This is a genomic window from Rhizobium sp. Root1204, from assembly GCF_001424965.1.
Classification (GTDB): Bacteria; Pseudomonadota; Alphaproteobacteria; order Rhizobiales; family Rhizobiaceae; genus Pararhizobium.
Genome location: NZ_LMCZ01000006.1, coordinates 228402 through 343744, shown reverse-complemented (window position 1 = coordinate 343744; position 115343 = coordinate 228402). Strand labels below are relative to the sequence as shown.

108 protein-coding genes (2 of these 108 cut by a window edge) are annotated in these 115343 nt (G+C 60.1%); 43 read left to right on the top strand and 65 right to left on the bottom strand.

Annotated features, from left to right (window positions below; translation table 11 throughout):
• Positions 1 to 114, bottom strand: partial view of a cyclic nucleotide-binding domain-containing protein gene (locus ASC96_RS09165; protein ID WP_060502697.1) — the start only. 342 nt of this gene lie to the left of the window's left edge; 114 of the gene's 456 nt are visible here — the first part of the coding sequence; the start codon lies at positions 112 to 114; its stop codon lies off the left edge, out of view.
• 51 nt (positions 115 to 165) lie between these two features.
• On the bottom strand, positions 166 to 849 hold the full coding sequence (locus ASC96_RS09160) for a response regulator transcription factor (protein WP_037097252.1): 684 nt from the start codon (positions 847 to 849) through the stop codon (positions 166 to 168).
• A 142-nt stretch (positions 850 to 991) separates the two neighbouring features.
• Here ASC96_RS09160 and ASC96_RS09155 point away from each other — a divergent pair, with 142 nt between their 5' ends.
• The gene (locus ASC96_RS09155; protein ID WP_060502696.1) at positions 992 to 1543 is read left to right on the top strand and encodes a L,D-transpeptidase family protein; all 552 of its coding nucleotides are present in this window, start codon (positions 992 to 994) and stop codon (positions 1541 to 1543) included.
• A 17-nt stretch (positions 1544 to 1560) separates the two neighbouring features.
• Here ASC96_RS09155 and ASC96_RS09150 read toward each other — a convergent pair whose 3' ends face one another.
• From ASC96_RS09150 to rplS, 7 genes are all read right to left on the bottom strand, one after another.
• Positions 1561 to 2073 carry a histidine phosphatase family protein gene (locus ASC96_RS09150; protein ID WP_060502695.1) on the bottom strand — a complete coding sequence of 171 codons (513 nt, stop codon included), beginning with the start codon at positions 2071 to 2073 and terminating at the stop codon, positions 1561 to 1563.
• Between the two features lie 81 nt (positions 2074 to 2154).
• The gene (locus ASC96_RS09145) at positions 2155 to 2967 is read right to left on the bottom strand and encodes a methyltransferase domain-containing protein (RefSeq protein ID WP_060502694.1); all 813 of its coding nucleotides are present in this window, start codon (positions 2965 to 2967) and stop codon (positions 2155 to 2157) included.
• Positions 2968 to 3093: 126 nt separating this feature from the next.
• Positions 3094 to 4503, bottom strand: a complete 1410-nt coding sequence (gene leuC, locus ASC96_RS09140; RefSeq protein WP_060502693.1) for a 3-isopropylmalate dehydratase large subunit — start codon at positions 4501 to 4503, stop codon at positions 3094 to 3096.
• Between the two features lie 312 nt (positions 4504 to 4815).
• A complete protein-coding gene (locus tag ASC96_RS09135) occupies positions 4816 to 5631 on the bottom strand; it encodes an amino acid ABC transporter permease (RefSeq protein WP_060502692.1) in 816 nt (271 codons plus the stop codon).
• Between the two features lie 10 nt (positions 5632 to 5641).
• Positions 5642 to 6439, bottom strand: a complete 798-nt coding sequence (locus ASC96_RS09130) for a transporter substrate-binding domain-containing protein (RefSeq protein ID WP_060502691.1) — start codon at positions 6437 to 6439, stop codon at positions 5642 to 5644.
• A gap of 157 nt (positions 6440 to 6596) precedes the next feature.
• The gene (locus tag ASC96_RS09125; RefSeq protein ID WP_060502690.1) at positions 6597 to 7421 is read right to left on the bottom strand and encodes a class I SAM-dependent methyltransferase; all 825 of its coding nucleotides are present in this window, start codon (positions 7419 to 7421) and stop codon (positions 6597 to 6599) included.
• Between the two features lie 91 nt (positions 7422 to 7512).
• A complete protein-coding gene (gene rplS / locus ASC96_RS09120) occupies positions 7513 to 8055 on the bottom strand; it encodes a 50S ribosomal protein L19 (RefSeq protein WP_037097235.1) in 543 nt (180 codons plus the stop codon).
• 304 nt (positions 8056 to 8359) lie between these two features.
• On the opposite strand from rplS, the gene ASC96_RS09115 reads away from it, so the two are divergent.
• Entirely contained in the window at positions 8360 to 9106 is a 747-nt protein-coding gene (locus ASC96_RS09115) for a sulfite exporter TauE/SafE family protein (RefSeq protein WP_060502689.1), read from the top strand.
• Positions 9107 to 9116: 10 nt separating this feature from the next.
• Here ASC96_RS09115 and ASC96_RS09110 read toward each other — a convergent pair whose 3' ends face one another.
• On the bottom strand, positions 9117 to 9710 hold the full coding sequence (locus ASC96_RS09110; protein WP_060502864.1) for a TetR/AcrR family transcriptional regulator: 594 nt from the start codon (positions 9708 to 9710) through the stop codon (positions 9117 to 9119).
• 149 nt (positions 9711 to 9859) lie between these two features.
• On the opposite strand from ASC96_RS09110, the gene ASC96_RS09105 reads away from it, so the two are divergent.
• A complete protein-coding gene (locus tag ASC96_RS09105) occupies positions 9860 to 11083 on the top strand; it encodes an MFS transporter (protein ID WP_060502688.1) in 1224 nt (407 codons plus the stop codon).
• Positions 11084 to 11175: 92 nt separating this feature from the next.
• Here ASC96_RS09105 and ASC96_RS09100 read toward each other — a convergent pair whose 3' ends face one another.
• From ASC96_RS09100 to ASC96_RS09070, 7 genes are all read right to left on the bottom strand, one after another.
• Positions 11176 to 13077, bottom strand: coding sequence for a diguanylate cyclase (locus ASC96_RS09100; RefSeq protein WP_060502687.1), 1902 nt, complete (start codon positions 13075 to 13077; stop codon positions 11176 to 11178).
• Between the two features lie 127 nt (positions 13078 to 13204).
• A complete protein-coding gene (gene trmD / locus ASC96_RS09095; RefSeq protein ID WP_060502686.1) occupies positions 13205 to 13885 on the bottom strand; it encodes a tRNA (guanosine(37)-N1)-methyltransferase TrmD in 681 nt (226 codons plus the stop codon).
• Between the two features lie 3 nt (positions 13886 to 13888).
• Positions 13889 to 14452, bottom strand: coding sequence for a ribosome maturation factor RimM (gene rimM, locus ASC96_RS09090; RefSeq protein ID WP_037097225.1), 564 nt, complete (start codon positions 14450 to 14452; stop codon positions 13889 to 13891).
• A 93-nt stretch (positions 14453 to 14545) separates the two neighbouring features.
• Complete coding sequence (gene rpsP, locus ASC96_RS09085) at positions 14546 to 14908, bottom strand: 30S ribosomal protein S16 (protein ID WP_060502685.1); 363 nt, start codon at positions 14906 to 14908, stop codon at positions 14546 to 14548.
• Between the two features lie 64 nt (positions 14909 to 14972).
• A complete protein-coding gene (locus tag ASC96_RS09080) occupies positions 14973 to 15275 on the bottom strand; it encodes a chorismate mutase (protein ID WP_037097220.1) in 303 nt (100 codons plus the stop codon).
• A gap of 13 nt (positions 15276 to 15288) precedes the next feature.
• Positions 15289 to 16851: a signal recognition particle protein gene (gene ffh, locus ASC96_RS09075; RefSeq protein ID WP_060502684.1), complete on the bottom strand. Its 1563-nt coding sequence runs from the start codon at positions 16849 to 16851 to the stop codon at positions 15289 to 15291.
• Positions 16852 to 17115: 264 nt separating this feature from the next.
• Complete coding sequence (locus tag ASC96_RS09070) at positions 17116 to 17445, bottom strand: nuclear transport factor 2 family protein (RefSeq protein WP_060502683.1); 330 nt, start codon at positions 17443 to 17445, stop codon at positions 17116 to 17118.
• A gap of 150 nt (positions 17446 to 17595) precedes the next feature.
• Between ASC96_RS09070 and ASC96_RS09065 the strand changes: the two genes are divergently transcribed.
• Positions 17596 to 18597 carry an MBL fold metallo-hydrolase gene (locus ASC96_RS09065; protein ID WP_060502682.1) on the top strand — a complete coding sequence of 334 codons (1002 nt, stop codon included), beginning with the start codon at positions 17596 to 17598 and terminating at the stop codon, positions 18595 to 18597.
• Positions 18598 to 18653: 56 nt separating this feature from the next.
• Here ASC96_RS09065 and ASC96_RS09060 read toward each other — a convergent pair whose 3' ends face one another.
• A complete protein-coding gene (locus ASC96_RS09060; RefSeq protein WP_060502681.1) occupies positions 18654 to 19070 on the bottom strand; it encodes a GFA family protein in 417 nt (138 codons plus the stop codon).
• 707 nt (positions 19071 to 19777) lie between these two features.
• Between ASC96_RS09060 and dapF the strand changes: the two genes are divergently transcribed.
• From dapF to ASC96_RS09030, 5 genes are all read left to right on the top strand, one after another.
• Positions 19778 to 20689: a diaminopimelate epimerase gene (gene dapF, locus ASC96_RS09050; RefSeq protein WP_060502679.1), complete on the top strand. Its 912-nt coding sequence runs from the start codon at positions 19778 to 19780 to the stop codon at positions 20687 to 20689.
• Positions 20686 to 21960 carry a tRNA (N(6)-L-threonylcarbamoyladenosine(37)-C(2))-methylthiotransferase MtaB gene (gene mtaB / locus ASC96_RS09045; RefSeq protein WP_060502678.1) on the top strand — a complete coding sequence of 425 codons (1275 nt, stop codon included), beginning with the start codon at positions 20686 to 20688 and terminating at the stop codon, positions 21958 to 21960. Before dapF ends, mtaB begins: the two co-directional genes overlap by 4 nt.
• A 15-nt stretch (positions 21961 to 21975) precedes the next feature.
• Entirely contained in the window at positions 21976 to 23667 is a 1692-nt protein-coding gene (ftsY, locus tag ASC96_RS09040) for a signal recognition particle-docking protein FtsY (protein ID WP_060502677.1), read from the top strand.
• A 206-nt stretch (positions 23668 to 23873) separates the two neighbouring features.
• Positions 23874 to 24506 (top strand): septation protein A, encoded by a 633-nt coding sequence (locus ASC96_RS09035; RefSeq protein WP_060502862.1) that lies wholly within the window; start codon positions 23874 to 23876, stop codon positions 24504 to 24506.
• 5 nt (positions 24507 to 24511) lie between these two features.
• Positions 24512 to 25096, top strand: a complete 585-nt coding sequence (locus tag ASC96_RS09030; RefSeq protein ID WP_060502863.1) for a DUF2585 domain-containing protein — start codon at positions 24512 to 24514, stop codon at positions 25094 to 25096.
• Positions 25097 to 25335: 239 nt separating this feature from the next.
• On the opposite strand, the gene ASC96_RS09025 is transcribed toward ASC96_RS09030, so the two are convergent.
• The 5 genes from ASC96_RS09025 to ccmA form a co-directional block, all read right to left on the bottom strand.
• Entirely contained in the window at positions 25336 to 25944 is a 609-nt protein-coding gene (locus tag ASC96_RS09025) for a DsbE family thiol:disulfide interchange protein (protein ID WP_060502676.1), read from the bottom strand.
• Positions 25941 to 26111, bottom strand: a complete 171-nt coding sequence (gene ccmD / locus ASC96_RS09020; RefSeq protein WP_200954924.1) for a heme exporter protein CcmD — start codon at positions 26109 to 26111, stop codon at positions 25941 to 25943. Before ccmD ends, ASC96_RS09025 begins: the two co-directional genes overlap by 4 nt.
• A gap of 4 nt (positions 26112 to 26115) precedes the next feature.
• Positions 26116 to 26877 (bottom strand): heme ABC transporter permease, encoded by a 762-nt coding sequence (locus tag ASC96_RS09015; RefSeq protein WP_037097202.1) that lies wholly within the window; start codon positions 26875 to 26877, stop codon positions 26116 to 26118.
• A 97-nt stretch (positions 26878 to 26974) separates the two neighbouring features.
• The gene (gene ccmB / locus ASC96_RS09010; protein WP_060502675.1) at positions 26975 to 27634 is read right to left on the bottom strand and encodes a heme exporter protein CcmB; all 660 of its coding nucleotides are present in this window, start codon (positions 27632 to 27634) and stop codon (positions 26975 to 26977) included.
• Between the two features lie 229 nt (positions 27635 to 27863).
• On the bottom strand, positions 27864 to 28505 hold the full coding sequence (ccmA, locus tag ASC96_RS09005) for a heme ABC exporter ATP-binding protein CcmA (protein ID WP_060502860.1): 642 nt from the start codon (positions 28503 to 28505) through the stop codon (positions 27864 to 27866).
• A gap of 269 nt (positions 28506 to 28774) precedes the next feature.
• Here ccmA and acnA point away from each other — a divergent pair, with 269 nt between their 5' ends.
• The 3 genes from acnA (at position 28775) to ASC96_RS08990 (ending at position 33248) form a co-directional block, all read left to right on the top strand.
• Entirely contained in the window at positions 28775 to 31465 is a 2691-nt protein-coding gene (acnA, locus tag ASC96_RS09000; protein ID WP_060502859.1) for an aconitate hydratase AcnA, read from the top strand.
• 225 nt (positions 31466 to 31690) lie between these two features.
• Entirely contained in the window at positions 31691 to 32449 is a 759-nt protein-coding gene (locus ASC96_RS08995) for a thioredoxin family protein (protein WP_060502674.1), read from the top strand.
• Positions 32450 to 32840: 391 nt separating this feature from the next.
• A complete protein-coding gene (locus tag ASC96_RS08990; protein WP_060502673.1) occupies positions 32841 to 33248 on the top strand; it encodes a DUF2794 domain-containing protein in 408 nt (135 codons plus the stop codon).
• A gap of 1 nt (position 33249) precedes the next feature.
• Here the strand turns inward: ASC96_RS08990 and ASC96_RS08985 are convergent, their stop codons facing one another.
• From ASC96_RS08985 to ASC96_RS08970, 4 genes are all read right to left on the bottom strand, one after another.
• On the bottom strand, positions 33250 to 33807 hold the full coding sequence (locus ASC96_RS08985) for a GNAT family N-acetyltransferase (protein WP_060502672.1): 558 nt from the start codon (positions 33805 to 33807) through the stop codon (positions 33250 to 33252).
• A 135-nt stretch (positions 33808 to 33942) separates the two neighbouring features.
• Positions 33943 to 34686, bottom strand: a complete 744-nt coding sequence (locus tag ASC96_RS08980) for a Bax inhibitor-1/YccA family protein (protein WP_060502671.1) — start codon at positions 34684 to 34686, stop codon at positions 33943 to 33945.
• 224 nt (positions 34687 to 34910) lie between these two features.
• Positions 34911 to 37463 (bottom strand): ABC transporter permease, encoded by a 2553-nt coding sequence (locus ASC96_RS08975; RefSeq protein WP_060502670.1) that lies wholly within the window; start codon positions 37461 to 37463, stop codon positions 34911 to 34913.
• Positions 37460 to 38185: an ABC transporter ATP-binding protein gene (locus tag ASC96_RS08970; RefSeq protein WP_060502669.1), complete on the bottom strand. Its 726-nt coding sequence runs from the start codon at positions 38183 to 38185 to the stop codon at positions 37460 to 37462. Before ASC96_RS08970 ends, ASC96_RS08975 begins: the two co-directional genes overlap by 4 nt.
• 127 nt (positions 38186 to 38312) lie before the next feature.
• Here ASC96_RS08970 and ASC96_RS08965 point away from each other — a divergent pair, with 127 nt between their 5' ends.
• A complete protein-coding gene (locus ASC96_RS08965) occupies positions 38313 to 38900 on the top strand; it encodes an arylesterase (protein ID WP_244481952.1) in 588 nt (195 codons plus the stop codon).
• Between the two features lie 140 nt (positions 38901 to 39040).
• On the top strand, positions 39041 to 39628 hold the full coding sequence (thpR, locus tag ASC96_RS08960; protein WP_060502857.1) for an RNA 2',3'-cyclic phosphodiesterase: 588 nt from the start codon (positions 39041 to 39043) through the stop codon (positions 39626 to 39628).
• Here the strand turns inward: thpR and ASC96_RS31590 are convergent.
• Positions 39568 to 40029 (bottom strand): low molecular weight protein-tyrosine-phosphatase, encoded by a 462-nt coding sequence (locus ASC96_RS31590; protein ID WP_060512051.1) that lies wholly within the window; start codon positions 40027 to 40029, stop codon positions 39568 to 39570. The genes thpR and ASC96_RS31590 overlap by 61 nt on opposite strands.
• 104 nt (positions 40030 to 40133) lie before the next feature.
• On the opposite strand from ASC96_RS31590, the gene ASC96_RS08950 reads away from it, so the two are divergent.
• A complete protein-coding gene (locus ASC96_RS08950; RefSeq protein ID WP_060502668.1) occupies positions 40134 to 40451 on the top strand; it encodes a 4a-hydroxytetrahydrobiopterin dehydratase in 318 nt (105 codons plus the stop codon).
• Positions 40452 to 40527: 76 nt separating this feature from the next.
• The gene (locus ASC96_RS08945; protein ID WP_060502667.1) at positions 40528 to 40905 is read left to right on the top strand and encodes a YkvA family protein; all 378 of its coding nucleotides are present in this window, start codon (positions 40528 to 40530) and stop codon (positions 40903 to 40905) included.
• A gap of 6 nt (positions 40906 to 40911) precedes the next feature.
• On the opposite strand, the gene ASC96_RS08940 is transcribed toward ASC96_RS08945, so the two are convergent.
• Entirely contained in the window at positions 40912 to 41484 is a 573-nt protein-coding gene (locus ASC96_RS08940; RefSeq protein WP_060502666.1) for a sigma-70 family RNA polymerase sigma factor, read from the bottom strand.
• A 439-nt stretch (positions 41485 to 41923) separates the two neighbouring features.
• Here ASC96_RS08940 and ASC96_RS08935 point away from each other — a divergent pair, with 439 nt between their 5' ends.
• The 5 genes from ASC96_RS08935 (at position 41924) to ASC96_RS08915 (ending at position 46805) form a co-directional block, all read left to right on the top strand.
• Positions 41924 to 42427 carry an invasion associated locus B family protein gene (locus ASC96_RS08935; protein WP_060502856.1) on the top strand — a complete coding sequence of 168 codons (504 nt, stop codon included), beginning with the start codon at positions 41924 to 41926 and terminating at the stop codon, positions 42425 to 42427.
• Between the two features lie 263 nt (positions 42428 to 42690).
• A complete protein-coding gene (rlmN, locus tag ASC96_RS08930; protein WP_060502665.1) occupies positions 42691 to 43923 on the top strand; it encodes a 23S rRNA (adenine(2503)-C(2))-methyltransferase RlmN in 1233 nt (410 codons plus the stop codon).
• 93 nt (positions 43924 to 44016) lie between these two features.
• Entirely contained in the window at positions 44017 to 44970 is a 954-nt protein-coding gene (locus ASC96_RS08925) for an ABC transporter substrate-binding protein (protein WP_060502664.1), read from the top strand.
• Positions 44971 to 45135: 165 nt separating this feature from the next.
• On the top strand, positions 45136 to 46014 hold the full coding sequence (locus tag ASC96_RS08920; protein ID WP_060502663.1) for an ABC transporter permease: 879 nt from the start codon (positions 45136 to 45138) through the stop codon (positions 46012 to 46014).
• Positions 46011 to 46805, top strand: coding sequence for an ABC transporter ATP-binding protein (locus tag ASC96_RS08915; protein WP_060502662.1), 795 nt, complete (start codon positions 46011 to 46013; stop codon positions 46803 to 46805). The genes ASC96_RS08920 and ASC96_RS08915 overlap by 4 nt, the downstream gene beginning before the upstream one ends.
• Here the strand turns inward: ASC96_RS08915 and ASC96_RS08910 are convergent, their stop codons facing one another.
• Positions 46806 to 47447, bottom strand: a complete 642-nt coding sequence (locus tag ASC96_RS08910) for a LysE family translocator (protein ID WP_060502661.1) — start codon at positions 47445 to 47447, stop codon at positions 46806 to 46808.
• 84 nt (positions 47448 to 47531) lie between these two features.
• Here ASC96_RS08910 and ASC96_RS08905 point away from each other — a divergent pair, with 84 nt between their 5' ends.
• The 3 genes from ASC96_RS08905 (at position 47532) to ASC96_RS08900 (ending at position 49428) form a co-directional block, all read left to right on the top strand.
• Complete coding sequence (locus tag ASC96_RS08905; protein WP_060502660.1) at positions 47532 to 47780, top strand: type II toxin-antitoxin system ParD family antitoxin; 249 nt, start codon at positions 47532 to 47534, stop codon at positions 47778 to 47780.
• Positions 47758 to 48066, top strand: coding sequence for a type II toxin-antitoxin system RelE/ParE family toxin (locus ASC96_RS31585; protein WP_348270795.1), 309 nt, complete (start codon positions 47758 to 47760; stop codon positions 48064 to 48066). Before ASC96_RS08905 ends, ASC96_RS31585 begins: the two co-directional genes overlap by 23 nt.
• 144 nt (positions 48067 to 48210) lie before the next feature.
• The gene (locus ASC96_RS08900; protein WP_060502659.1) at positions 48211 to 49428 is read left to right on the top strand and encodes an argininosuccinate synthase; all 1218 of its coding nucleotides are present in this window, start codon (positions 48211 to 48213) and stop codon (positions 49426 to 49428) included.
• A gap of 55 nt (positions 49429 to 49483) precedes the next feature.
• Here the strand turns inward: ASC96_RS08900 and ASC96_RS08895 are convergent, their stop codons facing one another.
• Both ASC96_RS08895 and ASC96_RS08890 read right to left on the bottom strand, forming a co-directional pair.
• Positions 49484 to 50689: a multidrug effflux MFS transporter gene (locus ASC96_RS08895; protein WP_060502855.1), complete on the bottom strand. Its 1206-nt coding sequence runs from the start codon at positions 50687 to 50689 to the stop codon at positions 49484 to 49486.
• Between the two features lie 8 nt (positions 50690 to 50697).
• Positions 50698 to 51177, bottom strand: a complete 480-nt coding sequence (locus tag ASC96_RS08890) for a MarR family transcriptional regulator (protein ID WP_060502658.1) — start codon at positions 51175 to 51177, stop codon at positions 50698 to 50700.
• 243 nt (positions 51178 to 51420) lie between these two features.
• Between ASC96_RS08890 and ASC96_RS08885 the strand changes: the two genes are divergently transcribed.
• The 5 genes from ASC96_RS08885 (at position 51421) to typA (ending at position 58289) form a co-directional block, all read left to right on the top strand.
• Entirely contained in the window at positions 51421 to 51684 is a 264-nt protein-coding gene (locus tag ASC96_RS08885) for a hypothetical protein (RefSeq protein WP_060502657.1), read from the top strand.
• Positions 51685 to 51786: 102 nt separating this feature from the next.
• Entirely contained in the window at positions 51787 to 52428 is a 642-nt protein-coding gene (locus ASC96_RS08880) for a LysE family translocator (protein ID WP_060502656.1), read from the top strand.
• 112 nt (positions 52429 to 52540) lie between these two features.
• Entirely contained in the window at positions 52541 to 54628 is a 2088-nt protein-coding gene (locus tag ASC96_RS08875; protein WP_060502655.1) for a M3 family metallopeptidase, read from the top strand.
• Between the two features lie 131 nt (positions 54629 to 54759).
• Positions 54760 to 56322, top strand: a complete 1563-nt coding sequence (locus tag ASC96_RS08870) for an alkaline phosphatase (protein WP_112834619.1) — start codon at positions 54760 to 54762, stop codon at positions 56320 to 56322.
• 137 nt (positions 56323 to 56459) lie between these two features.
• A complete protein-coding gene (gene typA, locus ASC96_RS08865; RefSeq protein ID WP_060502653.1) occupies positions 56460 to 58289 on the top strand; it encodes a translational GTPase TypA in 1830 nt (609 codons plus the stop codon).
• A gap of 90 nt (positions 58290 to 58379) precedes the next feature.
• Here typA and gfa read toward each other — a convergent pair whose 3' ends face one another.
• The 7 genes from gfa to ASC96_RS08830 form a co-directional block, all read right to left on the bottom strand.
• Entirely contained in the window at positions 58380 to 58955 is a 576-nt protein-coding gene (gfa, locus tag ASC96_RS08860) for an S-(hydroxymethyl)glutathione synthase (RefSeq protein WP_060502652.1), read from the bottom strand.
• A gap of 217 nt (positions 58956 to 59172) precedes the next feature.
• Positions 59173 to 59742: a CarD family transcriptional regulator gene (locus tag ASC96_RS08855; RefSeq protein WP_060502651.1), complete on the bottom strand. Its 570-nt coding sequence runs from the start codon at positions 59740 to 59742 to the stop codon at positions 59173 to 59175.
• Between the two features lie 406 nt (positions 59743 to 60148).
• Positions 60149 to 60487 carry a ferredoxin FdxA gene (gene fdxA, locus ASC96_RS08850; RefSeq protein WP_060502854.1) on the bottom strand — a complete coding sequence of 113 codons (339 nt, stop codon included), beginning with the start codon at positions 60485 to 60487 and terminating at the stop codon, positions 60149 to 60151.
• Positions 60488 to 60691: 204 nt separating this feature from the next.
• The gene (locus tag ASC96_RS08845; protein ID WP_060502650.1) at positions 60692 to 61105 is read right to left on the bottom strand and encodes an RNA-binding S4 domain-containing protein; all 414 of its coding nucleotides are present in this window, start codon (positions 61103 to 61105) and stop codon (positions 60692 to 60694) included.
• Between the two features lie 16 nt (positions 61106 to 61121).
• Positions 61122 to 64223 (bottom strand): helicase-related protein, encoded by a 3102-nt coding sequence (locus ASC96_RS08840; protein ID WP_060502649.1) that lies wholly within the window; start codon positions 64221 to 64223, stop codon positions 61122 to 61124.
• 919 nt (positions 64224 to 65142) lie between these two features.
• On the bottom strand, positions 65143 to 65868 hold the full coding sequence (locus tag ASC96_RS08835) for a beta-ketoacyl-ACP reductase (protein ID WP_060502648.1): 726 nt from the start codon (positions 65866 to 65868) through the stop codon (positions 65143 to 65145).
• Positions 65869 to 65991: 123 nt separating this feature from the next.
• Positions 65992 to 67173, bottom strand: coding sequence for an acetyl-CoA C-acetyltransferase (locus tag ASC96_RS08830; protein WP_060502647.1), 1182 nt, complete (start codon positions 67171 to 67173; stop codon positions 65992 to 65994).
• A gap of 222 nt (positions 67174 to 67395) precedes the next feature.
• Between ASC96_RS08830 and phaR the strand changes: the two genes are divergently transcribed.
• Positions 67396 to 67977, top strand: a complete 582-nt coding sequence (gene phaR / locus ASC96_RS08825) for a polyhydroxyalkanoate synthesis repressor PhaR (RefSeq protein ID WP_037097124.1) — start codon at positions 67396 to 67398, stop codon at positions 67975 to 67977.
• A 53-nt stretch (positions 67978 to 68030) separates the two neighbouring features.
• Here phaR and ASC96_RS08820 read toward each other — a convergent pair whose 3' ends face one another.
• The 4 genes from ASC96_RS08820 to mtgA form a co-directional block, all read right to left on the bottom strand.
• Positions 68031 to 68438 carry a hypothetical protein gene (locus ASC96_RS08820; protein ID WP_060502646.1) on the bottom strand — a complete coding sequence of 136 codons (408 nt, stop codon included), beginning with the start codon at positions 68436 to 68438 and terminating at the stop codon, positions 68031 to 68033.
• Positions 68439 to 68670: 232 nt separating this feature from the next.
• The gene (gene rpmF, locus ASC96_RS08815; protein ID WP_060502645.1) at positions 68671 to 68856 is read right to left on the bottom strand and encodes a 50S ribosomal protein L32; all 186 of its coding nucleotides are present in this window, start codon (positions 68854 to 68856) and stop codon (positions 68671 to 68673) included.
• Positions 68857 to 69015: 159 nt separating this feature from the next.
• On the bottom strand, positions 69016 to 69663 hold the full coding sequence (locus ASC96_RS08810) for a glutathione S-transferase family protein (RefSeq protein ID WP_060502644.1): 648 nt from the start codon (positions 69661 to 69663) through the stop codon (positions 69016 to 69018).
• A 78-nt stretch (positions 69664 to 69741) separates the two neighbouring features.
• Positions 69742 to 70518, bottom strand: a complete 777-nt coding sequence (gene mtgA, locus ASC96_RS08805; protein ID WP_060502643.1) for a monofunctional biosynthetic peptidoglycan transglycosylase — start codon at positions 70516 to 70518, stop codon at positions 69742 to 69744.
• 132 nt (positions 70519 to 70650) lie between these two features.
• Between mtgA and ASC96_RS08800 the strand changes: the two genes are divergently transcribed.
• Positions 70651 to 71559, top strand: coding sequence for a polyprenyl synthetase family protein (locus ASC96_RS08800; RefSeq protein ID WP_060502642.1), 909 nt, complete (start codon positions 70651 to 70653; stop codon positions 71557 to 71559).
• 167 nt (positions 71560 to 71726) lie between these two features.
• Positions 71727 to 72365, top strand: coding sequence for a LysE family translocator (locus tag ASC96_RS08795; RefSeq protein WP_060502641.1), 639 nt, complete (start codon positions 71727 to 71729; stop codon positions 72363 to 72365).
• Position 72366: 1 nt separating this feature from the next.
• Here the strand turns inward: ASC96_RS08795 and ispG are convergent, their stop codons facing one another.
• The 4 genes from ispG to ASC96_RS08775 all read right to left on the bottom strand — a co-directional run bounded on the left by ispG (position 72367) and on the right by ASC96_RS08775 (position 76272).
• A complete protein-coding gene (gene ispG / locus ASC96_RS08790) occupies positions 72367 to 73620 on the bottom strand; it encodes a flavodoxin-dependent (E)-4-hydroxy-3-methylbut-2-enyl-diphosphate synthase (protein WP_037097109.1) in 1254 nt (417 codons plus the stop codon).
• Between the two features lie 265 nt (positions 73621 to 73885).
• Positions 73886 to 75079 carry an MFS transporter gene (locus tag ASC96_RS08785; protein ID WP_060502640.1) on the bottom strand — a complete coding sequence of 398 codons (1194 nt, stop codon included), beginning with the start codon at positions 75077 to 75079 and terminating at the stop codon, positions 73886 to 73888.
• 30 nt (positions 75080 to 75109) lie between these two features.
• Positions 75110 to 75493 carry a VOC family protein gene (locus ASC96_RS08780; RefSeq protein ID WP_060502639.1) on the bottom strand — a complete coding sequence of 128 codons (384 nt, stop codon included), beginning with the start codon at positions 75491 to 75493 and terminating at the stop codon, positions 75110 to 75112.
• Positions 75490 to 76272: a DeoR/GlpR family DNA-binding transcription regulator gene (locus tag ASC96_RS08775; RefSeq protein WP_060502638.1), complete on the bottom strand. Its 783-nt coding sequence runs from the start codon at positions 76270 to 76272 to the stop codon at positions 75490 to 75492. Before ASC96_RS08775 ends, ASC96_RS08780 begins: the two co-directional genes overlap by 4 nt.
• Before the next feature lie 307 nt (positions 76273 to 76579).
• Between ASC96_RS08775 and ASC96_RS08770 the strand changes: the two genes are divergently transcribed.
• The 3 genes from ASC96_RS08770 (at position 76580) to ASC96_RS08760 (ending at position 78903) form a co-directional block, all read left to right on the top strand.
• Positions 76580 to 77356: an amino acid ABC transporter substrate-binding protein gene (locus ASC96_RS08770; protein WP_060502637.1), complete on the top strand. Its 777-nt coding sequence runs from the start codon at positions 76580 to 76582 to the stop codon at positions 77354 to 77356.
• A gap of 108 nt (positions 77357 to 77464) precedes the next feature.
• Positions 77465 to 78145 (top strand): amino acid ABC transporter permease, encoded by a 681-nt coding sequence (locus ASC96_RS08765; RefSeq protein ID WP_060502636.1) that lies wholly within the window; start codon positions 77465 to 77467, stop codon positions 78143 to 78145.
• Positions 78142 to 78903, top strand: a complete 762-nt coding sequence (locus ASC96_RS08760; protein WP_060502635.1) for an amino acid ABC transporter ATP-binding protein — start codon at positions 78142 to 78144, stop codon at positions 78901 to 78903. Before ASC96_RS08765 ends, ASC96_RS08760 begins: the two co-directional genes overlap by 4 nt.
• Before the next feature lie 83 nt (positions 78904 to 78986).
• Here the strand turns inward: ASC96_RS08760 and ASC96_RS08755 are convergent, their stop codons facing one another.
• The gene (locus ASC96_RS08755) at positions 78987 to 79895 is read right to left on the bottom strand and encodes a DMT family transporter (protein ID WP_060502634.1); all 909 of its coding nucleotides are present in this window, start codon (positions 79893 to 79895) and stop codon (positions 78987 to 78989) included.
• A 79-nt stretch (positions 79896 to 79974) separates the two neighbouring features.
• On the opposite strand from ASC96_RS08755, the gene ASC96_RS08750 reads away from it, so the two are divergent.
• Entirely contained in the window at positions 79975 to 80661 is a 687-nt protein-coding gene (locus ASC96_RS08750; protein WP_060502633.1) for a YafY family protein, read from the top strand.
• A gap of 74 nt (positions 80662 to 80735) precedes the next feature.
• On the opposite strand, the gene pyc is transcribed toward ASC96_RS08750, so the two are convergent.
• From pyc to ASC96_RS32530, 3 genes are all read right to left on the bottom strand, one after another.
• On the bottom strand, positions 80736 to 84194 hold the full coding sequence (gene pyc / locus ASC96_RS08745; RefSeq protein WP_060502632.1) for a pyruvate carboxylase: 3459 nt from the start codon (positions 84192 to 84194) through the stop codon (positions 80736 to 80738).
• 114 nt (positions 84195 to 84308) lie between these two features.
• Positions 84309 to 85049 (bottom strand): LuxR family transcriptional regulator, encoded by a 741-nt coding sequence (locus tag ASC96_RS08740; protein ID WP_060502631.1) that lies wholly within the window; start codon positions 85047 to 85049, stop codon positions 84309 to 84311.
• A gap of 164 nt (positions 85050 to 85213) precedes the next feature.
• Positions 85214 to 85513 carry a hypothetical protein gene (locus tag ASC96_RS32530; protein ID WP_156397425.1) on the bottom strand — a complete coding sequence of 100 codons (300 nt, stop codon included), beginning with the start codon at positions 85511 to 85513 and terminating at the stop codon, positions 85214 to 85216.
• On the opposite strand from ASC96_RS32530, the gene ASC96_RS08735 reads away from it, so the two are divergent.
• Entirely contained in the window at positions 85507 to 87264 is a 1758-nt protein-coding gene (locus tag ASC96_RS08735; protein ID WP_060502630.1) for a glucan ABC transporter ATP-binding protein/ permease, read from the top strand. The genes ASC96_RS32530 and ASC96_RS08735 overlap by 7 nt on opposite strands.
• 49 nt (positions 87265 to 87313) lie before the next feature.
• On the opposite strand, the gene opgC is transcribed toward ASC96_RS08735, so the two are convergent.
• The 4 genes from opgC to ASC96_RS08715 all read right to left on the bottom strand — a co-directional run bounded on the left by opgC (position 87314) and on the right by ASC96_RS08715 (position 98468).
• Entirely contained in the window at positions 87314 to 88477 is a 1164-nt protein-coding gene (gene opgC, locus ASC96_RS08730) for an OpgC domain-containing protein (protein ID WP_060502629.1), read from the bottom strand.
• A gap of 131 nt (positions 88478 to 88608) precedes the next feature.
• The gene (locus tag ASC96_RS08725; RefSeq protein ID WP_244481951.1) at positions 88609 to 97098 is read right to left on the bottom strand and encodes a glucoamylase family protein; all 8490 of its coding nucleotides are present in this window, start codon (positions 97096 to 97098) and stop codon (positions 88609 to 88611) included.
• Positions 97099 to 97192: 94 nt separating this feature from the next.
• Positions 97193 to 97528: a hypothetical protein gene (locus ASC96_RS08720; RefSeq protein ID WP_060502627.1), complete on the bottom strand. Its 336-nt coding sequence runs from the start codon at positions 97526 to 97528 to the stop codon at positions 97193 to 97195.
• A gap of 46 nt (positions 97529 to 97574) precedes the next feature.
• Entirely contained in the window at positions 97575 to 98468 is an 894-nt protein-coding gene (locus ASC96_RS08715) for a LysR family transcriptional regulator (protein WP_060502626.1), read from the bottom strand.
• 115 nt (positions 98469 to 98583) lie between these two features.
• Here ASC96_RS08715 and ASC96_RS08710 point away from each other — a divergent pair, with 115 nt between their 5' ends.
• From ASC96_RS08710 to ASC96_RS08685, 6 genes are all read left to right on the top strand, one after another.
• Entirely contained in the window at positions 98584 to 99984 is a 1401-nt protein-coding gene (locus tag ASC96_RS08710; RefSeq protein ID WP_082511988.1) for a VOC family protein, read from the top strand.
• Between the two features lie 9 nt (positions 99985 to 99993).
• A complete protein-coding gene (locus ASC96_RS08705) occupies positions 99994 to 101415 on the top strand; it encodes an FAD-binding oxidoreductase (protein WP_060502625.1) in 1422 nt (473 codons plus the stop codon).
• Between the two features lie 30 nt (positions 101416 to 101445).
• Complete coding sequence (locus tag ASC96_RS08700; RefSeq protein ID WP_060502624.1) at positions 101446 to 102978, top strand: aldehyde dehydrogenase family protein; 1533 nt, start codon at positions 101446 to 101448, stop codon at positions 102976 to 102978.
• Between the two features lie 9 nt (positions 102979 to 102987).
• Positions 102988 to 104220, top strand: coding sequence for a pyridoxal phosphate-dependent aminotransferase (locus ASC96_RS08695; RefSeq protein WP_060502623.1), 1233 nt, complete (start codon positions 102988 to 102990; stop codon positions 104218 to 104220).
• 171 nt (positions 104221 to 104391) lie between these two features.
• Positions 104392 to 105810 carry a cytochrome P450 gene (locus ASC96_RS08690; protein WP_060502622.1) on the top strand — a complete coding sequence of 473 codons (1419 nt, stop codon included), beginning with the start codon at positions 104392 to 104394 and terminating at the stop codon, positions 105808 to 105810.
• A 6-nt stretch (positions 105811 to 105816) separates the two neighbouring features.
• Entirely contained in the window at positions 105817 to 106806 is a 990-nt protein-coding gene (locus tag ASC96_RS08685; RefSeq protein WP_060502621.1) for a hypothetical protein, read from the top strand.
• Between the two features lie 2 nt (positions 106807 to 106808).
• On the opposite strand, the gene phnN is transcribed toward ASC96_RS08685, so the two are convergent.
• The 10 genes from phnN to phnK form a co-directional block, all read right to left on the bottom strand.
• Positions 106809 to 107384 carry a phosphonate metabolism protein/1,5-bisphosphokinase (PRPP-forming) PhnN gene (phnN, locus tag ASC96_RS08680; protein ID WP_060502620.1) on the bottom strand — a complete coding sequence of 192 codons (576 nt, stop codon included), beginning with the start codon at positions 107382 to 107384 and terminating at the stop codon, positions 106809 to 106811.
• Positions 107384 to 108523, bottom strand: a complete 1140-nt coding sequence (locus ASC96_RS08675; RefSeq protein WP_060502619.1) for an alpha-D-ribose 1-methylphosphonate 5-triphosphate diphosphatase — start codon at positions 108521 to 108523, stop codon at positions 107384 to 107386. The genes phnN and ASC96_RS08675 overlap by 1 nt, the downstream gene beginning before the upstream one ends.
• Position 108524: 1 nt before the next feature.
• Positions 108525 to 109232: a DUF1045 domain-containing protein gene (locus ASC96_RS08670; RefSeq protein ID WP_060502618.1), complete on the bottom strand. Its 708-nt coding sequence runs from the start codon at positions 109230 to 109232 to the stop codon at positions 108525 to 108527.
• Positions 109233 to 109345: 113 nt separating this feature from the next.
• Complete coding sequence (phnE, locus tag ASC96_RS08665; RefSeq protein WP_060502617.1) at positions 109346 to 110854, bottom strand: phosphonate ABC transporter, permease protein PhnE; 1509 nt, start codon at positions 110852 to 110854, stop codon at positions 109346 to 109348.
• 11 nt (positions 110855 to 110865) lie between these two features.
• Positions 110866 to 111828 (bottom strand): phosphonate ABC transporter, permease protein PhnE, encoded by a 963-nt coding sequence (gene phnE, locus ASC96_RS08660; protein WP_060502616.1) that lies wholly within the window; start codon positions 111826 to 111828, stop codon positions 110866 to 110868.
• Between the two features lie 106 nt (positions 111829 to 111934).
• The gene (gene phnD / locus ASC96_RS08655; protein WP_060502615.1) at positions 111935 to 112840 is read right to left on the bottom strand and encodes a phosphonate ABC transporter substrate-binding protein; all 906 of its coding nucleotides are present in this window, start codon (positions 112838 to 112840) and stop codon (positions 111935 to 111937) included.
• Positions 112841 to 112931: 91 nt separating this feature from the next.
• Positions 112932 to 113768, bottom strand: a complete 837-nt coding sequence (phnC, locus tag ASC96_RS08650) for a phosphonate ABC transporter ATP-binding protein (RefSeq protein ID WP_060502614.1) — start codon at positions 113766 to 113768, stop codon at positions 112932 to 112934.
• Positions 113769 to 113901: 133 nt separating this feature from the next.
• Entirely contained in the window at positions 113902 to 114519 is a 618-nt protein-coding gene (locus tag ASC96_RS08645; RefSeq protein WP_060502613.1) for a DapH/DapD/GlmU-related protein, read from the bottom strand.
• Positions 114516 to 115223, bottom strand: a complete 708-nt coding sequence (gene phnL, locus ASC96_RS08640; protein WP_060502612.1) for a phosphonate C-P lyase system protein PhnL — start codon at positions 115221 to 115223, stop codon at positions 114516 to 114518. The genes ASC96_RS08645 and phnL overlap by 4 nt, the downstream gene beginning before the upstream one ends.
• Before the next feature lie 64 nt (positions 115224 to 115287).
• Positions 115288 to 115343, bottom strand: the 3' end of a protein-coding gene (gene phnK, locus ASC96_RS08635; RefSeq protein ID WP_037097042.1) for a phosphonate C-P lyase system protein PhnK. The gene runs 721 nt beyond the window's last position; only the last 56 of its 777 coding nucleotides appear in the window; the start codon falls outside the window, past its right edge; it ends in the stop codon at positions 115288 to 115290.

Genomic DNA, 115343 nt, shown 5'->3' with positions numbered 1-115343 from the left:
CCTGTTCAACCGGCGCCGCTCGGCACCGAATGCGATCAGCCGCAACTTGTCGTCATCGATATCCGCAAACAGCGGCACGAGGGACAGAAGGGTGATATCGTCGTTCAGCGACAAAGGGATACCTCTGAGCGGGCATGACACCAGATGGGACCACGCCCCATGTCGTTAGGGAACTATCTTGTAGCCGCCATTCTCTGTCACCAAAATCTCCGCATTGGAAGGGTCGCGCTCGATTTTCTGGCGCAGCCGGTAGACATGGGTCTCCAGCGTATGGGTGGTAACGCCGGAATTGTAGCCCCAGACTTCTTCCAGAAGCACGTCGCGGGTGACGACCTTCTGGTCGGCGCGATAGAGATAGCGGATGATCGCCGCTTCCTTTTCGGTGAGCCGGATCTTCTGGCCGTTCTCCAGCGTCAAAAGCTTCTGGCCCGGCTTGAACGTATAGGGACCGACGGTGAACGTCGCGTCCTCGCTCTGTTCGTGCTGGCGCAACTGTGCCCGGATGCGGGCGAGAAGCACAGCGAAGCGGAACGGCTTGGTGACATAGTCGTTGGCGCCTGCCTCAAGGCCAAGGATCGTATCGCTGTCGGTATCATGCCCCGTCAGCATGATGATAGGCGGCTTGAAGCCGCCCTTGCGCAGGAGCTTGACTGCCTCGCGGCCGTCCATGTCCGGCAAGCCGACATCCATCACCAGAAGGGCGATCTGATTGTTGCGGGCGGTGTTGATGCCCTTGGCAGCCGTCGATTCCTGCAGGATGGTGAATTCCTCATAGAGGGCAAGTTGCTCCACCAGTGTTTCACGCAGGTCGTTGTCGTCATCGACGAGAAGAATGGTGCGGGCCGACATTCGTATCCCTCCTTGCTTCCGGTTGAAACTAACCCAATCGATGCTTTTGACAAGCAGCGGGAGCTTTCACCCGTTTGTTACATATTGTGTAGTGCTATGGTTATGTTTCAGATCACGGACAACGCAAAAAACTGTGAGTAAAATGCGACGAAAACCCCGCAAGGCCGCAAATTGCGCCCGCACCATCACCGTCAGACCCAAACCCGGAAATCGCACCAGAGCCCTCGTCACTTTCGCCGGACGCACCGAGGAGGCCGCCATCGGCCGCAGTGGTATCACCGCGCGCAAGCGCGAAGGTGACGGCGCCACCCCGATCGCCGCCATGCCCCTTATCGGCGGCTATGTCCGCCACGACCGCATCACCAAACCGCCAACAGCCCTGCCACTGCGCTTCACGCCCAAAAATCTGCTGTGGTGCGACGAGCCCCGCCATGCCCTCTACAACCGGCCCGTGGACGCGCCGTTCAAGCCGAGTCATGAAAAGATGCGCCGCGATGACAACCTCTACGATGTCTGCCTGGTGATGGACTGGAACGTGATGAGCCGCAAACGCTATGGCGGCTCGGCCATCTTCTTCCACCTCGCCAAGCCGGGTTACACGCCGACAGAAGGTTGCGTCGCGGTGAGCCTGCCAGCGATGAAACGGCTGCTGCGGTTCATGCGGCGCGGGACTGTGGTGCGAGTGACGCGATAAGGGCTTGGCAGAAAACGTCACGCCGGCTGGGGCGTGACGAACCGCTCGAGGTAACCGTTTTCCGGCGTAATATCCGCCCAGCTCGCCACCGGGAAATCAATGACGGCAAGCGCTGCTGTCGGAAATTTAGCGCCGAGCCGCGCCATGGCATCTACCTCTCCATCGCCACAGAGCAGCGCCGCCGTTTCCTCGATCTCCGGATTGTGGCCGACGAGAACGATCACTTTCGCTTCGGTTCCCGCCGCGCGGAGCGCGTTCACCAGACGCTCCGGCGTGCTGTCGTAAAGGGAGGTGTCGAAGCGCTCAGGGATACCAGCAGCAAAGGCCCGCCGCGCCAAACCCCAGGTTTCACGCGTGCGCAGGGCGGGAGAAACAAGCGCGAGATCTGGAACCAGGCCTTCTCGCGCCATCAGGCCGCCCATGAACGCAGCGTCCTTGCGGCCACGCTCCGCCAGCGGCCGGTCGTAGTCGTCCACGCCTTCGGGACGGGCAGACTTCGCATGGCGGAAAAGAAGCAGGCGGCACGTCATTTGGAACTTTCCTTGTTGCGGCAACGCCTGGCACCGTTCGCGGTGTGCCGAACCGGATGGTGCCCGAAGTCCGTCAGCTGATTAAGGCATTGCCGTGACGATATGCGCGCGGATAGGGCCTTCGATAGCTCCGTCGCCAAACTGCCGCCTCAGCCCTGCGGCAACGGTTTCGGTCACATCCTGCAGCTTTCCGGGCGCACGCGCCTCGATCTCGACAGCCAGCGGGTTGCCCTGACAATAGGCCGTCGCCGCATCGAGCGCCGACCGGGCATGGCTGACACAGTCAACCGTCTCGATCTGTACCGACGAGAACCCGGCCGCCCGCACATCCGCAGTGATCGCGGGAATGTCGTGATATCCATGCGGTGTCCGCTCCATGAAACGCGGCGGATCGTCCGGAAACAGATCGCGCAGGGTTTGCGTGACATTCAGGACGAATGCATTGCTCTGGATGACATCCCAGACACTGAAGAGATAGCGCCCGGCAGGCCTCAAAACGCGCCGGGCTTCGCGGTAGCCTGCGATCCTGTCTGGAAAGAACATCACGCCGAATTGGCACACCACGGCATCAAAACCCTGATTGCCGAACGGCAACGCCAGACCATCAGCCTGCTTCCAGGTCACGCGGTCATCCGCACCCTGACCGGCGATTGCCAGATCAAGCATCGGCTGGTTGAGATCCGTGGCGACGATCAGCACGTCACGCCCGAGCCGGGCCGCCATGGCGCGTGTCAAAACACCAGTTCCAGCGGCGATTTCGAGCACGTCGCGCGGTTGAGACATGGCAACACGCCCCGCCATCTCCTGCGCATAAGGTTCGAAGATCATCGGCACAAAAAGCTTTTCGTAGATCGCCGGCATGCCCCCGGCAAAGACCTTGTCCGCGCCAGTCATGAGGAGACTCCCAAACCGTGAGGCCACTCTCCCAGCATACACCCCCAAACAAAAAGGCGGAAGCACCGCTTCCGCCTTCGTTGGTTCTGGCCCCCGGCGTAAGAACGCCGGGAGATAAACCCAAACTTACTTCCAGTCGCGAATGTCGACGAAGTGTCCGGAAACCGCGGCAGCAGCGGCCATCGCCGGCGACACCAGATGGGTGCGGCCCTTGAAGCCCTGGCGGCCTTCGAAGTTGCGGTTCGAGGTCGAGGCGCAACGTTCGCCCGGCTTCAGGCGGTCATCGTTCATCGCAAGACACATCGAGCAACCCGGTTCGCGCCAGTCGAAACCGGCTGCCTTGAAGATCTTGTCGAGGCCTTCGGCTTCCGCCTGTTCCTTGACGAGGCCGGAGCCCGGCACGATCATCGCTGAAACAGTCGAGGCCACGGTGCGGCCTTCGACAACCTTGGCGACTTCACGCAGGTCCTCGATACGGCCGTTGGTGCAGGAGCCGATGAAGACGCGGTCGATATTGATATCGGTGATCTTCGTGCCCGGCTTCAGGCCCATGTAATCAAGCGCACGCCACTTGGAGGTACGCTTGTTTTCGTCGGTGATGTCGTCCGGGTTCGGCACGATGCCCTGAACCGAGATGACGTCTTCCGGCGACGAGCCCCAGGAAACGATTGGCGGCAGGTCGGCGGCATTCAGCACGACAACGCGGTCGTAATGCGCACCTTCGTCCGTCTGCAGCGTCTTCCAGTAGGCAATCGCCTTTTCGAGGTCTTCGCCCTTTGGCGCACGCGGCTTGCCCTTGATATATTCGAAGGTCTTTTCGTCCGGCGCGATCAGGCCGGCGCGAGCGCCGCCTTCGATCGTCATGTTGCAGACGGTCATGCGGCCTTCCATCGACAGGTCGCGGATGGCTTCGCCGGCGAATTCGATGACGCTGCCGGTGCCGCCGGCGGTGCCGATTTCACCGATGATGGCGAGGATGATGTCCTTGGCGGTAACGTGTTCCGGCAGCTTGCCATCGACACGCACCAGCATGTTCTTGGCCTTCTTCTGGATCAGCGTCTGGGTGGCGAGCACATGCTCGACCTCGGACGTGCCTATGCCGTGCGCCAACGCGCCGAACGCGCCATGCGTCGAGGTGTGGCTATCGCCGCAGACGATGGTCATGCCAGGCAGGGTAAAGCCCTGTTCGGGGCCGACGATATGCACGATGCCCTGGCGGATATCACTGGCCGAATAATATTCGACGCCGAAATCGGCGGCGTTCTGAGCCAGCGCCTCGACCTGAATGCGGCTTTCCTCGTTCTTGATGCCGAGATGGCGATCCGGCGAGGTCGGCACGTTGTGGTCGACGACGGCCAAGGTCTTCTGCGGAGCCCGCACCTGACGGTTCGTCATGCGAAGGCCTTCGAACGCCTGCGGGCTCGTCACTTCGTGAACGAGATGGCGATCGATATAGAGAAGACAGGTTCCGTCATCCTGTTGATCGACCAGATGGTCGTCCCAGATCTTGTCGTAGAGGGTACGCGGTGCGCTCATGGCTGTGCATCCATTGTGAAGAAGTTCGGGCATTGTGAAGAAGGAAAGTTCCGGCAAAAGGCGCCGGCCACCCGGCCGGGGTCAAGCCCCAGCGGTCAAATAAGTCGGCTGCTAAGGGCGCCGCAAACGCACGCAAAAAACCGTGCCGGCAGACGCTTGTGGTCCTGCAGCACGACAATTTTCTGCTCGTAACATCCGAATTTGGATTCCATGGAGGCGGATATAGCAGTTTTGTGAAGGCTCGGCAATTGGCGAGATGGGTGTCGCGCTCTCCCCCTTCTCCCCTCGGGGAGAAGGGGAAACAGCGATTGCTTACCCCCTCTGCCCCTGCCGCATCTTCTGCTCCAGCCGCCGCAGCGCCAGCGATAGCCCGACCGTCAGGATCAGGTAGATATAGGCGACGATCGAATAGGTCTCGAAGAATCGGAACGAACCCGACGCATAGATCTTGCCCGCCTGGGTGATATCGGCGACGCCGAGCACCGACACGAGGGATGAGTCCTTCACCATCGCCACGAAGTCGTTGCCGAGCGGCGGCAGGATGACGCGGATTGCTTGCGGGAACACGACGAGCCGGAAGCGTTGATAGCGCGACAGGCCAAGCGCCTTGGCGGCCTCGATCTGGCCCTTGTCGACCGACAGGATACCGGCGCGAAAAACCTCGGCGATGAAGGCGGAATAGCCGATCGAGAGCGCAATGATCGCCCGCCACATCAAGGACAGGTCGCGCACCACCATCGGCTGCATAACCTCTGCCGAAATCAGCGGCGACAGGACGAAGTTGATCGCCACCACCAGCGCCGGTGCGCCGGCAAAGGCAATGTAGAAGAGAAGAACAAGGATCGGGATGCCGCGGATCACCTCGGTATAGAACCGGGCGATCTGGCGCAGCGCTGCCCGGTCTGACAGCGCCATCAGCGCGATGCCGAGCCCCAGCACCGTCGCAAAGAAGAAGCCGACCAGAGTGACGAAAATGGTGATGCCGATCCCGGCTGATACGATGGTGAAGACCTGGCGGTAAACGCCACTGGAGATGATCACCACGGCCAGCGCCACGGCGATCACGGCAAGGGCGACCAGCCACCAAGGATAGTCGCCCTTCTCTGAATTGTCGTGCGCAGGCGTCATCGGGCGGGGATCATTCGCCCATCTTGTAATCGACGAACCATTTCTGGTTCAGCTTGTCGAGCGTGCCATCCGCCTTCAGCGCTGCGATGGCGGCATTGACGGGGGCAACAAGATCCGAGCCCTTCTTGAAGATGAAGCCGAAATCCTCGGTGCCAAGCGGCCCGCCGACGACCTTCAGGCCACCCGCCGAGGAATCGACATAGCCCTGGGCCGCGACGCTATCGGTCAGCACCGTATCGACATCGCCAGCCTTCAAGGCCTGCACCGTCGCGCCAAATGTCTCGAATAGCTTTATGCGTGGGTTCTGTTCGTTGCCATCCAGTATTTCATAGACTGCCGTATAAAACGGCGATGTACCGATCTGCGCGCCAATCAGGCCGTCAGTAAAGGCGCCAAACGTCTTGGCATCGGTGAAACGAGCCTCGTCGCCACGCACCAGCATGAACTGCTGCGAGCGCATATAGGGATCGGAGAAATCCACCTTGGCCTTGCGCTCGTCCTTGATGGTGATGCCGGTCATGCCGATATCGTACTGGCCGTCGGACACCGCCTGAATCATCGCATCCCAGCTGGTGTTCTGATACTCGATCTTGAAATTCACCCGTTTGGCGATTTCTTCCATCGCGTCATATTCCCAGCCGATCGCCTTACCGCTCTTCGGATCGACGAACTGGACCGGTGGATAGGCATTCTCGGTCACCACAATAACGGTGCGCCCTGCCAGATCCGGCAGATCGGCAGCGGCAGCGGTGAAGGGCGCAAGAACAAGGGCGGTCAGGCCGGCGAGAAGGATGCGGCGGGAAAACATGGGTGGCTCCTGAATTGTGGCGACCGGAACGTGTCACAGAAGCCAGCGGGCTGGCAAGGGCCACGGCTTCGCCTCCGCCAGCAAAAATTGGAAAGGCCCGGCCTATCCGGTTGAATTTACGAAAAATCCTACCGGATACCCCGTCTACTCCATAAACTCAGCGAACTTTTGTCGCGCCGATCGAAAACGACAGCGGAATACGCGGTAGTCCCGGTACCTGCTCGAACTGGTCTTCGCCGATCTCCACCATGCCCGGATAATGCCGCCAGACGAGGATTTCGTGCTCGTTGAAGAAATCGAGCGCCAGCCCGGCCTGGAGGAGCGCATTGACTGTATCGCTGACCGGGTGCAGCCATTCATACATGCGCTGATGGGTTAGCGGCCGTTCATCACCGGTATAGGTGTGGGTTTCTTCAAACAGCAGCGGCTGTTCGGCAGGCGTGCGCCAGCTATAGGTCAGCGACAACCGGCCATCCTCCGCGCCTTCGTATTGGTACATCTGCGGATGCCCGTCGAGCAGGTAGAGACGGCCACCCGGCCGCAACAGGCTGGCGACGACTTTGGCCCATTGAAAGATATCCGGCAGCCAGTGAATGGCGCCCCAGGTGACGAAGACGATGTCGTAGGTTCGGTGTTCCAGCGCCGCCGCCGCATCATAGACCGAGGCCTCGACAAAAATCGCCTCCGTCCCGGCCCTTTTTGCAAAATCTCGCGCGGCGGCGATGGCCACCGGTGAAAAATCAAGCCCGGTAACCGAGCCCGCGCCCAGATGCTTGAGGCTCAGCGTATCCAGCCCGATATGGCATTGCAGGTGGACAATGTCCTTACCAGCGATGTCGCCGATCTCGCTTGCTTCCAGCGCATGCAAGGAAGAGCCGCCTGAAATCACCCGGTCGATCCGGTAGCGGCCTGTCGTGTCCGTCGCGTGCAGCCCCGCCCGGTCGTCCCAGTTCAGCCGGTTGGTTTCGATATAGTCGCTCATTCCATTCTCCCCCCAGAGAATTCCCCTGCTATCAAACAGAAAAAGGCGGCCCGAAGACCGCCTTTTCCAAACAATCCCGATGGATTGAAACTTATTCTGCTGCCGGCTCGGCTGCTGCTGCAGCGGCTGCTTCTTCAGCGGCCTTGGCTGCTGCGGCTTCGGCTGCTGCCTTTTCGGCGGCCAGAGCCTGTGCTGCTGCGACCTTTTCAGCTTCCAGACGTGCCTTTTCTTCGGCAACGGCTGCGCGCTCGGCGTCGTTCAGCTTGCGGGCGCGGGTGCCGGTATCTTCAACGATACGAGCCGACTTACCGCGGCGATCGCGCAGGTAGTAGAGCTTGGCGCGACGGACCTTACCGCGGCGAACGATCTCGACACCCTCGACGAGCGGCGAGTAAACCGGGAATACGCGCTCGACGCCTTCGCCGTAGGAAATCTTGCGGACCGTGAAGCTTTCGTTGATGCCACCGCCGGAACGGGCAATGCAAACGCCTTCATAGGCCTGGATACGGGTACGGGTGCCTTCTGTCACGCGAACGTTGACGCGGACGGTGTCGCCTGCCGAAAATTCCGGAAGCGTGCGCTTGGCGGCAATCTTGGCGGCCTGTTCGGCTTCCAGCTGCTGGATGATGTTCATGGGTCTAACCTTCTCAAGTTCTTCTGCAACAGCCAGAGCGCTCGATCGAACCCGTTGGACCTGACCTCGGATGAGGCGCCTCAAGGTTTTGTTTCTCGGGGAGAAACAGGAGCGAATTCACCATTCTTTGTTTTCGGCTGACGGGATTTCTCCCGAACCGGTCGGGCGAATACACCAAAGCACAGCGTTTGTCATCCCCGGGCGGCAAAAATTCTCCATGCCACAAGCTGGCGGAAGATGATTTCCGCGTCTTGCCGCCAGTGACCCTGCAGGCTATGCCGGATTCTATCGCTGGAGGAGCGTCATGTCCATATCCACTGCCATTCTGCTGTTTGTCGCAGGGTTCCTGTCGAGTGCCGTCAACGCGGTGGCTGGCGGCGGCACCTTTCTGACCTTCGGCGCCATGACGCTGGCTGGCCTGCCGCCGATCGTCGCCAATGCCACGTCCTCCATCGTCCAGTTTCCGGGCTATGTCACGTCGGCCATGGCCTATTCCAAGGAAATCTGGGCGGACCGCCGCGAGGCCGCCATTCTGGGCGTCCTGTCGCTGATCGGTGGCCTGGGTGGCGCGCTGATCCTGCTATCGCTATCCAATCCCTCGTTCCGGGCGCTGGTCCCTTGGCTGTTGATTGCAGCGACGGCGATCTTTGCCGCCGGCCCGCTGCTGCGGCCGAAGTCGGCAGTGGACGGCGCGCCGATCGGGCCGGTGGGATTGCTCAGCCAACTGGCCACCGCCATCTATGGCGGCTTCTTCGGCGCCGGCATGGGCATCATGATGCTGGCCGTGCTCGGCCTGTCGAAGGGCGGCGACTATCACCGGCTGAACGCGCTGAAGAACTTCCTGGCCATGGTCATCGCCGCCGTCGCCATCGTCGTCTTTGCCGGCGGCAACGTCGTCGGTTGGCTGCATGCCGCCGTGATGATCCCCGGCGGCGCGCTCGGTGGCTATGCCGGTGTCTGGCTCGCCCGCCGCGTGCCGCAGGCGCTGATCCGTGGCCTCGTGGTCGCCGTCGGCCTGCTGCTGGCAGTCTATTATTTCGTCACGGGTTGAGACGGCGCCGTCACGCCTGCTTCAACCGCAAGCCTTCGAGCAAGGTGCGAAATCCCTGCACCGCCCGCCTTGAGGTCTCTTGTGGATCCCCGGAATTGGCGATCCACAGGGCGGCGTTGATACTGGCGCCGTTGATCAGCCGCGCGGTCACTTCCTCGTCGACATCAATGATCTCGCCGTCCTGTTTCAGCTGACTCAGACTTTGGCTCAGGGCCGCGATGCAGCCGTTGGTCGTCGGCCATTGCGAGATGTCGCCGAGCACGGCCGGGCCGTCGCGGAACATGATGCGCTGGATTTCCGGTTCCAGCGCCATCTCGATATAGGCCGAACATTCTTCGACAAATCCCTGCCAGCGTGTCGGGGCGGCGGCTGAGACCCTGTGCAAGTGCTCCGTCATTTCCGCATCGATTTCCCGGATGACCGCCTGCAACAGGCCCTTCTTGTCACCGAAATGATGATAGAGCGCGCCGCGCGTCAGGCCCGCCGCCGCCGTGAAATCATCCATCGAGGCTTCCGCATATCCGACGGTGCCGAAGGCATGGCGGCCCGCCGCAAGCAGCTTGGCACGCGTTTCGGCAATCATTTCCGGGCGAGGCTTAATGATCCTGACCATACGGGCTCCTGCTTCACATACGCAGCGTATTTATTTTTACATACGTCCGTATTTTAATTGACATACGCCATGTATGCAACCACGTTAAGACATACGCCACGTATGTAGGTGGCCTGACCGGACAATTTTAGGAGCCTCCGATGTCCAACCCATACAAGGAAATATTCAGCGTGCCGGGGGCCAAGGGGTTTTCCGCGGCCGGCTTCCTCGCCCGCTTGCCGCTTGCCATGGCACCGATCGGCATCGTCGCCATGCTGTCGCAGACACGTGGTGACTATTGGGTCGCCGGTGCAGTTTCGGCGACCTTTGCGCTGACCAATGCACTGGCAGCCCCGCAAATCTCGCGTCTGGTCGACCGGTTCGGGCAAAGCGCCATCATCGTGCCGAGCACCATCGTCTCGGTCGTCGCCTTTGCCCTCCTCATCCTGTCGGCCAATCAGGACTGGCCGGAATGGACCCTGTTCGCCTCGGCCTTTCTCGCCGCCGCCATGCCCAGCATGCCGGCCATGCTGCGGGCACGCTGGACGGAAATCTTTCGTGGCCGCCCGGAGTTGAATACCGCGTTTGCCTTTGAATCCGCCGCAGACGAATTGGTCTATATCGCCGGCGCCTCCGTATCGGTTGGTTTGGCCGTCTCGTTGTTTCCCGAGGCCGGCATGCTGATCTCAACGTTCTTCCTTGCCTTGGGCACCACCGCCTTTGTCCTGCAGCGATCGACCGAACCGGCGGTCCGCCCGGTCGAGACAGGAGTGGCGCAGACATCGGCCATTCGCCTGCGCTCCGTGCAGATCATCACGCTGGCGCTGATCTTCGTCGGTTCGATGTTCGCAACGGCCGAGGTCACCACCGTCGCCATGACCAGGGAGCTTGGCCAGCCGGGCGCCGCCAGCTTCGTCATCGGCGTCTATGCGATCGGCTCGTTCGTGGTTGGCCTCATCCTCGGCGCCCTCAAGCTGCGCACGCCGTTGCACAGGCAGCTGCTGATCGCCGTCAGCGTCCTGGCCGTGACAGCCCTGCCGCTGCTGATCGCCGATACAATACCACTTCTAGCCCTTGCGGTCTTCGTCAGCGGCATCGCCATCTCGCCCACGTTCATCACCGCCTTTGGCCTGATCGAACGCCGGGTGCCGGAATCGATGCTGACGGAAGGCATCACCTGGGTCATGACCGGCATTGGCATCGGCATGGCGCTTGGCGCATTTCTGGCCGGCCTGGTTGTTGATATGTTCGGCGCGCAAAATGGCTTTTGGCTCTCGGTCGCGGCCGGCGTAGCGGTGGTCATCATCATCGCCCTGGGCCAGAAAATCCTTGCAGGTGGCAGGCCGCAAGCAGCCGGTGATGCGTTGGCCCAGGCCGCCGAATAATCCGGCAAAAGACCATGGCGCGCCGATTGGTGCGCCATGGTGGTCATGATGAGGACAAGAAGTGCTCGCCGGAAGGCAGGCCCGGATAAACTCTAGGTCCGCGTGAGGCGCTCCGGCCGTGCCTCGAAACCGCTGGCCTCCACCCGGTTTCGCCCCATTTTCTTGGCCTGATATAGCGCTTCATCCGCCCTTTCGACCAGGTCTTCAGCCGACGTCACAAGCGTACCGGCGTCGAAGGTCGAAACTCCGATGCTTGCGGTGACAACATTGAATTCGCTGCCGGCATGGACAAGCGCCCGCTGCTGCAAGGCAGCCCGAAATGCCTCGGCAAGATCGAGTGCTACCGCCCGGTCCGTCGCCGGAAGCACAATGGCAAACTCTTCCCCACCGTAGCGCGCGACCAGATCACCCGGGCGATTGGCAATCGCATTCAGACATGCGCTCACATGCTTCAGGCAGGCATCGCCCGCCGGATGGCCATAGGTATCATTGTAGGACTTGAAGCGATCGACATCGATCATCAGCAGGCTGAGCGGTGCTACCGTCCGCTGCGCATTGGCGCATTCCGCCGCCAGTGCTTCATCGAAAACGCGGCGGTTTGCCAGACCGGTCAGTCCATCGGTCTCGGCCAGATCCCGCATCTGCTCGGCAAGCTGCCGCAGTGACAATTCGGCATGTTTCATCGCCGTAATATCGGACACGACTACCAGGGCCGAGCCATCCTGCGTCAGGCGCGTCCGCAGGCTGAGCCAGCGATTGTCGGACAACGGGATTTCGGTGTCGCGGGTAAAATGCAGGCCCTTGGCGGTATTCTGGATCCAGACTTCACTGACATCCTTCGCTATATCCTTGCGTTCGCCATTGCGGGCGGATGCGCGCATGATGTCGGTAATATGAGCCCCGGGTTGCCGGGCATAGGCCGAGAGCGGGAATGCCGTCCGGTATCTCTCGTTGCAGAACAGCAGGTAACCATGGCGGTCAAACATCGCCAGCCCGTCCGACATTTCGGCCATTGCCTGAGACAGGAGGTTCCGGCTGTCGAGCAATTCGCGCTCAAGACGCTTGTGCTGGGTGATGTCCCGCGTCACGCCAGCCAAGCCAACCGTGTCGCCATGCCGGTTCTTCAGCACCACTTTCGTCGTTGAAAACCAGCGCGTCGCGCCCGTTTCGTCGTCGAGCGCCTCTTCATGATCAATCAGCGGCTCACCCGAACCCATGATCTGCTGTTCGGCCTCGAACAGGCGCTGGGCCCGCTCCGGCGGCGCCAGATCAAAATCCGACAAACCGACCATGTCCGACGGTTTCTGGCGGCCGTGTTGATGGGCGACATTCAGATTGGTCATGACGAATCGGCTGCGGGGATTTTTGACATAGTGAAAGTCCGGCGCCTGAGTCAGTGCCGCGCGCAGCAGATCCCGCTCGAGCGTCGACCGGTGGACATAGGTCATGACCGTGCCGGATATGGCTGCCGCCACCATGTTCAGGGAGGCCGTGATCAGGCTCATCTGGTACATGATCAACGGTGTATCAGGTTTTGAAAACACAAAGATCAGGATGCTCGACGTGACCGGCAGGATGAAAACGGTTGCCGCAACGCCTTTTGGCTTCGACGCGTGTTTTCCCAGGGCGAAATGCGCAGCGAGAAAGACTGCCGATACGATGGTAATACCGATGACGCCGTTGATTGCGCCGGCACCGCCCATGACCAGCCGAAATGCCATCGCCATTGGTGCCGTGATGGCGATCGCCAGCGGCCCACCGAACATTGCCGAAATCGCCAGCAACGAGCTTCTCAGGTCAAACCGGATGCCGCCGTCGAACTCGACCGACAAAAGCATGGTGATGACGACTCCAAGGCCCATCACCGCCCCGAAGCCAAGCTTCAGCTGAATTTTGGAGAGACCGTAGAAACGGTAATACAGGTGCATCCAGAGCGAGATCAGCAATGCTACTGAAGCCAGATTGCCGACCAATACCTGCCAGGCTGATGTCATTTCGTTCGTTGCCGTCTTAATCGAATGGACGACACATATCATCAAGACGTTACATAAAGCTTATGCCGGGCAAATACCCAAATACCGGGCAGACACCCGCCACACCTCTGAGACAATCGGACTGACGCTATTTCCGCAGCAGGTCCGGCCGCCTTTCCGCCGTTAGCCGCCTGGCTTCGGCTTCACGCCATTTGGCGATATCGCCATGATGACCGGATGTCAGAACCGCCGGGATTTCTTGGCCTTCGAACACCTGCGGCCTTGTATAGTGCGGATGCTCCAGCAGCCCACCTTCAAAACTCTCATGCACGCCGGAGAGATCATTGCCCATGACGCCGGGCAGGATACGCACGATGGCGTCGAGCAGGATCAGTGCCGCCGGCTCGCCGCCGGACAGGATATAGTCGCCGATCGAAACCTCTTCGAGCTTCCGTCCGTCGATGACGCGCTGATCGACCCCTTCGAACCGGCCGCAGACGATGATCGCGCCGGGCCCGGCTGCCAGTTCGCGTACCCGCTCCTGCGTCAAGGGCTTGCCGCGCGGGCTCATCAACAGCCGGGGGCGGTCGTCGCCGTCGGATGCGTGATCGATGGCCTTGGCCAGGATATCGGCCCGCAGCACCATGCCGGCACCGCCGCCGGCAGGGGTGTCATCGACGGTGCGGTGCTTGTCCTCGGCAAAATCGCGAATCTGCAGCGTATCGATCGCCCATTGGCCACGCTCCAGCGCCTTGCCGGACAGCGAATGGCCAAGATGCCCCGGAAACATGTCCGGGTAGAGCGTCAGGATGGTGGCGCGGAAGGGCAAGTCTTACTTCGCCTTCGGCTTGAACTGTTTGGTCGGATCCTCGTCCTTGTCGTCGGTCAGACCGGCCGCGAGCGGATCGACCAGCATCGTGCCGGCTTCCAGGTCGATTTCCAGCACCGACCATTCGGTAAAGGGGATCAGCACCGGCCGCTTGCCGGGGCCCTTCAGCTCAAGCAGATCGCCCGCGCCAAAGTCGAACACGCCGGTGACAGTGCCATAGCTTTTGCCGTCGGCATCGAGCGCTTCCAGCCCTTCCAGATCGGCGTAGAAGAATTCGTCTTCATCGAGATCGTCGTCCGGCAGGTTGTCGCGTTCGACATAGAGCTCCAGCCCGTTCAGTGCCTCGGCGGCATTGCGGTCGTTGACGCCGCGAAACCGCACGACGACGACGTTCTTCGCCTCGCGCACTTCCAATACCTCGAACGAACGGCCGTCCTCGGCGTGCAAATGGCCATAATCGCCGATGGCGGTCGGTTCCTCGGCAAAGGATTTGACGCGCACTTCACCGCGCAGGCCCTGAGCGCCGCCGATCGTTCCCATATGGACAGGGTTTTTGAGTTTGCTCATTGCCGGGTCACTCTCCAGATCAAGCCCTTCGCATAAACGAAAACGGGCGGCATGAAAACGCCGCCCGTCTTTAAAAACACGCTGACGCGTGGCTTATTCGGCAGCAGCGGCGGCTGCGTCTTCAGCCTTCTGCTTGGCTTCGGCGATACGCTCGAGAGCCTTCTTGCCTGGCAGGCCCTTGGTCGGGTTCGAGCGGGCTTCGCGGGTAGCAACGCCGGCTTCGTTGAGGAAGCGCAGAACGCGGTCGGTCGGCAGCGCGCCGTTCGACAGCCAATGCTGGATGCGCTCGATGTTCAGTTCAACGCGCTTTGCGTCGTCCTTCTTGAGCATCGGGTTCCACGAGCCGACCTTTTCCAGGAAACGGCCGTCGCGCGGCGAACGCACGTCAGCGATAACGATCTGATAGAACGGGCGCTTCTTGGAACCACCACGGGCGAGACGAATTTTCAGTGCCATGTTTTGTACTCCTTGAGATATCCAACCGCCTGGGGCGGTGTTTTTGTGTATGCGTTAAAGCTGATCAATCCTTGAGATCGGCAGCGATTGCTTCATGATGCCGGATGACTTCGTGGATGATGAAGTTCAAGAACTTCTCCGCGAAATCCGGATCCAGATTGGCATCCCGCGCCAGATGGCGCAGGCGTTCGATCTGGTATTCCTCGCGCGCCGGATCCGCCGGCGGCAAATTGTATTTGGCCTTCAGCACGCCCACTGCCTTGGTGCAGCGGAAGCGTTCGGCCAGCATGTGCACGAGCGCCGCGTCGATATTGTCGATCGACTGACGGTAGCCCGAGAGTTCCTGTTTGACGGCGGGATCAATCATACCGGTCCAGTCCTCACTTCTTCTTCGGCAGTCCGGGAAGCCCCGGGAATCCGCCACCGAGACCCGGCAACTTCATGCCGCCGCCCAGACCGGGCAAACCACCGCCACCCATGCCCTTGCCGAGGCCAGCGGCCTCCGCCTGCTTCTGCAGGGCTTCGAGCTGCTTGGGGTCCATCTTCGACAGATCGGGCATGCCGCCCATTCCGCCGCCCATGCCACCAAGGCCCATCTTGCCGGCAAGACCGCCCATCATCTGCTTCATCATGCCGCCCTTGCCCTTGCCGCCCATCATTTTCATCATGTCGGCCATCTGGCGGTGCATTTTCAGCAGCTTGTTGATTTCGGCCGCATCGGTGCCGGAACCGGCCGCGATACGCTTCTTGCGGGAATGCTTGAGAATATCCGGGTTGGCGCGCTCTGCCTTGGTCATCGAGGAGATGATGGCGAGCTGGCGGCCGAACATGCGGTCGTCGAGACCGGCAGACGCCATCTTGTCCTTCATGCCGGCCATGCCGGGCATCAGGCCCATGATGCCACCCATGCCGCCCATCTTCTGCATCTGGCCAAGCTGATCAGCGAGATCGTTCAGATCGAACTTGCCGGACTTCATCTTGGCGGCCATGGCCGCTGCCTTCTCGGCATCGATGTTTTCGGCAGCCTTCTCGACCAGCGAAACGATGTCGCCCATGCCGAGGATACGGTCGGCGACGCGTCGCGGATGGAACTCTTCCAGCTCCGACATCTTTTCGCCGACGCCGATCAGCTTGATCGGCTTGCCGGTGACGGCGCGCATCGAAAGGGCTGCACCGCCGCGGCCATCGCCGTCCATACGGGTGAGCACGAGACCGGTAATGCCGACGCGCTCATCGAAATTGCGGGCGAGATTGACGGCATCCTGACCGGTCAGCGCATCGGCGACAAGCAGGATTTCATGCGGATTGGAGCGGCGCTTGATTTCCGCCATCTCCAGCATCAGCGGCTCGTCGATATGCGTGCGGCCGGCGGTATCGAGAATGACGATGTCATGGCCGCCGAGCTTGGCAGCCTGGACGGCGCGCGCAGCAATATCGGTCGGCGACTGGCCGGCAATGATCGGCAGTGTATCGACGCCGGTCTGCACGCCGAGCTGGCGAAGCTGCTCCTGGGCTGCCGGACGGCGCGTGTCGAGCGACGCCATCAGGACTTTCTTCTTGTCACGCGACTTCAGGCGAAGGGCGATCTTGCCCGTCGTCGTCGTCTTACCCGAGCCCTGCAGACCGACCATCATGATGACGACGGGGGCCGCGGCATTCAGATCGACCGGCACGCCTTCCGATCCGAGCATGGCGACCAGCTCGTCGTGGACGATCTTGACGACCATCTGGCCCGGCTTGATCGACTTCAGGATTTCGGCGCCAACGGCCTTTTCACGGACTTTGTCGGTAAACGAACGAACAACTTCGAGTGCGACGTCGGCTTCCAGGAGCGCGCGGCGAACCTCGCGCAGGGCAGCCGAGACATCGGCTTCCGACAGCGCGCCACGGCCGGTCAATCCATTCAGAATGGATCCAAGGCGGTCCTGGAGACTTTCAAACATCGCTTCATCCTTGTCGTTTCAGGGCTTTTGCTTCGCCCGAAACGTTGTGCTTTTCCATGACGAAAACAAGACGCAAAGCCAAAAAGCACCCGAGGGCGCATCGCGCTGTCGGATGTTGACCTCCAGGATCTCCGCAAGGGGTCCGGGTCGGCGGCTACAAGTCTTGTTCTTGTCGCAGATTGCGGGCGGTAAACACGATATGGTCGGCAAAGTCAAGGCGAGACGGCAATTTCACCGCCCCAACTGCCTGCCCGCAAGCCTTTCTCAGGCATCCCGGCCGAAATAGACCTCCACCGAAGCGATACGGTCGCCATGAAACCGGATGATCTCGACATTGCGAAATGCGCCGCCGTCCCGCTTGTCAGCCCGGTAGCGCACCAGCGCCTCGTTGTCCTCAAGCGAAATGCGTTCGATGTGAATGGCGCTAAAGGCCGGCGGCTGCGGCCAGCACCGCTCGAAATACGTGGCCTTATTAATATGATCGTCGTTCGGACTGGAAAAGGTGAAATCCTCCGTGAGCATGTCGGAGACCTCGTCCTTCCGGTTGGCCAGATAGGCTGCGAAGAGCCCACGAACGGTTGCTTCCCTGTCCATCTTACCCTCCACGAACGGATTGCATTGCGGAACTGAGTTATAACCCAAACGACGGTCCGGCGCCAGAAACCGGCATGCCGCCGCCCAATTGAAGGGAGAAATGCAAGGCCCCATGTTAAGAAGCGAAACCGGTGCAACGAAAGAGCTGCAGTGAGCCAGATCCGAAATCCCTACTATACCGGCCCCATCTCCGATCATTTCGACGGCACCGTCTTCTTCAACCCCGAGGGCGAAGCACCACTCGGCTTTCGCGAGTTGATGCGCTGGCAGTTCGGAGGCGGACGTAGCATATGGCCCAAGACTGTCCGCAGTCCCTTTCCACAGGCGAAACCCGATAGTCGCGTCGGTGGTGATACCCTACGCATCACTATGATCGGCCATGCCTCACTGCTGATCCAGGTCTGCGGCCTCAATATTCTGACCGACCCGGTCTGGTCGCAGCGCACCAGTCCGTTTTCCTTCATAGGCCCCAGACGCGTCGTCGCGCCCGGCATCGCCTTTAAAGACCTGCCGCCCATCGACATCGTGATCGTTACCCATAATCACTATGATCACCTCGATCTCGCCACGCTGAAACGGCTGCATGAAGAGCACAGCCCACACATCGTCACCCCGCTCGGCAACGATACGATCATCCACCGCGCCCTTCCCGAAGCCAAAATTTCCGACATGGACTGGGGCGACCAGACTTCCTTCTGGGATGACATCACCATCGATTGCGAACCCTGCCACCACTGGTCGGCACGTACGTCCCAGGACCGCCGCATGGCGCTCTGGGCCGCCTTCGTGATCTCGACACCATCAGGCAAAATCTACCATGTCGGCGATACCGGCTTTCACGACGGCTTCAACTACCGGGCCGCTGCCGCCAAACACGGCGGCTTCCGCCTCGCCAACCTGCCGATCGGCGCCTATGAGCCACGCTGGTTCATGAGGGCGCAACACCAGAATCCGCAGGAAGCCGTCGAAGGCATGCGGCTGTGCAACGCTTCCTATGCCGCCGGTCACCATTTCGGCACCGTGCAGCTGACCAATGAGGGGATCGAGGCACCGGTTCAGGCGCTTGAGGTTGCCTTGAAGGATCAGGGCGTAACGCCGGAAAAATTCCGGCCACTCAGAGCAGGCGAAGTATTCGATGTACCGGCCGTTTAGGTTCAGCGTCCCTTTCCCCGCCGCCGGGAGAAGAAGGAGACCGGCGCCACGGCCCGTCACCCCTCGGGAAATTCCCGATACTGCGGCAGATTATCGGTAATCTCATACCATGGCGCCTTCGAGCCGACGAAAATATGCGCCGTTGGCCGGATCGTCGGCGCATCCACCAGCGTGCCCATAGGAACATGGGCATAGGCACCTTCGCGTACCACCGAATAGACCAGTGACCCGCAAGTACCGCAATGCACGTCATGGTTCTCATCGGGTTTTCCGTAGATCGACATCGCTTCCGCGCCCTTGATGAGTTGAAACCGCTCACGCCTGATCCCGGCAATCGGCTTAAAAGCCGACCCGGTCGTGCGCCGGCAGTTGGAACAGTGACAATTCATTGCATATTTGAAGGCGTCGTCGACTGCATATTCGACGGCACCGCACATGCACTTCCCGGTGAGGAGGGGCGAGGTTTCAAACATGGCATCTCTCCGTAAGCATCAGCGCCCAACAATCAGCATGACCCGCGCCCGCCGGGACCGCGACGCCTTGACCACACCAGTAAGCAGCTTCCAACATTTTTTCATCCCCGCAAATCCCCGCGATCAAAACCTGTGCCATCATCATTGCGTCCTGTCATCGGCGAGACCGCTAGGCGTAGCGGTGAGACAGGGCCGGTGCCAGTGGTTTCCCTCCCGTCTGCAAAATGGCGGGGCGTGCCTGTGAGGCACACATGAGGACCGGCGAGCGGTATTGCGACAGCAATATCTTTCCTGACGCGGCGGCAACGTCAGCGTCAGCCCGTATCAAAAGGGCGCCGCCATCCCCGCAGAGAAACCGGAGTTGCCCATCGTCGAATACTGAACGGGGCGCTGGAAGGCGTCATATACTTACTTTGTCCCGGCACTTTCCAGCGCCCCGGCCAAGTAAACAACAGAGAAAACCACGGCGGATTTTCCGGGCGTGGCTTGAAGTGTTGCGGGTTTCACCTCCCCCTTGAGAGGGAGGTCGCCGCAGCGCAGCGGATGGGGGGCGACCTCCGCGAACACGAAAGGCAATTGTGTCTGCCGCAAATCACCCCACCCCGCCGCTTCGCTCTGCTCCCCCCTCAAGCGGCAGATTATCCCCCACTGGTAATTTCTACCCATTTCCGCCATATACAGCGCAACAAACGCAGGAAATGAACGTCATGAACACAACGGTCGAATTCGCAAGGATGAACGGGCTTGGCAACAAGATCCTGGTCGTCGACATGCGCGGCCGCAAGGACAAGGTGACGCCGCAGGCGGCGATTGCGCTCAATGCCAATCCCGACACTCAATTCGACCAGATCATGGCGATCCACGATCCGAAGGCCGAAGGCACCGACGCCTGGATCGACATCCTCAATTCCGACGGTTCGAAGGCGCAGGCCTGCGGCAACGGTACGCGCTGCGTCGTCCAGGCGCTGGCTGCGGAGACGGGCAAGAAGGCCTTCACCTTTCAGACCGTCGCCGGCATCCTGAATGCGCAGGAACATGCCGACGGAACGATCTCGGTCGATATGGGTACGCCGGTGTTCGAATGGGACAAGATTCCGTTGTCGGAAGAATTCTACGATACCAGCCGCATCGAGCTGCAGATCGGCCCGATCGATGACCCGGTCCTGCATTCGCCCTCTGTCATGTCGATGGGCAATCCGCATGCGATCTTCTGGGTCGATCGCGACGTCATGTCCTTCGACCTCGAACGTTTCGGCCCGCTGCTCGAAAACCACCCGATGTTTCCCGAGCGCGCCAATATCACGCTGGCGCAGGTCACTTCGCCCACGTCGCTGACGACCCGCACCTGGGAACGTGGCGCCGGCCTGACGCTGGCCTGCGGTTCCGCTGCCTGTTCCGCCGCCGTCTCGGCTGCCCGCACGGGTCGTACAGGCCGTAATGTCGAGATCAAGGTCGCCAGCGCCACCCCGCCTGGCATCCTCACCATCGAATGGCGCGAGCGCGACGATCACGTCGTCATGACCGGCCCCGCCGAGTGGGAATGGTCGGGCAGCGTCGACCCCACCACCGGCCTCTGGTCGCGTGAGGACGAGCCGCAGACGGGAAGCGCAGCACTTTGAGCGGCGTCGATGTCATAACCTTCGGCTGCCGTCTCAACACCTATGAATCCGAAGTGATGCGAGCAGAAGCCGAGAAGGCAGGGCTGAACAACGCCATTCTCGTCAATACCTGCGCCGTTACCGGCGAGGCCGTGCGTCAGGCCCGCCAGGCGATCCGCCGCGCCCGCCGCGAAAACCCGCATGCCCGCATCATCGTCACCGGCTGTGCGGCCCAAACGGAAAAGCAGGCCTTTGCCGAAATGCCCGAGGTCGATGCCGTGCTTGGCAACGAGGAAAAGCTGAAAAGCGCCTCCTACCGGTCACTGCCCGATTTCGGCGTCTCGGCCGAGGAAAAGCTGCGTGTCAACGACATCATGAGCGTGCGCGAGACAGCGCCGCAGATGGTCAAGCTGATCGAAGGCCATGTGCGCGCCTTCATCCAGGTGCAGAACGGCTGCGATCACCGCTGTACCTTCTGCATTATCCCCTATGGCCGCGGCAACTCCCGTTCGGTTCCGATGGGCGCCGTCGTTGACCAGGCGCGAAAGCTGGCGGACGGCGGCTACCGCGAGATCGTGCTGACCGGCGTCGACGCAACCAGCTATGGCGGCGACCTGCCGGGCGCCCCGACCCTCGGCCTGCTTGCCAAGACGCTTCTGAAGCAGGTGCCGGAGCTCCTGCGCCTGCGGCTTTCCTCGATTGACAGCATCGAGGCCGACAGCCACCTGATGGACCTGATCGCCGACGAGCCACGCTTCATGCCGCATTTGCACCTGTCGCTGCAACATGGCGACGATATGATCCTGAAGCGGATGAAGCGGCGGCATAGCCACATGGATGCGCTCCGCTTCATCGAAGACGTGCGCCGTTTGCGTCCGGAAACGAGCTTTGGCGCCGACATGATCGCCGGCTTCCCCACCGAGACCGAAGAGATGTTTGCCAATGCGATGCGGCTGGCCGAAGAGGCCAATATCGCCCATCTGCATGTGTTTCCCTATTCGCCGCGCGAAGGCACGCCTGCCGCCCGCATGCCGCAGCTCGACCGCGCCTTGGTCAAAGAACGGGCCGCCCGGCTGCGTGCCACTGGACTTCAGCTGCATCAGGCCCATCTTGACAGCATGATCGGAACGCAGCAAAGCCTGCTCGTCGAGAACAATGGCTTGGCACATACGGAAAATTTCACGCTTGCCGCCGTCCCCGGCCTGATGCCGCGCGCTATCGTGCAGGCTGTCATCACCGGCCACAACGGCAAGCATCTCGACATGCAATTGATGGCTGCCAACGCAGCCTGAGTTTACGGAATTCAAATGGCGCTCAGCTTTCTGAAAAAGGTCTTCACCTTCGGCAAGGACAAGCCGTCCGAAGACGAGCCGACTGCGGCGCCGGCAGCCGATGCCGTCATGGACCAGGCGGAATCGACGTTCAGCCCCAATGAGGCCCAGGCGGTCGAAGCCGAGCTTGAGCCCCGCACCGAAGACCTGCCACTGGCCGCCGATCCGGTGCTGCCGGAGGAGATGGATACCGCTGGCGGCCCCTCCGCCGACACCGCCGATGCGCCGGAGTTCAAGACCGCGGACGAAACCTCTGCCGCAGAGGTGGACGATACACCGGCCATTCTGCCTGCTGCCGAAGAGATCGGCGATGTCGGCCTTGTCCCGCTATCGCTCCTGGAAGCGGAAGCCGAAGCGGCTGAGACAGAGGAAACTTCGACACCCCCCTCTGTCCCTTCGGGACATCTCCCCCACAAGGGGGGAGATCAGATTGAGGCTGACGCTCTTTCCGCTCAAGATCGTCTTTCAGATGAAGCGCCGGAGCCAACCCCGGGTCCAATCTCCCCACCTGTGGGGGAGATGTCGGCGCAGCCGACAGAGGAGGGTGAACTCTCCGCGCTCTCGAACGCCGACGACCTTAGCGAAATCACACCGCTTGCAATCTCCGGCCTTGAGGCGGAGATGCGCGAAAAGGCAGAGGAAGGTGACGGCCTCTCCGCAGCATCTGAGCCAGCAGCCGAAATTGCCCTCCCCAAAGGCTTCGCCACCGGCCGCGCGGCCGAACCTGCGCCCGAGGCGCCGAAGCAGAAGCTCACCTGGTTCCAGCGCCTGCGCCAGGGCTTGGCCCGCACATCGTCGCAACTGACCGGACAGATCACCGCCCTCTTCACCAAGCGCAAACTGGATGACGAGACGCTGCAGGATCTGGAAGACCTGTTGATCCAGGCCGATCTCGGCGTCGAGACGGCGCTACGTGTCACCGATACGCTCGCCTCCGAGCGCTACGGCAAGGACGTCAGCGGCGAAGACGTTTCCCGCATCATGGCCGCCGAAATCACCAAGGTTCTGGCGCCCGTCGCCAAGCCGCTGCAGCTCGATCTCAACCATAAACCGCATGTCATTCTCGTCGTCGGCGTCAACGGCACCGGCAAGACCACCACCATCGGCAAGCTGGCGGCAAAGCTCTCCGGTGCCGGGCTGAAGGTCATGCTGGCTGCCGGCGACACTTTCCGGGCGGCCGCCATCGAACAGCTGAAAATTTGGGCCGAGCGTACCAAATCCGATATCGTCTCCTCGAAACTCGGCGCCGATGCCTCAGGGCTGGCTTACGAAGCCTTCGAACAGGCGCGTCTGAAGAAGAGCGACGTATTGATCATCGATACCGCCGGCCGCCTGCAGAACCGCACGGAGCTGATGGCCGAGCTGGAAAAGATCGTCCGCGTGCTCGGCAAGCTCGATCCCGATGCGCCGCACACGGTGTTGCAGACGCTCGATGCCACGACCGGCCAGAATGCGCTCAATCAGGTCGAAATCTTCCGCAACGTTGCCGGTGTCAACGGCCTGATCATGACCAAGCTCGATGGCACGGCGCGCGGCGGCATCCTCGTTGCCATTTCCGCCAAGCACAAGCTGCCGGTCTATTTCATCGGCGTTGGCGAAGGCGTGGACGATCTGGAACCGTTCGAGGCCAAGGATTTTGCCGAGGCCATCGCCGGAATTCCCCATTGACCCGGTTTTGCCTTTTTGCTGATGTTATTGAGATTAACCTCGGCCCGGTCATCCTCGGGCTTGACCCGAGGATCCAGGCAGAGGGCTGAGATGCCGACGAACATACGTCGCACTGCGGATGGATTCTCGGGTCAAGCCCGAGGATGACGACGAGAAAGACGGCCCTCACACCGGGCATGCACCACAATCGCTTTAAGGACGTTCCTATGTCATCGATCGAGGCGGTCAAGCCGCGCAAGGAAATCAGCCCGCTTCTGAAAATGGTGCTGGAGCTTGGGCCACTGGTGGTCTTCTTCTTCGCCAATTCACGCGGCGAATGGCTGGCACGCGAGTTTCCGGCGCTGACCGAACTGGGTGGCCCGATCTTCATCGCCACAGGCCTGTTCATGGCCGCGACCGCGATCGCGCTGACCGCCTCCTGGATCCTCACGCGCACGCTGCCGATGATGCCGCTGATTTCCGGCATTGTCGTCTTCATCATGGGCGCATTCACCCTCTGGCTACAGAACGACACGTTCATCAAGATCAAGCCGACAATCATCAATTCGCTGTTCGGCGTCATCCTGCTCGGCGGCCTGCTGTTCGGAAAATCGCTGCTTGGTTATGTCTTCCACAGTGCCTTCAAGCTTGACGAGGAAGGCTGGCGCAAGCTCACCATCCGCTGGGGCATCTTCTTCCTGGTCCTGGCCGTGCTGAATGAAGTCGTCTGGCGTAATTTCTCGACCGATTTCTGGGTCGCCTTCAAGGTCTGGGGCACGATGCCGATCACCGTGCTGTTCACCCTGTCGCAGATGCCGATCATCATGAAGCATTCGCTGGATCAGGATACGCCGAAGTGACCACCCTGGTACCGGCCGAAAACCGTTCGCCGCGTGCCGCCACCTTCTGGCTTGCCGCCTGCGCCGCTGTTCTCATCGCGCAAATCGTCATCGAATACTGGATGGGCCGCACGCCGATCTGTACCTGCGGCTACATCAAGCTGTTCGAGCCCACCGCCAATGGCCCCGGCAATTCGCAGCATCTGGCCGATTGGTACACCCCGTCGCACATCATCCACGGTTTCCTGTTCTATGGGCTGGCGCATCTGATCCTGCGCGGCAAGCCCCTCGCAGCCAAGCTGCTTCTGGCGCTGGTGATCGAATCCGGCTGGGAAATCCTTGAAAACTCCCCGATCATCATCGACCGCTACCGCACCGCCACCATCTCGCTCGATTATTACGGTGACAGCATCCTGAACTCGGCGATGGACACGGTGTTCATGGCGCTGGGCTTCTTCTTCGCCCGCCGCGCACCGGTCGCCGTCACGGTCGCCATCGCCATCGTCTTCGAGATTTTCACCGGCTGGCTGATCCGCGATAATCTGGCGCTCAACGTCCTCATGCTGGTCTATCCGCTGGACGCGGTGAAGGCGTGGCAGGGGGCGATTTGACGGGGTCGCCGGGACTGAAGGGAAATATTTCCCCGCACCCACTGCAGTTGAACCTTTGGATTGCGTGAGCGCGTCACGATCTCCCTCTTCTCCCCCGTGGGGAGAAGTGCCGAACGCAGTGAGGCGATGAGGGGGCGGGGGTTAGCTGGAGCCATACGACGAAGGTGCCTTCGGCCCCCCTCATCCGGCCCTGCGGGCCACCTTCTCCCCGCCGGGGAGAAGACAACCGAGCCGCAACCCTACTTCCCGGCCACAGCCTTTTCGATCGCGGGATAAAGACCTTCCTTCAGGCTGCGGTCGTCAAACGGCCCGACACGCTTATAGACGATCGTTCCCGAAGCATCGACGAGATAGGATTCCGGGATGCCGTAGACGCCCCAGTCGATGGCCGCCTTGCCGCGCGGATCGACACCGACCGCAGCGAAGGGATTGCCGAGTTCGCCGAGGAACCGCAGCGCATTCTCGGTCTGGTCCTTGTAGTTGATGCCGACCACCGTCAGCCGCGGATCCTTGGCAAGTTCCAGGATGATCGGATTTTCCTCTCGGCAGGGCACGCACCAGGATGCCCAAACATTGACCAGGGTCAGCTTGCCCTTGATGGCTGCATCAGTCAGCGGCGGCATCGCGGCACCCTTGAATGTCGCCCCTTCAAGCGGCGGCATATCCAGAGCCGGCGCCTTGGTGCCAATCAGCGCCGATGGAATTTCACTGATGTCGCGGCCGGACCCGAGCTGGCTCCAGAAAATCGCCGCAAGTCCGGCAAAGATCAGCAGCGGCAGCAGCGCGAGGATGGTGCGTATCTTGGCCGGCCGGTTGGCGTCGGGCGTGGTCGGGGTCTCAAGACTCATGATGCCTCTCCGGCTTGCGCCGAGCGGCGGCGGATACCGGCTGATTCCAGCGCCTGCAATTCGCGGCGTCGGGCGCGTCCGTCGGTCCAGACCCAAAGGACCAGCGCAAGCACGGTTACAGTGGCAATGCCATAACTGGCAAGAACATAGGCAGTGTGGGTCATCATCGGCTCAAGCCTCCCGGCCAGCGCTGCGAGCCGCCTGGCGGCGCATCGAGGTCACCCGGCGGCGCCAGATCTCGTTGCGCATCGCGGCGATATGCAGGGTGAAGAACAGCATGGTGAAGGCAACCGCCATCACCAGAAGCGGCCGCAGGAATTCCGGATCGATGGCAGAACCGCCGAGCCTCAGCACACTTGCAGGCTGGTGCAGCGTGTTCCACCATTCGACCGAAAACTTGATGATCGGGATATTGACGAAGCCGACGAGGATCAGCACGGCCGAGACCTTGGCCGCCTTGCCGGGTTCATCCATGGCGCGATTGAGCGCCATCAGCCCGAGATACATTAGAAACAGCACGAAGACCGACGTCAGCCGCGCATCCCAGACCCACCAGGTGCCCCACATCGGCTTGCCCCAGAGCGAGCCGGTCACCAGCGCCAGAAAGGTAAAGGACGCACCGATCGGCGCGGCGGCCCGGGCCGCAACATCGGCCAACGGATGACGCCAGACCAGCGTGCCGAGCGCCGAAAGCGCCATCACCGAGTAGCACATCATCGACAGCCAGGCAGCCGGCACATGCACATACATGATGCGCACCGTCTCGCCCTGCTGGTAGTCACCTTCGGTGGTAAAAGACAGATACAGCCCAACGGCAAACAAAAGCACCGTCAATCCGGCAAACCACGGCAGGACACGCGCCGCCAAGGCCAGAAACCGGGTGGGATTGGCAAGATCGCTGAATTTTCGAATGGCCAGACTGTTTTCGCTCATGATGGTTCTTTAACGCGCAATGCGCTTCTCTTCAATGAAGGGACAGCAATCACATTTGCGTCAGAGCGTCACGCGTTCAAAGGACGCGTGACGCTTGTCAATCCGACGCAGACCGGAGCGCCAGGGCCGCTGCCAACGGGCCGATGACCGCAAAGAACAGCGTGATGGCGATCAGGATCAAAAGCGGCGGCAGGAAGGGAGCCGGATCCTGGACGGCGGCATAGGCCGCACTGACGCCAAAGATCAACACCGGGATCGCCAGCGGCAGGACGAGGATCGAGACCAGCAGCCCGCCGCGTGGCAGGGTGACGGCAACGGCAGCGCCGGTCGCGCCGATAAAGGTGATGGCGGGCGTGCCGACCAGCAGCGTCAGCATCGTTGCGCCGATGGCAACTTCGTTCATGTTCATGAACAGCCCGAGCAATGGCGCGGCAATCACCAGCGGCAGGCCGGTCGCCGTCCAGTGCGCCAAGCATTTCACCAGCACCGTCAGCACCAACGGCGTCTCCTGCATCAGCATCAGATCCAGAGACCCGTCCTCACGCTCGGCCTGGAAGAGCCGGTCAAGACCGAGAAGAGATGCAAGCAGCGCACCGATCCACAGGATCGCCGGGCCGATGCGCGACAGAAGATTGAGATCAGGGCCGACGGCGAAGGGCACCACGGCAACAACGGTCATGAAGAACAAGACACCGATCAGCGCGCCGCCGCCGGCGCGCATGGAAAGTTTCAGGTCGCGCAGGAAGAGGGAGATCATACGGGTCCCCCCGGAATGCTTGGCCAAGCTCCCCTCATCCGGCCCTTCGGGCCCCCTTCTCCCCGTTGGGGAGAAGGGGGTGTTTGCGGCGAATGCACATGAAAAACTCTGGTATCGATAGCTGGCTGGGATGGACGCAGCCGCAGCGCGCTCCACCTTCTCCCCAGCGGGGAGAAGGTGGCCCGAAGGGCCGGATGAGGGGGAGCCTCAACGCAAAAAGTCAACAGCATCAGGACTCTGCCCCCTCACACACACCAGTAAACCCCGTCATCCGCAGTTCCCTTGCAGCCACTCCCAGCGGCTGATGCGTCGCCGCAATTACGATGCCGCCCGCACCGAGATGCCGCTCCACCAATCCGGCAAACAGCCGGTCCGCCGCCGCATCGAGTGCCGCCGTCGGCTCGTCGAGAATCCAAACGGGGCGATAGGCGACCAGCAGCTTAGCCATGGCCATGCGCCGTTGCTGCCCGGCCGAGAGATAACCGAAGGGCAGATGTGAGATTCCGCCAAGGCCGAGGGCTTCGGTCGCCTCTTCGAGGCCGATACCGGAACCGCCCACCGAATCACCCATGAAGGATTTCCAGAAAGAGAGATTTTCTTCAACGGTGAGCTCGCGTTTCATCGCATTGCGATGCCCAAGATAATGGCAGAGCTCGCGCGGATGGCTGATATCGGCAGTTGTATCGTCGAGCCGGACAACGCCGGATTCGGGCACCAGAAGACCCGCCAGGACGCGCAGCAAAGTCGACTTGCCCGATCCGTTCGGACCGGTGACAATCAAGGCTTCTCCGGCTGCAACAATGAACGAAATATCGTGGAAAATCAGATCCTCACCACGTTTCGCACTGAGGCCTTCGACACGCAGGCGGATCGGCATTCACATTCCTTTTACGACGTTCGTCGCAGCGCAAAAAAATTGTCTCAAATTGAGGACGGATGGTCTGGCACGTTCCGGAGAAATTATCTATAACCGCCCCAACACGCCAGCGGTCGGCGTGAATTTCATCCTAGCGCCGAACTTGGAATGATTTCCACGTACGGACAGCGGAAATGGCCGTACCCGCATCCCATATCGCGCTTTAAATGCGTTCGGGCGTTCGTGCGTCACGTTTTGGCGATCTAACGGAACGGGGTATTCCAGTGTCCAAATCCCTAGACAGTTTCAATTGTCGGTCGACGCTCTCGGTCAATGGCGTAGACTATGTCTATTACAGCCTGCCGAAGGCAGAGGCGAACGGCCTCGCCGGCGTTTCAAAGCTCCCCTACTCGATGAAGGTTCTGCTTGAGAACCTGCTTCGCTTCGAAGACGGCCGCTCGGTCACCAAGGAGAACATCCTGGCCGTTGCCGAATGGCTGAACAACAAGGGCCGCGAAGAAAACGAAATCGCCTACCGCCCGGCCCGGGTGCTGATGCAGGACTTCACCGGCGTTCCCGCCGTCGTTGACCTCGCCGCAATGCGCGACGCCATGGTTTCGCTCGGTGGCGACCCGGAAAAGATCAACCCGCTGGTTCCTGTCGACCTCGTCATCGACCATTCGGTCATCGTCGACGAATTCGGCACGCCGACGGCTTTTGCCCGCAACGTCGAACTCGAATACGAGCGCAACGGCGAACGCTACCGCTTCCTGAAGTGGGGCCAGCAGGCGTTCAAGAATTTCCGCGTCGTTCCTCCGGGCACCGGCATCTGTCACCAGGTAAACCTTGAATATCTCGGCCAGACGGTCTGGACCAAGGAAGAAGACGGCGAAATCACCGCCTATCCGGACACCTGCGTCGGCACCGACAGCCACACGACCATGATCAATGGTCTCGGCGTCCTCGGCTGGGGTGTTGGCGGCATCGAAGCAGAAGCTGCCATGCTCGGCCAGCCCGTCTCGATGCTCCTGCCTGAAGTCATCGGCTTCAAGCTCACCGGCAAGCTGAAGGAAGGCGTCACCGCCACCGACCTCGTGCTGATGGTCGTGCAGATGCTGCGCAAGAAGGGCGTCGTTTCGAAGTTCGTCGAATTCTTCGGTTCCGGCCTCGACAACATGACGCTGGCCGACCGTGCGACGATCGGCAACATGGGCCCGGAATACGGCGCGACCTGCGGCTTCTTCCCGGTCGATTCCGAGACCATCAACTACCTCACCATGTCCGGTCGCGAAGAACAGCGCATCGCGCTGGTCGAAGCCTATTCCAAGGCGCAGGGCATGTGGCGCGACAATGACGGTGCAGACCTCGTCTTCACCGATACGCTGGAACTCGACCTCGGCCAGGTCGTGCCTGCCATGGCAGGCCCGAAGCGTCCGGAAGGCCGCATCCCGCTCGAAAATATCGCTTCCGGTTTCGCCACATCGCTCGAAGGCGAATACAAGAAGCCGGGCCAGCTCGACATGCGCTATGCTGTCGAAGGCGCGGATTACGACATCGGTCACGGCGACGTGGCGATTGCCGCCATCACGTCCTGCACCAACACGTCCAACCCCTCGGTTCTGATCGCTGCCGGCCTTCTCGCCCGCAACGCCGTTGCCAAGGGCCTGAAGACCGCACCGTGGGTCAAGACATCGCTTGCACCTGGATCACAGGTCGTCGGCGAATATCTCGCCAAGTCCGGCCTGCAGGATTCGCTCGACGCACTCGGCTTCAACCTCGTCGGCTTCGGCTGCACGACCTGCATCGGCAATTCCGGCCCGCTGCCCGGCCCGATCTCGAAGACGATCAACGAGAAGGGCCTGATCATGTCCGGCGTTCTCTCGGGCAACCGTAACTTCGAAGGCCGTATCTCGCCGGACGTTCAGGCGAACTACCTCGCTTCGCCGCCGCTGGTCGTCGCCTACGCACTCGCCGGCACGGTCCAGAAGGACCTGACCACTGAGCCGCTCGGCATCGGCAGCGACGGACAGCCGGTCTTCCTCAAGGACGTCTGGCCGACCTCGCAGGAAATCCAGGAATTCATCCTGAAATACGTTACCCGCGCACTCTACGCATCGAAATATGCCGACGTGTTCAAGGGCGACGTCAACTGGCAGGCGGTTCAGGTACCGGCCGGCCAGACCTATGCCTGGGATGACAACTCGACCTACGTCCAGAACCCGCCTTACTTCGTCGGCATGGGCAAGACCGGTTCGGGCATCTCCGACATCAAGGGCGCCCGCGTGCTTGGCCTGTTCGGCGACAAGATCACCACCGACCACATCTCGCCGGCTGGCTCGATCAAGGCAGCCTCTCCTGCCGGTGCCTACCTCATTGGCCATGGTGTCGGCGTTGCCGATTTCAACCAGTACGGTACGCGCCGCGGCAACCATGAAGTGATGATGCGCGGCACCTTTGCCAATATCCGCATCCGCAACCACATGATGGGCCCGAACGGCAAGGAAGGCGGCTACACGATCCACTATCCTTCGAAGGAAGAGATGTCGATCTACGACGCTGCCATGCAGTACAAGGCAGAAGGCGTTCCGCTGGTCATCTTCGCCGGTGTCGAATATGGCAACGGTTCGTCGCGTGACTGGGCTGCCAAGGGCACCAACCTGCTTGGCGTCAAGGCGGTCATCGCCCAGTCGTTCGAGCGTATCCACCGCTCCAACCTCGTCGGCATGGGCATCGTGCCCTTCGTCTTCGAGGAAGGCACGACCTGGGAATCGCTCGGCCTGAAGGGTGACGAGAGCGTCACTATCGACGGCCTGGCAAACGTCCAGCCGCGTGAAAAGCGCATTGCCAAGATCACCTATGCCGACGGCTCGGTGAAGCACGTACCGCTGATCTGCCGCATCGATACGCTCGATGAGGTCACCTACATGAACAATGGCGGCATCCTGCAGACGGTTCTGCGCGATCTCGCCGCCTGATGCATCGCTGATGCTCGAATGAACGAAGCCGGGGCTTTCACGAGCCCCGGTTTTTTTGTGATCGCCGGTACCGTTCGCCTCACTCCAACGTGATTTTCCGTTGACGGAGGACCGGAGTATGAAGGGTGCCGACAGAGACTGTACGCCTGTACAACACCACTGAAATTCTGCTGCCTGAAATGCCAACATCCTTGAAATGCCCAACATCCTGAAATGGAAGTCTGAATGTCTGGATCAAGCACCGTTCGCCACATCACGCTCGCCCTTGGCCTTGGCCTAATGGCGATGCCGGCTGTGGCTGAAGATGCAGTGAAACCGGCAGGCGTGGTAGAACTGTTCACCAGCCAGGGCTGCTCCTCGTGCCCGCCAGCGGATGCAGCGTTGAAGACGCTGATCGACGACGGCAAGGTCGTTGCGCTCTCCTATCACGTCGACTACTGGAACTATCTCGGCTGGGCCGACACTTTGGCCTCGAAGGACAACACTGCCCGGCAATATGCCTATGCGAAGATGTTCGGCCGCAGCGGTGTCTACACGCCTCAAGCAGTGCTCAACGGCCGCGACCATATCAACGGCGCCGATATCGACGGGATCAACAGCCGCCTCTCCGCGATGAATTCGGCGGGACAGGGCCTCGCCGTACCGGTCGCCGCCAATGTCAGCAAGGATGAGATCGATATCAAGATCGGGGCAGGCACCGGCAAGGCCAATGTCGTCGTCGTTTATTTCAACCGGCAGCAACTTGTCGATGTGAAGAAGGGCGAAAACAGCGGCAAAAAGATTTCCTACTGGCACTCCGTCCGCGATGTCCAGACGATCGGCATGTGGGATGGCAAGCCTGCCAATTTCGTTCTGCCGGCTTCCATCCTCAACGAGGGTGAAAACGGCGGCTGTGCCGTGCTTCTGCAAAAGATGAAAGACAGTGAGACACCTGGCGCCATCGTCGGCGCTGTGACTGTCATGGCGGATAAAGCCGCCAATTGACACATAGTCTGGTTCGGCCCGGCAGCATCGAGGGGCTGGGGCTGAGGGTTCGAAGATGCCGGACCGAACCGGCCACGTTTCGCAGGTGCAAGCAGCACCCGATCGACATGGCATCAGGAGCAACCGCGCCCGATGGACGCTTTGGCTAGCCACTCCATTGCTGCACCCGTTTGCGGCAGAAAAACCACAAACAGACATGCAGGCCGGTCACTCGGAAGGACTCCCTTGTGCCAGCGAGCGCGAGTGTCCTTGCCAATTGGGGCGCCGGTTTGTTTGAAATGCGGCAGGCGAAAAAAAGTCTTGGCCGACCGCTTCCGGCTTTGCGGCTTGCATTTCAGCCCCGGTCAGGCAAACTGTTATCGTCCTGTCACAATAAAAGGCCGGAGTACCGATGACTGATCAGCCGGATTTGCCGCAAGGCGAGACCCGTTCCGAAAGGCAGAAATCGTCCGATGTGGTTGTTAATCTGCACGAATACCGCAGCAGCAATCAGGACCAGCTTCCCATCACCTTCCACCGCCGCGAGCTTGATATGATCCTCAGGGTCTATGGCCGCATGGTCGGGGACGGAGAGTGGCGCGACTATGCCATGGACCACTTGCGCGACAAGGCGGTCTTCTCGGTTTTCAAGCGGTCTGGTGAAATGCCGCTGTTCCGGATCGAAAAGAATCCGAAATTGTCATCCAAGCAAGGCGCCTTCAGCGTCGTCAATACGCATGGCATGATCCTCAAGCGCGGTCACGACCTGCAGCAGGTCCTCAAAGTCTTCGACAAGATGCTGAAGCTCATCAAGACCTGAGTTAGGCTTGGTAGAGCGTGTCGGGGTAGATGCCCGGCTCCGGATCGGTCGTCAGCCCTTCGCCGAGTGGCAATTGCATGATGATGGTATCGAGCCAGCGGCCATGCTTGAAACCCGTGCCCTTCATCAATCCGCCATGCTCGAAACCAGCGGCGCGATGGACCGCGACGGAAGCTGGATGGGCACCGCCGATGACGGCGACCATCTGGCGGAATCCGAGTTGCGTACAGCGCCGGATCAATTCAGCCAGCAGCGCCTTGCCGACACCCTGGCCGCGGGCCTCGGGCGCCAGATAGATCGAATCCTCGACCATGAACCGATAGGCGGTGCGCGTGCGGAACGCTGACGCATAAGCATAGCCGAGGAGCACGCCCTGCGCATCGACAGCGGCGATATAAGGATAGCCGTTGCCGGTAATCGCAGAAAACCGCGACGCCATTTCCGGCTCGCCCGGTGGCGTCATCTCATAAGAGGCCACGCCGTTCAGAACCGAGTCCTGATAGATCGCGGTAATCGCGGCGATGTCTGAAAGGGTGGCGTCACGAAGCGTGAAGGGCATGGGCGGACCTGACTGAGAAAGGGCATTCTCCTCTGCCATATCGTATTCGTGCGTTCAAGCGAGTGCCCGCCATCGTTTTCCGGACAACAAAAAAGGCGGCCGAAGCCGCCTTTTCAGATGTATTCCAGTTCCAAGTTATTCCTTGTTTCCGAGGAAACGCAGCATGAACAGGAACAGGTTGATGAAGTCGAGATACAGCGTCAGCGCGCCCATGATGGCCTTGCGACCGGTGGCTTCGGCACCTTCTTCTTCGAAGTACATTTCCTTGATCTTCTGGGTATCGTAAGCCGTAAGGCCTGCGAAGATCAGAACACCGATAGCCGAGATCGCAAAATCAAGCGCCGACGAGGCGAGGAAGATATTGACGATCGAAGCGATGATCAGGCCGAAAAGGCCCATCATCAGGAACGAACCCATGCCGGACAGGCTACGCTTGGTGGTGTAGCCGTAGAGCGACAGGGCACCGAACGAAGCAGCCGTGACGAAGAACGTCTGGGTGATGCTCTGGCCGGTATAGATCATGAAGATCGACGACAGCGAGAGACCCATCAGACCGGCATAGACCCAGAAGGTCGTCTGCGCAGCGGATACGCTCATCGAGTTGATGCGGAAGCTCATGTAGAACACCAGAGCCAGCGGTGCGAGCATGATGACCCACTTCAGCGGGCTCACATAGATCGCCTGACCGAAGGCCGTCAGCTGTCCGTCCGCGAAAGCGAACTGAAATGCAGCATAGGCGGCGATACCGGTGATCGCCAGACCGAGGGCCATCAGGTTGTACACCTTGAGCATATAGGTGCGCAGACCTTCGTCGATTACGGCCCCCGCCTGTGCGCCGGCAGGCGACATTCGGGTTTGGTAGTTTCTAAGATCAGCCATTGTTTCCTCTTTAAAAGCCCCGGTTAAGTTTACGGTGTCGGGCGGTAAGGGCGCATCCATGACGGTGCAAGCCACTTGACCCAGGCGCCGCTGCGGGGCTCCAGCATGCCTAGGGTGAATATGATGTCGAAATACGACTTGCACAAGACCGGCAGCCCCTGGAATCAGCCGAAAAGCGGATTCTCAGGGCTTTCAGGGGCTAACGTTAACGGTTAACTGGGCGCTTAGAGCTCGCGTAGGACGGGTGCGGCCTTCTGACCGAGCACCCGCCAGGTGCCCGCCAGACCGAAACCGACCGTGACGATCAGGGCGACAGCCATGGTGATCAGCGCCACATCCGGCAGGAAAGAGGACGGCAAACTCATGATTTTGCTCACCACGAACCATGCCGCGACGCCACCGGCGAACAGCGCGAAGATCGCCGTCGATAGACCCAGCATGGCGTATTCGTAGCAGAAGGCGCGGATCAGCGTCGAGCGCGTCGCGCCCAGCGTCTTCAGCACCACAGCATCATGGGTGCGCGCCCGGTTGCCGGCCGCAAGTGCACCGGCAAGCACCAGAATGGACGCCACGAGCGCGACCGCAGCAGCGGCGCGAATAGCGGTTGCCAACTGGCCGACCAGCACGTTGATGATGTCGAGCGCGTCCTTGACCCGCACGCTGGTGATCGTCGGATAGGCATTGGTAATGGCTTTGAGGGTGGCCGCCTCCTCCTGCGCCGTCGCACCGGGATCGATCACGGTGGCCAGCCAGGCGTGGGGCGCCCCGGCAAAGGTGTTGGGCGAAAACACCATGACGAAATTGATCGACAGGGATTCCCACTCGACCTTGCGGAAATTGGCAATCCGAGCGGTCAGGTTACGGCCGAGCACGTTGACGGTGACGGTGTCGCCGATCTTCAGGCCCAGTTCACCGGCCTCTTCGGACGAAAACGACACCAGCGGTTCGCCGGTATAATCCGGTGTCCACCAGTCCCCTTCCGTCAACGTCGAATTTTCCGGCTTGTTCTTGGCATAGGTAATGCCCCGGTCACCGCGCAGCACCCACTGGCCGGCGGGCGGTACATTCATCTTCGTCACATCTTGGCCGTTGAAAGCGAGGATGCGGCCACGCAGCATCGGCACCTCGATGACCTTGCCCTCCGGCAAGCTTGTCTGCAGCAGCGAGCGAAAACCCTCAACCTCGGCGCTCTGGATATCGACAAAGAAGAAGTTCGGTGCCCGTTCCGGCAGGTTGCCGGTCAACTCGCGGCGAAGGTTACCGTCGATCAGCGCCAGCGTCACGAGAAGTGCCAGACCAAGGCCGAGCGACAAGACGACCGAAGGCGTCAGCGCGCCGGGACGATGAATGTTGCCGATGGCCAGCCTCAGAGCCGGCGAACTGACCCGCGGCGCCCGGCGGGCAAGCATGGCGACCAAAATGGCGACGCCGCGCAGCACCACAAACGAAAAGGCGATGGCGCCGAGGAAGGTCAGCGAAATCTTCCGGTCATAGGCGGTGAAGATGGCAAGGCCTGCAAGAGCGCCAAGGCAGAGGGCGGCGGCCACCAGATAGGGCCAGGACGGCAAACGAGCGCGCTCGAAGCCTTGCTCGCGGAACAGCGCGGTTGCCGGAACTTCGCGGGCATGACCGAGCGGCAGGATGGCGAAAGCAAGCGAGGTCAAAAGGCCGAACACGGCGGCAAGACCAAGGGCACCCGGATAGATCTGGAACGCCGTCGATACCGGCAGGACACCGGCAAGGAACTGCGCCGCGACAAACGGAATGAGCGCGCCAAGGACGAGCCCGATACCGATGCCGATAAAGGCAATCAGAAGGATCTGGATGAGATAGATGGTTGTGACCATCGAGGCGGGTGCACCGACGCATTTGAACGTGGCGATGACGCCGCGTTTGGAATCGAGATATGCGCGCACCGCATTGGCGACACCGACACCACCGACGATCAGTGCTGTCAGCCCGACGAGGGTGAGGAACTGAGAGAAGCGGGTGATATTGGCCGTCAGTGCCGGGGCCGCATTCTGGCTGGTGCGAACCGACCATCCGGCCTGCGGAAACTTTTCCTCAGCCTGCCTGCGCAGGGCTGGCACGCTGGTGCTATCGGCAACCTTCACCTTGTAGGTATGCTCGACCAGACTGCCCGTCTGCACGAGACCGGAAGCATCAAGCGCCGCTTTCGAGATCAGTAGGCGCGGTGCAAAACCGAAACCGTCAGACAGGGCATCCGGTTCGCGCACGATGGTGCCAGCGACACGAATACGCGCTGTCCCAAGCAGGATTTCATCGCCCGTCTGGATGCCAAGGCGCTCCAGCAGCAATGGCGCGGCAAGCGCGTTGTAAATCCCATTGTTTTCAGAAAGCGCATCGCCAAGCGGTGCCGCCGGTTCGCTTTCCAACGTACCGTAAAGCGGATAGGCGCCATCGACGGCTTTCAGCTCGACCAAAGCCTGATTGGAGCCATCCTGCAACCGCGCCATCGAACGCAGTCCGGACGAGACGGCGACAGGGCCGAGACTATCGACAAAGGCCTTTTCTTCGTCCGTGGCGACGCGGTTATTGAGTTCGAAGCGGATATCGCCGGCGAGCAATTCGCGGCCCTGGCTGGCAATCGAGCCGGTGATCGACTGCGACAGGGAATTGACCCCGGCTATAGCCGCCGTTCCAAGTGCTACGCAGGCGAGGAAAATATAAAAGCCCTTCAATCCGCCGCGCATTTCGCGCAGCGCAAGGCGCAAGGCCAGCCCAAGACGGAAGCCGCCGAAAGTCGCGGCCCTCATGCGGACGCGACCTTGGACAGCGAAGCGGAAACGGATGGTTCGTGACCGGAGCCGGACACGATCTCGCCGGAGCGGACACGCACCTGGCGCGAGCAGCGGGCGGCCAGTGCCGTGTCATGGGTGACCAGAACCAGCGTCATGTCACGCTCGGCCTGCTTGGAGAAGATCAGGTCAGCGACCTGTTTTCCAGTTTCGCCATCGAGATTGCCGGTCGGCTCATCAGCAATCAGCAGCTTTGGCGAGGGCGCGAGCGCCCGGGCAATGGCAACGCGCTGCTGCTCGCCGCCGGACAATTGCCCGGGATAATGCGACAGCCGTTCACCGAGGCCAACCGAGATCAGTTCCCGGCGGGCGATCTCGAAAGCGTCGCGCACATTGGCAAGCTCGAGCGGCACGGCGACATTTTCCAGCGCCGTCATGTTGGGAATCAGATGGAACGACTGGAAGACGATGCCAATGTTGCGGCCACGGAACTCCGCTACCCGGTCTTCGCTCAAACCATGCAGTGGCGTGCCGTCGATAACGATCTCGCCGCTGTCGAGACGTTCGAGACCCGCCAGAACCATCAAAAGCGTGGACTTGCCGGACCCGGACGGACCGACGATCCCAACGGACTCTCCCGCCTCAATGGTCAGATCCATACCCTTGAGCACATGAACGGACGCAGCGGCCTGGCCGAGGGTCAGATCCGCATTTTTCAGTTCGATCATGGTTTTTGCCAAGGGAAACTGTCCTATATGTAAAAATATGAAGGTTGCCGGAGCGGCTGAGTTTTACCGATTTAAGGGCGCAATGATGCGAATAAAAGGTTTCTGTACATTTTTGTTGGCGATCACGGCAATTGTGATCATGCCCGCCATCAGCCGCGCCGAACCGGTAAGCCTCGTCGGGTTCGGCGATAGTCTGATGGCTGGCTATCAGTTGCCGGCGGAAGACGCCTTCCCCGCCCGGCTGGAAAAAGCTCTGCGTGCGAAAGGCCACGATGTGACGATCAGCAATGCCGGCGTCTCCGGCGACACAACGTCTGGCGGCCTGGCGCGGATCGATTGGTCGGTTCCGGATGGCACCAAGGGCGTGATTCTCGAACTCGGCGCCAACGACGCCCTGCGTGGTATTGCGCCCGAGGAAAGCCGCAAGAACCTTGTTGCGATGATCGAAAAGCTGCAGTCGCGCGGGATCAAGGTGTTGCTTGCCGGAATGATAGCGCCACCAAACATGGGAGCGGATTATGCCGCACGGTTCAATCCGATCTATTCCGAACTTGCCAAGACCTACGGCCTTGAACTCTATCCATTCTTCCTCGACGGTGTGGTCGAAGATGCCAAGCTGAAGATCGAGGATGGCATGCATCCCAATGGTGATGGCATCGGCGTCATGGTCGAGCGAATCCTGCCATCTGCCGAACGTTTCCTGCAATCACTCTCAACGGGGGGCTGACGCTAACCAAACAACAACTCTTTGCTTGTTCAGCGCCTGTTAATCCCGTTGGATAAATATTGCAGGTGCGAAATTATATTTGCTTCTAACAGGCAAGCATGATTCGCTGGGTTATCTTCAAGAGATTCGGGGAGCTCGTTATGCCGAGACTTTTCACCGCCCTCGAGATACCGCGTAATGCCGCAATGAGCCTTTCATTGTTGCGTGGTGGTCTTCCCGGTGCCCGTTGGATCGATGTGGAGAACTACCACATCACTCTTCGCTTCATCGGTGACGTCGAAAACCGCACTGCCGACGAGATCGTCGACAAGCTGGACCGGATCGAACGCCCGGAATTCCAGCTACAGCTGACCGGCACCGGCGCTTTCGGATCGAAAAAACCGCATTCTGTCTGGGCGGGCGTCAGCAACCCGCCGGAACTCTACGCACTTCAGGCCGAAATCGAGCGGATCTGCCAACGGCTTGGCCTGCCCGCCGACCCGCGAAAATTCACCCCCCATGTGACGCTCGGCCGGTTGCGGGCCTCGCGGGTTGAGGATGTGGTCAGCTATCTCTCGGGCCGCGGCGGCTTCTACACCAACCCGTTCACCGTCTCACGCTTCGTGCTTCTGTCGTCGCGCGATTCCGTCGGTGGCGGTCCTTACGTGACCGAAGAAGTCTTCCCGCTCTATGAGCGCTCTTCGAGCCTGCCGATCAGCAACATACATCCCTCGAAGAGCATGTTGTAGACAGTCTCAAAGCCTTCCGGCCCCTCATAGTAGGGGTCGGGAACATTGATGATGATGCCCTGGGTATATTCCAGAAACAGGTGCAGCTTGTGCTGCGCATCCAGCGGCGCCATCGCCCGCAGAGTGGCGAGATTGCTGGCGTCCATCGCAAAAATCAGATCAATCGCCTCGAAATCACCTGCATGAACCTTCCGGCAGCGCTGACGCGCAATGTCGATACCATGTTTCCGCGCAACCGCGATCGAGCGGCGATCCGGCGGATCACCAATATGCCAGCCGCCAGTTCCCGCTGAATCGACATCCACCAACCCATCCCCTGCGACATGCCGCAAAATACCCTCGGCCAGGGGTGAGCGGCAGATATTGCCGAGACAGACGAAAAGAATTCTGACAGGTTTCATGCTATTCAACGGCTTGAGGAAAAGGTTGAACCTATCCGCAGCTGCCGCGTTGTGGAACCGGAATATCACTTGCCGCTGCGAATAAAACTGGAGGGGATTGCGCCATGAAACAGGAAAAGCTCGGCAAGGAAGCCGTTGCCGAAAACCTTTCGAAGATGGAGGGCTGGGTTCTTGCCGAAGACGGGCTCTCGATCTGGAAAGCCTTCCGCTTCAAGAGCTTCGTCGAAGCCTTCGGCTTCATGACCGAAAGCGCGATTTCGGCCGAGAAGCTCAACCACCACCCCGAATGGTTCAATGTCTACAACAAGGTGGACGTGACGCTGACCACCCATGATTCGCAAGGACTGACCGAGCTGGACTTCAAGCTTGCCGCCAGGATGGACCGCGCGGCGGCAGGCCGGATGCCTGACCACCTTAAATAGGGCATTTGAAAGAGCGCCATTTGAAATCTTCGCCCTGCTCACCATATGATTTTCCATGACGAATGGGACACACAGGATGGATGACATCAAGATCGGCGAGATTTTGCTGCCTGGCGAGGAAAGCGAACAGGAAGCAAAGGCCCGTAAGGTTGAGCGCCGGTTCTGGCCGACCCTGAAAAGGGCGATGCGGCAGATCCCGTTCAGCCGTGACGTCGTTGCCGCCTATTACTGTGCCATGGACCCGGCGACACCCCTGCGCACACGCGGCATCCTGCTCGGAGCGCTCGCCTATTTCGTCATGCCGTTGGATTTCATTCCCGACGTCTTGGCCATGGTCGGCTTTTCCGACGACATTGCCGTGCTGACCGCCGCCTTTGCCGCGATCAGCGGCCAGATCAAGGAGAAGCACTACATCAAGGCCGACGAGGCCCTGCAGGATAAACTGCCCGACTGATCCACGTCAGTAGGCGCTATCAACGCCGCCTTCTTCAAGCAGCGCCCGTAATTTGCCGAAGGCGAGGCGGATGCGTGATTTGACGGTTCCAAGCGGCAGGCCCGTGGCTTGGGAAATCTCCGAATGGGACTGGCCGAAGAAAAATGCCATCTGAATCAGCGCAACTTGCTCTACGGGCAGCTTCGCCAGCGCAATCCGGACGATCTGCTCGCGATCTTCGCTTTCAATCAGGTCATCCGGCGCGGGCGGCGCCGCAGGCAGGAGAAGCGGCTCATGCGCGTCAAGCGTCCCATTGCGCTGCCGTCGCGCCACATCGATGCGCCGGTTGCGGGCGATCCGGAAAAGCCACGTGGAAAGCGATGACTTCTCCGGATCGTAGAGGTGCGCCTTCTGCCAGAGAATAACCATCACCTCCTGCACGACCTCCTCCGCCTCCGCGACACCGGCATTCTGCCGCATCAGGAAGGATTTCAGTCGTGGAGCAAAAAAGTCGAAGAGTTCCGAAAAGGCGGTCTGATCACGATTGCGTGCGACGGCCACGGCAAGGGCGGTGAAATGCTGTCTGACTTCAACATTCATTCCGCTTTTGATGGCCTCCCGCCCTGATTTCCGCAGTATTTAACCAGAGGTACAGCGCTTTTGCCAAAGGTCAAACTCTTGCCTGATTCTTTGTGAAATAAAACCAGCGCCGGGCACGCGTCGGCTGATCGGGCAATTGCCCGGCAAGCGAAACGTGCATGGCAGACGGAATTCGGCATTTTCCCGCCGCGGCCGCTCTCTGGGTTTTCGCACACAATGGATCGAGGCAAGCTTGGATCGTTCGGGCGCTTCAACGTTAGCCTGAAACTCGAGCCGGGTTTGCGGCGTACTCTGTTCCGTATTAAAGCGGAAAGGCAGCGAATTCGGGGAATGTTGACGGTTTGGTAACCTGAATTAAGTCAAAATCAATTAAATCATGACCATGCGTGGCCCGGCTGATGCTGATCGGGCTTTGGCAGCAAGAAACCGGCAGGACAAGATGTTTGTAAGAAAGCTTAACCTCGCAATCGCACTCGTGCTGGCAACTGCCGGCGTTGCTTCGGCTCAGTCGCCGACCCGCATTCAGCAGTTCAATGCCTGGGGCGCCTATTCCTATCAGGCCGGCGCTGGCAAGGTCTGCTATGTGCTTTCGGTCCCGAAGGAAAAGAGCCCGGCCAATGTCGATCACGGCGATGTCTTTTTCCTCGTGTCCCAGCGCCCCGGCCAGAACATCTCCTACGAACCGCAGGCGATGATGGGTTACCCGCTCCAGGACAGCTCCAAGGTCACCGTCACCATCGACAACAAGAATTTCACGATGTTCACCAAGGGGAACTCCGCTTGGGTGGAAAATGCCGCTGAAGAGCCGGCGCTCGTGGCTGCGATGAAGACCGGCAAGGCGATGTCCGTTGCCGCCAAGTCGCGCAAGGGTACGCCGACGGCCTATTCCTATTCGCTCTCGGGCATTTCGGCTGCGCTGAAGCAGATCGAAAACTGCAAGTAATCAGGCAACGTCGCCTCCGATCGTTTGAAAGGCCGGTTCATCCGGCCTTTTGGCGTTAAAGCCTTTTTGCAGATCTGCCCTGAAGCGCCGGAGGGTGACGCGGGGCGAAAACCGTGCTAAAGGCCCGGTCAACGATAGCTGCGTGGATCGTTGACGTTCCCGATGCGCGGCAAACGAACTCTGATCTCAGCATTGACGCAACCGGTTGCAGGCAAAAGCGCTTGAACGGGCCTTGCGTATCGCAAACATGGGAAATGGCGAGAATGGCCGCGACTGAAGCACTCGATCTGGACCGCCCCGTCAAGGCACCGGTCCGTCCGGCCATGGCCGCCGAAAAGCCGACGCTGATCGGCCTTTCGCGCGAAGACATGGGCAAGGCGCTGGCCGAAATCGGCGTCCCGGCAAAACAGGTGAAGATGCGGTCGAGCCAGCTCTGGAATTGGCTCTACGTGCGCGGCGTTTCCGATTTCGACCACATGACCAATGTGTCGAAGGACATGCGTGAGCTGCTGAAGAAGCATTTCACCATCGCCCGCCCGGAAATCGTCGAAGAACAGATCTCCACCGATGGTACCCGCAAATGGCTGCTGCGCTTCCCGCCGCGGGGTGCTGGTCGTCCCGTCGAAATCGAGACAGTCTATATTCCCGAAGAAGGCCGCGGCACGCTCTGCGTTTCCAGCCAGGTCGGCTGCACGCTCACCTGTTCGTTCTGTCATACCGGCACCCAGAAGCTGGTGCGCAACCTGACGGCCGAAGAAATTCTCTCGCAGCTGCTGCTTGCCCGCGACCGCCTGGGCGACTTCCCGGACCGGGACACGCCTGTGGGCACCGTCATGCCGAGCGAAGGCCGGAAGGTCTCGAACATGGTAATGATGGGCATGGGCGAGCCACTCTATAATTTCGAGAACGTCAAGACAGCGCTCTTGATCGCCACCGACGGCGACGGGCTATCGCTGTCGAAGCGCCGCGTCACGCTGTCGACTTCCGGCATCGTTCCGGAAATCTTCCGCACCGGCGAGGAAATCGGCGTCATGCTGGCGATCTCGCTGCATGCGGTGAAGGACGACTTGCGCGACATGCTGGTGCCGATCAACAAGAAGTATCCGCTGAAGGAACTGCTCGACGCCTGCCGGAAATATCCCGGCCTGTCGAATGCCCGCCGCATCACCTTCGAATATGTCATGCTCGAAGGCGTCAACGACACGCTGGAAGACGCCAAGGAACTGGTGCGCCTCCTGAAAGGCATTCCGGCCAAGATCAACCTCATCCCGTTCAACCCATGGCCGGGCACGAACTACCAGTGTTCGAAATGGGAGCAGATCGAGAAGTTTGCCGACTTCATCAATGCGGCCGGCTATGCCTCGCCGATCCGCACGCCGCGTGGCCGCGACATTCTCGCCGCTTGCGGCCAGCTGAAATCGGACTCCGAGCGTATGCGCAAGGTCGATCGCATGGCATTTGAGGCAATGATGATTGCCAACCATGGCGAGGATTGATCAGCAAATTTGATGGATGCTGGTCCGCATTTGGATTGATTTAAGTGTCCAGCCTTCCTAAGACTGCCTGAAAATCAGTCTTGGAGGACACCTATGCGCTCACTTCTCATTGCCTTGGCGGCAACTGTCGCCCTCACCCTGCCCGCCCGGGCGGAAGATGTCACGGTTGCGGTTACCGCCATCGTCGAACATCCGGCACTCGATGCCGTGCGTGATGGCGTCAAGGAAACCCTGGCTGCCGCCGGCTACAAGGAAGGCGAGAACCTCAAGTTCATTTACGAATCCGCACAGGGCAACCCGGCAACGGCAGCGCAGATCGCTCGCCAGTTCGCCGGCGAAGCGCCAAACGTCATCGTGCCGATCTCGACACCGTCGGCCCAGGCCGTCGTGTCCTCGACCCGCGACATCCCGGTTGTCTTCACCGCCGTTTCCGATCCGCTCGGCGCGCAGCTGATCAAGGACATGGACAAGCCGGGCGGCAACGTCACCGGTCTTTCCGATCTGTCGCCGGTTGCCGAACATGTGGCACTGATCAAGGAAATCCTGCCGAACGTGAAGTCCATCGGCTATCTCTACAATTCGGGTGAGGCAAACTCCGTATCGCTGCTCGCCGTCCTGAAGACGGAAGCTGAAAAGGCTGGCCTGACAGTAGTTGAATCCGCCGCCACCAAGTCCGCCGAAGTCCAGGGTGCAGCCCGCGCATTGGTCGGCCGCGCCGACGTCATCTACGTACCCACGGACAACACGATCATTTCGGCGCTCGAAGGCGCTGTTGCCGTCGCCGTCGAAGCCAAGCTGCCGCTGTTCACCGCCGATACGGATTCCGTCTCGCGTGGCGCCGTTGCCGCTCTCGGCTTCAACTACAAGGATGTCGGCAAGCAGACCGGCGACATCGTCGTTCGCATCCTGAAGGGTGAAAATCCGGGCAATATCGCCGTCAAGGTTGCTGCGGGTACCGATCTGGTCATCAACAAGGGTTCTGCCGCCAAGATGGGCGTCACCTTCCCGGAAAGCGTTCTCGCCCGCGCCACCCGCGTCATCGAATAAGGCCATACCGCCTTATATTTGCACAATCTGATTGATTTTGAGCCGCCCTCCTTCCATACGGGGGCGGTTCATTTGTAAAACAGGCTTGGTTTCGGCGGCGTTACTTTCAAAGTGCTATAGCGTCCGGACGAGTTTGAAGACGAAAAGAGAAGAGGACCGACCGCGGTGAGTCAAATTGCCTTCTGGGGAGCAGTCGAGCTTGGGCTCGTCTATGCCTTCGTCGCCATCGGCGTGTTCCTCGCCTTCCGCGTGCTCGATTTTCCGGATTTGACCGTTGACGGTTCGTTTCCGCTTGGCGCTGCCGTGACCGCCGTGCTGATCATCGCCGGGGTCAATCCATGGCTCGCCTCTGGCGTTGCCATGGTCGCAGGCGCTGCCGCGGGCATCGTCACCGCCATCCTCAACGTCCGCTTCCGTATCCTCAATCTTCTGGCCTCGATCCTGACGATGATTGCGCTGTTCTCGGTCAATCTGCGCGTCATGGGCAAGCCGAACGTCGCGCTGATCAACGCCGACACGATGCTGTCGCCCTTCTTCGGCCTTGGGCTGCGGGACTTTTACGTTCGTCCGCTGTTCATCGGGCTCCTCGTTGTCGTCGCTGTCATCGCCGTCTGGCGCTTCCTGGAAAGCGATGCTGGCCTCGCGATGCGGGCAACCGGCGCCAATGCGCGCATGGCCCGTGCACAAGGCGTCGATACCAGCCGCCAGATCTATCTCGGCATGGCGCTCTCCAATGCGCTGGTGGCGCTTGGCGGCGCGCTGTTTGCCCAGACCAACGGCTTTGCCGACGTGACCTCGGGTGTCGGCACCATCGTCGTCGGTCTCGCCGCCGTCATCATCGGTGAAACCCTGCTCGGCGCACGTGGCATCCTGATTGCGCTGATCGGCTGCGTGCTCGGCTCGATCCTCTACCGCATTGCCATTCAGCTGGCGCTCTCGACCGATATGCTCGGCCTGCAGGCCTCCGACCTCAATCTGGTCACGGCGGCCCTCGTCACCTTCGCCCTCGTTCTTCCCCGCCTGCGCCGCGGAGGTGCCGCATGATCAAGCTAAACGATATCCAGGTCATCTTCGGCAAGGGAACGCCGCTGCAGAAGCAGGCGCTGAACGGCGTCAGCCTGACGGTCGAGGAAGGCACCTTCGTCACCGTCATCGGCTCCAATGGCGCCGGTAAATCCACCGTGCTTGGCGTGCTTGCCGGCGACGTCATCCCGACCTCGGGCCAAGTCACCATCGGCAATCAGGACGTCACCCGCAAGGGCACGGCCGCCCGCGCCGGGCTTGTCGCTCGCGTCTTCCAGGATCCGTTGGCAGGCAGCTGCGGCGCCCTGTCGATCGAGGAAAACCTGGCGCTGGCCGCACGGCGCGGCGAAAGCCGCGGTCTCGCACCCGCCCTCGGACCCAAGCGCCGCGAACATTTTCGCGAGCGGATCGCCGAGCTGAACCTCGGCCTCGAGAACCGCATGCGCGACCGCATGGACCTGCTGTCGGGCGGCCAGCGCCAGGCGGTCTCGCTGGTCATGGCGACGCTCGCGGGCTCCGAAGTGCTGTTGCTCGACGAGCATACGGCTGCGCTCGATCCCGGCATGGCCGAGTTCATCATGAACCTTACTCAGAAAATCGTCTCCGAGCGCAAGCTGACAGCGTTGATGGTGACCCACTCGATGCGCCAGGCGCTTGATTTCGGTCACCGTACCATCATGCTGCATGCGGGCGAAGTGGTGCTCGACGTCTCCGGCGACAGCCGCAAAACGCTGCAGGTCGAAGACCTCATCGCCATGTTCCGCAAGATTCGCGGCCAGACGCTGGACGACGACGCGCTGCTGATCGGCTGATCAGCGCGTCTGCGTGAACAGGATCTTCACCGCAAAGATCGAGAACACGCCGGCAAAGGTGTAGTCGATGCCGCGCATGACGCCCTTGCGGCGCTGCAACCAGCTCGACAACCAGTCAGCCGTCAGAATGACCAGGACATTCACCGGCATCGCCGCAACGATGAAGAAGAAGCCGAGGAACAGGAGCTTCTGCGTCACCGCCGGGTCGTTGGCGGTGACGAACTGCGGCAGGAAGGTCATGAAGAAGATGATGACCTTCGGATTGAGCAAGTTGACCCACAGCCCCGTCGAAATATTGGCCAGAGCCGATGCACCGGTATCATCGACCTTCTTGACCGTCAGTGTCGATCCATACCGGATCGCCTGCACCGCCAGCCAGAACAGATAGGCGGCACCGCCGGTCTTCAGGATCATGAAGGCGGTCGGCGAGGCGGTGATCAGTGCCGAGATGCCGAAGGCGACCAAAAGCGTGTGCACGACACAGCCAAGGCTGGTTCCGACAACGATGAAGAAGGCCGCCGCCTTGCCTTGGCTCAGCGCCCGGCTGATCGAAAGCGTCATATCAGGACCCGGCGTCGCCGCCAGCAGCAGCGTTGCTGCGGTGAAAGCCAGAAGTGTCGGCAAGCTCGGCAGGAAATCCATGTTCAGGTCTTTCGCGGAATGGAATTGTTGTCTCGATATCACAGCCCATGTTAGATTGCAGCTACGTAATCGGCAGGAGTTTCCATGACAAAGAGCGCACAGATTGTTTTGGACGAGGAGCTCGGCGCTTTTGTCGACCGGCAGGTTCGTGAAGGAAACTATGCCTCCGCAAACGATGTCGTTAAAGCGGGCTTGCGCCTGCTGCGCGAAGACGATGCAAAGCTTGAGACACTCAAAGCCGCGTTGATCGAGGGCGAGGAATCAGGCGACCCCGTCGAGTTCGACTTTGAGGATTTCCTCAAACAGATGCATGCCAAATATGCCTCCAAGTAGAGGCTACAGACTTTTACCCGCCGCGCGACAGGACTTGGAAAATATTTGGCGCTACAGTTTTGAAACATGGTCCTTGAAGCAAGCAGACGATTATCAGCGTCAACTAGTCGATACTTTTTCTGCCCTGGCCACCGGTAGAAAAAGAGGCCGTGACTTGCGGGTAATCAGGCCCGGTTATTTCTCCGTTATCTGCAATTCTCACTGTATTTTCTATCGCCACGTCGAAACCGGCATCCTCGTAGTCCGCGTACTGCACCAGCGAATGGATCCGATGCGGCATCTCTGACGCCGCTTAACCAACATTTCCCGGCGTGACGAGGGTTGCGTGGCCCGGCAATCTCGCTAAAAGTGCCGCAGAATTTTTCTTGGGCGCGATCCCGCACTTTCCCGGACAAGCCCGCGTTTTCTCTGACAAGACGGACAGACAAACATGGCAAAGCAAGTGAAAAAGGTCGTACTCGCCTATTCCGGCGGTCTCGACACGTCGATCATCCTGAAATGGCTACAGACCGAACTCGGCGCTGAAGTCGTCACCTTCACCGCCGATCTCGGCCAGGGCGAAGAGCTCGAGCCGGCCCGCAAGAAGGCTGAGATGATGGGCATCAAGGATATCTACATCCGCGATGTGCGCGAAGAATTCGTCAAGGATTTCGTCTTCCCGATGTTCCGCGCCAATGCCGTCTATGAAGGCGTCTACCTGCTCGGCACTTCGATCGCCCGCCCGCTGATCTCCAAGCACCTGATCGAAATCGCCCGCGAAACCGGCGCGGACGCGATTGCCCATGGCGCCACCGGCAAGGGCAACGACCAGGTCCGTTTCGAGCTTTCGGCCTATGCGCTGAACCCCGACATCAAGATCATCGCGCCCTGGCGCGACTGGTCGTTCAAGAGCCGCACCGACCTGCTCGCGTTTGCCGAAGCCCACCAGATCCCGGTTGCCAAGGACAAGAAGGGCGAAGCGCCGTTCTCCGTCGACGCCAACCTGTTGCACTCCTCGTCCGAGGGCAAGGTTTTGGAAGATCCGGCTGTCGAAGCCCCGAACTACGTTTACATGCGCACCATCTCGCCGGAAGAGGCTCCGGATGTCGCAACCACCGTCAAGATCGGCTTCCGCAAGGGTGACGCCGTTTCGATCGACGGCAAGGAAATGAGCCCGGCCTCGATCCTGACCGCACTCAACGCACTCGGCCGCGACAACGGCATCGGCCGCCTCGACTTGGTCGAAAACCGCTTCGTCGGCATGAAGTCGCGTGGCGTCTATGAGACCCCCGGCGGCACAATCCTGCTTGCGGCGCACCGCGCCATTGAATCGATCACGCTCGACCGGGGTGCAGCCCACCTCAAGGACGACATCATGCCGCGCTACGCCGAGCTGATCTATTACGGCTTCTGGTTCTCGCCGGAACGCGAGATGCTGCAGGCGCTGATCGACAAGAGCCAGGAGCATGTCGAAGGCGAAGTGACGCTGAAGCTCTACAAGGGCAATGTCATGGTCACCGGCCGCGAGAGCAACAAGTCGCTCTACTCCGACAAGCTGGTCACCTTCGAGGACGATCAGGGCGCCTACGACCAGAAGGACGCCGCCGGCTTCATCAAGCTGAATGCGCTGCGCCTGCGCACGCTGGCTGCCCGCAACCGCGACAAGTAAGCATTTAAGGTTTTCGCTCAGGAGCCCGCTTCCGCAAGGAGGCGGGCTTTTTCGTTTATTCGCCCGACGTCCTGGCGCTATCCAGCACCAGACGCCGCGTCGAATATTGAAACCAGACATAGCTGACAACCGAGGTCAACAGCATCACCGGGATGATCACGCCGAAGGCGATGAACGGCGTGCCGAGAAGGGCCGCTGCAAGTCCGCCAAGAAAGCCGCCGGCCATCTGGATGAAGCCCATCATCGCCGATGCCGAACCGGCAATGTGCGGGAAGGAATGCAGGGCGGCCGTGGTCATGTGCGGGGTCAGGAAAGCGGTGCCGAAGGCGGAAAAGGCGATCGGCAGCATCACCGAAAGATAGCTCGGCGCGATGAAATGGACGGATAGCGCAATCATCAGCGCGCCGATCCCACACAGGGCAAGCCCGACACGAACCGATCCTTCTCCGCCCAGTTTTGCCGCTGTCAGCTTCAGGCAGACCGAGCCTGAAAAATAGCAACCGCTCTGCATCAGCATGCCGATTCCGAAAGCCGTCGGCGTCATGCCGACCCTGTCGATCAGAATGAAGGATAGCATGGTCGATTGCGCATAGAGAGCACCCACCGAACCGCCGAGCACGATGGCAGCGGCAACGAAACGGGGATCACGGATAAGCTCGCCATAGGCCGACACAAGCGGACCCGGCCGGGCGCGGCGGCGATCCGGCACCGTGGTTTCGCGCATGAAGACGATGACAGCGACAATGGCGATCAGCCCGAACCCGATCAACAGGAAGAAAATCGCCTGCCAGCCAAATGCAGCCAACGCCAAGCCGCCGAGGGTCGGCGCCATGGCCGGGCCGATGGCCAGCATGATGCCGATCAGGTTCATGATCCGCGATGCCTCGGCACCGGTAAACTGATCGCGGACGATGGCGCGGGCAACAGTGATGCCGACGGAAGCGCCGATACCCTGAATGAGCCGCCCGGCCAGCAGCCAATCGACCGTCGGCGCAAAGGCGCAAACGAGGCTGCCAAGCAGATTGATACCGACGAAAGCCAGCGTCGCCTTTTTGCGGCCGAACGCATCCGACATCGGACCGGCGATCAGCTGGGCCACCGAGAAGCCACCGAAATAGACCGACAGCGTCAGCTTGATCATCGATTCCGTCGTGGCGAAGGCCTGCACCAGCTCCGGCATGGCCGGGGTGTAGATCGACATGGAGATCGGCCCAAGCGTCGCCAGCAAGGCGCCGAGCATGCTGGTCCGGCGTTCGCTCATCCGCAAGTTCATTCGGAAACACTTTTCTTGTCGGAGGAAACGGAGCGGTCCAGCTGGTGCAGGTTTTCGCGCAGACCCTTCAGGCTTGCACGAAGGGCCTCTCGGCCATCCGCATCAAGCCCTGAGGTTACCTGATCCATCAGGTCGCGGACTTCCCTGCGAATATTAAGAAGCAACGGATCGGCCTTATCCGTGACAACGACATTCTTTGCCCGGCGATCGCACGGATCAGGAACCCGCTCGACAAGGTCCAGACCTTCCAAACGGTCAAGATAGGTGGAGAGCGTCATTGGCTCGATACCCATCCTGATGGCGATATCGGCCTGCTTGATCCCCTCGGTCGCCGCCACCTGGATCAGCGCCCGGGCCTCGCCCGGCGTCACGCCCAGAGCCGACGCCGTGATGCGGCGGTCGAATGCCCCGCGCAGCAGCCGCGACACGTCGGTGAGCAACATGCCGATCGTATCGGTTTCCAGTCTGACCGGCATGGGAACTCGCTTTGGGATAATCGTAAGCTTTACTTATCAAGAGCCGGACGCACCGGCAAGTTTCGCATGAAGCTGAATTCAAATATTCAAAATTGATAATAAATCGATCACGAAATCATCAATCAAAAGCACGGGTTATGACAACAGCGTGCATCGCGCATGCGTGAATTGAACGTGTCCAGCACCCGGATGCAGAGTTCGCAGTGGGGGCAATCACGCTCCCGGCCTATTGGGAGAGATGATATGTTCAAGACAATTTTCGCCACCACAATTCTCGCTGCCAGCCTTTCGGCTCCGGCCTTTGCCGCCGGCATGATGGCCTGCGATGACGCATCGATCATGAAAACGGAAGAAATGGCCAAGGGCATGACCGATCCGATGAAGAAGGATCAGATGATGATGGCCATGAAGGAAGTCGACAGCGCCAAGATGGCGATGAAGGACGGCAAGACCACAGAATGCGCTACGCATCTCGACAATGCCATGAAGGCAACAGAGACCAAATAAGCGTCACCGATTTTCGCGCGGCAGGGCCTGACTTGGCTCTGCCCGCATCTTGACGGAATCATCCGCGCAAGGTCGAATGGGCTTCACGCGCGAGGAGATTCCATGACGCAGACCCTGCTTTTCGGCGCCTTTCTGGCAGCCCTTCTTTATGTGCTCATTCCCGGCCCCGCTTTTCTTGCCCTTCTTGGTATTGGCGCAGGCCAAGGCCGCAAGGCGGGGGCGATGTTCATGGGTGGGCATCTGGCAGGCGATCTGCTCTGGTCTACGCTGGCTTTGGTCGCGATTGTCGGCGCCAAGACGATCGGCAGCACGGTCTTCGATGTTCTTGGCCTGCTCTGCGGCTTCTATCTTGCCTGGATCGGCTGGAACGCGCTGAGGGCCAAGCCCCGCGGCGAAAACCGGCCCTTGATGACCGTCGAGCGGCCGTACCGGCGTGGCCTGATCTTCGGCCTGACCAATCCGAAAGGCTATCCGGTGGCGCTGGCGACGTTTACCGCGCTGCTCGCCGGATCTTCCAACGCGCTTGATTTTCACGCGCTACCCGCGCTGCTGGCCGTTTCCTTCCTCGGCTTTCTTGTTGCCGATGTCATTCTGATCGGCATCATCGGTGCCTCCGTGGTCCGGCGCTTCTACCGCCGCCACGAACTGGCGATCGTGCGCCTCTCCGGCGTTCTGTTCATGGGCTTTGCCGTGCAGGCCGTGTGGCATGCGGCGCCCGGCCTTTTGGGATTGCGCAAGCCTTGACCGGCGATCCCAGAGCGCCCACCTGACATCTTGATATCTCCACAATCGCTGCCGACAACGGGACGCAGCACCCGCTATCGGCGGGACAGACCGGAATGCGAAAGGACTGCCCATGACATCGAGCCCCGCGCTGAACGCTGCCATCACCGACTGGAACGGCCCGAACGGGTTGCCGCGCTTCGAGGCGGTCAGCGACAGCGATTTTGCGGCATCCTTCGAGGCCGCCCTTGCCGGACACGAGGCCGAAATCAGCGAAATTGCCGGCAATCCGGCCGCGCCAACATTTGAAAACACCATTGTCGCGCTCGAGACCGCCGGCGATGCGCTGTCGCGGGTCTCGTCGCTGTTCTGGAACCGTGCCGGCGCCCACACGAATGATACCATCCAGGCGCTGGAGCGGGATATCTCGCCAAAGATGTCGCGGCATTATTCGAAAATCGGCATGAACGCCGCGCTGTTCCAGCGCATCGACCAGCTCTGGGAGAAGCGTGAAAGCCTCGGCCTCACACTGGAGCAAATCCGGGTATTGGAGCGCCACTGGAAGGGGTTCGTCAAATCCGGCGCGAAGCTGCCGAAGCCGGAGCAAGAAACCCTTGCCGGGATCAACGAAAAGCTCGCCGGTCTTAGCACCCGGTTCGGCCAGAACGTGCTGGCCGACGAAAAGGGTTGGTCGCTCATTCTGTCGGATGGGCCGGAACTCGACGGCCTTCCGGATTTTCTGAAGGACGCCATGGCATCGGCAGCGCGCGAACGCGGCGAAGACGGCAAATACGCCGTGACACTATCGCGCTCGATCATCGAGCCTTTCCTGACATTTTCGGAACGCCGGGACATGCGTGAGCAATCCTTCAAGGCATGGGTCGCCCGCGGCGAAAATCCGGGCGAGACAGACAATCGCGGCGTCATCCGCGAAACGCTGGCACTGCGCAGCGAAGTCGCCAGCTTGCTCGGCTACGGTAACTTCGCCGAAATGAAGCTCGACAACACAATGGCAAAGACGCCTGCTGCCGTAAACGAACTCCTGCGCGCCGTCTGGGCAAAGGCCGTCAAGCGCGCTCGCGAGGAAGAAGCCGACATCGCAAACATGATTGCCGAAGACGGCAAGAACCACGATGTCATGCCCTGGGACTGGCGCTTCTATTCCGAACGCATCCGTGCGCAAAAATTCAATTTTTCCGAAGCGGAACTGAAGCCTTATTTGCAGCTCGAAAAGATCATCGACGCCTGCTTCGATGTTGCTAACCGGCTGTTCGGCATTCGGGCGATCGAGAAGAAAGGCATCACCGCCTACCATCCGGATGTGCGCGTCTTCGAAATCCGCGATGCCGGTAACACGCTCATCGCACTCTTCCTCGGCGACTATTTTGCCCGCAGCTCGAAGCGGTCCGGCGCCTGGATGAGCGCGTTCCAGTCGCAGCACAAGCTGCCGCTGAAGAACGGCAAAACAGGTGAAATCCCGATCATCTACAATGTCTGCAATTTTGCAAAACCGGCGGAAGGCAAACCGGCGCTGCTGTCGCTCGATGATGCCCGCACGCTGTTCCACGAATTCGGCCACGCTCTGCACGGCATGCTGTCGGATGTGACCTATCCGTCGGTATCAGGCACATCCGTATCGCGCGACTTCGTCGAACTGCCCTCGCAGCTCTACGAACATTGGCTGACGGTGCCTGCGATCCTCAAGCAATATGCCGTGCATTTCGAAACTGGCGAGACGATGCCGCAGGCGCTGCTCGACAAGGTTCTGGCGGCGCGCACCTTCAACGCCGGGTTCAACACGGTGGAATTCACCTCGTCGGCGATCGTCGACATGGAATTCCACACACGCGGCCCGATTGATGACCCGATGGCGGTTCAGGCAGAAATCCTGGCTGAGCTTGGCATTCCAAAGTCGCTGGTCATGCGCCATGCCTCCCCGCATTTCCAGCACATCTTCGCCGGCGGCTATTCGGCCGGCTACTATTCCTACATGTGGTCGGAAGTGCTCGACGCCGACGCCTTCGCCGCCTTTGAGGAAACCGGCGATGCGTTCAATGCGGCGATGGCAGGCAAGTTGAAGGACCACATCTATTCCGTTGGCGGCTCGATCGACCCGGAAGACGCCTACAAGGCCTTCCGTGGCAAGCTGCCAAGCCCGGATGCGATGCTGGCCAAGAAGGGCTTGGCGATCACGGAAGAGCTTTCAGGTTCCGACGCCTGAGGGGCCGCAGTCACGGAACTGTCGCCAAACCGTTGGAATAGATTCATCCAACTGTAAACGAACTGACATCGCTTTCGCCAAAGGTCCGGCTCGGGTTTCAGATGATTCCCGAGACGGTACCGGAGGCCGATTTGGTCGATATTCAGGATACGCTGACCCGCCGCTCCTTCCTGCTCTCGGCAGGCGCTGCCGGGTTTGCCGCCACGTCGGTTCTTGCCACACCATTCTATTCCCGAAGCTCCGGGAGACCGTTCTTCACCCATGGCGTGCAGTCCGGCGATGTCGATACCAAATCCGGCATGATCTGGACGCGGGCGGACCGGCCGTCGCGCATCGCCGTCGAATACTCGACCACCGAAAGCTTTTCCGCATCCATCCGATTGCCGTCGATTGATGCGCTGCCCGGCAGCGATTTTGCGGTCAAATGTGCGCTCGACAACTTGCTGCCTGATCAGGACATCTTCTATCGTTTCACCGCAACCGATCTCTATGACAGCAACAGCGTGTCCGAGCCCGTCACCGGCCGGTTTCGGACCGCCCCGCTGCGCCGCCGTTCGGTGCGCTTCGTCTGGTCGGGCGACACGGCTGGTCAGGGCTGGGGCATTGATGACACCGGCATGAAGACCTACTCGACCATGCAATTGCACGAGCCGGATTTCTTCATTCATTCCGGTGACACGATCTATGCCGACAACCCGATCCCCGACGAGATAGCCTTGAGAGACGGCACGATCTGGAAAAACCGGATCGTGACGCCGGAGAAACGCGAGGTCGCCCGCACACTCGATGAATATCGCGGCCAATGGAAATACAATCTGCTCGACGAGCACGTCCGCGCCCTCAATGCTGCCTGCCCGACTTTCTATCAGTGGGACGATCATGAGGTTTTGAACAACTGGTCGCCCTCGACCGATCTGCGCGACGATAACCGCTACCCGGACAAGGACGTGTCCGTCTATGCGGCGCGTGCCATGCAGGCTTTCCAGGAAATGACGCCGATCCGCGCCATCCCCGCCCAGCCCGGCCGCATCTTCCGCAAGATCCCGTATGGCCGTCTGCTCGACGTATTCTTCGTTGATCTGCGCTCCTATCGCGAAGCCAACCAGGGTGGTGGCAACGAATTGTTCGGCTGGCGGCAGGCGGATTGGCTGAAGCGGGAACTGGCCGCCTCGAAAGCCACCTGGAAGGTGATTGCCTGCGACATGCCGATCGGTCTCGTCGTCTGGGACGACTTTGCCAACCGGCGCGGCTCCGATGCGATTGCCAATGGCGATAACGGCCAACCAGCGGGCCGCGAGAAGGAATTCGCCGATATCCTCACGTTCATCCGTGATAATGCCATCCAGAACACCATCTGGCTGACGGCCGACGTGCACTATACCGCCGCCCACCACTACGACCCTTCACGCGCCGCCTTCAAGGACTTCCTGCCGTTCTGGGAATTCGTCTCCGGTCCGCTGCATTCAGGCACCTATGGCCCGAAAGAACTGGACATGACGTTCGGTCCTGACGTGCGCTTCATCAAGGCTGCGGGTACCGGCATCGACCAGAACCTGCCGCCATCCGCCGGCCTGCAGTTCTTCGGCCTTATCGATATCAACGGCCAGACCGAGCAGATGACCGTTCGGCTGATGGACCGGGACGATCACGAGTTGTGGCAAATTACGCTCGATCCCATTGGAAATTCCGTATGAAACGGCCACCGGATTCACCACGGCGCAAGACTTTGCGCCCCGCCCCCCCTTTCGCAAATGCAAAAAAACCTGTATGAGCCGCGCAATTGAAGATGCGGCGTCCCTCACATACGCCCCGAAACCTCCGAGATTCACACATGAAAATGCGCAACATCGCGATCATCGCACACGTTGACCATGGGAAAACCACTCTAGTCGACGAACTTCTGAAGCAGTCGGGTTCTTTCCGCGACAACCAGCGCACGACCGAGCGCATGATGGATTCGAACGACCTCGAAAGAGAGCGCGGCATTACCATTCTCGCCAAGGCCACCTCGATCGAGTGGAAGGGCGTCCGTATCAACATCGTCGACACCCCCGGCCACGCCGACTTCGGCGGCGAAGTCGAGCGTATCCTGTCGATGGTGGATGGCGCGATCGTTCTGGTCGACTCGTCGGAAGGCCCGATGCCGCAGACCAAGTTCGTCGTCTCCAAGGCACTGAAGGTCGGCCTTCGCCCGATCGTCGCGATCAATAAGATCGACCGTCCGGACGGCCGCCACGAAGAAGTCATCAACGAAGTCTTCGACCTCTTCGCCAATCTCGACGCAACCGACGAGCAGCTCGACTTCCCGATCCTCTACGGTTCGGGCCGTAACGGCTGGATGAACGTCAACCCGGAAGGTCCGAAGGAAGAAGGCCTCGCGCCGCTTCTCGACCTCGTTCTCAAGCACGTTCCTGAGCCGAGCGTTGGCGACGAAGACGGCGCATTCCGCATGATCGGCACGATCCTGGAAGCCAACCCCTTCCTCGGCCGCATCATCACCGGCCGCATCCATTCCGGCTCGATCAAGCCGAACCAGGCCGTCAAGGTTCTGGGCCAGGACGGCAAGCTGATCGAACAGGGTCGTATCTCCAAGATCCTCGCCTTCCGCGGCATCGAGCGCACGCCGATCGACGAAGCACATGCGGGCGACATCGTCGCCATCGCCGGCCTGTCCAAGGGCACGGTTGCCGACACGTTCTGCGACCCGTCGGTTACCGAGGCACTGCATGCCCAGCCGATCGACCCGCCGACCGTCACCATGTCCTTCATCGTCAACGACAGCCCGCTGGCCGGCACCGAAGGCGACAAGGTTACATCGCGCGTCATTCGTGACCGCCTGTTCAAGGAAGCCGAAGGCAACGTCGCGCTGAAGATCGAAGAAGCCGAAGGCAAGGATTCGTTCTACGTTTCCGGCCGTGGCGAATTGCAGCTGGCCGTTCTCATCGAAACCATGCGCCGCGAAGGTTTTGAGCTTGCCGTATCGCGTCCGCGTGTCGTCATGCACAAGGACGAAGCCACCGGCCAGATGCTGGAGCCCGTCGAAGAAGTCGTCATCGACGTCGATGAAGAGCATTCCGGCATCGTCGTCCAGAAGATGTCCGAGCGTAAGGCTGAAATGGCCGAGCTTCGCCCGTCCGGCGGCAACCGCGTTCGCCTGAAGTTCTTCGCACCGACCCGCGGCCTGATCGGCTACCAGTCGGAACTTCTGACCGATACGCGCGGCACGGCAATCATGAACCGTCTGTTCCACGAATATCAGCCATACAAGGGCGATATCGGCGGCCGTGTTCAGGGCGTTCTGCTCTCCAACGATGCCGGCGAATCCGTCGCCTACGCCATGTTCAACCTGGAAGACCGCGGCCCGATGATCATCGACGCCGGCGAAAAGGTCTATGCCGGCATGATCATCGGCATCCACACACGTGACAACGATCTGGAAGTCAACGTGTTGAAGGGCAAGAAGCTCACCAACATGCGCGCCTCGGGCAAGGACGAAGCCGTCAAGCTGACCCCGCCGATCCGCATGACGCTCGACCGCGCGCTGTCCTGGATCCAGGACGACGAACTGGTCGAAGTGACACCGAAGAACATCCGCCTGCGCAAGATGTACCTCGACTCGAACGACCGCAAGCGGTTTGAAAAGTCGCGCGGCGCTGCATAAGCAGACAGCACCGGACAATAGAAATGGGCGCAGTGATTTCGATCGCTGCGCCCTTTTTCATTTTGGCATGACGATACGACGACCTGCCGGTCAGGACTTCAGAACGCCACTCTTCTTCGCCGTCCAGGTGGCGATGTAGTCCATCAGGGCATTGTTCAGGCAATCGGATGGCGTCAGGCCGAGTTCCGTCAGGCGGGCACGAATAGCGGGCATATCATCCGGCTTGGTGCCGGATTCGATGATCGAGGAAACAAACGCGGCAAAGCCCGGCGGCGACCAGCCATCCTTGTCGAAGCGTTCCGGGTGAATGAAATCCAGCCCCTGGAAGGGATGCTCCCGCTCGACAGGCCCGTACATGTGCACGCCGCAGCCCTTGCAGGCATGCCGCTGGATCAGCGCAGTCTTATCGACGACTTCGAGCTTGTCGCCGTTTTCAAGCACAGTGATCTTGTCGTGCGGAACCACCGCGACCACCGAAAAGGCCGCTCCGGCCGGTTTCCAGCATTTGGTGCAACCGCAGGCATGGTTATGAGCGACGTCGCCTTCGATTTTGACCCTCACGGGCCGGTCAGCACACGCGCAGACCAGGACACCGCCGGTAAAGCCGGACGCGCCCCTGGGTACGCCCTTGTCGAGCAATGGATGTAGAGAAACGGTAGCAGGCATTTTCTCCTCCGGTGCCGGTTCCCTATAGTTCCGCCTCCCGTGCCGGCAGATCGCGGCGAGGCGTCCGCAAGGAGCATACCACGCTGGCGCAAAGAGTCTCCCGGCAAGCGTCCGCTACGTAGCAATGCGTCCTGATCCTATCTCCGCCCACCGGATACAAAAAAGCCCCGTCATCGCTGACAGGGCTTTTGAGATGGAGGCATTGCTCGAAGGATGCTTACGCAGCTTCTTCCTGCGCTTCGTCTTCTTCGATGGCCTTGCCGCGCTTCGGACCCTTGTTGAGGTTCGTTTCAACAAGACGGACAGCTTCCGTTTCCGACATCTTGTTCACGGCTGCGATTTCGCGCGCCATGCGGTCAAGTGCTGCTTCGTAAAGCTGACGTTCGGAATAGGACTGCTCCGGCTGGTTTTCAGCACGATAGAGGTCACGCACAACTTCGGCGATCGAGATCAGGTCACCGGAATTGATCTTTGCATCATATTCCTGCGCACGGCGGGACCACATGGTCCGCTTGACGCGCGCCCTGCCCTGGACGACCTTCAATGCACGTTCAACGAAATCGGTCTCAGAGAGCTTGCGCATGCCAATGGAGACGGCCTTTGCTACCGGCACCTTAAGACGCATCTTGTCCTTTTCGAAGTCGATGACAAACAGTTCGAGCGTCATGCCCGCAACCACCTGGTCTTCAATTGCTACAATTTGTCCAACGCCGTGGGCTGGGTAAACGATCGATTCACCGGTCTTGAATCCATGGCGTGTCGAAGATTTTTTCTGCTGGGTCGTCATTCGTTTCAAAAACTCCCTGTTACGCTCCCGGCAACGCGCCGGGGCCGGGTCAGTCAGGCCCGGGATGGACGGGGGCACCGTCGGGTGACTCCATACTGATCCGTTCCAACGGTCATCAAATCGATCTTCTGCGAAGCGATCACACACAAGCAACTGCCGTTGCGTATTTGGGGTCAGCCGCGCAGTGGGATTCTTTTGCTTTCGTGATGGTTTTTCGGGCACACGCAAGTGCCACGATGTGGATCAGTTTTTAGACCCTATCATAAAAAACTGCGGAAATCAATAATTTGCTTTACAACGGCCATCAAGGCCAACCAGCCCGTCACGGACATGGTTAAGCCATGATTCCCCAAATTTCGCCATCTTTTGCATCCGGGAATCGACCGGCTGCAAAAGGTTGCCTGCGTCAGTCGCCCTGACCGGGCTTCGGCGAAAAGTACTTTTCGTACTTGCCTTCCACGCCGTCCATTTCCTTGGCTTCCGGCATCTCATCACGCTTGACGGTGAGATTGGGCCATTGTGTGGCGAAGTCTGCGTTAACCTTCAGCCACATGTCGAGGCCCGGTTCGGTATCCGGCTTGATGGCTCCGGCCGGACATTCCGGCTCGCAGACGCCGCAATCGATGCACTCGTCAGGATGAATGACCAGAAAATTCTCACCTTCGTAGAAGCAGTCCACCGGGCACACTTCAACGCAATCGGTATATTTGCAGCGTATGCAATTGTCGGTCACGACATACGTCATGAGGTACTCCAGCGATTTCTCACGTTTGACGGCAGACAGGAACCAGAAGAGAGGCTTGCTTGTCCGCATCCGTTCGGGGATATCAGCCCGCCAACGCCTTTCGAGACGCAACCCGGCTGCTCATTTACCCCGTGAGGTAAAGGCTTTGCGGGGGCTTTGCAAGAATAATCCATGCGCCAAATAGCCACCTGGCGGGACAGTTTTCTATTCCTGATGCCAGCCCTGCTTAAGCTTGTCGACGTCGCGGCGTTCCTTCTTCGTCGGCCGGCCGCTGCCACGCTCGCGCGTCGCCTGCTCAAAGGCATTCGGCTTTTCGCCGGGAACAACAGCAGGAGTCAGATCTTCATAGAGCAGTCGAGCTTCCTCGTAAGGTCCACGCCGGGCGCCGGCAAGCAGAACACGCACGGTGATGTCGCGCCGGTCGAGCGAGACAACAACCACATCGCCGGCTTTCAAAGCATGGGAGGGCTGGGTGATACGGGCCTCATTAACCCGGACATCGCCGGACTCGATCGCCTTCTGGGCGATCGAGCGTGACTTTTGCAGGCGCGTGAAGAACAGCCATTTGTCGAGACGCTGGCGGACAACCGGCAGGGACGGAGGCTGCTTTTCACCCATACTGTTCTCTTTGGCCTTATTTCTTCATCTGCTCCTTCAAGGCAGCGAGCTTGGCGAAAGGCGAATCCGGATCCATCGGCTTTTCCTTGCGCGGCGGACGCGCCTCGAACTTGGCGGCCTGCGGCTTTCCGCCGCGGTCGTTGCGATCCGGACGATCCTGGCGTTCGCCCTTCTCATGCCGCTGGCCGCCCTGGGGCTTGCCACCGTCACGGCCACGATTGCGGTCCGGTCTTCCGCCGCCACCGCTCTTGCGGTTATCGTCGGAACGGCCGTCACGGCGACCTTCACCATCACGGCGCGGCTCACCGCCGTCGCGGCGGGCTTCGCCCTGTGCAGCGCGGTTGTTGCCGCCACGGCGGTCACCCTGCGGGCGTCCACCCGAACGCTGGTTGTCGTTGCGGCTGCCCGGGCGCCACAGAAGAACCGGCTTGGCTTCGACAGGCTCGGCCAGTTCGCCGGCCTGCTCGGCGATAACCGGCTGCTCAGCGCCGCCTGCAACCGCAGCTGCAGCCTCGGCCGGAACAGTCTCCGTGGCCGTTTCAGCCGCAGGTTCGGAAGCCTGAGCCTCTTCGCCGGAGGCGTCCGCGTCATCGTGATCGGCAGTTTCGGCCGGCGCGTCAGAAACGACAGCATCGGTTACCGGCGTTGCAGATCCGGACTGTGCGGCGAGGAACGCAGCCGCGTCCTCGACCTTGACGGCATCGGCACGGTAGCCGAGGCCCTTGAGGATTTCTTCCATATCGTCCGGGGTTGCCCCCAGAATGGAAAGCATAGCGGTCGTCGCCGTGAAGCGGCGGCCATCATAGGCACCATCCGGACGCGCCGCCGTACCCGGCTTCCACTGAAGCAGTGGACGGATCAGATCCGCCAGACGCTCGAGGATATCGATGCGGACGGCACGCTTTCCAAGGAAACGGAAACCGGCCAGCTTGTAGAACGTGCGCTCGAAGGCCGGATCGGTGACCACCGAGGTGCGGCCGGCGGCCAGAACGGGGATCAGGTCACCGTAGCCGGGCTTGTCGAGGCCGTCGTTCTTCAACGCCCAGAGCAGCGTAATGAGTTCGGCCGGTGCAGGCTTCAACAAAGCCGGCATGAAAATGTGATAGGCGCCGAAGCGGATGCCATGGCGGCGGATCGAGGCGCGCGCCTCCTGATCCAGCGACTTGACGTCATCGGCGACATCGCGGCGGAACATCACGCCGAGATTTTCGACGAGCTGGAAAGCCAGACCCTTGGCGAGACCTTCAAGGTCTTCGGCACGAGAAAGATCGTCGAGCGGCTTCAACACCGTCGAGATATGATGATTGACGAAGCGCTCGATGCGGGCAAGCACATGCTCGCGGGCATTGCCCTGCAATTGCTCGTCGGCAAGCAGCAGCACGCGCGGGCGCATCACATGGTCGCTGGCCGTCAGCCGCGCCACGGGATCGCCGAGCCAACGCACGAGACCATCCGACGACAGAGCCAGATCGGCATTGCCGGCCGCATGCAACCGTGCTGCCCGTGCCTCGAACTCGAGAGCGAGCGCCTTTTGCGCAGCCGCTTGCGCTGCGCGCGCATCGAGACCATCGGTCACTGTCGCCAGCGTGAAACGGAACCCGGCCAATTGTCCCACATGATGACCTTCAACGAAGACATCGCCATTTACACTGATTTCAGCTTCCAACATCGCATTCTCTCTCAGGCGCTTCATGAGCACAGATGTCCTGCGATCAACAAAGCGTTTCGTCAACCTTTCATGTAACGCGTCAGACAATCGATCTTCGATTTCCCGCGTCTTTTCTTGCCAGTGTGTCGGATCGGCAAGCCATCCCGGACGGTTGGACACATAGGTCCATGTCCTGATTTGTGCAATTCTCGCGGACAATGTGTCGATTTCACCATCCGTATGGTCCGCGCGGCGAACCTGTTCGGCCATGAAATCTTCATTCACTGTGCCACGCCGGACGAGATCGGCATAGATCGTCGAAATCAGATCGGCATGCTGCGCCGGCGTTATACGCCGGTAGTCGGGAAGCGCACAGGCCTCCCAGAGCTTTTCTACACGCTCCGGTGTCGTTGCAACACTGGTAACCTCCGGATAGCGCGAAAGATAGTCCAAAGCCTGCTGATCGACCGCCGGCAGGGCCCGTGTGAGCCCGTGGACGGCGGGTGCGGCGTCCAAACTCTTCTTCAGCGCCTGAATGGACGCATAGTTGAGCGACTTCGAGCGCCACTGCAGCACACGGACCGGATCGAACTGATGCGATTCGATCCGGTGAACCAGTTCATTGTCGAACGGCTCGACCCGCGAGGTGACGCCGAAAGTACCATCGCGCAGATGACGGCCGGCGCGGCCGGCGATCTGCGCCAGCTCACCCGGGTTCAGATTGCGGAACTGGTAACCGTCATATTTGCGGTCCTGCGCGAACGCGACATGATCGACGTCCAGGTTGAGCCCCATGCCGATGGCGTCGGTCGCGACCAGATATTCGACGTCACCGGCCTGGTAGAGCGCCACCTGCGCATTGCGGGTGCGCGGCGACAAGGCGCCAAGCACAACGGCGGCGCCGCCCCGCTGGCGGCGGATCAGCTCGGCAATGGCATAGACTTCCTCGGCCGAGAACGCCACGATGGCGGTGCGTTGCGGCAGGCGGGTAATCTTCTTGGAGCCGGCATAGAGAAGCTGCGACAGACGCGGGCGCTCAACGACGGTAATGCCCGGCAGCAGATGCTCAAGGATCGGCCGCATGGTGGAGGCGCCAAGCAGCAGCGTCTCGACGCGGCCGCGCAAATGCATCAGCCGGTCGGTGAAGATATGGCCGCGCTCCAGATCGCCAGCCAGTTGCACTTCATCGATTGCGACGAAGGCCGCCTTGGTCTCGCGTGGCATGGCCTCGACGGTGCAGACCGAGAAGCGCGCCATATGCGGGGTGATCTTCTCCTCGCCGGTGATCAGCGCGACATTGTGGGCGCCGACCTTTTCGACGACGCGCGTATAGACCTCACGCGCCAAAAGGCGCAGCGGCAGGCCGATGACGCCGCTTTCGTGCGCAACCATGCGCTCGATCGCGTAATGCGTCTTGCCGGTATTGGTGGGGCCGAGCACCGCGATCACGCCGCGGCCGCTCAAGATCATCGGTTGGTCAGGCACTTTATCGATCCTGCGCACTTTCAATCTGCGAAGGCCATTCACGGCGTTTCAAAGCCGTTTCAACCGGCGCAGAACACATGCCCACGCGAAAGCACAAACGCAAGGGGCGAGCGGTCATGAAACATGCAAATGGGACATTTGGCCTATATTTCCACCCTCATTCTCCGGATTCTGGAACACTGGTGGAACGAATCAGCGACGAAACGCAGACTCGCCGAGATTCAGGGTTTGTTCACCGCTACATGTTGCATTCATGAGCCAGATTCACACCAGATGCTGAATCACGATTTTCGGAGCCGTTTTTCTTCAAAAATGAACTTTTCAAACCGCAAGCGATAGCAGGGTGATTTTGAGATTCAGAATCCAAATAGCTGAATTGAAAGGAAAGTTTAACCACAAACCGCGAGGTCAGAAATACCCCCTAAATATTAGTAGTAAATGAAATTTGATCAGGAACAAAACAAATACAAATTGCGACGCAGCCGTTTTGTACGCCACTTTATACAGCTTATGGCAGTAGAAATGCCCTTTGCGACGATAGCGGGATCACATTCTTTCGCCAGATTCCGATCCAGGCCAAAACGCGTAGTGGCCACCCTTGCGCCGCGCAAATGGAGATAATCTTCAGAAGCGGGATGTTGCCTGCAAGACGGTGTTGAGGCTCATTTCCGCTGCGGCCGTTAACACATCAACCAAAGCAAGAACGAATCGGAGACGAATCACAGACGCAACTTGTTTCCCTGTTTGTTCACCGCAATATATTGTATAAAATCAAATTGTTAACCATACGAAACCGTGGATAACCCGCAGCACGCAGCCAACCTCGAACCTGTTGCGTTAATCTTTTCCAGCAACGCAAAACGGCGCCCGTGAAGGCGCCGCCAGCAAACAGGAACCAACTTGGTCAGACGAAGAACTGCCCGCCATTGGCCGAAATCGTTGATCCGGTGATGAAACCGGCATCATCGGATGCCAGGAATACCACGATCCGGGCGATTTCATCGGGTTCGCCAAGGCGGCCGACGGGGATTTGCGGGATGATGCGCTCATTCAGCACCTTCTCCGGGATCGCCCGGACCATCTCAGTGCCAATGTAGCCGGGGCAGACGGCGTTGACGGTGATACCCTTGGCAGCGCCCTCCTGAGCCAACGCCTTGGTGAAGCCGAGGTCACCCGCCTTGGCGGCTGAATAGTTGACCTGCCCCATCTGGCCTTTCTGACCATTGATCGAGGAGATGTTGATCACGCGGCCGAAATTGCGGTCACGCATGCCGGTCCAGATGGGATGGGTCATGTTGAAAATGCCCGTGAGGTTGGTATCGATAACCGCGCTCCAGCTTTCCGGCGTCATCTTGTGGAACATGGCGTCCCGGGTGATGCCCGCATTGTTGACCAGCACTTCCACGGGGCCGAGTTCATCCACCACCCGGGCAATTCCCTTGGTGCACTCGGCGTAATCGGAAACGTCCCATTTAAAGGTCGGAATGCCGGTGACTTCGGTGAAAGCCTTGGCCTTCTCGTCATTGCCGGCGTAGTTCGCAGCGACCTTGTATCCGGCCGTCTTCAAGGCGATGGATATCGCGGCGCCAATACCGCGTGAACCACCGGTAACCAATGCTACTCTGCTCATCGTCTCTCCCCCGTTTTCGTTTTGTCTTCACGCTTACGGTTTGCACCGTAACGCAGCTTTCCGGTTCTTGCCGTGGAGTTTGTCCCGGCCCGTGAGCCGGAACGCTCGACTAGCGGGTGATGATCACAGCCGTTCGACACACATGGCGACACCCATGCCGCCACCGATGCACAGCGTTGCCAGCCCCTTGGAGACGCCACGGCGCTTCATTTCGAACAGCAGCGTATTCAACACGCGAGCGCCGGAAGCTCCGATCGGATGCCCGATGGCAATCGCGCCACCGTTGACGTTGACGATCGAGGGATCCCAGCCAAGATCCTTGTTGACGGCGCAGGCCTGGGCCGCAAACGCCTCGTTGGCCTCCACGAGTTCAAGATCGGCAACCGACCAACCAGCCTTTTCCAGCGCCTTGCGCGAAGCCGGGATCGGGCCTGTGCCCATGATCTGCGGATCGACACCGGCCGTTGCCCAGGAAACGATGCGGGCAAGCGGCTGGATGCCGCGGCGTCCGGCTTCGGCTTCGGTCATCAAAAGGGTTGCGGCCGCACCATCATTCAGGCCGGAAGCGTTGGCGGCAGTAACCGTGCCTTCCTTGTCGAAGGCGGGGCGCAATTTCGCCATCGAATCCAGCGTTGCGCCGTGGCGGATATATTCGTCCTGATCGACGGTGACGTCGCCCTTGCGGCCCTTGACGATGAAGGGAATGATCTCATCGGCAAAACGTCCGGCCTTCTGCGCCGCTTCCGCCTTGTTCTGCGATCCCAGTGCAAAAAGGTCCTGATCTTCACGCGACAGCTGCCACTTCTTGGCGACGTTCTCGGCGGTCGTGCCCATGTGGTAGCCATAGAAGGCGTCGGTCAGGCCATCCTTGATCATGGTATCGACCATCTTGAAATCGCCCATCTTCACGCCGCCGCGCAGGTGCGCGCAATGCGGCGCCATCGACATGGATTCCATGCCGCCGGCAACGATGATCTTTGCGTCTCCGGTTGCAAGCTGTTGCATGCCGAGCGCGACAGCGCGCAAACCCGAGCCGCAGAGCTGGTTCATGCCCCAGGCCGTCGCTTCCTGCGGAATACCGGCCTTCATCGCCGCCTGGCGGGCGGGGTTCTGGCCCTCTCCGGCCGACAGGACCTGGCCGAGGATGACTTCATCGACTTCGGCTGCCGCGACGCCGGCGCGCTCCAGCACCCCCTTGATGACCGCGGCACCAAGCTCATGGGCCGGAGTGTTGGCAAAGGAGCCGTTGAACGATCCAACTGCGGTTCGGCCCGCACTGGCGATGACGATGGAGGGAGTGCTCATCAGATGTTTCCTCGTTCTTTTCTCGCAATTGCTAAAGACTGGCAAAGGACGTGGCGCAAGTCAAACGCCTTGATGCAGCGCGGCGCGTTTCGTTTCCCAATCGGATCACGAGGCAAAATTTTGCACCTGCGTCCACGCAACGCACAAAGAGATTGTCAGAACCGGTTTTTTACGGGTACTCTGAAAAACATAATAAAGACGGGAGCATGGGAGGAGACCCATATGGCTAAACACGACGGTCAGATCGTAATCAAAAAATATGCCAACCGGAGGCTCTACAATACCGGAACGAGCACCTATGTGACGCTCGACGATCTCGCGGTGATGGTGAAAAAGGGAGAGGAATTCACTGTCCAGGACGCGAAGTCAGGCGATGACATCACCCATTCGGTGCTGACACAGATCATTTTCGAGCAGGAATCCAAGACGGGCAACACGCTTTTGCCGATCTCGTTCCTGCGCCAGTTGATCTCGTTTTATGGCGACCAGATGCAGATGGTGGTGCCGAGCTATCTCGAGCATTCGATGCAGGCATTTACCGACCAGCAATCGCAGATGCGCGAACAGATCAACAAGGCTTTTGGCGATACGCCGCTCGGCAAGAATCTGGCCGTGCCGATGCAATTGGTGGAAGAACAGGTCAAGCGCAATACCGACCTTTTCCATCAGGCCATGCAGATGTTTTCGCCCTTCATGGCAGCAGCGCCCGCCGCGAAGGAACCGCGCAAGGCGGAAGCCAAGGACATCGATGAGCTGAAGGAACAATTACGCGCCCTGCAGACGAAGCTGGAAAATCTCGGCTGACACCTTATGCCGCACGCCGCATCCGGCGGCTTGCGGCGCCGCCTGGAGCTTTATCAAAGGCCGATCGAAACATCCCGTCCTGCCGTGCGCATCGACACGGAGAAGCCGGCAATGACATCGATGAAGCTGATCGTCATCAGGATGAAGAAGACGTGGGTCGCGGCATTGGCGACCAGCAGGAACTCCACCAGAAAGACGATAAACAGAACCATCGAGAGCAGATGATCCATCAGCGCCTTGGAGCTGATGCGGGTTGCCTTGAGGATTTCGACGAAGAGCAGAACAAGCGCAATGACGATCATCAGATCGCCCATGCTCATCGTCCAGACGGCACCGGACAGCATCGTCATCGAGAAAACCGTGTTTTCGAAAACTGCGACACCGCCGCTTCCAAGCACGCCCATCATTCCAAGATTGTAGAGAATGAACGGCAGGATCAGTAACGGAACGGCGGCAATCATCAGCAATGGCTCCCAGTTTCTCGCGCCTGCCTCTCAAGGCGAAGCGTCGATCGATATGTGCCTTACAGCGCAGCAAGCGTCAAGAAAACGGCCACGGCTGGCGGATAGCGCAGGGATTTGGGAAAACTATGGCGGTGGAAGGGGAAAACGCCCCGCGCCACTCCCCGGCGGACAACGGAAAAAGGGCCGGCAAAAGCCAGCCCCTTCAATCACAGCCTGACGGCGCCGCTGATTAAGCGGAAGCCTTCGGGGTCAGAACCTGACGGCCGCGGTACATGCCTGTCTTCAGGTCGATGTGGTGCGGGCGGCGCAGTTCGCCGGAGTTCTTGTCTTCGACGTAGGTCGGGGTCTTCAGCGCGTCAGCGGAACGGCGCATACCGCGCTTGGACGGGCTTGTTTTTCTTTTAGGTACAGCCATTTCATACTCCACTTATCGGGCAAAACTCTGTTGATCGACCAGACCTTTGGCCGGGACAAACAGATGTCAATCTCGGAATTTGCCGGGCTTATACATGCCCAACAGGCGTTTGACCAGTCCCCACAGCTATTTTTTCGCTATGCCGGGCCTATGCCAGGATCAGGCCTCATCTTCCGATACGACCCAGGTTTCCTTCAGCGCCGCATCCTGCCACTTCTGGAAGGCCGGATGGGTCTTTACCGCATCCATATATTCGAGCGACACCGGATTGCGCGTAAGGTCGTAAACTTCGAAACGATTGACCACCGGCGCAAACATGGCGTCGGCTGCGGTAAAGCGGCCGAACAGGAAGGGGCCGCCGGAACGGGCCACCGCCTCGCGCCAGATCGTCTCGATCCGTTCGACATCCTTCAACACGCCATCCGGCAGAGCGATCGCCCGCTTTTCGCGGCGCATGTTCATCGGGCAGGCATTCCGCAAGGCCCCAAAGCCGGCGAGCATCTCCATCGAATAGCTGCGGGCAGCGGCACGTTCGGCTGGATCCACGGGCCAGAGTCCGGCATCCGGGAACAGCTCGGCTGCATACTCGATGATCGCCAGCGATTCCCAGACGCGAATATCACCATGATGCAGGACGGGGACGCGGCCTGTCGGTGAAATTTCCTTGAATTTCGGGTTTCCGGCCGGAAAGTCGAACGGAATGACGACATCCTCGAACGGCACGCCGCATGCTTCCAGCGCGAGCCACGGCCGGAGCGACCAGGAGGAATAGTTCTTGTTCCCAACATAGAGCGTGAGTTTGGTCATCGGTCTTCTCCGATCCAGGTAAACTAAGACTCGCTATAGACGACACCGTACCATCACAGCCAATGAAAAGACCTGATCTCACTCATAAAGGCATTTGATATATTCGCCGGACCGGCTGGCGCGGCGCTCGATGAGCGAGGCCAGACTGCGCAATCCACGGCCGGGTTTGCCGGCGTTCCGCTCGATCGGATTTGGCAGGGATACGGCGAGAAGTGCGGCCTGCCGCCGGGTCAGCTTGGCGGCGGGAACGCCGAAATGGTGCCTTGCCGCTGCTTCGGCGCCATAGATGCCAGGCCCCCACTCGGCGACATTGAGATAGAGTTCCATCATCCGCTCTTTGCTCCAGACGAAATCTGCCGCAAGCGCCAAAGGCAGCTCCATGCCCTTGCGGATGAACGAGCGGCCATTCCACAGGAAGAGGTTCTTGGCCGTCTGCATCGGGATCGTCGAGGCGCCACGCGTGGATTCGCCCTCCAGAGCATCCGTGACGACGCCGCGCATCTGCACCCAGTCAACGCCATCATGAATACAGAACTGGCCATCTTCCGACATCATCACCGACCGGACCAGATTGGGCGATATATCCTCGAAGGCGACCCACTGGCGGTCATAACCGCGGAGAAGCACGAGATCGCGCAACATCAGTGTTGAAATCGGATGGATGAAGCTCGGCGCGTAGAGGATGATCAGGACATAGGGCAACAGCACGAAGGCAACCGCGATCAATGCGATCTGCCGCCAGCGCCGCCGCAAGGCCTGACCCCATCCTCGCGAACGGCTGGAAGACACGTCCTCTTCCTCCCCCCGAGTTTCCGGTACGATGTCCACGCCTGAAACGCCCGCCTGATAATCCATCCAATTTTCATAGAGCAAGCACGGCTAAATTTGAATGGTTTTCTCGGCATTACACAGCAAGCCGCGCCTGCGGCTGCCGATATGGTAAAATCCCGTTGCCAGTGGGCGCACAGTCATGGCAAACAGCGCCGCATGAGCGAGACATCCTTCGAAATCCGCCTGAAGAGCAACGCCGCAGACATCGAGGCCTGCCTGACCGGCATTCTCGGCGAAAAACCGCAGGCAGACGAAATTACACGGCCGGCACCCCTCCTTGCTGCGATGCGCCACGGGGTCTTGAACGGCGGCAAGCGCCTGCGCCCATTCCTGGTCATAGAAAGCACCGCCTTTCTCGGTGGCGACCGGCAAGCGGCCCTGCGCGTCGGCGCAGCGCTTGAATGTGTCCACAGCTACTCACTTGTGCATGACGATCTCCCGGCCATGGACGACGACGACGTCCGCCGCGGCCAGCCGACCGTGCATATCGCCTATGGCGAAGCCAATGCGATCCTGGCCGGCGACAGCCTTCTGACACTCGCCTTCGACATCATCGCCGCCCCGGAGACCAACCTTCCCGATCGGCAGAAGACCGAGCTGGTGCTGGCGCTGGCGCGCGCCTCCGGCGTCGGCGGCATGGCCGGTGGACAAGTATTGGATCTGGCAGCCGAGACATCAGAACCGGACGAAGCGGCCATCGTCAGACTACAGGCGATGAAGACCGGAGCACTGATCCGCTTTGCCTGCGAAGCCGGCGCCATCATCGCCGGGGGCAGTGCCGATGAACGCTGGTTGATGCGAACTTATGGCGAAACCGTTGGTCTCGCGTTCCAGCTTGCCGACGATCTGCTGGATCTGACGGCGGATGCGGAGACCATGGGCAAGGCGACCGGCAAGGATGCGGCCCGGGGCAAGGGCACGCTGGTTTCGCTGCGCGGTCAGGCTTGGGCGGAAACCCGGTTGGCAGCGCTGGTCGCAGACGCTGCCGTCCTGCTTGAGCCATTCGGCACGCGCGCCGATATTCTCAACGAGACCGCCCGTTTCATCGCAAATCGCAACCACTGAACGGCCAAACGGTTCTGAGGGGCGGATGAGGTACAGGTGTAGCCAGACACCCCGCCCGCTCCGCCCGCCAAAATTGTCACCGCAACAAGAATGCGCATTCTCTTTCCATTCGTGACCGGCATGATGGCGGCCTGCCGCGCTTGAAAGCACCGCACCGGAGATTGCGCATGTCAAACCTTATGCCCTACCTGCCGCAACTGATGGTCGCCTGGGGCGCCTATATCATCGCCACCGCTTCGCCCGGACCTGCGATCGTGGCGATCATCTCCACCTCGATCAGCCGCGGCCGCGCCGGCGGACTGGCGCTGGCGGCGGGCGTTCTCACGGGCTCCTACACCTGGGCGATGCTGGCGGCTGCTGGGCTATCGGCCCTGATCCGCACATATGGCAACGCGCTCTTCATCCTGAAGATCGCGGGCGGGCTTTATCTGCTCTGGCTGGCGCTCAAGGCACTAAAAGCGGCGATGCGGAAAGAAACCGAAGCATCAGTACTGCTCGAAAAGCAGCCACCCTCGCTTCACCGCCTTTACCTCAAGGGCCTTGGCATCCACCTGACCAATCCAAAGGCGATCTTTTCCTGGCTGACGCTGGTTTCGCTCGGCACGCCGCAAGATGCGCCGCAGGTCATGCCGATCCTGATCGGCGGCTGCATGCTGCTCGGCGTCATCATCTTCATGGGGTTTGCATTGCTGTTTTCGATCGAGCCCGTGCACCGCGGCTACAAGAAGTCCCGCCGCTGGATAGAAGGTGCCATGGCCGGCTTTTTCGCCTTCGCCGGCCTGAAGCTGCTGACGGTAAAACTATAGCCTATTCGGCTGCAGCCTGACCCTGACCGAAACGCTTCTCGATATATTCACCGACAAGCGTCTCGAAATCACCGGCGATATTGGTGCCGCGGATCGTCAGCGCCTTCTTGCCATCGATATAGACGGGCGCGGCTGGAAGTTCGCCGGTACCGGGCAGCGAGATGCCGATATCGGCATGCTTGCTTTCACCTGGGCCATTGACGATGCAGCCCATGACCGCGACCTTCAGGCCTTCGACGCCCGGATATTTTTCACGCCAGACCGGCATGTTGCGGCGGATATCGCCCTCGATCTTCTGCGCCAGCTCCTGGAACACCGTCGAGGTGGTGCGTCCGCAGCCCGGACAGGCGGCAACGACCGGAATGAACTGGCGAAAGCCCATGACCTGCAGCAATTCCTGCGCCACCTGCACCTCACGGGTGCGGTCGCCGCCGGGCTCCGGCGTCAGAGAGATGCGGATCGTATCACCGATGCCCTGCTGCATGAGAATGCCCAGTGACGCAGCAGACGAAACGATGCCCTTCGAGCCCATTCCCGCTTCCGTCAGGCCCAAATGCAGAGCATGGTTGGAACGGGTCGACAACATCGCATAGCAGGCGATCAAATCCTGCACATTCGACACCTTGGCCGACAGGATGATGCGATTGCGCGGCAGGCCGATCTCCTCGGCAAGCTCTGCCGAAATCAGCGCCGACTGCACGATGGTCTCGCGCATCACCTGCTGGGCTGTCAGCGGAAAGCCGTTGGCCTGATTGTCGTCCATCATCTTGGTCAGGAGCTCCTGATCCAGCGATCCCCAGTTGACGCCGATACGGACCGGCTTGTCGAACTGGATGGCGCGCTCGATGATGTCGGCGAACTGTTTATCTTTCTTGGCCTTGAAGCCGACGTTGCCGGGATTGATGCGGTACTTTGCCAAGGCTTCGGCGCAGGCCGGATGGTCAGCCAGAAGCTTGTGGCCGATATAGTGGAAATCGCCAATCAGCGGCACATCGAGGCCAAGACGCTCGAGGCGCTCGCGAATCTTCGGCACGGCGGCAGCGCTTTCGTCGCGATCGACCGTGATGCGCACCAGTTCGGAACCGGCCCTGTGAAGAGCGGCGACCTGGGCAACGGTCGCATCGATATCCGCCGTATCGGTATTGGTCATCGACTGGACGACCACGGGCGCCGAGCCCCCGACGATCACCCCGCCAACATCGACGGCAACGGAGGCCCTGCGGGGTTGCGGTTCATAATCGAAGGCGGAAGACATGAAAGCCCCTTGCACGTGCTGTTGCGGCGACTTTCCCTGAGGTGGATGAGGAAAGCCGCCTTGTCAACGGCAACATCATTCATTGACGGCGATTTGATGTCTGCCATTGCCGATCGGTTCGTCCCAAGGCCCCCTCACCCTAACCCTCTCCCCGCGGGCGGGGAGAGGGGATGACGGAGTTTGCCGCAAGTCCCTTCTCCCCGTCCAGCGGGGAGAAGGTGGTCGACAGGCCGGATGAGGGGCCATTGCAAAGGCCAATCATCATTCAATCGTGCCCCTTCGGGTCGGCATGCACCGCATGATGCGAGAGCGCCAGAACGACGATGAACAGAATCGGCACGCAGGTGAAGATGATCGAGAAGCCTGTGTGCTCGGCAACAAAGCCGATCAGCGACGGGGCAAACAGCATTCCGGAATAGCCCATGAAGGTGGCGACCGACAAACCGATGCCCGGCGCCAGGCCCGGCATATTACCCGCAGCGGAAAACGCGATCGGCACCATGTTGGAAATACCGACACCGGCGAGCGCGAAGCCGAGGATGGCCAGCGGCGCATTGGGTGCCAGACCAGCAAGCATGAGCCCGACCAGCGCCGTCAGGGTGCAGACGCGCAGGGTTTTCACACCACCGAACCGGTCGCGGACATGGTCACCGGCAAAGCGCATGATCGCCATCGTCGCCGAGAAGGCCGCAAAACCAAAACCTGACATCGCAACCGATGCGCCAAGCTCATTGCGCAGATAGAGTGCGCCCCAATCGAGCACCGTGCCTTCCGGCACCATGGAAAACAGGGCCACCAGACCGATCAGCCAGGGCAGCGGGTTGGACGGCAGCCGCAGCTTCTGCTTGGCGGTATCGGGGTGTGGTTGATCAGCCAGGATCATCGGCCAGGCAACCGCCAGCACCGAAAGGCAGACCAGCGTGACGAGGATGGCATGCACATAGACGCCGAAATGCGCCATGATCAGGCCGCCACTCGCAGCGCCGATCAGGCCCCCGAGGCTCCAATAGGCATGGCAGGACGACATGATCGCCCGGCGCATCGACTTTTCCACTTCGACCGCATTGGCATTCATCGCCACGTCCATGGCGCCGACGAAACCGCCGAGCAGAAGCATGCCGAAAACAGCCGTCCAGACATTGGGAAGAAGCGTAAGGAGCAGAAGCAGCGGCGACAGAATGATCGCCGTCACCCTCACCACCTTCTGCGACCCCATCCGGGCGATGAAGCCACCGGCAATCGGCATCAATATCAACGAACCGATGCCGAAGGCGAGAATCAGCAGACCAAGCACGCTTTCGCTGATGCCGAGCTTTTCCTTGAATTCCGGGATTTTGGGCGCCCAGCTGCCGGTGACGAAACCGTTCATCAGGAAGAGCAGCGAGACGGCGAGGCGGCTCTTTGGCATGTAGCCTTGCCGGACGGCAGCCTGCGGCGATTTGGTAGTGTGTTGATCCATGGTCTCTTCCTGTAGAATTCAGTACCGGCGTCAGGCCGTGATTTCGATGGGATTGCCGTCGGGGTCGCTGAGGACGGCCTCGTAAAAGCCGTCGCCCGTCATGCGGGCCGGTGACAGAAGGATGCCGGATGCCGCCGCTTTCGTTGCCAAGGCATCGACAGCCTCGCGGCTGCCGAGAGACAGGGCCAGATGCGCGTAGCCTTGGCGCTCGCCTTGCTCCTCCTCGCCGTTGATCCAGGGCCCTTGCATCAATTCGATCGACGGCCCGTCCTTCAGATACAGAAATCGTGACGAGAAACCGGGGCGCCTTGCACTTTGATAGAGATCGCCAACTGTGGCGCCGAAGATTTCGGCCCAGAAGCGGCAGAGACGATGAAGGTCAGCGGTCCAGAGTGCGACATGGGCAATCCTCATGCTTTTGTTCCTCCTGCGTAAACGACTTTGATGCCTTGGCCCGCGTAAAGATCGGCGGCTTTTCGAACTGCATCATGCTCGACGATCAGCGTCGTGCATTCCTGCGCCGTAATGACCGCGTGTGGGGCAGAGGTGCCCAGCTTATCGTTGGTCACTGCCGCCAGAACCGCAGCACTGTTGCGGGCGACAAGTCGCTTGAATTCCGCATCCTCATACTCAATGGCCGTCAGTCCGGCATCAAGATCGACGCCGCAAACCCCGAGAATGCAGAGATCGGGCCGCAGCACGGAAACATCACGCTGTGCCTTGGCACCGATGGCAGCCCCGACCAGCCGGTCGATCTTGCCGCCGATCAAGATGATATCGATGTCCGGATTTTCCATGAGCGCAGACGCGATCAGCGGCGTATTGGTGACCGCCGTCAGTTCCAGACCAGCGGGAATCGCCTGTGCGATCGCGAGATTGGTCGAACTCGCGTCAAAGAAGACAGTCATACCGGCTTTGATAAAAGGAACGGCGGCGGCGGCAAGCGCCGCCTTGCGCTCGGGCGCTTCGCTGACACGCTGGGACAGCGTCGTGCCTCCAGGCACGAACGGCAACGCGCCGCCATAGACCCGCTCGCACAGGCCGGCAGCTGCCAGTTCGCGCAGATCCCTGCGGATCGTATCCTCGGAAACGTTGAATTCTTGCGCCAGATCAACCGCCAACACGCGGCCGGACAGCCGCAGGCGATCCTGAATCAGGCTTTGCCTCTGTCGTAAAAGAAGGTCTGTTTGCATGGCAAATTCAAATCACGCATGAATGAGTGCAAATCGGCATAAACGTGCATAATCCTCTTTTAGTGGTTTTTCAATCGATTTATGTGACGAATGTCGGAAATAGCAGCGGCGCCGCCGTAAAAAGTAGCACTCCGCCTTGATTTTAGCCGTCCGGCGCCAATTTTGGGTTGAAACGGCCTGAATTTGAGAAAAACCTTTCGCTCTTGCAGCGCACAATGAAGTTTTGTGTGCTGTCATGCGTCGGGCGGTATGCGATTGTCCCCTTCACACCGGCAGACGGGCCGGACCAAAAAGATGGAAAAACAAAATGAAATGGGTTCCCACACTTCTCGCCGCTGCTGCCTTCGCCCAGCTGGTTTCGTTCGGTACCGCTCACGCCGGTGAAAACCTCGAAGCCGTCAAGTCGGCTGGCGCGCTGAAGATCGGCACGGAAGGCACCTACGCTCCGTTCACCTATCATGACGAAAGCGGCAAGCTCGTCGGCTTCGACGTCGAAATCGGCGAAGCGGTCGCCAAGAAGCTGGGCGTCAAGGCCGAATTCCTCGAAGGCAAGTGGGACGGGCTGATCGCCGGCCTCGACGCCAACCGCTACGACGCCGTCATCAACCAGGTCGGCATCACCGAAGAGCGCAAGAAGAAGTACGACTTCTCCGAGCCCTATATCGCCTCCAAGGCCGTTTTGATCGTCAAGTCGGATAATGCCGACATCAAGGATTTCCCAGACCTGAAGGGCAAGAACGCGGCTCAGTCGCTGACCAGCAATTTCGGCAAGCTGGCAACGGCTTCCGGTGCTGAACTCGTCGGCACCGACGGTTTCGACCAGTCGATCCAGCTGGTTTTGACCGGCCGCGCCGATGCGACGATCAACGACAGCCTGTCCTTTCTCGACTTCAAGAAGAAGAAGCCCGATGCGCCGGTGAAAATCGCTGCCGAGCAGGCCAATGCCGACTATTCCGGCATCATCGTCCGCAAGGGCGAGCCTGAACTTCTCGAAGCCATCAACAAGGCGCTGGTCGACATCAAGGCCGATGGCACCTACGACGCCATCTCGCAGAAGTATTTCGGCGCAGACGTTTCGAAATAACCTTTAAAACGGCGCGGCGGGACAGGTTTCGCCGCGCCGTTCTGTGAACTATAAGACATGATCCGTTCCGGCATCCGGGGCGGATCATGTCGTTTGAAAGGCCCGCCCGTGCCCCCTTGGCTTCAACTGATGCTCGATTCACTCTGGCCGCTGCTACGCGCCGGGCTGATCTTCACCATTCCGCTGACACTGTTGTCGTTCACATTCGGACTGGCGCTGGGCCTATTAACTGCTGTCGTGCGGCTATTCGGCCCGCGGCCACTGGCCGCCGTAGCGCGGTTTTACGTCTGGGTCATTCGCGGTACGCCGCTGCTCGTCCAGCTCTTTGTGATTTTTTACGGGCTGCCCGCCGTCGGCATCCTGCTCGACGCCTTCCCGGCGGCCCTGATCGGCTTCACACTGAATATTGGCGCCTACACATCCGAAATTATCCGGGCGGTCATCTCGTCAGTGCCGCGCGGCCAGTGGGAGGCGGCCTATTCGATCGGCATGAGCTGGAGCCAAGCGATGCGGCGCACCATCCTGCCGCAGGCAGCACGTGTCGCCGTACCGCCTTTGTCGAATACCTTTATATCGCTGGTGAAAGATACGTCACTTGCGGCGGCGATCACGGTCCCCGAACTGTTCCAGACTGCGCAGCGCATTGTTGCCACCACCTATGAACCGTTGATCCTCTATATCGAGGCAGCCCTGCTCTATCTGGCCTTGAGCTCCGTTCTCTCCGCGCTGCAGGTCCGGCTGGAAAAACGCTTCGCCCGCTATGGCGGTTTCCTGGAGGCGCGCACATGATCGAGCTCACCCATATCGAAAAACGCTTCGGCGATAACGTCGTCCTGAAGGATATCAGCGTGCGGATTGCCGAAGGCACCGTGACTGCGCTGGTCGGCCCTTCCGGCGGCGGCAAGAGCACGATGCTGCGCTGCGTCAACCTTCTGGAAATCCCGACCGCCGGAACGATCCGGCTGGGCGAGGAAGAAATCACCTTCGAGCCGAACAGGAAGACAGGCTGGGACGCGATCCAGCGCCTGCGCCGCCAGACCGGCATGGTCTTCCAGAATTTCCAGCTTTTCCCGCATCAGACTGCCATTGAAAACGTCATGGAGGGCCTAGTCACGGTCTTGAAATGGCCGAAGGAGAAGGCAAGAGCCCGCGCACAGGAATTGCTCGAAAAGGTCGGCATGGCGCATAAGGCAGATGCCTGGCCCGCGACGCTCTCCGGTGGCCAGCAACAACGTGTTGCCATCGCCCGTGCGCTTGCCCCTTCGCCTCGTGTGCTGCTCTGCGACGAGCCGACCTCGGCGCTCGATCCGGAACTGGCGGAAGAAGTCGTCGAAGTGCTGAACCGGCTTGCAGCCGAAGGCACGACGATGATCATGGCGACCCACGACCTGCGCCTCGCCTCCAAGGTCGCCCACCAGGTCCTGTTCCTCGACGGAGGCCTGATCGTCGAGAGCGGCGCACCGAAAAACATCTTCCAGACGCCCGAACGGGATCGGACGAAAAAGTTCATCTCATCGCTGAGTGCGGGCAATAATTACGATATTTGACGATGAAATTGACGGTTTGTGTCTAACGCGCAACTCTAGCAATGCACCATTCGCTCAGCCGCAAGGGTTCAATACCGGGAGTTTTAGCGGCGGACGAAACTCTGACTTTGAGCCAGTGTCTTGCTCGCTTTGTGCTGCCGCTTCGATTTTTTCAAAACGTCAAAGATGACCGCCGCCATGACCAAGCTGCCTCCAACCCAGGTGGCCCAAGCGGGAAGCTCCCCGAAGGCCAGCCAGACCCAGAGCGGTGCGAGCGGGTTTTCCATGCTGCCTATGAGCGCGGAACGGGTTGCGGAAATCAGCCTCGTCCCGACCGTCATCAACAACAGTCCGAGCCCGAATTGGACAGTTCCGAACAGCACAAGATCAAACATGGCAGCCACCGTCACCTGCATGGGATCGGCGAATGGCAGGGCCACAAGTGCGCAGACAAAGGCAGATAGGCACGCAGCCGGAAGCATGGACACATGCCGGTTCTTGCGAATGACCACGATCATAGCTGCATACGATAGCGCCATCGCCGTCGCGAAGCCGTAGCCCGTCAGATAGCCAACGGAGGCTTGCGGATTGACAATAATCATGACGCCGACCAGCGCTGTGAGACTGGCAGCCCATGTCGTCCAGTCTTCCCGCTCCCCTGTAAAGATCAGGGCGAGCATGGCAGTCATGAACGGAATTGCGGCATGAATTGTCATGACGTCTGCTACTGGAGCCAGACGCAGCGCGTTGATGAAGCAAATCGTCGCGAGCGTGGACAGCATCATCACCCAAAGGCCGGGCGCCCCGATGGCGCGGATCGCTTCCCACAAGCCTTTCCGGTACCACCACGCAACATAAGCGCCGATGAAGAGCCCACCGAAGATTCCCCGCCAGAACAGAACAGTCCAGACATCGAGCGTAATCAATCGGGTGAAGTATCCAGACAAGCTGTAGGCAACCGCGGACCCTATAATCAGCAGCGTGCCGAGCCATTTGTTTTGATCGTCTTGCATTGTTGCCCCCTTGCGTCCGGGGCTTTGTACTCCGATGCTACTGACACCGTTTTGTCAGTGGTGTTTGGGAGGTTCATGCGTGCGCCGCGCCGATCGTCTTTTTGATATCATCCAGGCATTGCGCGGAAAGACGCAGCCCACAACAGCCTCTGCGCTGGCGCAAAAATTGGAAGTCACGACCCGAACCGTCTACCGCGACATTGCGACGTTGCAGGCACGCCGTATCCCAATCGAGGGAGAACCCGGGCTTGGATACTTCCTTCGCAAGGGGTTCGACCTCCCGCCGCTGATGTTTACGATGGAGGAGGTCGAGGCGATCACGGTTGGCGCCAACCTCGTGCATCGCATTCGCGATCCGAAACTGCAGGAAGCTGCGGAGAGTGTGCTGAACAAGCTTCAGCACACTGTACCGAAGGAGTTGCGCTCTTACCTGGCATCTCCGAGATTCTATGTATCGGAAGGGGATACAGTCCGCCCCGACGGGATCGAACTGCTCGCTGTGCGCAATGCCATCCGCACGTGCCGCAAGATCAATATCACCTATATTGACGAGCAGCAGCGCCGGTCGCGACGGACGATCTGGCCGATCGCCACGGTTTATTATGTCGATGTCACGCTGATTGCCGCATGGTGCGAGCTGCGCGAGGACTACCGGCATTTCCGCGCCGACCGCATAGCCATGTCTGAAGTGCTCGAAGAACGCTTTGCCACCGACAGCAGCGCGATGATGGCCGAATGGATGGCGAAGCGTTCGCTGAAACCTTAAGGTTCTGCGAGAAAATCTTTACCGCCGATCACGGCCGGGGTTTTACCCGGCCGTTTTGCATCGATAGGGAGGCATCAAGCCCCATAGACGATCAGAAGATCCTTGGTATCGATCTGGTCACCGGTCTTGACGAGAACTTCGGCGATCGTGCCGTCCTTTTCCGCATGCAGCGCCGTTTCCATCTTCATCGCTTCGATGGATAGCAGCACGTCGCCGGATTTGACCGCCTGTCCCGCGGATACCGAGACCGTCGAGATAACGCCCGGCATCGGCGCACCGAGATGGGCCGCATTGCCGAGATCGGCCTTGCGGCGGGCTGTGCTCGATGCCGCGCGGTTGCGGTCGGGAACCTTGATCAGGCGCGGCTGGCCGTTGATCTCGAAGAACACCTTGACCATTGCCTGCTCGTCCGGCTCGCTCATGGCCTGATGCTGGACGACCAGCGAGACGCCTTTTTCAAGCTCCGGCAGCAATTCTTCACCGGCGGTCAAACCGTAGAAATAGGCCGGTGTCGGAAGCACGCTAACCGGGCCATACGTGTCGGCGGCCAGCGCGTAGTCGGTGAAGACCTTCGGATACATCAGGTACGAAGCGAACTCGCAGTCGCTGACGGCGCGCTCCAGTTTGGTCTCGATCGCCTTGCGTTCGGCATCGAGGTCGGCGTCGGCAAGCAGCGAACCGGGACGTTCCGTATAGGGTTTTTCACCCTTCAGCGCCTTTTCCTGAAGCGCCTTCGGCCATCCGCCCGGAGGCTGACCGAGATCGCCCTTCAGCATCGACACGACCGAATCCGGGAAGGACACGTCCTTGGCCGGGTTCTTCACATCGGCAACCGTCAGATCCTGGGAGACCATCATCAGCGCCATATCGCCGACCACCTTGGATGACGGCGTTACCTTGACGATATCACCGAACATCTGGTTGGCATCGGCATAGGCCTGCGCCACCTGATGCCAGCGGGTTTCAAGACCGAGCGAGCGGGCCTGTTCCTTGAGATTGGTGAACTGGCCACCCGGCATTTCGTGCAGATAGACTTCCGATGCTGGCCCCTTGAGATCACTTTCGAACGCGGCGTACTGGTTGCGCACGGCCTCCCAGTAGAACGAGATGCGGCGGATCCATTCGGGATCGAGGCCCGGATCGCGTTCCGAGCCACGGAGGGCCTCGACGATTGAACCGAGGCAGGGCTGCGAAGTATTGCCGGAGAAAGCGTCCATCGCCGCATCGACGACATCGACACCGGCATCCACGGCAGCAAGGACGGTCGCGGCCGAGATGCCCGATGTATCATGCGTGTGGAAATGGATCGGCAAGTCGGTTGCTTCGCGCAACGCCTTGAACAGGACCGTGGCAGCAGCCGGCTTCAACAGGCCCGCCATGTCCTTCAGCGCGATCATGTGGGCGCCGGCCCGTTCAAGCTCTGCAGCCAGCGCGGTATAGTATTTCAGGTCGTACTTCGGGCGGGCGGAGTTGAGGATATCGCCGGTATAGCAGATCGCCGCCTCGCAGATCTTGTTCTCTTCCGCCACCGCATCCATCGAGACGCGCATGTTGTCGACCCAGTTCAGGCAATCGAACACGCGGAAAACGTCGATGCCGCCCCGAGCCGCCTGACGAACAAAATATTTGACGACATTGTCGGGATAGTTCTTGTAGCCGACGCCATTGGCACCGCGCAGCAGCATCTGCAGCAGCAGGTTCGGCGCATCCTCGCGCACCTTGGCAAGGCGCTCCCACGGATCTTCCGTCAGGAAGCGCATTGAAACGTCGAATGTCGCGCCGCCCCAGCATTCGAGCGAAAACAGCGTCGGCAGCGTGCGGGCATAGGTTCCGGCGATCCGGGCGATGTCATAGGTGCGCACGCGGGTGGCGAGCAGCGACTGATGGCCATCGCGCATCGTCGTATCGGTCAGGAGCACACGCTTTTCGGCGCGCACCCATTCGGCGAATTTCTTCGGCCCGAGCGCATCGAGCTTCTGCTTGGTGCCGTCAACGATCTCGCCCTGGCTGCGCGGGATGACCGGCTTTGCCGCATCGGCGCTGGGCTTCGGGCGGCCCTTGGCTTCCGGGTGGCCGTTGACGGTGACGTCAGCAAGATAGGTCAGCAGCTTGGTGGCACGGTCCTGGCGCTTGACCTGCTGGAACAGTTCCGGTGTCGTGTCGATGAACCGGGTCGTGTAGCTGTTATCCTTGAACTTCGGATGCGTGATGATCGCTTCAAGGAAGGTCAGGTTGGTGGCAACGCCGCGGATACGGAACTCGCGCAGGGCGCGGTCCATGCGGGCAATCGTCTCCTGCGGGCTCGGCGACCAGGCGGTAACCTTCACCAGCAGCGGATCGTAATAGCGGGTGATGACAGCGCCGGGATAGGCCGTACCGCCGTCGAGGCGGATGCCGAAGCCGGAGGCCGAACGGTAGCCGGTGATACGGCCATAGTCGGGAATGAAGTTCTGCTCGGGGTCTTCCGTGGTGATGCGGCACTGCAGGGCATGACCGTTGAGACGGATGTCTTCCTGTTTCGGAACGCCGGATTCCGGCGTGCCGATGGCAAAGCCTTCGAGAATATGGATCTGCGCCTTGACGATATCGATGCCGGTAACGACCTCGGTAACGGTGTGCTCGACCTGGATGCGCGGGTTGACTTCGATGAAGTAGAATTTGCCCGAGTCCATATCCATCAGATATTCGACGGTGCCGGCGCCGACATAGTTCGTCGCCTTGGCGATTTTTGTCGAATAGGACGCCAGCTCCTGCCGCTGGGCTTCACTCAGATACGGTGCCGGCGCGCGCTCGACGACTTTCTGGTTACGGCGCTGAACTGAACAGTCGCGCTCGAACAGATGCACGACATTGCCATGGGTATCGCCGAGAACCTGGCTTTCGACATGGCGCGCACGCTCGACCAGCTTTTCAAGATAGACCTCGTCCTTGCCGAAGGCGGCCATCGCCTCGCGTTTGGCTTCCGTCACCTCGCGGGCCAGATCCTTGGGATCGCGGATCGCCCGCATGCCGCGGCCGCCACCACCCCAGGAGGCCTTGAGCATGATTGGATAGCCGATCTCTTCAGCCATCTTGGCAACGGCTACCATGTCATCGGGAAGCGGGTCCGTGGCCGGCACGACCGGTACGCCGATCTCGATGGCGAGATTGCGCGCCGCCACCTTGTTGCCAAGCCGGCGCATCGTGTCCCCGGTCGGGCCGATGAAGATGATCCCGGCCGCCTTGCAGGCGTCGACAAATTCCGGGCTTTCGGACAGAAGGCCGTAGCCCGGATGAATGGCATCGGCACCGGACAGCTTGGCAACCCGGATGATTTCCTCGATCGACAGATAGCTTTCGATCGGGCCGAGATCACGGGCAAGATGCGGCCCACGCCCGACCTGATAGCTCTCGTCCGCCTTGAACCGGTGGAGCGCCAGCTTGTCCTCTTCCGCCCATATCGCAACCGTTTTTATTCCCAGTTCGTTTGCAGCGCGAAAGACGCGAATGGCAATTTCAGAACGGTTGGCGACAAGGATTTTGGAAATGGGCAAGTCGGACTCCTCAAGACTTGAAACACGGTAATGCTGCACCGCGAAAAGAATTATTAGCGTTTCATGACTTGAAGTTCAATTTCAGAGTGACGCCCGGGAAAGATTCATTTTCGATCAGGAAATCAGTCCCAGACGAAACGACAACGCCACGGCATGATGGCGATTTTTCGCGTTCAGCTTGTCCTGAATGCCATTCATGTACCAATCGACGGTATGAGTGGAGATATCGAGGATCTTGCTGATCTCGTTCGAAGTCATGCCGTCTGCCAGGTAGTGCAGAGCCTCCATCTCGCGGCGGGTCATCTGCACATCGACCGTGGATACCATTTCCGCAAGCACGGTCGGGTCGGAAAGCTCCAGCAGGCGCCAAAATATCTTCTTGGCAATGCCGTCAAAGATGCTCATTTCGACCGGGCTGAGATCGACGACACGACCGCCCAAAGTCATATTGCCAAGCAGACCCCGGCGTCCGTGAACAGGGAAGATATAGCCGTCATAGAGGCCATGGCCCCGCGCTTCGACCATCATGCGTTCCATACGCTTGCGATGCGGATCAGAGCGGAAGGCGACCAGCGTATCACGCCAGCGGAAACCGCGTTGCGCATGGCCGAGGTAGCGGATGGTCGGATCGATGATAACGTATTTTTTCTTGATGTAGATCTGCGGCCAGCCATCCGGCCAGCGGCCGGCAAGCAGCAGGCTCAACGGATTCTCGTCGGGCTTGGGTTGGCGGACAATTCCGTAATAATCGAAACCATAGTGGTCCATGAGACGCTCGAATTCCTGAACAATCTCATCCCTGCTTCGCATCTCGTCTATCAGTGCCAAAAATTGCACCAGCAACGTGATATTCATAAAGGCCCCTTCAAAATTTTTTAATCTCCAACCGCCCTGTGCGCCGCAACATGAATGTCCCGTTCAGCACCCATTCATGTTGCAATCGCGATAATCCGAGCATCAGTCATGCGACCACCTGGCACGGCATCGTCAACGAACTGCAAGGCGCGAAAAATAGCAAGCTATGAATGATCAACTTCAGGTGTCTGGAATTCCCAATCACAGCGCTGGTTTATCACAATCAAGTTTGCGCGCAGAAGCCAAAAAGATGACTTTCGTTGCCTGCGGGTCAAGAGAATTACAAACGGAAGGAAGAAGGCGTTCAGTTTTGGAATTTTCATTCCATCCACCAAAGATGAGAGAATGAATACCTTTTCCAAACGGGACTTTTCTTCCCTGGACCATTCCCCGCGATGCAAATGCCCTGTTGCTTTTTCATTGCACCGCAAACCAAATGCCCAAGAGGGATAAGACAGTGTCATTGTTCCAGATCTATGCAAGAGCGCTTCAGTATCTTGCCGTCCATAAGCTTCGTGTTTCAGCCATCGTTGCCGCCAACGTTGTCTTGGCTGTTATCACGATTGCCGAGCCCATTCTGTTCGGCCGCATCATCGACGCGATCACATCCAAACAAGCCGTCACCCCTATGCTGTTGATGTGGGCAGGTCTCGGCGTCTTCAACACGGTGGCCTTCGTGCTGGTCGCCCGCGAGGCTGACCGCCTGGCGCATACGCGCCGCTCGACGCTGATTACCGAAGCCTTCGGCCGGATCATCTCCATGCCGCTGTCCTGGCATACCCAGCGCGGCACGTCGAATGCCCTGCACACGCTCTTGCGCGCCTGCGAAACGCTGTTCGGCCTCTGGCTCGAATTCATGCGCCAGCATCTGGCGACTGCGGTGGCGCTCACACTTCTTGTTCCCACAGCCTTTGCCATGGACGTTCGCCTGTCGCTCGTTCTCGTCGTTCTCGGCGTGCTCTATGTGGTCGTCGGCAAGTTCGTCATGACCCGCACGAAGGAAGGTCAGGCTTCGGTCGAAGACCATTATCACACGGTCTTTTCCCACGTCTCCGACTCGATCAGCAACGTGTCCGTTGTGCATAGCTATAACCGTATCGAGGCTGAGACCCGTGAATTGAAGAACTTCACCCAGAAGCTGATCTCGGCCCAGCTGCCGGTTCTCGACTGGTGGGCATTGGCGAGTGCGCTGAACCGCATGGCTTCGACCATTTCGATGATGGCCATCCTCGTCATTGGCACGTTCCTCGTGCAAAAGGGCGAACTCGGTATCGGCGACGTCATTGCCTTCATCGGCTTTGCCGGCCTGCTGATTGGCCGCCTCGACCAGATGAAAGCCTTCGTGACGCAGATTTTCGAAGCCCGCGCCAAGCTCGAAGACTTCTTCGTGCTGGAAGATTCGGTGCGTGAACGCGAAGAGCCTGCCGATGCTGGCGAGTTGAACAATGTCCGCGGCGAAGTCGAATTCCGCGACGTTTCTTTCAACTTCGCCAACTCGACCGAAGGCATGCGCAACGTCTCGTTTACCGCCAAGGCCGGCCAGACAATCGCCATCGTCGGTCCGACCGGCGCCGGCAAGACGACGTTGGTCAACCTTCTGCAGCGCGTCCACGAGCCAGCCAGTGGCCAGATCCTTGTCGATGGCGTCGATATCTCGACCGTTACCCGCAAGTCGCTGCGCCGCTCGATCGCCACCGTGTTCCAGGATGCAGGCCTGCTCAACCGGTCGATCTGCGAGAACATCCGCCTCGGTCGTGAAGACGCATCGCTGGACGAAGTCATGGCCGCTGCCGAGGCTGCCGCCGCTGCCGACTTCATCGAAGGCCGCCAGGGCGGTTACGATACCCGCGTCGGCGAGCGTGGTAACCGGCTGTCCGGCGGCGAACGCCAGCGTATCGCCATTGCCCGGGCAATTCTGAAGAATGCGCCGATCCTGGTGCTGGATGAGGCGACGAGCGCGCTCGACGTCGAAACCGAGAACCGGGTGAAGGCTGCGATCGACAACCTGCGCAAGGACCGTACCACCTTCATCATCGCCCATCGCCTGTCGACGGTGCGCGAGGCCGATCTGGTGATCTTCATGGATCACGGCAAGATCGTCGAGATGGGCGGCTTCAACGAGCTCAGCCAGAGCAACGGCCGGTTCGCCTCCCTGCTCAGGGCAAGCGGTATCCTGACCGACGACGATGTGCGCAAGAGCCACGCCGCCGCCTGATACCAGGAGCAACCACCGAACTTGAAAAGGCCCCGCACAGGGGCCTTTTTTATGCCTTCGCCACCGAGAGCCGGGACAATCCACCGATCCAGTCGAGATACCGGGCATAGGCGAAGTGCAACCCGATGCCGGCAAGCACGAACAGCGAGCCCCAGAGCGGATCCCGGCCGGTGACGAACAGGAGCACCTGGCCGACCATCGCAAGAATAGTCCCGAAGATAAACACTGGCAGCGAATGCCGGCCGATCTGGACAAGCGGGTGGTCAATGCGCAGGCGCGTCAGGCGGCTGAACACCGGAAAGACCGCCAGCAGATAACCGAGCGCCAGAACGTGCAGCAGCCGCGTCAAGGACAGGAATGTCTTGTCAAAACCAGTCAGGACAGTTGGCAGGCCATAGGAGAAATCCAGGTTCCACCAGGACAAGAGCACCCAGAACAACGACAGCGTCACATAGCCCGCCGCTATCGCCACCAGCAGCGGATGGCGCTGTACCGGTTTGCCGGCCCGCGCCCGCATCATGCAGATCATCCCGATGACGAACAGGAACTGCCAGGACCAGGGATTGAGGAACCAGTAGCCTTCATCGAGAAAATTGATGGGCACGATGGTGAAGATACCTGCCGCAAGCCACAGGGCTGCCGATGCCATGAACAACAGGAAAGGGCTTCGCCCGTAGAGCCAGAGCATCGCGGGCAACAATAGGAAGACGACAGCGTACATCGACAGGATGTTGTTGTAGCCCAACTGGTGTCCGAGCAGCACCATGGCGACAATTCCTTGTTCGGTATGATCGACAAGCGGCTTGATGTTGATCTCGCCAATCAGGTCCTGACGGCCAAAATAGAGCGCCCCGCCGGCAAAGATCGCCAGCGTGATGATACTGGTCATGATATGTGCGATGTAGAGCGTGAACGCGCGGCGCCAGATCTTCAAACTGAGCGCAAGACGGTTGCCGATCGTGAATTTCCGCCCATAAGCCAGCCCGGCGGACAGCCCGGAGATCAGCACGAAGGCTTCAGCCGAATCCGAAAATCCGAAGTTTTTTGTGGTCAGGTATTCGAGATATTGCCCCGGCACATGATTGACGAAGATCGTCAGCAGACAAAGTGCCCGAAAGACGTCGAGACGCGTGTCGCGCTGTGAAGGAACAGTGTGGGCTTGCGCCATCTGCCTGTCATCGGCAGGCGGCTCGAATTGCAGCTTTTGAAGCATTCAGAATGGTCTCGTCCGAGTTCAGTGCCCCCTGCCCCCATTGACGCGATATTGATGCAGGCGATCAAAACGAAACCGGCCTTGCGCCTTCTGGTGCAAAGCCGGTTTCAATCCAGATCTAGCGCCGGCGGTTACAACAAAACGCCTTCATGCGCGTTTTTTGTGACAGTATTATTGACACTAACGATCGGCTCGCCGTTTTCCGTATTTTTCGTCACGGAAATAACATGCGCCTTGCCGTCGATGGTCAGCGTTGCCGAGAAGCCATTCCAGTCCTTCGGCAGAACCGGCTGGACAATCAGCTTATCTCCCTGCCGGCGGATGCCGAGAATACCTTCGACTGCGGCACGGTAGAGCCAGGCAGCAGAGCCCGTGTACCAGGTCCAGCCGCCGCGTCCCGTCAACGTACCGTCGCCATAGATGTCGGCGGCGACCACATAAGGTTCAACCCGGTAGTGATCGGCGCTTTCGCGGTCCTTGGCGTGATTGACCGGGTTCAGCATCTTGAAGGCGCGCCAGGCGTCTTCGGTGCGGTTCTGCGCCGCCAGCGCCAGAACCACCCAGGTCGCAGCATGGGTGTATTGTCCGCCGTTTTCGCGGACACCCGGCGGATAGGCTTTGATATAGCCTGGGTCCTGCGCGGTTCCGGAAAGTGGCGGGGTGAACAGCCGGATGATCTGGTGATCGCCGTCGGCCAGTTCAGCCAGTACCGCATCCATCGCCTCGGCCGAGCGGGCCGCATCGCCCTCCCCGGAGAGCACGCTCCAGGACTGGGCAATCGAATCGATCCGGCATTCGCTGCTTTCGGCAGACCCCAGCGGAGTGCCGTCGTCATAGTAGCCGCGGCGATAGTGGCTGCCATCCCAACCGGCCGTTTCCAGGGCCTTCTTGAGGCTTTCAAGATGGGCTTCCCAGGCGGAAACCCGCTTGGTATCGCCCCGCTCGCGAGCAATGACGAGGAACGACCGCAGCGTTGCCGCGAGGAACCAGCCAAGCCAGACGCTGGTGCCGCGCCCTTCGATGCCGACGCGGTTCATGCCGTCATTCCAGTCGCCGCCGAGAATCAGCGGCAGGCCGTTCTCTCCCTTGCGGGCAATGGCGAGATCAAGCGCGATGGCGCAATGCTCGTAAAGGCTGGCACGCCGCTCCGACACGGTCGGCTGATAGAAGCTGTCGTGCTGGCCCGGCTCCAGAGCAGCGCCTTCGATGAAGGCAATCTGCTCGTCGAGAATGTCCTTGGTTCCCGTGACCGAGCAATAATGCTGCACGGCGTGGCCAAGCCAGACGACATCGTCGGAGATCAGCGTGCGCACGCCAGCGCCGGTATTGGGCAACCACCAGTGTAGCACGTCGCCCTCGACAAACTGCCGTGCGGCAGCGTTGAGAATCTGCGCCCGAGCGAGCTCCGGCCGGTGCACGATGAAGGCGAGCGTATCCTGCAGCTGGTCACGGAAGCCGAAGGCGCCGCTGGCTTGATAAAAGGCCGAGCGTGCGAGAATGCGGCAACCGAGGCTCTGGTAGGGAAGCCAGGCATTGACCATGTTGTTGAACGCCTTGTCGGGCGTTTCGATCTGCAAGACGCCGGTGAAATCCTGCCAATAGCTGTTGGAGGCTTCGAGAACCGCTTCGAACGTGCTCTTGCGGGCTTCCGCCAGATGCTCGAGCGCCTGCCCTGCATTGTCGGAATCGCCGATGTAGAACGTCAGTTCGCGGCTGGCACCTGCCTCCAGCGTCACATCCAAAACGACTGCCGCGCAAGGATCGCCGTCTGCTTCGACCGCCCCCGACAGCAAGCCACCATCACGCACAGCCTTCGGGGCATAGATGCTACCCCCTTGGCCAAGGAACTCGCGGCGGCTGGAGGTGAATCCGGACGGCATGTCGCTCGCCGCCAGGAACGCCGTGCGGCCGGAATAGTCGACGCTGTAGGGATTGGTCGCCAGAACAGCGCCACTCGCCTCATCGAGATGCGACAGGATGAACGGCGCCGTCTTTGTCCGGTTGTTGCCGAGCACCCATTCGGCATAACCGTAAACCTTGAGGCTACGGGTTTCACCGGTGGTGTTGTTCAACAGCAGCCGCAGATACTTGACCGGAGCGGTGCGATGTACCGCCTGACCGACCTCAATCTTCAGTCCGTCCTGGACACTCTTGAACACGGAGTAGCCAAGCCCGTGCCGTGTCTCGAACTGGACCGACTTGCGGCGGGAAAGCGCAGCATACGGCGAAAGGACGGCACCGCTATTCATGTCGCGGATGAAGATTGCTTCGCCGGGACGGTTGATCACCGGATCATTGGTCCAGGGCGTCAGCTGATAGTCGCGGGAGTTGCGGCCCCAGGTGAAGGCAGCGCCTTCGGCAGCAACGTGGAAACCGAAAGCCTCGTTGGAAATCACGTTGATCCATGGCTGCGGCGTTGCTTCGCCACCGCGCAAGCGGGTGACGTATTCGCGGCCATCTGGGGAAAAGCCGCCATAACCATTCCAGAAGTCCAACCCGTCGCCGTTGATCTCGACGTTCTCGGCGCCGCTATCATCCGGGATGATTGCCAGCAACGGCCCCGCAGGAATGTCTTCCTTGGGCGACGGTTTTGCCAAGAGATTTTCTGCCCGCGAAATCTGGTCGGAAATCTTGCCATTGCGCGCGTGAAACACGGCACGGGACGCCGACAGAAGCGCTGTCCACGTCTCCGGTTCCATGATATCGCGGCGAACGGCGAAAATGTGCTGACGCGGTCCATCTGCCAGACCGCGCAGACGCAGGTTTTCAGCCATCGCATCCAGCGTGTGCTGCATGTCCTGCGCATAGGACGAGGCGCGCTCGTTGATGATCACCAGATCGGCGGTGACGCCGCGCGAGCGCAGATATTCCTGCGCCCTCAGGGCTTCCCGCGCGATGCCGAGATCGATGTCGTCGTTGATGCGAACGGCAAAGATCGGGAAATCGCCGGAGATGGACAATGGCCAGAGTGCAGATTGAGGCGCAAGGCCTGCCTGCACAGTGGCGGTATCGGCGCGCAGTTGCATGTCGGGATAAACAAGATAGCGGCCAAGCATCTGGAAGCTTGCGGCTTCCTGCGAGGTCACGCCGACATGGCGCATCTGCACCTGCGAACGGGTCCAGGCGTGGATAAGCTCATGATTGAAGCTGTCCGGATGACGATAGCGATCGATGGCCTTGTCGATATCCTGACGGTTTGGCGCAGCGATGGTCCAGAAGATCACACTGACCTTCTTGCCCGCCGGCACGCGCACGACGCGGCGCAGCGAGACGATCGGATCAAGCGTATAACCGTCCGAACCGGAGAGCTTGGCATCGGTATCGAAGGCCTGCGCTTCGGCAAGCGTACGGCCTGTTCCGATGAAGCGGCGGCGATCCGTCTCTGCCTCGGTATGGCGGGTGCTGGCGGCATTATCGACGATCAGGTGCGCCACCTGCATGTCCGGTTCGCCGGGACTGCGCTTGTTGCGCGTGACGCGGATGACGTCACCCTTTGGATCGACTTCCGTCTTCAGGAACATCTTGGCAAACAGCGGATGGGCGCTGTCGGTATCATCCGTGGTCAGAACCGGTTCTGCATAGGAGGTGACTTCGATGAAGCGGTCCTCGGTACCGGTGTTGAGCAGGATCACCCGGCGGCCTTCGGCATCGTGCTCGGTGGCGACGATGCACTCGACTTCGCTGGTGAGATCGCCGACCTTCTTGATGAACTCTGCCTTGTCGTCGCCGAAGCGGGTCGTCGTCGTTTCACCTTCCGCACGGCGCGGTTCGGCTGTTGCCGACCACCAGTCGCCGGTCGTCGTATCGCGCAGGAAGATGAATGTACCGGAGCGATCTTCAGTCGGATCGGCCTTCCAGCGCGCGACGGTCTGGCCGTTCCAGCGGGAATAACCCGAACCGGTCGCCGTCAGCATCACCGCATAGTGGCCGTTCGACAGGAAGACCGTCTCGCGGTCCTTGGCCAGCGGATTGGTGATGACGCGGACTTCGGGGCGCAGCAGGTCTTCCTGGCCCTTGCCGAGCGATTCCGGCTCTTTCTTGGTGTTGATGATCGGAATATCGCGCGGCGCCTTTTCCTGCAGCAGCAGTTCGGCGGCTTCGATGACCGGGTCGGCGTGGAACCACTCACGCAAGCGTCCGTTGAAGACGACGTTGGCGACGGCTGCAATCGACATGCCATGATGGTGGGCATAGTAGTTGCGCACGACGGCGCAGGTCTTGCCCTCCGGCACGCGGGTCGGCGTGAAGTCGACAGCATCGTGGAAACCATAGACGCCGAGCGCTCCGAGCGCGCGCAGGCGCTCCAGGTTGGCAATGGCCGCCTTGGGATCGTACATGCTGGCGAGGATCGAAGCGTAGGGAGCGATGACGGCGTTCTGGCCGAGACCGCGCTTCAGGCCCAGCGTCGGTACACCGAAATTGGTATACTGATAGGTCAGTTCGTGGTCGCGGGCATTGAAGGCCGCTTCCGAAATGCCCCATGGCGTGCCAAGACGGCGGCCGTGGTTCATCTGTTCCTGAACGATCAGGTTGTTGGTCTGGTTGAGAATGCCACCCTGGCGCTCCTGCATGACCAGCGGCGGCATCAGATATTCGAACATCGAGCCGGACCAGGAAATCAGCGCGCCGCGCGCGCCGATCGGCACGATCGGACGACCGAGCTTGTACCAGTGCTCCGTCGGCAAATCACCCTTGGCAATGGCAAACAGGCTGGTCAAACGCGCTTCCGACGCAAGAAGGTCGTAGCAGGCTTCGTCGAGGTCATTGGAATTAACGCGGTAGCCGATCGACAGCAGGCGCCGTTCCGGACGGAACAGGAAGCTGAAATCCATCGAGAAGGCGATATCGCGAGCCCGGTCGCGGATGACGATCAGGCGCTGGCGCAGCGCTTCGATGGCACCGAGATCAAAGACACCGTCGGCGATATGGGCTTCGCAAGTGTTGACGAGCATGGTCGCCCATTTCGTCACTTCACCGCTCTGAGCGCTCTTCACCTCGTGATCGAGATTAACCGTGAGCTTGTGAATATCACGCGCGAGGACCGCGAGGTTGATCACCCGGATGGAGGCGAATTCGTGCTCGCGCTTGACGGCGGCGAGCGCGTTCTGGAAGCCGGTGATCCGCTCTTCCATCAAGCGGCGCAGTGGCCGCACGGTCTTGCGGTCATCCGGCAGATCGGCCAGCACTTCCGACAGGATTGAGGCAACGTCGCCGATACCGTCGAGATTGCCCTGAACGTGCGCGGACGGCGCTTCCGCCCAATCACGGCACATCGAGGATACGGCGATCAGATGGCCGGCGAGATTGCCGCTATCGACGGCGGAGACATATTTCGGCTCCATCGTTTCCAGTGTGTCGGTCTTGTACCAATTGTAGAGATGACCGCGATATTTCGGCATGCGATCAAGGGTGGAAACCGTTTCTTCCAGCCGGCGGATAGTTTCCTCGAAACCGATCCAGCCGAAATCGCGGGCAGACATGACGGAGAGAAGATAGACGCCGATATTCGTCGGCGACGTGCGCTCGGCGAGGATCGGATGCGGGATTTCCTGGAAATTGTCCGGCGGCAGAAAATGCTGCTCGGCGGTGACGAACTGCTCGAAATAGAGCCAGGTGCGGCGCGCGATCTTGCGCAACTCGTCGACGACCTCGTCCGGCACAACCAACTGGTCTTCCGTTTCGGCCGATTGGCTGACAAACCAGGCAACGGCCGGGGACAGAGCCCAGAGCAGCGCAAATGGAATGCCGATGAAGGGAAGGCCGGTATCGGAAATCGCTGCCAGCAGGAGCGAAATGACCGACAGGACCGGGGCGATCCACATCGACCGGTAATAATCAAGGATGCTGCCGCCAGCCGAGCTTTGCACCTGCGCAGCCGTGCGCCATTCCAGCATCAGCTTGCCACTGACGAAGGTTCTGTAGAGCGACCGCACGATCGCATCCATCATCATCGCGGCAGAATGGGCGAGGAAGACGATGCGCAGGGCGACCTGCGCATTGGCGGCCTGTATTTCGGAGAGAACGGCATGCAGATGGGCGCGCGCGACGATATCGTTGCGGCGCGGCATGATGCCTGAGATCAGCGACAGGGTGGGCGCGACGAAGAGACTGAAGATCAGCACGAACTGCCAGACCAGCGCCTGTGTCGGCTCCATGTAGTACCAGCCCATGACCGAGGCGATCAGCCAGGCACAGGGGATCAGCGAACGGCGCAGGTTATCGTACATCTTCCAGCGGCCGAGCATGCTGACGCCGTTGGACAGGTTGAACATATACGGCAGCAGCTGCCAGTCGCCGCGTGCCCAGCGATGCTGGCGCGACATCTCGACCTCGTAGCGGATCGGGAAATCCTCGACCAGCTCGACATCGCTGACCAGCGCGCAATGGGCCAGCGAGCCTTCGAGCAAATCGTGACTGAGAACCGCGTTTTCCTCGATCTTGCCTTTCAGGGCCGCCTCGAAGGCATCGACGTGATAGAGACCCTTACCGGTAAACGTCCCTTCGCCCGCAATGTCCTGATAAACATCGGACACGGTGAAGACATAGGGGTCGATACCGCGGTTGACCGAGAAGATGCGCTGGAATGCCGACGCATCGCTGCCGGTGGTCAAGGACGGGGTAACACGCGGCTGCAGGATGCCGTAACCAGCCGTGACCTTCTGCGTGACCGGGTCGACGACCGGGCGGTTGATCGGGTGATAGAGCTTGCCGACGAGCTTGGTTACCGCATCACGCATCAGGCGCGTGTCGGAATCGAGCGTCATGACATATTGTACATTTTCCGGCACGGTGTTGGCACCGGCAAGGAAGCTGGTGTCGCTATCGCCGCGCAGGAGCAGGTTCAACTCGTGCAGCTTGCCGCGTTTGCGTTCCCAGCCCATCCAGGCGCCTTCGGCTTCGTTGTAGAGGCGGCGGCGGTGCAGCAGGTAGAAACGGGTGCGGCCATCATGCGCATAGCGGGCGCTCAGCGTTTCGATCTCGGCCTTTGCGTATTCAAGCACATCGAGATCGGCAGCCGTTTCTTCTTCAGCACTATCGACCCAATCGCTGACCAGCGCGAAATAGATTTCGCCCTTTGGATTGGCGAGATAGTGAACCTCGAGATTGCGCACCAGTTCATCGACATGATCGCGCTTGGAAATCAGACAGGGGACGACGACGAGCGTTCGCGCATCCTCCGGAATCCCGTCAAGGAATTCGTATCCGACCAGTCTTGATGGAGTAACGCACAGCGTCACCAGCGTGTTGAAGAGGCCGGCTGCACCTTCCGAAGCGGGCAGGGCAAACAGCAGCAGCATGATCAACTTGGCACCCGTCGGAATTTCCATCGGGCTGACGAAAATGTAGACGGCAATCATCGCAAGGATGGTCAGGAGAATGTTTGGACCGGCAATCGCAAACCAGTCCAGCTTCCGGCCAAGCCGGATGATGGTCTGAAGGACGGACGGACGGTAGCCGATCTTTTCTTCCAGCAGACGGCGCTGCTTGCCGACGAGAAAGCCGCCGACATTTGGCTCATGCGGCATCTCGATGGTGCTGGCGTCGGCCTTGACCATGGCAAGCGCGATCTGCGTAACTTCAAGTTCGGAACTGCCGGAGCGGCGGGCTAGCCGTTCGATGGTGTTGCGGTACTTGTTGCGCGATCCGAAATCGAGGGCGGAATAATCCGAGCCTTCACGCAATGCGTCATCGAGCTTACTGACGCTTTCGAACCAGACGGCCCAGTCGTTATCGTCGATTTCACGCAGGCTGCGGATGATGTTGCTCATCGTCGCATTGCCCGACGACAGCCGGTTTTGCTCGGCGACCAGAGCTTCCTCGACGTCACTACCGCGTTTTTCCAGCTGTCTTTCCAGCCAGGTAATAACAAATCCCGATGTCTGCGATCCGTCCCGCAGGCGGTAGAGCAGCTGCGCGACAAATGTGTTGTCGGCACAGAGCGGCTCGGCCTCGGCCAGCACGGACTCGAATTTTTCCGGCGTGCCGAGACGGACAATCTGGTCGGCAACGTCGTTTGCCTTGTTGCGCATGTTGCGCGACCGGTCGACCCGGATGGCGATACGCCGCAGATTTTCGATCAGCACGAACCGGACGATGGACGGCAGAGCCCACAATTCGCCGATCTTGAAGGTCTCGTGTTCCTGGAAGCCGGAAACCATCGCCGTCAGGCTTTCGCGCGACACCGTGCTGTGGGTATGGGCCACATAGAGCCAGGCGAGCGCCATGGTGCGCGGGATTGTTGTGCCGGCAACCGGCAAGGTCGGCAGCTGGCGATAGAACTTGCGCGGAAAATCGCGCCGCACTTCCTGGATCGATTCTTCGACGAGATAATGGTTGTCGAGCAGCCATTCGGCGGCAGGCGTGATCGAAGCACCGGCCTCGACATCGGTCGCCGTCACCTTGTAGACGCGGAAAATCTCGTTTTCGTTTTCGCGGTGGCGCGGACGGAACTCGAAGGGAAAGAACCCCGGAAGAGACGAAACACCGTCACGGGCGAGTGCTGCACCGCATTCACGAAGCTCATCGATGGTGAAATAGGTCGAGCGGATCGAATCGTTATAGTCGATCGGCTTGATCTCGGCTTCGCGTTGCGGCGTGGACGGCGTGTTATGAAGAGGCATGGGTACGGGTTCTGGATCCAGGCGGTGTTGAAGGGTCCGGTGGTCGTGCCGGATGGGCTGCTGCCCTGATTTTTGGCTCTGCGCTTCCACGATCCTAGCTGTCCGCTTGCGCTCTGCCGAAAGCCGTCAGGTCTCGCGCAAGCGGGAAACCAAAAAGTTTGGCATTGCCCGGACGGGCTTGGGAAGGTGTGAAAACGACAGTCACTTCGCTATCAAGGCTGCGTGATGCAAGAAATTGGCATTTTTTAGCCGTAGTGCCAATATGTTGCAAGAAGCGCGGCCGGCGTTCAGGGTGATTTCGCGCCTGCCACGCAAAAGAAAGCGCGGCATACACTTTTTTCGTCTCAACCAAGTCCGGGAAATCGTTTTCAACTGTATATTTGAGGCTGTTCATCCAGACCGGAACGCGCCTGGACGGGAAATGTTCCATCCATCCGGCCGCGTTACAATAGAGCGCCTTCCCCGGCGCCCGGCGGTCACCCCACCTGCTTGACGATCCAGGCGCGAAATGCCTGGCTGACCGGATTTTCCAGCTTGCCCTCCGGCACCACCAGATAATAGCTGTTTTCCGTGTGCATCGGCCGGTCGAAGACGACACGCAGCCGATCGGCCGCAAGTTCCTGCTCGATGAGGTAGCGCGGTACCAGCGCAAAGCCGAGACCGACGATTGCGGCCTCGATGACCATCGAAAACTGGTCGAAGCGGTTGCCGCGATAGGCCGACTTCATCTCGCCGCCATTGCTTTCAAACCACTGCGCCCACATCTTCGGCCGCGTGGCGAGATGCAAGAGCGGCTTGTGTTCCAGCTCGCCGGGTTCCTTCATCGGATTGAGAGCCAGAAGTGCAGGACTAGCGACTGGTACGATGATCTCGCTGCAGAGATAGCTGCAGGTGGCATGCGCCCAGACCGGTTGGCCATAGTGTATGGCGAGATCGAAATTCTGCTCTTCGAAATCGAACGGTTGCGACCGCGAGGCGATGTTGATCACCGTGCCGGGATGCTGATTGAGAAAATCCGGAAGCCGCGGCGTCAGCCAGCGGCTGCCGAAGGTCGGCAGCGATGCGACGGAGAGCGTCGATTCCGAGCGAGCCGACGCCATGGCGCGAACCATCAACTCCTCTGACTGGGTCAGCAGCCGGCGAACCTCTGGCAGGAATTTCTGACCGGCATCGGACAGAATGACCCGCTGGCGGATGCGCTCGAACAGGAGCACCCCGATCTGGCTTTCAAGATCCTTGATCTGGCGGCTGACGGCGCTCTGGGTCAGGTTCAACTCGGCGGCTGCCTGCGTGAAGCTGCCGTGACGCGCGGCACACTCGAATGCCTGCAGCGTGGTAACATCAGGGACCAGTCTTCTGCTCAACTTCATTCCAGCCTCGCATGATCATAGTCATAACCGTCGCAATCAATGCCCATTCGCCACATATATGATACGAAATGAGAATGATCACCGTTATCCCTTCCATACTGCGAGGCGCGTTGCCGTGAAAGAGAATAGTTTCGTATCCACCGACCATATCCGCTCAGCCTTTTCCGCGGCGATGTCGGCCATGTACCGCACCGAGGTGCCGGCCTATGGCACATTGATGGAATTGGTAGGCAGGGTGAATGCAGAAACGCTCGCCGCCGATCCGGATCTGCAGGCCCGCCTTGAGGATACGGACTCGCTGGAGCGCATCTCCGAGGAGCGCCACGGTGCGATCCGGCTCGGCACGCCCGCCGAACTGTCGATGATGCGCCGCGTCTTTGCCGTCATGGGCATGATGCCGGTCGGTTACTACGATTTGTCGACCGCCGGCGTTCCGGTTCATTCGACGGCTTTCCGCCCGGTCGGCGATGCGGCCCTGAAGAAAAACCCGTTCCGCGTCTTCACCTCGCTGCTCCGCCTCGACCTGATCACCGACGAAGCGCTGCGCAATGAGGCCGAACAGATCCTGTCAAAGCGTCAGATATTCACCGACGGCGCCATCGCGCTGACGGAAAAGGCGGAAAAGCAGGGTGGCCTCGACAAGACCGACGCCGAACGTTTCGTTGCCGAAGCGCTGGAAACCTTCCGCTGGCACGATAGGGCCAATGTCAGCCCGGACATGTATCATCGCCTGCACGATGCCCACCGGCTGATTGCCGACGTGGTCTCGTTCAAGGGCCCACATATCAACCATCTGACGCCGCGCACGCTGGATATCGACGCTGTTCAGGCGCGCATGCCCGACTACAAGATAGCGCCCAAAGCAACGATCGAGGGTCCGCCAACCCGCAAATGCGCCATCCTGTTGCGCCAGACGTCGTTCAAGGCGCTGGAAGAACCGGTGTCGTTCCAGGCTGCGGACGGCAGCTGGCATGAAGGTTCGCACACCGCCCGTTTCGGTGAGATCGAACAGCGCGGTATTGCGCTGACTCCTAAGGGTCGGACGCTGTATGACGACCTGCTCAATGCGTCCCGCAAGATCGTCCGCCCGGCTGCTGACGGCTCGAATGCTGCGGACTATGAAAAGGCTCTGTCAGAGGCCTTCCTTCCGTTCCCCGATACATGGGCCGGCATCCGTGCTGAAGGTCTCGGTTACTTTGCCTATTCGCTGACGGCCAAGGGCCGCAAGGCAAAGGCCGATACATCCGCAAGCCTCGACAGCCTGATCGCCGATGGCCTCGTTCAGTTCGATCCGATCGTCTACGAAGACTTCCTGCCCGTCAGCGCCGCCGGTATCTTCCAGTCCAATCTCGGCGACGAGGCTGCCCAGGAATTCGTGGCAAGCCCCAACCAGCAGCGTTTCGAACTGGATCTCGGTGCGAAAGTCCTGAACGAGTTCGATCACTATGCCGGTATCGAGCAGGCTTCGATTGTCGATGTCAGACAGATGCTTTCGTCTGCGCAGGCAGCGGAGTAAAGCTGAAGCATGATCGACCAGAACCACGTCGCAGCACTGACCGCACTCCTCGGTGACAAGGGCATTGTCACCGGAGGCAGTGATGTGGCGGCTTACCAGACCGGCGCGCGCTACGACCAGGGCCACGCCGCACTCGTGCTGCGTCCGCAAACCGCCGAAGAGGTTTCGGCGGCCGTTTCCTATTGCGTCAGGAACGGCATCGTTCTCATTCCGCAATCCGGCAATACTGGCCTTGTCTCCGGCTCGACGCCGGATGAGACAGGCACTCAGGCTGTGCTCAGCCTCGACCGGATGACCCAGCGCTTCGATCTTGATCTCGACAACCGTTCACTGCGTGCCGATGCCGGGTTCCGGCTTTCCGACGTCAACCAGAGGCTCGAAAAACACGGGCTGTTCTTCCCGATCGATCTCGGCGCCGATCCGCGGCTGGGCGGCATGCTGGCCACCAATACCGGTGGCTCGCGCTTCCTGAAATATGGCGACGTGCGCCGTAACACCTTGGGCATCAAGGTGGTCCTGGCCGACGAAGAGGGCACCGTCCTTGATCTGACGTCGGAGTTGCGCAAGAACAATACCGGCGTCGACTGGAAGCAGGTTTTCATCGGCACATCCGGCGCTTTCGGTATCATCACCGAATGCGTCGTCAATCTTGAACCGCTGCCGAAGCAAGTGGCGACAGCCTATCTGGTTCCAACCAGCGGCGCCCATGTCATGCCGCTGCTGCGCGCCATGGAAGACCGGCTCGGCTCGTATCTCTCGGCTTTCGAGGGCATTTCGAAAAACTCCGTCACGGCGGCGCTGGATCACGTGCCATCGCTGAAGAACCCCTTTCAGGGCGGCAATGTGCCTGACTATGTCATCCTCGCCGAAATTTCCCGCACCTGGGAACCACGCGAAGGCGAGCAGTCGCTTGATGCGGTGCTCGAAGCGGTGCTGGCAGAAATCTGGGAAACGGAGGAAGCGCCGCTTGCCGATGCCTTTGTTGGTCCAGCTCATGAAATGTGGTCCTTGCGCCACGCCCTGTCGGAGGGCGTCAAGCATTCCGGAAAATTGATCGCCTTCGATCTTTCCTTCCGCAGAGGTGATATCATGGCGTTCTGCGACCGCATGAAGGCCGATATGCCGCAAGCCTTTCCGGAGGTGACGATCTGCGATTTCGGCCATATCGGTGATGGCGGTGTGCATTTCAATCTCGTGGTGCCGAAGGACAGCGCCTCGGCATCGGACGCAGATTTCGAGCGGCGGCTGCGCGATTGGGTGCTTGCCATCGCCGTCACGGATTTCAACGGCAGCTTCAGTGCCGAACATGCCATCGGACGCAAAAACCAAGCCTATTACGACCTTTATACGCAACAGAAAATCAAGGACATGGCCCAGGGCCTCAAGGCCATCACCTCGCCGGGAGATCTCGGTGCGGTGTGCTTCGGATAGTCCTTCGACCAAGAAAACGGGAGTTTGCTCATGAACATTGCAACGAAATCGGTAAATGTCGTTCAGGAAACGGCCGCCCTTCTGGAGAAGCTCGGCGTCTCCAAAGAACTCTACACAGGCGGGGACATGGCCTCCTTCTCGCCGGTCACCGGCGAGAAGATCGCCAACCTGAAGACGGTTTCGGCTGCTGAAGCCGCTGCCAAGATCGAAAAGGCCGACGCGGCATTTCGCGCCTGGCGGCTGGTACCGGCGCCGAAGCGGGGTGAACTGATCCGCCTGCTCGGCGAAGAACTGCGCGCCCATAAGGCTGATCTCGGCCGTCTGGTCTCGATCGAAGCCGGCAAGATCACCTCGGAAGGCCTTGGCGAAGTCCAGGAAATGATCGACATCTGCGATTTCGCCGTCGGTCTCTCCCGCCAGCTCTACGGTCTGACCATCGCCACCGAACGTCCCGGCCACCGCATGATGGAAACCTGGCATCCGCTCGGCGTCATCGGCGTTATCTCCGCCTTCAACTTCCCGGTTGCCGTCTGGGCCTGGAACGCCGCACTTGCCATCGTCTGCGGCAATGCCGTCGTCTGGAAGCCGTCGGAAAAGACCCCGCTTACCGCACTTGCATCGCAGGCTATCCTTGATCGCGCCATTGCCCGCTTCGGCGATGCGCCGGAAGGCCTGACGCAGGTTCTGATCGGCGACCGCGCCATCGGGGAAGTGCTGGTAGATCATCCGAAGGTACCGCTGGTTTCGGCCACCGGTTCCACCCGCATGGGCCGTGATGTCGGTCCGCGTCTGGCCAAGCGCTTTGCCCGCGCCATTCTCGAACTCGGCGGCAACAATGGCGGCATCGTCTGCCCGTCGGCCGATCTCGACATGGCTCTGCGCGCCATCGCGTTTGGTGCGATGGGCACGGCCGGTCAGCGCTGCACGACGCTACGCCGCCTGTTCGTCCACGAGAGCGTCTACGACCAGCTCGTTCCGCGCCTGAAGAAGGCCTATTCGAGCGTGTCGGTCGGCAATCCGCTGGAATCCTCGGCCCTCGTCGGCCCGCTGGTCGACAAGCCGGCTTTCGACAACATGCAGAAGGCGCTGTCCGAAGCCAAGGCTCATGGCGGCTCGGTCACGGGCGGCGAACGCGTCGATCTCGGCCATGCCAACAGCTACTATGTAAAGCCGGCTCTGGTCGAAATGCCGAAACAGGACGGTCCGGTCACCGAAGAAACCTTCGCACCGATCCTCTACGTCATGAAGTATAACGACTTCGATGCCGCGGTTGCCGATCACAATGCGGTTGGCGCCGGTCTCTCCTCGTCGATCTTCACGCTCGACCTGCAGGAAGCCGAGCGCTTCCTGTCGCCTGACGGTTCCGACTGCGGCATCGCCAACGTCAACATCGGTACATCCGGTGCTGAAATCGGCGGCGCATTCGGCGGCGAAAAGGAAACCGGCGGCGGCCGCGAATCCGGCTCGGACGCATGGCGCGCCTACATGCGCCGCGCCACCAACACGATCAACTATTCGAAGGCCCTGCCGCTGGCACAGGGCGTCTCCTTTGACATCGAATAAGGATCGGTCATGACCATCAACGCCAAGGTTGAGGAGGCGGGCTTTGCGCCCGCCTCGCGGATTTCCACGATCGGTGTGTCGCAGATCCTGAAGATTGGTGCACGGGCGCAGGCCATGAAGCGCGACGGCAAGCCGGTGATCATTCTGGGCGCCGGCGAACCGGACTTCGATACGCCAGATCACGTCAAGCGGGCGGCTTGCGACGCCATCCAGGGCGGCAAGACCAAATACACCGCGCTCGACGGCACGCCTGAGCTGAAGCAGGCGATCCGTGATAAATTCTCCCGGGAGAATGGAGTCTCTTACGCACTTGATGAAATCACGGTAGCCACCGGCGCGAAGCAGATCCTCTTCAATGCCATGATGGCGACGCTGAACCCCGGCGACGAAGTGATCATCCCGACGCCCTATTGGACGTCCTATTCCGATATCGTCGAAATCGCCGAGGGCAAGCCTGTGCTGATCGCCTGCGACGCGGAAGCCGGTTTCCGGCTGAAGGCGGAACAGCTTGAAGCGGCGATCACGCCGAAGACGCGCTGGGTAATGCTGAATTCGCCATCCAACCCATCGGGCGCCGCCTATAGCGCGGAAGATTACCGCCCGCTGCTTGACGTGCTGTTGAAGCATCCGCATGTCTGGCTTCTGGTCGACGATATGTACGAGCATATCGTCTATGACGGCTTCAAGTTTGTCACCCCTGCAGCAATCGAACCGGCGCTGAAGAACCGGACGCTGACCGTCAATGGTGTCTCCAAGGCCTATGCCATGACCGGCTGGCGCATCGGTTATGCCGGTGGCCCAAGCGACCTGATCAAGGCGATGGCCGTGGTGCAGAGCCAGGCGACCTCCTGCCCGTCCTCAATCAGCCAGGCCGCTTCGGTTGCCGCGCTGAACGGACCGCAGGATTTTCTGAAAGAGCGAACCGAAAGCTTCCAGCGCCGCCGCGATCTGGTCGTTACGGCGCTCAACGCCATCGAGGGCCTTGATTGCCGCACGCCCGAGGGCGCGTTTTACACCTTCTCGGGATGCGCCGGCATGCTCGGCAAGACCACTCCCGGCGGGAAGCCTATCGAGACGGACGCAGACTTCTGCGCCTACCTGCTCGATGACGCTCATGTCGCCGTGGTGCCCGGCTCGGCCTTCGGCCTGTCGCCGTTCTTCCGTATCTCCTACGCGACTTCGGAGGCGGAACTGCGCGAAGCGCTGGAGCGGATTACCAAGGCCTGCATAGCCTTGCGTTAAAACCGTCTTGCCTGCATCTACAGTTACAAGGACGAACAACCCTGCCGTTTCCGACGGCAGGGTTTTCTCTGTCGAAAGAATTTTGCGCCGTTGGAAATTGCTGCTATCCGGTAATTGCAACCATCAAAACTCACAGTGCCGTCACCGGACACAGACAGGGGCAGCCGGAGCATGTTCTCCAGTTTACGGCAATCGACGGATATCATTGAAAACCTCCGGAAGAATTCGTTCGAACCTGCGCATGCCGACTATTACAGGGGCAAGCCTGGCCGACCGCTCAATCTCATCCTCAAGGCGCGCCATGACTTTCTCTCGGTCTGGCGCAAGGGCGATTATGCGGATTGCGTGACCGCGTCGAAAATCTTCGGACGTCAGGTCGTCGTGGTCAATTCTCCGGACGCGATCCGCTATGTCGTCGCCAAACGGCACGAGAATTTCGAGCGCAAGACGCCGCAAATGCGGCGCGCGCTGGAATTCCTTTTGGGTGATGGGCTGTTCATCTCTGATGGCGAGACCTGGAAGCAGCGGCGCCCGCTGGTCGCCGATATCGTCCACAAGAACCGCGTGCCGGCTTTCGGCAAGATCATGCAGAACACCACAAGCGAACTGGTGCACCGCTGGGAATCGCTTCCCGACGGCGCCCCGGTCAATGCGCTGTTCGAAATGGCCGGACTGACCGCGGAAATCATCTCCCGGGCCGTGTTTGGCAATGATCTCGGCGAAGATGGTGCCAAGGCCGTCAGCGAAGGTTTCGAGAGCTATCAGTCGCTGATCGATTCCGTCAATATCGGCTACTTCCTCGGCTTCGACGAAGGGCTGCCGGTACTGCGGACACCCAAACTGCGCCGGTCCGTTTCACGCATTCACGGGATCATCGACAAAGTGGTCGAGGATCATCTGGCCGGGCGCGGCGACGACAATTCGATGGTGGAGCTGCTGGTACGGCGGCAGAAACGCAATCCGGAACTGAAACTCGACGTGGTGGCATTGCGAAACGAGGCGGCCACCATCTTCATGGCGGGTCACGAGACAACAGCGGCGACGTTGACCTGGGCCTGGTACCTGCTGTCGCGGGCACAATGGGTCGAAAAATCACTGCACGAGGAAATCGCCCGCGTTTGCGGCAACCGTGTGCCGACGCTTGACGACATTCCGCAACTCGATTGGTGCCGGGCGATTATTGAGGAGACCCTGCGGCTGTACCCGCCGGTGCCGATCCTTGCGCGCCAGGCGAAAGAGGCCGACCGGATCGGCGATATCGACGTCAAGCCGGCATCACTCATTCTGATCGTTCCCTGGCTGCTACACCGGACGGAAGCCTTCTTCAAGGACGCCCATCTCTTCAAGCCCGAGCGCTTCATGAATGGCAGCAAGGCCATACCCTACAGCTACATCCCCTTCGCCAGCGGCCCGCGCGTCTGCCCCGGCCTGCAATTCGGTCTTCAGGAAGCGATCCTTTGCCTGGCTATCCTTGCGCAGCGCTTCAGGGTGCGCGTGGCCGAGAACGTGAAGGTCGAGCCCCAATGCCGCCTGACCTTGCGGCCGCGCGGCGGCCTGCCGGTGACACTGCACCGGCGCGAAAGGGTTTAGCTTCAGATGGAAAGACCAGATAACGACGCCAAAAGCGCCGCGGCGAAAAGGTCCGCCTGGATTTATCGCGCTCCTGCCGCCCCACCGCTGATGGATCTGTTCAAAGATGGCGACCGGCGCAAGGCGGCGTTTCGTTATCACGTGACCGGCAATCTCAAGAATCTTCTCGACCTGGCCGTACACTTCGGATTGAAAGCAGTTCCGGCAAGCATCTGCTCGGCGGCCGGTGCCCGGCTTGGAACTTTTGTCATCCCCCGTTGGCACCCATCATCCGTCAAGAAAGCGCAGAAGAACCTGCTGCGCCTTCTCCCGCACGCCACGGAAGAAGAGCGCGAACGGATTCTCAAGCGGAACTGGCAAAACCAGGGCCGCATCATGACGGAGTTTTCGATCATCGCGCGCCTTGCGCGCCGGACAACCTGGCACGATCTGCATCATTTTACCGACGCCTCTGCAAAGGGGCCAGTGATCTTAATCTGCATGCATCTTGGAAACTGGGAGATATTCGCACCCAAACTGGTTGAGCTCGGTTTTTCCCCCTCTGCCAACTACACACCGCCCGCCGGCAGGGCACGCGCATGGATCGCCCGGCGCGTACGGTTGAAACTCGGGTACGGATTGCTGCCGCCCGGCAAGGATGGCATACGCCCGGCGCTGAACATCTTGAAAGACGGTGGCGCGATCTCGGTCTTCTGTGACGAGGGCTTCGCGGGAAAAATCCGCGGCCCATTCTTCGGTCGCCCACCCCATCTCGAAGGCAATCTTGCTGTTGTCGCAAGGCTCGCCCGTCTGACCGGGGCGACGATCTGCCCATGTTATGCAATCCGGCGCGACGGCTCTTCGTTTGACGCTTTTGCGCTGGAATCGATCAACCTGCCGCCGGAAAACAGACCCGGCGAGCGTCTGATGGACGACGTTTTACTCATCAATTCGGTCATTGAGCCGGTCGTCCGTGCCCATCTAGACCAATGGTATTTCCTCGACAATGCCCTCTGACATCAATTGGCGGAACCATGTAACTGGGTGACAAGCATTGCAAATCGCGAACCTGCAACCTCAAGCGGGCCACTATTGTCGATCGTCGTCACATCCGGTTCGTCGAGAATATCCGGCACCTGCCGCTTCAGCCGGTTGAGAATATCCTGCTCGCTTTCGCGGCCACGTGCCACAAGCCGGCTTGCCAGCACCTGCGGCGAGGCGGTGATGTTGACAATGGCTACCCTTGGAAAGGCCTGCCGGAACTGGCCGAGCACTGCCCGGCTGCCATTGGCGATCAAGATCCTGCCTGCCCGCACCTTTTCAAGCGCGTCCTTGGGAACTCCGTATTTCAACCCATGCGCCTGCCAAGCCACCGCGAAATCACCTGCCGCAAGCCGGCTATCGAAAACATCTCCCGAAATGCTCTCGTGATCCTCGCCACCAGCGTCCGACGGCCGGGTGATCACCCGGCGGACAAAATCGATATCGTTGCGATCGGCAAAGTGCTGCGCCACGAAGCCGATGACGCTGTCCTTGCCGGCGCCGCTGGGGCCGACCACAACGACGATCGCGCCCATCTGTCCTTGCCCGTGCATCAGGCGACCCGCTTGCCTTCGCGCCAAACCGACCGAACAACCGGGATGCCGTCATGGCGCTGGACCCGCACAATATCCGCACGCAAGCCCGTGGCGATACGGCCGCGATCGTTGAGACCGACGGTGCGGGCGGGAGTCGCGGTAACCATGGCCAGAGCCTGCGGCAGGCTGACAGTTTCCAACTCATCCGCCAGAACGAACGGCGCATGGATCAGGCTGAACGGCACATAGTCTGACGACAGCACGTCGAGAACGCCGCGTGCGGCAAGATCCTTGGCGGCAATGTTGCCGGAATGTGATTTGCCGCGAACGATATTCGGAGCCCCCATCAAGACGCTGAGGCCCGCCGCATGCGAAGCTTCGGCCGCTTCGAAGCTAGTTGGGAATTCCGCAAGGCGAATGCCGAAGCCAACGGATTCCTCGACATGCGCCAAGGTGGCGTCATCATGGCTGGCAATGGTGATGCCGCGTTCGGCGCAGGCCTTGGCAATCTCGGTGCGATGCGGTCCGGCATACTTGGCCGACAAGGCCTGCTGGCGGGCGCAGAACGCCGCGAAAGCCTCGTCGGAAAGGCCCCGCTTGGTCTTATAGTAGAGCGTGTACTGCTCCATCGTCTGGAACTGGCGTTGACCCGGGGCATGATCCATCAGCGAGACGAGGCCGACCTGCGGATCGTTCTCGAATTCCACGAAGTGTGCCATCACGTTGTCTGTCGAAACTTCGCAGCGCAGATGAATGCGATGGTCGGCACGCAGGCGATTTTCCTTTGCTGCCTGCGCCAGCGCGTTTGCCATGTCGCGCATCTCGCCCTGCTCGAAGCCGCCATCCTCATCGGAGCCCATGCGCAGGCAATCGAAGACGGTAGTGATGCCGGATGTGACGACCTGCGCATCATGCGCCTGGATCGCCGCCATCTTCAGCCAGCGAACGCCGGGGCGCGGCGAATAATGGGCCTCCAGATGATCTGTATGAAGTTCGACCAGGCCGGGAATGAGATAATCGCCTTCGAAATCCTCACCGGTACGGCTGGCACCTTCCGAGATGTCGGCGATCTTGCCGTCACGGATCAGGACCGAGCCGTTGAGAATCTGGTCCTCAAGGACGATGCGGGCGTTGGAGAGAACGGTTTCAACGGTCATGTCATGCCATCTTTCGTTTGGACGTGCCGCCGAGCGGCAAAAGCGAGTGAACTGTGAAGGGCGCGCCGCGTTCGGGTTCGGTGAACAGTGCCAGCGTCGTCACCGCAAGCGGCTTGCCGATAAAGGGTGCGAAGGCTTCTTCCAGCAGCGCCCGCATCGCTCCCTGCCGTTCAACCGGCACCGCGCCCGTCAGCGTCATATGAAAACGGAAGCTCTCGAAGACGTAGGGATATCCCCATTCCAGCAGATTGCTGCGCATCACCGAGCCGAGTGTTTCGGGCTTGCGACGGGCGATATCAGCGTCAGACAACGGCGCGCGGAAAGGAGAAAAATACCGCACGGTCTCGTCGGCCAGAGCCTGCAGTTCTGGACAATCGGCCGCCGGCACAAGGGCGAAGAACGGGCCCAGCTGGCCGAGCATCATTTCCGGAATGTCGAACGGCGGGCATTTTTCAGAAAACGCCTGAAAATCCTCCAGAAGCTGCGCTTCGGTTTTGCCCGGCGCCAGCAGGAAGGGTGCCTTCAGCGTTCCGTGAAAGCCGTAGCGGCGCGGGTCGGCCGTCAGGGCGGTCAATTCCGCGGCACTGAAATCACCTGCGGGCTTGAGCTCATGAATTTCACTCGTAAACGGGTTCGCTCCCAGCCACCGTTCTGCGGCAGCCGTCAACGGGGCGTTTTCATCGGGCGAGATATAGAATGCGTAGCGCACTGGTCATTCCCTGCAGAGATGCCGCTGGAGCGTTGGAACAGCCGAATTGACGCTGTCGCTACGCGCTCTTCGTGACATTATCGTGATCGTGGCAGTGATCCGCCACCCATAGTTCAATGTGTTTTCTGGCCTATCAGACGCGAGCGCAGAAAATTGGAGGCGCTGTCGAAGATGAAGACGACGATGAGGATCAGAATAACCATATAGCAGACGTTTTCCCAATCCGAATTCGTCCGCATCGCCTCCCACAGTTTCAGGCCGATACCGCCAGCACCCACAGCGCCGATGATGGTCGCCGAGCGCGTATTGGATTCCCAGAAATACAAGGCCTGGCTGGCAAAGACCGGCAGAACCTGCGGCAAGACCCCGAACCGCTGCACGGCAAGCGGTGCAGCACCGACCGATTTCACGCCCTCGCGTTGCTTGTCGTCAATGTTTTCCAGCGCTTCGGCATAGAGCTTTCCGAGCGTACCGGTGTCGGTGAAGAAGATCGCCGACATGCCGGCGAGTGGTCCGGGGCCGAAGGCGCGGGTGAAAAATAGCGCCCAGATCAGCATGTCCACCGATCGCAGGAAGTCGAAGAACCGCTTTATAATCTGGTTGAGCAAACCATTGCGGGTGATGTTTCGCGCGGCGAGGAAGCACAACGGGAACGCGATGATCGAGGCAAACAGTGTGCCGACAAAGGCCATGACGATGGTCTGCAGCAGCTTGGTCCAGACGTCGAGATGCTGCCATTCGGAATTGTAGAGGATGTTGTTCCAGGCGAGCGAGAGGTTGGAACGGCTTGGATCCAGACGCTCGCCGCTGGTGATCAGGCTCATCACTTCGCCAAAGGACTTGTTGAAGAACGGCGAGTTGGTATCGAAAATGAAGTTTGCCCAGCCGGGAAAGCGGTTGTGGATGCTGATCTTTTCCTTGTCGACATCAGCCCAGCCGGTCATCCCGAAGGCAAGCGTGATCTTTTCACCCGGACGCTTCTGCGTCGCCCATTCCGGAAGGGCGCCTTCCGGCGTTACACCCGCGGAATGCTCAAGATCGATCAACAGGGTCTCGCCGCCATGCGTGGCCGTGACCTTGCCGTCGATTACATCGATGCTGGTGGTGCTGTTGAAATTGACAGTGGCGCGGCTGACGACTTCTTCGGTCCGGGTTTCCGCCCGGGCGCCTGCCTGGGTGCTGCCTCCGACGGCTGCATTCGGTGCCATGAAGCTGAAGCTGGAACTCTTTTTCGGAGCGGCCTGTTGTGCTGCGGCGGGGACATCGATGGTACGCTCAACCATCTTCGTCTCGATCTTCACCCATTCGGGCTTTGCGTCGGGACCGAGCGGCGAGTAACGCGGATAGACGACCTGCATCGTGCCATCGGCCGCGATCTTGATGTCAGGCCGGACCTCATAGGAAACCCAGTCGGCCAGATAAGTGCCGGCAATGCCCCAGTTGGCGTTGGCCAGAACCTGGCCGATCGAGAAAAACCACCAGCTGTAGACCATGTAGAGGCCAATACCGGCGAAAACCAGGATCGAGCGGATGCGCTTGTTGGCCGAACCTTTGACAAGATGCGGGTGACGGGCAGCAATCGCGTCCATCTGCGCGGTGTTCATCATCGTGTTTACGGTCATGGGGCCGCCTCCTATTGCGCCAACTGGAAGGCCTGATCACCAACGAGGCGGCGGCGCAGCCATGCGGAAAACTGATCGACGGCAATGATCGTCGTGAACAGAAGAATGATGATCGCCAAGGTCTTGGCTTCATGACCCTGGCTGATCGACAGCCGCAACGGCTCGCCGATACCACCGCCGCCGACAGCACCAATAATAGTGGAAGCGCGCACGTTGATTTCGAGACGCAGCAGGAAATAGCTCATGAAGTTCGGCAAAACCTGCGGCACGATGCCGAACCAGACGCGCTCGAACCAGTTGCCACCGGCAGCGCGCAGGCCTTCATCCGGCTTCATGTCGGCATTTTCGACCACTTCAAAGAACAACTTGCCGAGCGCACCGACCGTATGGATCGAAACGGCGATCATTGCCGGGATCGGCCCGAGGGACAGGATCGCGAGGAAGAAACCGGCAATCACCACTTCCGGAAAGGCGCGCAGGATTTCCATGATGCGCCGGGCCAAGCCGCGAACCCAGGGATTGGGCATCAGGTTGCGGGCGGCAAAGAAACAGAGGATGAAGCCGAAGAACATGCCGAAGATGGTCGAGAAGATCGCGATATTCAGCGTTTCCAGCATTTTGTAGAAATATTCGGGCACATAGATGCTGTCCGTCAGATACATCCGGCCTTCGGGATAATTGTATTTCAGGCTGCCATCGTCGTAAGGCGAAGGCAGATCGAACATCGCCCGGCCGATTTCGGCGCCATCGCGCGGCACGAGGTCGCCGACGAAATCGAAGAAATAGGGCAGGCGGTCGAAAAACTTGCCGGCATTGGTCGCATTGGCAAACCAGAGCGACCCGGACAGCGCCACGGCGAGCAGCGCAAGGCCAAGGAATGTGTAGGTGCGGCGGCGGAGATTGAGCTCCTGCCAGTGGCGTTCGACCACGGCGCCATTGTCGCTCAGGGTCGTGGAAAGCGCTGACGTGGCCATGAAGTCTCCGGCAAACACGAGGCCTCGAAGGACGTCATGCCCCGAGACTGCTTAAACAAGGAGCGCTGGCCGGGATAGCCGGCCAGCGCTTTTAATGCGGGCGATATCAGCCGCCGATGGTCGACTTGCGAGCGTCGATGATCGGCTTGTAGAAGTCCGAATTGACTTCGACGAAGCCCTTGAAGTCGCCGCCCATGACGCCGGCAAAGCAGGCTGCATCGGTCTTCGGCAGATCGAGCATGAACTGCTTGAACTTTGCCTTCATGTCATTGTTCATCGAAGTGCGAACGACGATCGGGCCGTTCGGGATCAGCGGCGAGCGCCACAGTTCGACTAGGTCGTTCATGTCGACAACGCCCTTTTCGACCATCTTGTGCAGGTTGCCGGAGGTGTAGCCGTCCTTGAACTCGCCAATGCCCGAACCGAAGGTCGTGCCAGCATCGAAGGTGCCCTTGAGCACTTCGAGAACGAGGTTTTCATGGCCGCCGCCGAAACCGGTCTCAGCGAAGAATTCCTTGACCGGCATGCCGATCGTTTCCGGCAGGGTCACGCTCGGGATCAGGTAGCCCGATGTGGAGTCCGGATCGGCAAAGCCGAGCTTCTTGCCCTTGAGATCGGCAACGCTGGTGTAACCCTTGTCCTTGCGGGCAAGCATGATCGAGTAGTAGCCGGTCGAACCGTCGGACTGTTCGGTCGTCAGGATCGGCTCGACGGCGTCAGCCTTGGCGAGGAAGATCTTGGCATAGCCGGAAGCACCGAGTTCTGCATAATCGAGCGTGCCGCCGAGCAGGCCCTGGATAACGCCGTCATAGTCGGCAGCCGGGAAGAACGAGACCTTCTCGACATTCAGCGCCGTCTTCAGGTGATCGCCGAGGCACTGGTAATTGCGCAGGCGGTCGGCTTCGTTTTCACCGCCGATGATGCCGACGCGGAATTCCTTGAGGTCTTCGGCCTGAACGTGGCCGACGAGGGCAAAGAGCGCAACGGCGCTCAAAAGTGCTTTCTTCAACATAAGGGTCTTCTCCTGTTATCCCGGCGGCGCCGGTTCACATTCGGTTGCAAAGCTCTGCCCTTGACGCGGGCTTTCGATCCCGGCTCGCTCCTTAGAGCCCGGCCAGTGCCAGCGGTTTGACGCCGGCGGATTTCGCATTGTCCTGCGCAGCAGGAATGTTGATGCTTGTCGATGTCATCGATTCATCGAGCTCGGCGCCTGAGCCATAGATTTCAGCGACGGCTGCAGCTGTCAGTTCCTGCGGCTGACCATCGAAAACGACCTGCCCATGCGCCATTCCGATGATGCGCTCGCAGTAGTTTCGCGCCGTATCCAGCGTATGCAGGTTGGTGACGACGGTGATGCCGTCGCGCTCGTTGATATCGCGCAGCGCATCCATGACGATCTTGGCGTTCAGCGGATCGAGCGAGGCGATCGGCTCGTCGGCCAGCAGCATCTTCGGCTGCTGCATCAGGGCGCGGGCAATGGCAACACGCTGCTGCTGGCCGCCGGACAGGGTGCCTGCGGGCTGCAGCGCCGTCTGTTCGATGCCCAGACGTTCCAGCGCGCCGATTGCCATGATGCGCTCTTCACGGGTGAACATGTTGAGGACGCTGAGCACCGTCGAGCGATGATTGAGGCGGCCGAGCAAGACGTTGGTGAGCACGTCGAGACGTGGCACCAGATTGAATTGCTGGAAAATCATGGCGCAATCGCGCTGCCAGTTGCGAAGCGCTGCACCGCGCAGCGACGACACTTCCAGAGCGCCGAAATGGATGGAGCCGGACGAAACGTCATTGAGACGATTGATCATCCGGAGCAGTGTCGACTTGCCCGCACCGGACCGGCCGATGATGCCGACCATCTGGCCCTGCGGGATGTCGAAGGTAACCGAGTTGACGGCAATTTTCTTGCCGAACTGACGTGTTACATTCTTCAGCTGAAACATGAGCAGTCGTCCTTTGGCAGTGGCACAATAGGCCCTTGCCATAATGGCGGTTGATGAAGGGGGAATGTCAGTTTGATGTCGTTTTCGTTACAGTCCACAATCCCCGCACAGGCGGGGATTGGTGCTGCAAACGTCAGGCATTGTGACGGGCAAGGAATGCGTCCGCATCGAGCATTCTGAAATCGTCGAGGGCATCGCGCAGCTTGCCGTGATCCCAATCCCACCAGGCCAGTTTTTCGAAACGGCCGGCAATATCCTTGCCGAAACGCTCGCGGATCAGTTTGGCCGGAACGCCTCCGACGATGGTGTAGGGTTCGACATCCTTGGAGACGACCGCTCCCGAACCGACGACCGCGCCGTTGCCGATCGTGACCCCGGGCAGCACCGTCGCACCATGGCCGATCCAGACATCATGGCCGATGACGACGCGGTTTTCGCGCCGCCAGGCAAAGAAATCCTGCTCCATGTCCGCGTCCGGCCAGTAGTTCGAGGCGCGGTAGGTGAAATGGTGCAGCGTCGCCCGCCAGGTCGGATGGTTGGTGGCATTGATGCGAACGGATGCCGCCAGATTGGCGAATTTTCCGATCGTCGCGCACCAGATCATGCCGTCGCGCTCGATATAGGAATAATCCCCGAACTCGACCTCGTCGAGGCGGCAACGATCACCGACTTCCGTGTAACGGCCAAGCGTCGACTGGTTGACGGTGGCAGTTGCATGGATCGTCGGCTCTTCGCTCAGCTTCTGGCTCATGCGGCAGCCTTTCGCGGCGAGAAGGCAGATACATCAAGGATGCGGTCGGCGACGGCGTCACGCACTTCCTCGTCATGGAAGATACCGAGCAGGGCAACACCCTCGGCCTTCTTGGCGGCTATCATCTCGACAACGACACGGCGGTTTGTCGCGTCAAGCGATGCCGTCGGCTCGTCGAGCAGCAGAATCGCATGATCCGTAATGAAGCCACGGGCAATGTTGACACGCTGCTGCTCACCACCCGAGAAAGTGGCTGGCGGCAATTGCCAGAGTTCACGCGGCAGGTTGAGTTTCGCCAGCAGGCCGGACGCTTTTTCACGCGCTGCGGCCTGCTCGACCCCGCGCGCCAGAAGCGGTTCGGCAACGACATCGAGTGCCGACACGCGCGGAACGACGCGCAGGAACTGACTGACATAACCCAGCGTATCACGCCGGACTTCCAGCACCGCGCGGGGGGCTGCATGAGCGAGATCGACCAGGTGGCCCTGATGCTCGATCAGGATCTGGCCAGCATCAACGGCATAGTTGCCGTAGAGCATTTTCAGGATCGAACTCTTGCCGACACCGGACGGACCGCCGAGCACGACGCACTCGCCCTTCTTGACGGAGAACGACACGCCATTGACGACCGGCAGTCGGATACCGTCGCGCAGGTGCATGGTGAAGCTTTTGGCGACTTCGGAAACAACGAGGGGAGTGGCCATGACTATTTCTCCTTTTGGAGCATGGTTTGGTCCGAAAACCGGTTTCCACTTTTCGGAACCATGCTCAGACCTGCAGAATGGAGGAAACGAGGAGCTGGGTGTACGGCTCGCGCGGATCGT

Coding starts and splice junctions, on each gene's coding strand:
- ASC96_RS09155 (WP_060502696.1), top strand. CDS start 992: ATGCGACGAAAACCCCGCAAGGCCGCAAATTGCGCCCGCACCATCACC.
- ASC96_RS09145 (WP_060502694.1), bottom strand. CDS start 2,967: ATGACTGGCGCGGACAAGGTCTTTGCCGGGGGCATGCCGGCGATCTAC.
- ASC96_RS08675 (WP_060502619.1), bottom strand. CDS start 108,523: ATGACCGTTGAAACCGTTCTCTCCAACGCCCGCATCGTCCTTGAGGAC.
- ASC96_RS08975 (WP_060502670.1), bottom strand. CDS start 37,463: ATGAGGGCCGCGACTTTCGGCGGCTTCCGTCTTGGGCTGGCCTTGCGC.
- ASC96_RS08890 (WP_060502658.1), bottom strand. CDS start 51,177: ATGCCGGTCAGACTGGAAACCGATACGATCGGCATGTTGCTCACCGAC.
- ASC96_RS08925 (WP_060502664.1), top strand. CDS start 44,017: ATGCGCTCACTTCTCATTGCCTTGGCGGCAACTGTCGCCCTCACCCTG.
- ASC96_RS08950 (WP_060502668.1), top strand. CDS start 40,134: ATGAAACAGGAAAAGCTCGGCAAGGAAGCCGTTGCCGAAAACCTTTCG.
- rimM (WP_037097225.1), bottom strand. CDS start 14,452: ATGAGCAAACTCAAAAACCCTGTCCATATGGGAACGATCGGCGGCGCT.
- ASC96_RS08785 (WP_060502640.1), bottom strand. CDS start 75,079: ATGGATCAACACACTACCAAATCGCCGCAGGCTGCCGTCCGGCAAGGC.
- ASC96_RS08910 (WP_060502661.1), bottom strand. CDS start 47,447: ATGGATTTCCTGCCGAGCTTGCCGACACTTCTGGCTTTCACCGCAGCA.
- ASC96_RS08720 (WP_060502627.1), bottom strand. CDS start 97,528: ATGGAACATTTCCCGTCCAGGCGCGTTCCGGTCTGGATGAACAGCCTC.
- ASC96_RS09130 (WP_060502691.1), bottom strand. CDS start 6,439: ATGTTTTCCCGCCGCATCCTTCTCGCCGGCCTGACCGCCCTTGTTCTT.
- ASC96_RS09135 (WP_060502692.1), bottom strand. CDS start 5,631: ATGACGCCTGCGCACGACAATTCAGAGAAGGGCGACTATCCTTGGTGG.
- ASC96_RS08645 (WP_060502613.1), bottom strand. CDS start 114,519: ATGAGCCAGAAGCTGAGCGAAGAGCCGACGATCCATGCAACTGCCACC.
- phaR (WP_037097124.1), top strand. CDS start 67,396: ATGGCTAAACACGACGGTCAGATCGTAATCAAAAAATATGCCAACCGG.
- ASC96_RS09060 (WP_060502681.1), bottom strand. CDS start 19,070: ATGTTTGAAACCTCGCCCCTCCTCACCGGGAAGTGCATGTGCGGTGCC.
- ASC96_RS08945 (WP_060502667.1), top strand. CDS start 40,528: ATGGATGACATCAAGATCGGCGAGATTTTGCTGCCTGGCGAGGAAAGC.
- rlmN (WP_060502665.1), top strand. CDS start 42,691: ATGGCCGCGACTGAAGCACTCGATCTGGACCGCCCCGTCAAGGCACCG.
- ASC96_RS08965 (WP_244481952.1), top strand. CDS start 38,313: ATGCCCGCCATCAGCCGCGCCGAACCGGTAAGCCTCGTCGGGTTCGGC.
- ASC96_RS08695 (WP_060502623.1), top strand. CDS start 102,988: ATGACCATCAACGCCAAGGTTGAGGAGGCGGGCTTTGCGCCCGCCTCG.
- ASC96_RS08700 (WP_060502624.1), top strand. CDS start 101,446: ATGAACATTGCAACGAAATCGGTAAATGTCGTTCAGGAAACGGCCGCC.
- ASC96_RS08990 (WP_060502673.1), top strand. CDS start 32,841: ATGACTGATCAGCCGGATTTGCCGCAAGGCGAGACCCGTTCCGAAAGG.
- ASC96_RS08900 (WP_060502659.1), top strand. CDS start 48,211: ATGGCAAAGCAAGTGAAAAAGGTCGTACTCGCCTATTCCGGCGGTCTC.
- ASC96_RS08740 (WP_060502631.1), bottom strand. CDS start 85,049: ATGAATATCACGTTGCTGGTGCAATTTTTGGCACTGATAGACGAGATG.
- gfa (WP_060502652.1), bottom strand. CDS start 58,955: ATGCCTGCTACCGTTTCTCTACATCCATTGCTCGACAAGGGCGTACCC.
- ASC96_RS08775 (WP_060502638.1), bottom strand. CDS start 76,272: ATGCAAACAGACCTTCTTTTACGACAGAGGCAAAGCCTGATTCAGGAT.
- ASC96_RS09105 (WP_060502688.1), top strand. CDS start 9,860: ATGTCCAACCCATACAAGGAAATATTCAGCGTGCCGGGGGCCAAGGGG.
- ASC96_RS09080 (WP_037097220.1), bottom strand. CDS start 15,275: ATGATTGATCCCGCCGTCAAACAGGAACTCTCGGGCTACCGTCAGTCG.
- ASC96_RS08905 (WP_060502660.1), top strand. CDS start 47,532: ATGACAAAGAGCGCACAGATTGTTTTGGACGAGGAGCTCGGCGCTTTT.
- ASC96_RS09125 (WP_060502690.1), bottom strand. CDS start 7,421: ATGAGCGACTATATCGAAACCAACCGGCTGAACTGGGACGACCGGGCG.
- leuC (WP_060502693.1), bottom strand. CDS start 4,503: ATGAGCGCACCGCGTACCCTCTACGACAAGATCTGGGACGACCATCTG.
- ASC96_RS09035 (WP_060502862.1), top strand. CDS start 23,874: ATGTCATCGATCGAGGCGGTCAAGCCGCGCAAGGAAATCAGCCCGCTT.
- ASC96_RS08845 (WP_060502650.1), bottom strand. CDS start 61,105: ATGGGTGAAAAGCAGCCTCCGTCCCTGCCGGTTGTCCGCCAGCGTCTC.
- ASC96_RS09115 (WP_060502689.1), top strand. CDS start 8,360: ATGTCCATATCCACTGCCATTCTGCTGTTTGTCGCAGGGTTCCTGTCG.
- ASC96_RS08725 (WP_244481951.1), bottom strand. CDS start 97,098: ATGCCTCTTCATAACACGCCGTCCACGCCGCAACGCGAAGCCGAGATC.
- ASC96_RS08830 (WP_060502647.1), bottom strand. CDS start 67,173: ATGAGCACTCCCTCCATCGTCATCGCCAGTGCGGGCCGAACCGCAGTT.
- ASC96_RS08840 (WP_060502649.1), bottom strand. CDS start 64,223: ATGATCTTGAGCGGCCGCGGCGTGATCGCGGTGCTCGGCCCCACCAAT.
- ASC96_RS08810 (WP_060502644.1), bottom strand. CDS start 69,663: ATGACCAAACTCACGCTCTATGTTGGGAACAAGAACTATTCCTCCTGG.
- phnC (WP_060502614.1), bottom strand. CDS start 113,768: ATGTTTCAGCTGAAGAATGTAACACGTCAGTTCGGCAAGAAAATTGCC.
- ASC96_RS08940 (WP_060502666.1), bottom strand. CDS start 41,484: ATGAATGTTGAAGTCAGACAGCATTTCACCGCCCTTGCCGTGGCCGTC.
- phnE (WP_060502617.1), bottom strand. CDS start 110,854: ATGACCGTAAACACGATGATGAACACCGCGCAGATGGACGCGATTGCT.
- dapF (WP_060502679.1), top strand. CDS start 19,778: ATGAACACAACGGTCGAATTCGCAAGGATGAACGGGCTTGGCAACAAG.
- ASC96_RS08935 (WP_060502856.1), top strand. CDS start 41,924: ATGTTTGTAAGAAAGCTTAACCTCGCAATCGCACTCGTGCTGGCAACT.
- fdxA (WP_060502854.1), bottom strand. CDS start 60,487: ATGACGTATGTCGTGACCGACAATTGCATACGCTGCAAATATACCGAT.
- thpR (WP_060502857.1), top strand. CDS start 39,041: ATGCCGAGACTTTTCACCGCCCTCGAGATACCGCGTAATGCCGCAATG.
- ASC96_RS08690 (WP_060502622.1), top strand. CDS start 104,392: ATGTTCTCCAGTTTACGGCAATCGACGGATATCATTGAAAACCTCCGG.
- ASC96_RS09070 (WP_060502683.1), bottom strand. CDS start 17,445: ATGGACAGGGAAGCAACCGTTCGTGGGCTCTTCGCAGCCTATCTGGCC.
- ispG (WP_037097109.1), bottom strand. CDS start 73,620: ATGTCTTCCGCCTTCGATTATGAACCGCAACCCCGCAGGGCCTCCGTT.
- ASC96_RS08795 (WP_060502641.1), top strand. CDS start 71,727: ATGTCAAACCTTATGCCCTACCTGCCGCAACTGATGGTCGCCTGGGGC.
- ASC96_RS08875 (WP_060502655.1), top strand. CDS start 52,541: ATGACATCGAGCCCCGCGCTGAACGCTGCCATCACCGACTGGAACGGC.
- rpmF (WP_060502645.1), bottom strand. CDS start 68,856: ATGGCTGTACCTAAAAGAAAAACAAGCCCGTCCAAGCGCGGTATGCGC.
- ASC96_RS08800 (WP_060502642.1), top strand. CDS start 70,651: ATGAGCGAGACATCCTTCGAAATCCGCCTGAAGAGCAACGCCGCAGAC.
- ccmD (WP_200954924.1), bottom strand. CDS start 26,111: ATGATGACCCACACTGCCTATGTTCTTGCCAGTTATGGCATTGCCACT.
- phnE (WP_060502616.1), bottom strand. CDS start 111,828: ATGGCCACGTCAGCGCTTTCCACGACCCTGAGCGACAATGGCGCCGTG.
- ASC96_RS09015 (WP_037097202.1), bottom strand. CDS start 26,877: ATGAGCGAAAACAGTCTGGCCATTCGAAAATTCAGCGATCTTGCCAAT.
- typA (WP_060502653.1), top strand. CDS start 56,460: ATGAAAATGCGCAACATCGCGATCATCGCACACGTTGACCATGGGAAA.
- ASC96_RS08885 (WP_060502657.1), top strand. CDS start 51,421: ATGTTCAAGACAATTTTCGCCACCACAATTCTCGCTGCCAGCCTTTCG.
- ASC96_RS08780 (WP_060502639.1), bottom strand. CDS start 75,493: ATGAGGATTGCCCATGTCGCACTCTGGACCGCTGACCTTCATCGTCTC.
- ASC96_RS32530 (WP_156397425.1), bottom strand. CDS start 85,513: ATGACACTGTCTTATCCCTCTTGGGCATTTGGTTTGCGGTGCAATGAA.
- phnD (WP_060502615.1), bottom strand. CDS start 112,840: ATGTTGAAGAAAGCACTTTTGAGCGCCGTTGCGCTCTTTGCCCTCGTC.
- mtgA (WP_060502643.1), bottom strand. CDS start 70,518: ATGGATTATCAGGCGGGCGTTTCAGGCGTGGACATCGTACCGGAAACT.
- ASC96_RS08835 (WP_060502648.1), bottom strand. CDS start 65,868: ATGAGCAGAGTAGCATTGGTTACCGGTGGTTCACGCGGTATTGGCGCC.
- phnL (WP_060502612.1), bottom strand. CDS start 115,223: ATGGCCACTCCCCTCGTTGTTTCCGAAGTCGCCAAAAGCTTCACCATG.
- ftsY (WP_060502677.1), top strand. CDS start 21,976: ATGGCGCTCAGCTTTCTGAAAAAGGTCTTCACCTTCGGCAAGGACAAG.
- ASC96_RS08760 (WP_060502635.1), top strand. CDS start 78,142: ATGATCGAGCTCACCCATATCGAAAAACGCTTCGGCGATAACGTCGTC.
- ASC96_RS09025 (WP_060502676.1), bottom strand. CDS start 25,944: ATGAGTCTTGAGACCCCGACCACGCCCGACGCCAACCGGCCGGCCAAG.
- ASC96_RS09150 (WP_060502695.1), bottom strand. CDS start 2,073: ATGACGTGCCGCCTGCTTCTTTTCCGCCATGCGAAGTCTGCCCGTCCC.
- ASC96_RS08980 (WP_060502671.1), bottom strand. CDS start 34,686: ATGGCTGATCTTAGAAACTACCAAACCCGAATGTCGCCTGCCGGCGCA.
- ASC96_RS08755 (WP_060502634.1), bottom strand. CDS start 79,895: ATGCAAGACGATCAAAACAAATGGCTCGGCACGCTGCTGATTATAGGG.
- ASC96_RS08855 (WP_060502651.1), bottom strand. CDS start 59,742: ATGACGACCCAGCAGAAAAAATCTTCGACACGCCATGGATTCAAGACC.
- ASC96_RS08705 (WP_060502625.1), top strand. CDS start 99,994: ATGATCGACCAGAACCACGTCGCAGCACTGACCGCACTCCTCGGTGAC.
- ASC96_RS09100 (WP_060502687.1), bottom strand. CDS start 13,077: ATGACATCAGCCTGGCAGGTATTGGTCGGCAATCTGGCTTCAGTAGCA.
- ASC96_RS09160 (WP_037097252.1), bottom strand. CDS start 849: ATGTCGGCCCGCACCATTCTTCTCGTCGATGACGACAACGACCTGCGT.
- ASC96_RS08715 (WP_060502626.1), bottom strand. CDS start 98,468: ATGAAGTTGAGCAGAAGACTGGTCCCTGATGTTACCACGCTGCAGGCA.
- ASC96_RS08685 (WP_060502621.1), top strand. CDS start 105,817: ATGGAAAGACCAGATAACGACGCCAAAAGCGCCGCGGCGAAAAGGTCC.
- rplS (WP_037097235.1), bottom strand. CDS start 8,055: ATGAACATCATCCAGCAGCTGGAAGCCGAACAGGCCGCCAAGATTGCC.
- ASC96_RS08820 (WP_060502646.1), bottom strand. CDS start 68,438: ATGATTGCCGCCGTTCCGTTACTGATCCTGCCGTTCATTCTCTACAAT.
- ASC96_RS31585 (WP_348270795.1), top strand. CDS start 47,758: ATGCCAAATATGCCTCCAAGTAGAGGCTACAGACTTTTACCCGCCGCG.
- ffh (WP_060502684.1), bottom strand. CDS start 16,851: ATGTTTGAAAGTCTCCAGGACCGCCTTGGATCCATTCTGAATGGATTG.
- ASC96_RS08915 (WP_060502662.1), top strand. CDS start 46,011: ATGATCAAGCTAAACGATATCCAGGTCATCTTCGGCAAGGGAACGCCG.
- opgC (WP_060502629.1), bottom strand. CDS start 88,477: ATGCTTCAAAAGCTGCAATTCGAGCCGCCTGCCGATGACAGGCAGATG.
- ASC96_RS08880 (WP_060502656.1), top strand. CDS start 51,787: ATGACGCAGACCCTGCTTTTCGGCGCCTTTCTGGCAGCCCTTCTTTAT.
- rpsP (WP_060502685.1), bottom strand. CDS start 14,908: ATGGCACTGAAAATTCGTCTCGCCCGTGGTGGTTCCAAGAAGCGCCCG.
- phnN (WP_060502620.1), bottom strand. CDS start 107,384: ATGCACGGGCAAGGACAGATGGGCGCGATCGTCGTTGTGGTCGGCCCC.
- ASC96_RS08895 (WP_060502855.1), bottom strand. CDS start 50,689: ATGAGCGAACGCCGGACCAGCATGCTCGGCGCCTTGCTGGCGACGCTT.
- ASC96_RS08995 (WP_060502674.1), top strand. CDS start 31,691: ATGTCTGGATCAAGCACCGTTCGCCACATCACGCTCGCCCTTGGCCTT.
- ASC96_RS08985 (WP_060502672.1), bottom strand. CDS start 33,807: ATGCCCTTCACGCTTCGTGACGCCACCCTTTCAGACATCGCCGCGATT.
- ccmB (WP_060502675.1), bottom strand. CDS start 27,634: ATGATCTCCCTCTTCCTGCGCGACCTGAAACTTTCCATGCGCGCCGGC.
- ASC96_RS31590 (WP_060512051.1), bottom strand. CDS start 40,029: ATGAAACCTGTCAGAATTCTTTTCGTCTGTCTCGGCAATATCTGCCGC.
- ASC96_RS08770 (WP_060502637.1), top strand. CDS start 76,580: ATGAAATGGGTTCCCACACTTCTCGCCGCTGCTGCCTTCGCCCAGCTG.